Consider the following 113260-nt stretch of genomic DNA (forward strand, 5'->3'; position numbering starts at 1 on the left):
AGTAGACCTGGGCGGGCTGACCTCCGGTGGAGGAGGGGGTGATGGAGCTGACGTAAAAGCCCACGAAGGAGTAGCCCAGGCAGCGGCGGTAGTTGGTCTTGTGGCCCAGCCGGCCCAGGATCAGGCGGGAGCACATGGCCTCGCACCCCACAAAGGCCACCATCAGGCCCAGACCCAGCACCAGCCAGCCCGGTCTGACCTGGGCCAGGATGCCCGCCAGCTTGCCGGGGGACAGATCCTTCAGCAGCAGGCAGCCGGTGAGGACCATCAGCGCCAGGATCATCCCGATGCCCAGCAGACTTTTTCGCTTGTTCATCCCACTTTCGCCTCCCGCTCCACCGCCAGGCCGGAGAGGATCCGGTTCAGGCTCTCCTCCTCCAGGCGGGACTTCATGGCCCGCATCCGGGCCGACATGGCTGCCAGAGCCTCATCGTCATAGATCAGGTCCCGGATGGCCTCCAGACAGGCTTCCGGCTCCTTGGACGCCACCCGGCCCATGCCCTTTCGCACCAGGAACCGGGCGTTGTTCTTCTCCTGCTCCAGGAAGGGCTCCCAGGCCAGGATGGGCAGCTCGGAAAAAATGCTCTCAAACATGGTGATGCCGCCGGGCTTGGTGAGCACCAGATCGGAGGCGGCCATATACTCGTACACCCGGTCGGTAAAGCCCAGCACCTCGATGTTGGCGTACTTCCCCGCCAGGCGCTCGTACAGCTTCTGATTGCCGCCGGTGATGATGGTGGTGTGGACGTTGGGCAGATCGTTGAGTTCCTCATAGAAGGAATCCTTCCGGGGCATCAGGCCCAGGCCGCCGCCCATGACCAGCAGCCGCCGCTCCTGGCCGCCCCGCCGCCGGACGGGGTGCTTGAACTCCAGGCGCACCGGGATACCGGTGACACAGATGATCTCCCGGTCCACCCCCTTGGCCGCCAGCTTCTCCTTGATATCCTCCGAGCCCACCAGGTAGCAGTCGGTGCCCTTGTGGATCCACTCGGAGTGGCTGGACAGGTCGGTGACGCAGGTGATGAGGGGCAGGGTGCTGCCCGTCTCCCCCTTCCAGCGGGACATCATCCGGGCGCAGATGGGGTGGGTGGCGATGACGGCGTCGGGCCGCCGGTCGTCCAGCAGCTCCTCCAGCCGGTCCATCTCCTGCTCCTCAAAGAGCTGCCAGTCGCTGGACGGCAGGTCCTGGGTGATCTTGTAGTAGAGATTGAACAGCCCGCTGCCCCGGGTGACCAGCAGGTTGAACCAGCGGTACATGGCCTCGGAGGTGTTGGGCCGGGTATAGGCGATCAGGTCCAGCACCTCCGCCTGGGCGTTGGGAAACGCCCGCAGCAGCTGTTGGCGCAGAGACATGGACGCGGACCAGTGGCCCATGCCGAATTTTCCGGTCAAAATCAAGATCTTCACGGGGTCTCCCTCCCTTTCCCAGCTTACAGGTCTAGTATAAAGGAGGTTTCTTTAGAAAACCTTGGGCAGATTCTTAAAAAGAAATTAAGAAAAAGAAACATTTTGATCACAGGGGCGCTCCGGGGGCTCCTCCGGCGGGGCGCAGCAGACCGCCCCCCGCCACCCGGGACCGGCATAGGCACGGAAGATCAGCCCGTCCAGCGTTCCGGTCCGGCCGGGGCCGATCAGGGGGACGGCAATGGTGCTGGCAAGCTGCCGCAGGCCTTTGCCGGTACACTTGATCCTGGCCTCCTTCAAGGTCCAGATGGTGTACAGGCTCTCCCAGTCCCCGCCCAGCTGCTCATACCAGGCGTACTCCGCCGGGGAACAGATATACTTGGCCAGGCCCTCCCGCCGGGGGCGGACCACCTCGATATCCACCCCCAGGGGGGCGGAGCCCACACCGCACAAAGCCAGGCCGCCGCTGTGGCTCACGTTGAAGTGGAGGTCGGGTTTTTGGGGGAAAAAGGGCTTGCCCCCCTCCTCCCGGGCCAGCTCCGGCAGCTCAGGCAGGCCGTATTCCGCCGCCAGCAGGTCCGCCAGCAGCCGGTACGCCTCTCCCTTCCTCAGCCAGAGCTCCATATCCGTCCCCTCCTTTTTTCTCAGGATACCACAAATATCCCCGTTATTCCACCGTTTCAAACGTGCCCAGGAACAGAGGCACCCCCCGCTCCAGGTCCACCACGGCGTAGCAGAAGGGCCGGTCGAAGATGAGCTCCACCCGCTCCGCCGGAGGCTCCGCTCCCGCCGGCATGGCCACCACCGTGGCGGCGGCGGCCTCGGTGCCCTTCTCGTTGACCTCGATCCTGGCCCGGTGGTCCACCGAGCTGACAAACAGGGGGAGGCCCTCCGCCGTGGTGCCCAGGGCGGAGAAGTCCGCCAGTCCCGGGTCAAAGGCGGCCTCCAGCCCCATGCCTTTCAGGGCGTCGGACAGGTTGCCGCCCCACTCCGCCTCAAATTTGGGCAGGCACAGGGACACCGTGGCGTCCTCCGCCGCCTCCAGCAAGCTGGAAAAGGTCTCCCCGTCCACCCCCTCCAGCCAGCCGTCCAGGTCTCCGTCCGGCAGCACCGCCAAAAAGGCCAGCCGCCCGTCGTCGTAGGGCAGCACCACCCCGGCGGCATCCTCCGTCCGGAAGTATTGCTCCGTCCGAATGCCGTTGGAGAGGAAGCCGGTATCGGTCACCGCTCCGTCGGCGGCGGTGAAGGGGCGGGTATGGGTGCCGCTGGGGTCAAACTCCTCCGCCCAGGTGGTCTTTAACCAGAGGGCGTTGGCCAGCAGCAGGGCAGTTTCCTCCGGCAGAGGCTTCTGGAGCATCTGGGGGATCATCCCCCGGGTGACCTGGCTGATCCAGTCGTTCACGGCGTCTTTGGCCCGCTCCGTGTCCAGGTCGGCCTGGTACACCCCCGCCTGATAGAAGCCGGCGCACCGCTCCAGAAACAGGTCTTTGGCCGTCATCCCCTGGTCCACCCACAGGGAGTTGGCGACGGCGGACTGGGTGCTCCCCTCCAGGGACAGGTAGTCGGCCAGGAGAGAAGCGGCGTTTTCGTTGAGGGTGTTCACCTCCGCCCCCAGCAGAGCCTCAAACTCCGCCCGGGTGTCCCCGGCGGCTCCGTTGGCCGTCATGGACAGGGCCAGGGCCACCGACAGGGGGGAGAGCAGGGTGTTCTCCCCCGGCTGCCGGACAGCCCGGAGCAGGTCAGCCCCCAGATTCCCGATAGCGGCGTCGGCCTGGGGCTTGGCCTGGAAATCCCCTCTGTCTCCGGCCTCATGCTTGGGGGTCAGGTCAGTCGCCCCCGCCACCCGGGGAGCGGAGGTCGGAGCGGAGCACCCGGCCAGCAGGGCCGGGAGCAGGAGCAGAGCCACCAGCTTTCCTCTCATAGGGGATCCTCCTTTTTCTTTCAGTTGCTTTTTAGACGGAAGGTGGGGTAAAATGTTCCTGGTCTTAAGGCAGTCTTAAAACATTTCCCCTCGGGAACTTAATCTTTTTACGCTAAACTGAGGCCATAGCATGAGGTGAGGATATGAACACCATTCTGATCTGTGACGACGACAAGGACATCGTGTCCGCCCTGGACATCTACCTGTCCAGCGAGGGCTTTGCCACCCTGAAGGCCTACGACGGGCTGGAGTGCCTCCGCCTGGCGGAGAGCAACCCGGTGGACCTGATCCTGCTGGACGTGATGATGCCCGGTCTGGACGGCATCCGCACCACCGCCAAGCTGCGGGAGAGCTGCAACGTGCCCATCATCCTGCTCACCGCCAAGAGCGAGGACGCCGACAAGGTGCTGGGCCTGAACATCGGGGCGGACGACTACATCACCAAGCCCTTCAACCCCATCGAGGTCATCGCCCGGGTGAAGAGCCAGCTGCGGCGGTACACCAGCCTGGGGGGCAAGAGCTCCGGCGGCGGGGCGGGAGACCCGGCCCTGCTCACCAACGGCGGCATCGTCCTGGACGACGGGGCCAAGTCGGTGACGGTGGACGGGGAGCCGGTGAGCCTGACCCCGCTGGAGTACAACATCCTCCTGCTGCTGATGAAAAACCCGGGCCGGGTGTTCTCCACCAGCCAGATCTATGAGCTGGTGTGGAACGACCCCTCTCTGGGCTCGGAGAACACCGTGGCGGTCCACATCCGCCACCTGCGGGAAAAAATAGAGATCGACCCGGCCAACCCCCGGTATATCAAGGTGGTGTGGGGCCTGGGCTACAAGATGGAAAAGGTGTGAGGGCCCTCCCCTCCGCCGGTGGGAGAGACGCATGATGAAAACCTTGAGAACCAATCTGGCCGTGAAGCTGGTGGCCTTTTTCCTGGCCATGGCCACCGGCGCGGGGGGCTTCTGGGCCTCCCTGTTCATTCTCTCCCAGTGGGATACCCTGTGGACGGGGACAGGCTACTACACCAGCAACTCCTATTACCAGGACCTGAGCAACCGCTTTGACCAGGCCAGGGAGCTGACCTGGCTGATCCAGGACAAGGAGTGGAACGACGGTTCCCTGCCCTACCTGGACCAGCAGCGGCTGGAGGAGCTGCAGGAGCTGCTCTCCCCGGAGAAGACCAACTTTCGCTTCGCCATCCGGCGCAACGACACCGGCGTGCTGATTTACACCAATGCCGACCCCAACCAGGCCCTGGACAGCCAGGTCCACACGGTGGTGCGGGAGGCGGTGACCATCAGCATGGATCGGGACGCGCTCAGTTTCTCCGGGGATCAGGACCCAGAGCCCACGGAGTACGCAGATAACGGAGACGGGATGCTCAGCTCGGAGCTGGTGCTGGAGTTCGGGGTCACTGACCCTCTCACCGTGGAGGACGAGTTCTACATCGGACGTCAGGAGTACGGGGAATACGCCAGCTACCTGCCCGCCCTGGCCCTGCTGGCCCTGGCCCTGGACATCCTGTTCGTGGTGCTGCTGGTGTTCCTGCTCCGCTCCGCCGGGTGGCGGAAGGGGGCGGAACGGCCGGTGCGGGGCGGCTTTGACCGGATCCCCCTGGACCTGCTCACCTTCGGCCTGATCTGCGCCATAGCCCTGCTGCTGGCAGGGGGCGATTCCATGACCTTTGCCGCCAATCAGGGCGGCCTGACCACCGATCTGGTGGTGGGCCTGGCCCTTCTCTCCTGCGGGACGGCCCTGTGCGTCCTCTATTATCTGCTCACCCTGGCGGTGCGCTTCAAGACCCATACCGTCCTGTCCTGCACCGTGATCGCCGCTCTCTGCCGCCTCATTGCCCGGGCCGTCCGGGCTATGGCCCGGAGCTGGCCCCTCACCTGGCGGGTGGTGCTGGTGTTTCTGCTGTATGTGCTGGGCTCGGTGCTCACCTGGTTCACCGTCATCCTGTTCCCCATCTACCAGGGCGCGGTGCTGTTCGGCCTGTGCCGCTGGGCCATCCAGTGGAAAAAGGTGCAGGCGGGCACGGAGCACATTCTGGGGGGCGAGACCGATTACCAGATCGACACCGTCCATATGTACCACGATCTGGCCGCCCACGCCCGGCAGCTCAACGACCTGAACCAGGCCATCAGCGCCGCGGTGGAGGAGCGCATCCAGAGCGAGCGGTTCAAGGCCGAGCTCATCACCAACGTGTCCCACGACCTGAAAACGCCCCTCACCTCCATCATCAACTACGTGGACCTGCTGAAGAAGCAGGGCCTGGACAGCCCGGACGCCCCCGCCTACCTGGAGGTGCTGGACCGGAAGAGCCAGCGGCTGAAAAAGCTGACGGAGGACCTGGTGGAGGCCTCCAAGGCCTCTACCGGCAGCCTGCCCGTCCACCTGGAGCGGCTGGGCATGGTGCAGCTCTTCCAGCAGGCTCTGGGGGAGTTTGAGGAGAAATTTGAGCAGAGCAATCTGACGGTGGTGCCCCGGTTCCCGGCGGAGGAGCTGTGGATCATGGCCGACAGCCGCCATCTGTGGCGGGTAATCGACAACCTGCTCTCCAACTGCAACAAGTACGCCCAGGGCGGCACCCGGATCTACGTGGATATCTTCCGGCGGGAGGGCCGGGCGGTGCTCACCATCAAGAACGTCTCCCGCCAGCAGCTGAACATCCCCGCCGCACAGCTGATGGAGCGGTTCGTCCGGGGGGACGAGGCCCGCACCACTGAGGGCTCCGGCCTGGGGCTGTCCATCGCCCGCTCCCTCACCGAGCTCCAGGGCGGCCAGTTCGGCATCGACATCGACGGGGACCTGTTCAAAGCCGCCGTCTCCTTCCCGGAGGTACCGGCCCTGCCCCCTGAGCCGCAATAAGACAAGAAAAAAGAGCCGTCCCATACGGGACGGCTCTTCTTTTCTGCTGATTAGTCGGTGACGAAGGGCAGCAGCGCGATCTGACGGGCGCGCTTGATGGCCTCGGTCAGCTGACGCTGATGCATGGCGCAGGTGCCGGTGGTGCGGCGGGGCAGGATCTTGCTCCGCTCAGACAGGAACCGGCGCAGCTTGGCGGCATCCTTATAGTCGATGTGCTCCACCTTATCCACGCAGAAGGTGCAGACCTTGCGGCGCTTCCGGCCGCGGGGACGCTCTCTATCCATAGCCATAACAGGAAAACCTCCTTTTGACGGGCCTGCAGCCCGTTTGTTTTATGAGGACGGTCTCTCGCCGTCCAAAAGTTCAATCAGAAGGGCAGCTCTCCATCGTCGTCATCGGAGAGCTCGGCGAACTGATCGCCCGACGCGGGGGGCGCATAGGCGTTGTTGGCCGGGGCCGCCGGAGGGGCATAGCCGCCGGGTCCGCCGTAGCCGCCGGAAGGCGGGGCGTAACCGCCGCCCTCGGCGTCCCGCTTGGAGTCGCCGAAATACACGTTGTCGGCCACCACCTCGGCGGTAGTGCGCTTATTGCCGTCCCGGTCGGTCCAGTCACGCATCTGGAGCCGGCCCTCCACCACGGCCAGCCGGCCCTTGGTGAAGAAGCGGGAGACAAATTCCGCCGTCTGGCGCCAGGCCACCACGTCGATCCAGTCGGTGGCCTTCTCGCCGGTGGTCTTGTCCTTGAAGTCCCGGTCCACCGCCAGCCGGAAGGAGGCCACGGGGGTCCCCGTCTGGGTGTGGCGGAGCTCGGGATCACGGGCCAGGCGGCCCATGAGAATGATTCGGTTCAGCATAGGCGCTTCCCCCTTCTTACTCGTCCGTGCAGACGATGAGGGAACGCATCACGCCGTCGGTGATCCGCAGGATACGATCCAGCTCCCGGGGGAACTCGGGCTTGGAGCTGAAGGTCATCAGCACGTAGTAGCCCTCGGTCATGTCGTTGATGGGATAGGCCAGGTGGCGCTTGCCCCACTCGTTGACCTCAGCCAGAGTGCCGTTCTGCTCCACCAGAGTCTGGAACTTGGACACCATGGCAGCGGTGGCTTCCTCGTTCAGGTTGGGATCGAGGATGTAGACCACCTCATAATTTCCGCTGAGTTTTGCCATTTTGTTTGCACCTCCTTATGGACGTATGGCCCCCGCCCTTTGTCGGGGGCAAGGATAGGACCTGTTTTTTCAAACAAGCCCTATTATTATATAAAAATTCTCCAAAAAGTCAAGTGTTTTTTCCCATTTTAAAAAAAGAAATGATTTTTGAAATTTTTTCAGCAGGCCGTGCAATAAAACGGCCCCCTCCCACATTTCATAGTCAGAACGGAGGACGAAGCCCCACACACGGGGCCCACCGGATCAACATACAATCTATATCAAATCAAATCGTAAAGGAGTTTTCAGACATGAAAAGAGGTTTCGGTAAAGGTTTCGCCAGCGGCATCCTGGTGGCCGCGCTCACGGTGGGTCTGGGCGTGTCCGCCCTGGCCGCCACCCGCACCATCACGGTGGATGACAACATCCGGGTCACCCTCAACGGCGCCGTGTTCTCCCCCAAGAATGAGCAGGGCAAGGAAGTGCCCCTGTTCTCCTACAACGGCACCACCTATGCCCCCGTCCGGGCCATCTGTGAGGCCGCCGGCATGAAGGTGGAGTTTGATTCCGCCACCTACACCGCCGTGCTCACCACCCAGGACCAGTATATCGCCTCCACCCCCGCCGCCTCCGACTATATCACCGTGGAGAAGGCCAAGCAGGCCGCGCTGAGCCACGCCGGTGTGTCCGCCTCCGACGCCGTCTTCGTTAAGGCCGGCCTGGACTGGGATGACGGTAAGGTCAAATATGAGGTGGAGTTCTACGTGGGCAACACCGAGTACGACTACGACATCGACGCCGCCACCGGCGCGGTGCTCTCCTACGACCGGGAGTGGGATGACTTCTCCCTGAACCGGCCCGGCACCAGCACCGGTACCACCACCTCCGGCCTGATCTCCGCCGACAAGGCCAAGGAGATCGCCCTCAACCACGCCGGGGTATCCGCCTCCAGCGCCACCTTCGTCAAGGCCCAGCTGGACCGGGACGACGGCCGGACCCGGTATGACGTGGAGTTCTACGTGGGCAACACCGAGTACGACTATGAGATCGACGCCACCAGCGGCGCCATCGTCTCCTACGACCAGGATTTCGAGAATCACAGCACCGGCAGCACCGGCACCTCCACCTCCAACCTGATCACCGAGGCCCGTGCCAAGGAGATCGCCCTGGCCAAGGCTCCCTCCGGCGTCACTGTGGTCAAGTGCCAGCTGGACTTTGACGACGGCCGCTATGTCTACGAGATCGAGATGCGCTCCGGCCGCACCGAGTACGACTGCGAGATCAACGCCTCCACCGGCGCTATCATCAACTGGGACGTGGACTACGACGACTGAGCCGACACAATAAAAAGAGGAGCGGCGCAGCAATTGCTGCGCCGCTCCTCTTTTGTCTCCCGGGGTTATTTCCCCAGCAGCAGGGGCTGGAGCTGTTCCCCCCGGAGAGCGGCGTCAATGGCGTCGTTCACCTGGGAGAAGTCGGCCACCAGGGAGGTGGGTTTTTCCGCCGGATCGTCCTGGCCGAAGGGGACAAAGTAGACGTTCTTCTTGTCCAGCAGGGTGCCGATGTTTCTGGCCGAGGATGCCAGGCCGTCGTTGGTGGCCAGGCAGATCACCACCGGCCCGCCGTTGCGCAGGTGGGCCTTGGCCGCCATGGTCACCGTGGTGTCGGTGATGCCGCCCGCCAGCTTGGCCAGGGTGTTGCCGGTACAGGGACAGATCACCAGCACATCCAGCAGATGCTTGGGGCCGATGGGCTCGGCCTTGGGAATGGTGTCGATGACCCGCTTATCACAGATACGCTCCATCTCCCGCATGTACTCGTGGGCCGGGCCGAACCGGCTGTCGGTGGCGGCGCTGGTCTCGGAGACAATGGGAGTCACGTCGCCGTAGCGGGCGCGGACCTGTTCCAGGGCCGTCATGGCCCGATGATAGGTACAAAAGGACCCGCAGAAGGCGAATCCCACCCGGATGGGTTCCATAGCTACACTCCTAACTCATTCAATATGTGGCAGATGGTATTGCGCAGGTAGGCCGCCGCCGTGGCCGGAGCCACCCGTCCGGGGAGGGACAGGGCCTGAATGGCCTTTACCCCCAGGGCCTTGGCGGCCTCAAAGTCCACGCCTCCGGGGAGGGAGGCCAGGTCGATGACCACGCACTCCGGCTTCAGCTCCCCCAGCTCCTCCTCCCCCAGCACTTGGGCGGGCACGGTGTTGACGATCAGGTCATAGCCGCACAGCCAGCCTTTCAGCTCGCCGGTGTGCTCGGTGCCGAAGCCGAACCCCTCCGCCCAGGCCAGGTGGGCATACTTCCGGGCGGCCACGCTGACCCTGGCGCCCAGCCCCGCCAGCCGGGGAGCCAGGGCCCGGCCCAGCCGTCCGTATCCGATGACCAGGGCCCGGCTGCCGTGGAGGGTGACGGGCATCTCCTCCAGGGCGATCTGGATGGCCCCCTCTGCGGTGGGGAGCGCAGGGGCAAAAGGACACAGGGCGGACAAAACGCGCCCCTCCGGACCCAGGTCCGGAGGGGCGCGTTCTGATTCTAGCTGCTTTTTCAGCGCCTGCCGCCCTTGGCGGTCAGCAGGACGGAGGCGAAGAGGGAGACCAGGGGGACCGTCAGGATGATGCCCACGGAGCCGGCCACGCTCTGGATCAGCTCGATGGCCATGGAGTCGCTGTTGATGATCTGGATCAGCGGATAGCCGTACACCTGGAACAGCAGCAGCATATTGAAGGCGGCGCCGGCAAAGGCCAGGATCAGGGTGTTGGCCATGGTGCCCATGGCGTCCCGGCCGATGTTCATGCCGGAGCGGAACAGCTCCCCCGCCGTCAGGCCGGGATTGACCGCCCGCAGCTCACTGCACGCGGAGGAGATGGACATGGCTACGTCCATCACCGCGCCCAGGGCGGCGATCAGGATGCCGCTGACCAGCAGCCCCCGGATCTCCAGAGGGCTGTCATAGGCCCGGAGCACCAGGTCCTCCGCCTCCGACATGTTGAATCCGCTGATGGGGGTGATCTGTCCCACGATCCAGGCGAACAGCCCCGCCGCCGCCACGCCGCACACGCAGCCCAGGCCTGCGCACAGGGTCTTGCGGGTGAAGCCGGTGAGCATCAGCAGGGAGGCCGCCGCCGTCAGGGCGGCGATGGCCACCGCCGACAGGATGGGGGGCCCCCCCCGCAGCACCATGGGGATCAGCAGCAGCCAGATCCCCGCCAGGGTATAGGCCAGGCCCAGCAGGGCCATGATCCCCTTCTTCCCGCCGATGACCACCAGCAGCAGGGCAAACACGGCGATCATCCCCGCCAGCACCGGCCCCCGGTCGTAGTTGGGGATGGAGATGACGTAGGGTGCGCCGCTGTCGTCCAGGTCCAGCCGGACGATGACCCGGGTACCCAGGGAGCAGTCCACATTGGCGTAGGCGGTCAGGTAGTTGGCGGCCTCCAGAACGGCCCCCTTGTAGGGGCCGGTGAGGATCTCCAGCTGCAGCTGCTGGGTGCCCACCCGCAGGCCCTCCGTCCAGTCCTCCGGCTGGGCGTTGTCAGACAGGATGTCATCCACCCGGGCCACGGCAAACAGCCGCTTCTGGGCCGCCGTCTGCCCGGTGTCTCCAGCGCCCAGGAGCAGGCAGCCCGCCGCCAGGACCAGGAACAGCAGCAGCCCGGTCACAACGGCGGCCAGGCGGCGGCCCGTCCATACAGGCGGCCTCTCAACAGCTTGTTTTCGGCCCATATCGGTGGGTCCCCCTCTCTCCTGAAAAGATGGAGCCGCCCGCCATGGGGCGGGCGGCTCCCTTGTATCTGCCTTGGATCAGCCGTTCATCTGCGCCACGAAACGGGCGAAGAGGGCGGCCACTTCGGCCCGGGAGGCGGTGCCCTGAGGCGCCAGCCTGCCGTCGCCGATCCCTTCCACCAGACCCAGGCCGGTGGCCCAGATCATGGCGTCCTCGGCCCAGTCGCTGACAGAGTCGGCGTCGCTGAAGGCGCTGAGGCTGCCCTCGGCCGCCGGGCTGCCGGCGTAGCGGTACAGCATGGTGACCAGCTGCTCACGGGTCAGGTAGTAGTACAGGTTGGTGCCGTCGGAGATCCCCTGCTCCACGACCCAATCGAGGCCCGCCTCATACCAGGTACTGCCCGCGGAGGTATCCACCCCGGCGAACCGGGCCAGCAGGGTCCAGCCCATGGCCCGGGTCATGGGGCTGTCGGGGGTGAAGGTAGCGGCGCCGGTGCCCTGGAACAGCTCCCGGCTGGTGACGTAGTCGATGACGTCCTTGGCCCAGTGGGTGTCGGGTACGTCGGTAAAGTTCTTGGCGTTGTTGATGATCTTAATGGTGTCGCCGTCGGACAGGGTGACGGTGATGCCGCTGTCGGACAGGGCGGTGTCCATCAGGATCGTCTCCTTGCCGTCGTCATCCACCAGGACGGCCACGGTACCGGAGGAGGCGTCCTTCACCGGGATCTCCACCTTTACGTCCTTCTTGTCCGCCAGATCCACCTTGATGACGGGCGCGCCGTCGGGGTCCTGCTGGGGGATGGGCAGCTGGAGGATCTCATCCTCCGCCGCGCTGTTCATGGTGGACCGGGACACCGTGACCGTGGTCTCCGACGCGCCGGTCTTGTCGGTCTTGGTGACGGCGGAGGACCCATCGGGGTACTTGGTGGTGGAAGTGGAGGAGCCGTCCGTCTTGGTCACCGTGGTAGTGGTGGAGCCGTCGGGGTTGGTGACGGTCTCGGTCTTGCTGCCGGAGGAGCTGCTGCCGCCGCCGGAGGAGGAGCCGCCGCCCTGGGCGGGCGGGATATCCACTTCCTCCGTGCCGCAGACGATGTCGGCCCGGTCACTGACCCGGATACGGGGGGCGGGACCGGCAAAGCTGCTGTCGTAGGAGGACAGGCCCACCACGGTGATCTCGTGGCCCACCGCCAGGTTGTCGATGGGCGTATCCTTGGTGATGTAGCCGTCAATGAACACGCGGGCGTCGTAGCCGCTGTCGTCCCGGACCATGATGGTCTGGACCAGGCCCTCGGCCTCGGCGAAGCTGACCACCACGCCATGGATCTGCACCAGGCTGCCCAGCTCGGCGGCCTGGGAGGCCTGCTGGGTGGTGATGGACTTGGGCGCGGGGACCTCGCCCTCGCCGATCTTCTCGATGCTGCTCACATTGAGCTGCCGCTCTCCCTGGTAGGAGGAGGTGGTGCCGGTAATGCGGACGATGTCGCCCTTCTTGTAATTGCCCGCCACGGGGAAGGCGTTGATGCCGGCGGTGTCGTCCTGGACGTAGATGCAGTCGAAGAAGGCGGTGTCCTTGTCATAGCCGGAGGCGTTGGAGGTGACCACGCCCTCGACAGTGTACTTGATGCCCTCCTCGGTCTGGGCCTGGACATCGGCAATGGGGGTAATGGTCAGGGGGTTGAGGTAGCTTACCAGGTTTTCGCAGATGTTGTAGTTGGAGTAGTTCTTCTCGGCGCCGCTGTCCACATCGGCCTGGACCTCAAAGTTGGACATGAAGGCCGCGCCGGACACCACGATGAGGCCCTTGCCGCCGCCCAGGTCCTCGGTAGCCAGCACCATCAGGCGGTTGTCGCCCTCGGCGGCGGGATACTTGGGGATCCCGCTGCCGCCCAGGCCGTCCCCGTCCACATCCTTGGAATAGGTGGAGGCGTGGCCGTAGACCACAGGCGTCACCGTCTCAGGCAGGACGGAGGCAGGCGCGCCGCTGTCATCCACGGCATAGACCGTGGCGCCGCCGTAGTGGCTGTACAGCTGGGTATACATATTGTTGTAGTTGTTGGCCTCGTCATACGCGATGCCCTGGGTGAGGAAGCTGTCCCAGTTGTAGGTGTTGAAGTACAGCCGCCAGGGATCCACGCCGTCGATCTTGCTGAAGGTATCGTCATAGGTGGCGTCGTCGCCGATCCGCAGGGAGGAGCCCAGAGCCTCCAGCACCGCGTTCTGGGTGGCTGCCATGTGGACAATATCCTTGTTGTTCTGGATGACGTCGTAGTTCTCATAATTGTCCGACCAGCCCGCCAGAACCACCATGCCGCCGGCGGCATTGAAGTCGGCAAGGGCCTCCAGCTCGGCCTGGGAATAGGTCCTGGGGTCCTTCTGGGCGTCGGCCAGGCGGCGGGAGGGGGCGGTGAGGATGATGGCCTTGTACTTGCCGTTTGCGTTCTCACAGGCGGCAATCAGATCGGCGCTGGTTTTCAGCTCCACGGTGCGCACCGAATACCCGGCGGCCAGCGCGCCGAAGTTGCCCATGGAGTCCTTGTAGTTGCCTGCCACGTACTCGTTGTAGTGGGAGGCGTCGATGCCGATGTACACCAGCTTGGAGGCGTCCATCACATCCAGGGTGACACTCTTGGAGTAGGTGTACTGGATGCCGCCCTCCTCCATCACGGCGGTGACGGTGATGGTCATCACCTTGGCGGCGGTGGGGGTATACTTCCACTCCACCGGCAGGGTGCCGGAGGCGGGCACTTCATAACCGGTGGTGTCGGTGTACAGGGTCTCGCTGCCGCTGGTGTAGGTGATGCTCTGCACGGTGGCGGCGGCGGCCTCGCTGTTGAACAGGGTGGTGGTGAGGGTCAGTTCCTCATCGGTGACGGGGATGGAGGTGCCGCACTCCACGGAGGAAATGCCCATCTTCACCACTTCGCCCACCCATACGGGGGCGGTGACGGCCAGGTCGCCGTCGCTCTGGGTGACCCGGATGAAGTAGTAGCTGTAGTCGGCGGGGAGGGTGCAGCTCAGCTCGCCGGCGGCCAGCTGGTCGGGATCGTCCCAGGTGTAGGCCACGGCGCCGGAGTTGACCACCACTTCCACCTTGGCGATGGAGTCGGTGCTGTCGGGGTCGTTGACGCTGACGCTGATGGCGACGTTCTCGGGGACCTCCTCGATGATGGAGCCCAGCATCTGGTCATTGAGGGTGTAGTTGATCTCCAGGTTCTTGTCCTCGGTGGCGTACACCCGGTACTGCCGGATGGCCGCGAACAGGCCCTCTTCGGAGAAGTCATCGGTGAGGATCACGTCCCGGGCGTCGTTGGCGTTGCCCCACTTGCCCTTGTGGTTGTCCTGGTTGTTGGTGGGGGCCACGTGCCAGCCCTTGTCCAGGGCCATGATGTACTGCTCATAGCTGGGGTAGTAGCCGTCGGCGCCGATGGCGCCCTCGCCGTTGCCCACCTCCACCAGATACATCCGGGTGTCGATGATGGGATCGTAGTACCCGAAGTCGCTGAAGTTGCCGAAGGTGGTGCCGGGGTGGTTGAACTGGCTGATGGAATCCACCAGCGCGGCGTTGCTCAGCAGGGCGTAGTAGGCCTTCATTCCCGCGTCGCCGTCCTTGGCATTCAGGGTACTGTTGTTGCGGGAGACGATGCCGGGGGTGTTGAAGGTGTTGATGTGGCCGGGGCCGCCGGACCAGGTCATCTCGAAGCCCGCCAGAGCCACCAGCTCGCCGGCGTGCTGGGCGTTGAAGGTGTCGATGGTGCCGGTGTAGGTGTCCCACTTTGCCTTGCTCTCAGCCGTCATCTGGCTGACGTCATAGAGGGCGGCCTCGGGGTTGGAATCGCTGCTGGAGTCAAAGTAGTTGGAGTGGTCGGTGAAGGCCACGAAGTCCACATTGGCGCTCTCCGGCAGGCCGGCCACGTAGTTCAGGCCCTCCTGGAGGGTGCCCGCGCCGTCGGAGTACTCGCCGGTGTGGGAGTGGAGCTGGCCGAAGTAGAGCTGATACTGGGCCCTGCCGATGGTAAAGCTCCAGGTGCGGCTGACGCTCTTCTCATCGGTGCGGGTCAGGGTGACGGACACCGTCACCTTGCCGTCGGCCAGGTCGGCGGCGGGGGTGTAGGCGGCCTTATTGCCGTCCACGGCGGCGGAGACAGGCTCCCCGTTCACCGTCATGACTACCTGGGGGTCCTCCCCGGCGTTGCCGAAGGTGACGCCTATCTCAGGCCGCTTGTCGTCGCCGGTCTGGGCACCGGAGGCGGGGAACACATCCATGATGTAGGGCTCGTCCTTTACCTCCAGGGTGACGGAGCCGGTAAAGTCCACGCCCTTGACGTCCGCGCCGGTCACGGTGACGGTCAGCTGACCGGCGGTCATGGCGGCGGCGGGGATGGTGAAGGTATAGGTGCCGTCCTCCTGGGTGAGGGCGGCCTCCGTCTCACCGTATCTGGCGGTGAGGGTGTCCACGCCGAAGACGGAGTCCACGGTGAAGGTGACGGTGTAGTCCTGATTCACATAGGCCTCGGTCAGGGCGCCGAAGTTCACCGCCGGCACGTTGACCACGCCCTCGGTGACGGTGATGCCGTCGGCCAGGGGGTAGAAGAAGAAGGTATAGATGTTCTTGTCGCTGTCGCCGTACAGGCTGTAGGTCTTGTAGGAGCCGCCGTAGTACTCCAGATACTGGTCGTACTTGTTATTGAATTTGGCGGTGCGGCTCATCAGGCTGTAGCCGCCGTTGAAGGCGGTGACCGTCCAGTCGGCGTCCTCCGTGGCCTCTTCGGAATAGAAGGCGTTGTTGCCGGTGCCGTTGGAGCACAGGTAGCCGTCGGCGGTCTTGAAGCGGTAGTACGCTCCGTTCTCTTCCACGGCAAAGACCCGGGCGCCGTTGGCGGGGGAGGCCTTGCCCTCCGCGATCTCAGCGGCGGCGCTGTTCACAGAGGGGCTGGTCGCGTTGTCATCCTGTCCCGCCAGCACGCCCTGAGCGCCCACGTTATAGAGCACGAAGGCTTCGGGGATCTCCACCTCGCCGCTGGGCGGCTCAGGCAGACCGGTGGCCTCATAGAAGGCCAGGGCGAACATGCCCTCGCTGCCGGAAGCAATGTTGTAGTAAGCGCTCCAGGTGCCGTACTTTTCCTGGTACTCCATGTAGGCGCCGCGGGCAGAGTTCTTGACGTACCAGAGGCCGTCACCCGCCTCCGTCAGCTCCCACTTGTCGTTCTTCCCGCCCAGCGGCATACTGGTGTAGTCGTCGTCCATGCCGATGTTCTGTCCGCTGCAGGAGAAGGACCAGGTGCCGTCGCCGTTGTCCGTCACCGTCCACACGTCGGCGGCGGACCAGCCGGTCAGGGTGCTGTCGGTGAGGGTGACGTCGGTGCTCTTGTTGTAGAAGCCGCTGTACTCAGTCGACAGGGCCTTGCCGTAAGCGGGGTTGTAGATGACCACCTGCTCCCCGTCATAGATGGGACCGGTGGAGGCGCCGGGCTTGGTGATCTCGTCGGCGCTGGTGTTGCGCAGCTGGAACTTACTGCCGTATACGCCCACTGCCGCGGAGACGGTGACCACGTCATCCACCGCCACCGCCCAGGTGTTGTCCTCATTCTTGCCCACCACGGCCTTGTAGAGCTGGATGGTATTGCCGTCGGCGTCCTTCAGGGTGATGTTGGGGCTGGAGTAGGCGCCGTTGTTGTCAAACACCTCGGTGACCGTCAGGTTTTTGATGGTCACGTAGGTGCAGATGTCGGCGGTGCTCAGTTCCCCGATGGTCTTGACCGCGGGAGTGAGGGTCAGCCCGGAGGACTTCTCATAGGTGGCGCTGGCCAGCTCGGGCAGACCGTTGTAGGTGGCCCGCTTGCCGGTGGCGATGACGGTGTCCCCCAGAGCCAGGTCGGAGGGCGCCGTGGACAGGAAGGCGCAGATGCCGCCGGTGCCGTCCTGGAGGTAGACGTTCTTGCCGTCGAGAAGGGTGACCACGCCCTTGACGGTCAGATTTTCCGTGCCGTCCTCAGCGGCCAGGGCCTCGGCGATGGAGATGGTGTCCGGCTCAGGCTCGGAGGGGGTGCTGTTCTGGATCTCATCGGCGCTGGTGTTGCGCAGCTGGAGGGTGGTATTGAATACGCCCACCGCGCCGGAGACGGTGATCACGTCGTCCACCGCCACCGCCCAGGTGTTGTCCCCGTTCTTGCCCACCACGGCCTTGTAGAGCTGGATGGTATTGCCGTCGGCGTCCTTCAGGGTGATATTGGGGCTGGAATACTGGCCGTTGTTGTCAAAGATGTCGGTGACCGTCACGTTCTCGATGGTCACGTAGGTGCAGATGTCGGCCTCGCTCAGCTCCCCGATGGTCTTGACCACGGGGGTGAGGGTCAGCCCGGAGGACTTCTCATACGTAGCGCTGGCCAGCTCGGGCAGGCCGTTGTAGGTGGCCCGCTTGCCGGTGGCGATGACGGTGTCCCCCAGAGCCAGGTCGGAGGGCGCCGTGGACAGGAAGGCGCAGATGCCGCCGGTGCTGTCCTGGAGATAGACGTTCTTCCCGTCGAGAAGGGTGACCACGCCCCTGACGGTCAGGTTTTCCGTGCCGACCTCAGCGGCCAGGGCCTCCGCGATGGTAACGACCGTCGGCTCTGGATCTTCGCCGGGCTGGGGATCGGGCGTACCGCCGGTACCCTCCACCAGCTTGTAGAGGGCAAAATCACAGGGGTAGCCGGCGTTGATCGTGGTGTTCTTGTAGGCCCGGAATTTATTTCCCGCACTCTTGTTGCTGGCCAGGGTCACGGTGTCATTACCGGTACCCAGGAAGCGGAAGGTGCCGTTTTCGAAGGTAACGGCCCAGGTGTACGTTCCCGCCTGGATACCGTTGGCGTTTCCGCCTGCGGGCGCCACCTGGACGCCGTTGGCGTCGGTGAGGGTGACGCCGTCAGCGGTGACCTCCACGTTCCACACCAGGCTGGCATCCGGGTCGGTCAGGGTCCCGCTCTCGTCGGTGACCTGTACCGCGGAGAGCCAGCTGCCGTCCAGGGCGCCCACGGCATAGCCCGTGTCCACCGCCATGACGTACTGGCCGCTGGTCAGATCTTCCTGTGCCGCAATTTTCTCAAAGGTCCCCGTTCCCCCGGCGGCAAAGATCGTGCCGGGCAGCAGGGAGAGAAGTATGGCAATCACCATCAGTAGGGACAGGAGCGTCTTGGGCCTTCGTTTCATGCCAAATCATCCATCCTTTCCTTATTTTGCCGTCCAACTTGAACTCCCGGAATCCGTATCATTTCCGTACGATGTATTTTATCAAATTTCCCCTGGAAGCACAATCCCTTTCTCGGTAATTTACCCATTACACTGTGTAGAAAATGTAAAATTATTGTGCAGTTTGTCTCTCCTCATGGAACGGCTCAGGGCGGCATTCCGTCACCCGGACCCGGTAGTTCTGCCCGGTCCCCCCGCCCACGGCCCGGACCCGGAACCGGACCGGCAGCTCCGCCGCCTCCACCAGGAGACAGTCCGGCAGCACGGTCACCTGCCGCACCAGCTCGTCCAGGAGAGCCTCTCCCCCCTCCAGCTCCCGCCGCACCAGGTCTTTCGCCGCCCGGAGGCGGTCCCCGTCCGATTTTCCCCTCTCCTCCGCTTCCAGTGCCGCCAGCTCCCTATGGAGCCGGGCCGTCTCTCCCTCCAAGCGGGAGAGGATGCGGCGCAGCTGGGCCCGGTCCAGGGTCCCGTCCAGGTAGGCCTCTGCCGCCCGGTCCCGCCGGCCCTCCTGCCGCAGCAGGGCCTGCCGCAGCCGCTCCGCCTCCCTCCCGTCCGGCGCCGGGGCCTCCAGCGCCCGGAGCACCTCCGCCGCCATGGCCGGGCGGTCCAAGGGCAGACACTTCCACACCGCCCGCACCGCCGCCAGAAGGACCTCCCCCCGGACGGCGGGCATCCGGCAGGCGCCGGTCCCCTCCAGCCGCCCCCGGCAGACGAAGCGGGTGTATTCCGTGCCGTCGGCCCGGCGGGTGCGCTTGAGAGTAAAGCTCCTGCCGCACCCCCCGCAGCGGATCTTTCCCGAATACCAGTACCGGGCGGAAAAGCGGCTCCCCGCCTCCTTCAGCCCCGCCCGCCGGGCCAGCTCGGCCTGGACGGCCTGGAAATCCGCCCGGCTGACGATGGCCTCATGGTGGTCCCGCAGGCAGAACCGCTCCTCCGTGCCGTCGTTGACCACCTTCCGGTGGGTCAGGTGGTCGGTGGTGCGGTATTTTTTCTGGAGCAGGTCACCGCAGTATTTTTCGTTGCGGAGGATGCCCAGCACCGTGTTGGCCGACCAGACGCCGTCGGAGCGCAGCGGCGGGGCCACGCCCGCCCGGGTCAGTGCCCGGGCGATGGCCCGGGCGCCCTTGCGCTCCGTGAGGAAGGCCCGGTAGATCCGCCTCACGACGTCCGCCTGCTCCGGCTCCACGGCCAGCCGTCCGCCCCGGAGGGTATACCCGTAGATGGAGTCGTTGCCGAAGACCACCCCCCGGCGCATGGCCTGGAGCTGGCCCCACCGTGTCCGCTCGGAGATCTTGCGGCTCTCCTCCTGGGCCACGCTGGCCATGATGGTCAGGCGGAACTCCCCGTCGTCCTCCCGGGTGTCGATGTTGTCATTCAGGAAGCACACCCCCACCCCCCGCTCCTTCAGCCGCCGGGTGATCTGGAGGGTGTCCACGGTGTTGCGGGCGAAGCGGGACACCTCCTTGGTCAGGATCAGGTCGATCTCCCCGTCCATGGCCCGGCGGATCATCCGGCTGAACTGGGGCCGCCGCCGGGCCGAGGTGCCGGACAGGCCCTCGTCGGCAAAGATCCCCACCAGGGTCCACCCCGGATGGTCCCGGATGTACTCCTGGAAGAAGTCCCGCTGGGCGGCCAGGGAATTGCGCTGGTCCTCCTTGTCGGTGGATACCCGGCAATAGGCGGCCGCCCGCAGGGGGGCGTCGGCGCCAGGGTCCATAACCCATTCCTCCTTTCGGCACGATCTCAGCCCCGCTCGGGGCATATAAAAGGTATATGCCTGTGTCCCATGCTCCATGCGGCGGGCACCGCGTTGGCCACCGCCAGCTCCTCCCGGGCAAAGTAGTCGTGGAGGACCAGCCCCCGGTCCCGGGCCATGGCCTGGGTGGCGGAATCCACCCGGCCGGCGCAGATCACCTGCCCCGGCCGCAGGGCGGCAAAGACCGCCTCCAGGGTCAGGGGCTCCGCCGCCAGGGGGGCGTTTAGCCTGCCGCCGGGAGCCGCCGTCGGCAGAGGGAGCACCACGCAGTCGGCCAGAGCCGCACCGGAGAGCTCCTTCTCCTCCTTTACCCCCTCCCCCGCCGGGCCCAGGCCCAGGGTATGTACCGTATGTCCGTCCTCCGCCAGCAGGCCGGCCAGCCGCACCTGCCGCCGGTCCCCGCCGATGATCCAAATGTCCAGTTCATGTCTCACAGCATACGCCTCCTTCCCCGCCGCATCCCATCTTATGTGCCTTTTGAAAAAGGGTGCGGCAAAGGGGAAACTGGCGGTTGACTTTTCCTCCAACCTCCCATATACTGAGAACGGAACCAAACCCATAAGTTCATATTGTCGGATGACGGGACCGGGAGAGCGCGGCAAAGGCCGCCGCCGAAGGGGCAGCGCAGTGATCTCTCAGGCAGAAGGACCGGTCCCTGACGAAACTCTGGAAAGCGGGCCCCGGCCCGCGCCGACGGGGGCAAAACTCTCAGGTACCAGGACAGAGGCGCATGGCGTATTTGCCATGCGCTTTTTTGCTGCGTAAAAAGGGAAGGAGGAATTGGAAATGGAACGAAAGACCCCGCTCTATGAGCGGCATGTGGCGGCCGGGGGCAAGATCGTCCCCTTCGCCGGCTGGCTGCTGCCGGTGCAGTACTCCGGCGTCATCGCCGAGCACAAGGCGGTGCGGTCGGCCTGCGGCCTGTTCGACGTGTCCCATATGGGGGAGCTGGTGCTGCGGGGGGCAGACGCCCTGGCCAACGTGAACAAGCTGATGACCAACGACTTTTCCGGCATGTACGAGGGGCAGGCCCGCTATTCCCCCATGTGCTACGAGGACGGCGGCGTGGTGGACGACCTGATCGTCTACAAGGTCAGCGACACGGTGTACTTCATCGTGGTCAACGCCGCCAACAAGGACAAAGACGCCGCCTGGATCGCGGACCACCTGACCGGGGACTGCGTCATGGAGGACTGGTCGGACAGGGTGGCCCAGCTGGCCCTCCAGGGCCCCAGGGCGGAGGAGATCCTCCGCACCCTGACGTCCGATATCCCCGAGAAGAATTACTCCGCCGTGCTGCGGGGCACGGTGAAGGGTATCCCCTGCATGGTGTCCCGGACGGGATACACCGGGGAGGACGGGTTCGAGCTGTACTGCGCCCCGGCGGACGCCCCCACCCTGTGGGACGCTCTGCTGGAGGCGGGCAAGCCCTTTGGGCTGATTCCCTGCGGCCTGGGTGCGAGGGACACCCTGCGGCTGGAGGCCGCCATGCCCCTGTACGGCCACGAGCTCTCCCCCGCCATCAACCCCTACGAGGCGGTGCTGGGTATTTTTGTCAAGCTGGAGAAACCGGACTTCATCGGCAAGGCCGCCCTGGAAAAGGCCCGGCCGGTCTCCCGCCGCCGGGTGGGACTGAAGATCACCGGCCGGGGCATCGCCCGGGAGGAGTGCCCGGTGTACGACGGGGAGAAGCAGATCGGCGTGGTCACCTCTGGCACCCACTGCCCCTGGCTGGGCCAGGCGGTGGCCATGGCCATGGTGGACGTGGCCTACAAGGAGCCGGGCACCGTGGTGCAGGTGGACGTCCGGGGCCGGAGGATCGAGGCGGAGGTCGTCAAGACCCCGTTTTATAAAAGAGGGTAACTTATTTACATTGAAATACAGGAGGTAATCGTTATGAACATTCCCACCGAACTGCAATATACCAAATCCCACGAGTGGCTCAAGATGGAGGACGGGGTGGCCGTGGTGGGCCTCACCGACTTTGCTCAGGATTCCCTGGGCGACATCGTGTTCGTCAACCTGCCCCAGCCCGGCGATCCGGTCAACGCGGGGGAGGCCTTTGGCGATGTGGAGTCCGTCAAGGCGGTGTCCGACGTGATCTCCCCGGTGTCCGGCGTGGTGCTGGAGGTCAACGAGGAGCTGCTGGACAATCCCGCCCTGGTGAACGAGGACCCCTACAACGCCTGGTTTGTCAAGGTGGAGCAGGTCACCGGCGAGGAGGAGCTGCTGGACGCCGGGGCCTATGAGGCCCACTGTGCTGCCGAGGAGGGATGACCATGGGCGGATACCTGCCCGCCGCCCCGGAGGAACGGGCGCGGCAATATGAGGCGCTGGGGCTGAAGGGGCCCCGGGACCTGTACCGGGACGTGCCGGATGAGGTGTACATCGACGGTCCCCTGGACCTGCCCGAGCCCATGAGCGAGCTGGAGGTCCGCCGGGCCATGGAGAAGCTGGCCGCTCAGAACACCCGCTTTACCACCATTCTCCGGGGCGCCGGGGCCTATGACCACTACATCCCCTCCGCGGTGAGCCGCATCGCTTCCAAGGAGGAGTTCGTCACCGCCTACACCCCCTATCAGGCGGAGATCAGCCAGGGCGTGCTCCAGTCGATTTTCGAGTTCCAGACCATGATCTGCGAGCTCACCGGGATGGACGCCGCCAACGCCTCGGTGTATGACGGGGCCTCCGCCGCGGCGGAGGCGGTGGCCATGTGCCGGGACCGGAAGCGGACGAAGGCCGTGGTATCCGGCGCCGCCCACCCGGACGTGATCGCCACCATCAGGACCTACTGCTTCGGGGCGGACACCGAGGTGGTGGTGGCCCCGGTGAAGGACGGCCGCACCGATCTCACCGGCCTGGTGGACGACCAGACCGCCTGCGTGTACATCCAGCAGCCCAACTTCTACGGTCTGCTGGAGGACGGGACCGCCCTGGCTCAGGCCGCCCATGACGGGGGTGCCAAGCTCATCGCCGGAGTGAATCCCATCACCCTGGGGGTGCTGGAACCCCCCGCCGCCTGGGGCGCCGACATCGCCGTAGGCGAGGGCCAGCCTCTCGGTCTGCCCCTGTCCTGGGGCGGTCCCTATCTGGGCTTCATGGCCACCACCCATGCCATGATGCGCAAGCTGCCCGGCCGCATCGTGGGAGAGACTGCAGACAAGGAAGGCCGCCGGGCCTTCGTGCTCACCATGCAGGCCAGAGAGCAGCACATCCGCCGTGAAAAGGCCTCCTCCAACATCTGCTCCAACGAGGCCCTGTGCGCCCTCACCGCCTCGGTGTACCTGTCCATGATGGGTCCCAATGGGCTACGCCAGGTGGGCGAGCAGTGCTATGCCAAGGCCCACTATCTGGCGGACCAGCTGTGCGCCCTGCCCGGGGTCACCCTGCGGTATCCCGGCCCCTTCTTCCATGAGTTCGTCACCGACCTGCGTGGCCCCGCCGACGTGCTGGCGGGTCTGGAGGCCAAGGGCATTCTGGGCGGCCTGCCCCTGAAGGACGGGCTGCTGTGGTGCGTCACCGAAAAGCAGACCAAGGAAGAGCTGGACCAGACGGTGTCCATCGTGAAGGAGGTGCTGGGCATATGGAACTGATTTTTGAGCGGAGCCGTCCCGGCCGGGGCACCGACCTGCTGCCCCCGCTGGACGTGCCGGAGTGCCCGGTGCCGGAGGAATTCGCCCGCAAAAAAGCCCCCCGGCTGCCGGAGATCGGGGAGAGCGACCTGTCCCGCCACTACCAGGCCCTGGCCCGCCGGGCCTTCGGCGTGTGCGACGGGTTCTACCCTCTGGGCTCCTGCACCATGAAGTACAATCCCAAGCTGGGAGAGGACATGGCCGCCCTCCCCGGCTTCACCGGCATCCACCCCCTCCAGCCCGGCCACACCATCAAGGGCTGCCAGCTGGCCATGGCCCAGACGGAGTACGCCCTGGCCCGGATCACCGGCATGGACCGGGTGACCCTCCAGCCCGCCGCCGGCGCCCACGGGGAGTTTACCGGCCTGCTGCTCATCAAGGCCTACCACCGCCACCGGGGGGACAATGCCCGGACGGTGATCCTGGTGCCCGACTCGGCCCACGGCACCAACCCGGCCTCGGCGGCCATGGCGGGCTTCACCGTCCGCAACATTCCCTCCACGGCGGAGGGCCTGGTGGACCTGGAGGCCCTGAAGGCCGCCTGCGGCCCGGATACGGCGGGGCTCATGCTCACCAACCCCAACACGGTGGGCCTCTTTGAGCGGGACATTCTGGAGATCACCAGAATCGTCCACGAGGCCGGCGGCCTGGTGTACTACGACGGGGCCAACCTGAACGCCATCATGGGGGTGGCCCGGCCGGGAGACATGGGCTTCGACGTGTGCCACCTGAACCTGCACAAGACCTTCGCCACCCCCCACGGCGGCGGCGGCCCCGGCAGCGGCCCGGTGGGCTGCAAGGAGTTCCTGGCCCCCTTCATGCCCGGCTCCGCCCTGTGCGGCAACGGCGGCGCCCACTCCATCGGCCAGGTCCGGGCCTTCCACGCCAACTTCCTGGTGGTGGTGAAGGCCCTGGCCTACCTGATGCGGCTGGGCAACTCCCGGGTGGCGGAGGCCGCCCAGGGGGCGGTGCTCAACGCCAATTACCTGAAGCACAAGCTGGAGGAGGCGGGCTATACCGCCGCTTTCCCCGGGCTGTGCATGCACGAGTTCGTCCTCACCCTGGAGGGGCTGAAGAAGGAGACGGGGGTGTCCGCCCTGGATGTGGCCAAGGCCATGCTGGACGCCGGCATCCACCCGCCCACGATGTACTTCCCCCTCATCGTCCACGAGGCGCTGATGTTCGAGCCCACCGAGACCGAGGCTCCCGAGACCCTGGATCAGGCGGCAGAAGTGCTGGCGGACATCCTCCGCCGGGCCAAGGAGGACCCGGAGGCCCTCCACGCCGCCCCCCACTCCACCGTGGTGGGCCGCCCGGACGAGACTGCCGCCGCCCGCCATCCGGTGGTGCGGTACGCCTTCCCGGAGGGCTGAGATGTACGATCTGCTGATTATCGGCGGAGGGCCCGGCGGCTGCGCCGCCGCCCTCCGGGCCGCCAGGGGCGGCCTGTCGGTGGCCCTGTTTGAGCCCCGACAGGTGGGGGGCACCTGCCTGAACCGGGGGTGCATTCCCACCAAGGCCCTGCTCCACGGGGCCAGGCCGGGGTGCGACTGGGCCGCCCTGGCCGCGGAAAAGGAAAACGTGGTAACCACCCTCCGCTCCGGCATGGAGAAGCAGCTGAAAGCCGCCAAGGTGGAGGTGGTTCCCGCCCAGGCTGTCATCACCGGCCCCAACACCGTCAGGACCCCGGACGGCACGGTGTGGGAGGGCAGGTCCATCCTGGTTGCCGTGGGCTCCTTCCCTGCCCCCCTCCCCATTCCCGGGATGGACCTGCCCGGTGTCGTAAACAGCGACGGCCTGATGGACGACATCCGGCCCCGGGACCACCTGCTCATCATCGGCGGGGGCGTCATCGGGGTGGAGCTGGCCTGGGTGTGGGCCAGCTCCGGGTGTAAGGTCACCATTGTGGAGGCCCTGGACCGGCTCATCGCCAATCTGGACCGGGAGCTGTCCCAGAGCCTGACCATGGAGCTGAAAAAGGCGGGGGTGACGGTGTACACCGGCGCCTCGGTGTCCGAAATCACCCCCGGCCCCGTTGTCCGCTTTACCCACAAGGGGGCGGAGCAGGTCCTGGAAGCCGACACGGTGCTGGTGGCCGCCGGACGCAAGCCCGCCACCGCTGGCCTGTTCGAGGGGATCTCCCCCGCCATGGAGCGGGGCTTCCTGACGGCAGACGACCACTTCCGCACCTCCATCCCCTCCATCTACGCCATCGGGGACGCCATCGGCGGAGCCATGCTGGCCCACAAGGCGGAGGCGGAGGGAGACGTGGTAGCCGATCTGCTGCTGGGCCGCACCCCCCACCGGGGCACCTCCCCCATTCCCTCCTGCGTGTACACCGACCCGGAGCTGGCCCAGGTGGGCCTGACCCTGGACGAGGCCAGGGCCCGGAATATTCCCGCCGTCAGCGGCAAGTGCGTCATGGGCGCCAACGGCCGCACCCTCATCGAGGGGGGCAAGCGGGGCTTCATCAAGCTGGTGTTCCACAAGGACAGCCATGCCCTGCTGGGTGCCCAGCTGTGCTGCTATCGGGCCTCCGACCTGATCGACGAGCTGACCCTGGCGGTCACCCTGGGCCTGACGGCGGAGCAGCTCCTCCGGCCGGTCCGCCCCCACCCCACCTTTGCCGAGGCCATCACCGCCGCGGTAGAGGCAGGCGCGGAAGCCCTGAACAAGTAAATCCGCTTTTCAAAAAGTCCGGTCCCACTTGGGGCCGGACTTTTTTATCTTTCCTCTTGACAGGGATCATTGTCACACAGGAGGCGATATCATGCCGCTTTACAACCGGCTGAAGGAACACCGGGCCCGGCTGGGGGTCAACCAGCAGGAGCTGGGCCGCATGGCGGGGGTGTCCAGGCAGACCATCAGCCAGATCGAGCGGGGGGACTACTCCCCCTCCGTCACTCTTGCCCTGAAGCTGGCCAGGCTGTGTGGGGTAACCGTGGAGGATATTTTCAGCTATGAGGAGGATGGAAACCATGCATGACAAGGTAACACAGGAAAATCGCAGGGCCCTGCCCAGATTTTTGGGGTCAGTGCTGCTCTTTGCCCTGCTGGGAGGCGCGGGCGGCTTTTCGTCAGTATCGCCGGACCCACCGGCCTGGCCGGCTGGGCGGAGGCGGGCCTGGAGGGGCTTCTGGCGGCGGCGGTGTCCTGGGGCATCCCGGTGAGCTCGGTGATCCTGCTGGGCATCGGACTGGGGCTGTACCGCTCTGCCAAGGGCCGGTACAGCCGCTGGGACGGGGAGGACGAGGATCTGGCGGAGGGCATTGAGATCTCCCTCAGCTATGTGCTGCTCTTCACCGCCCTGGCCGTCATTCTGGACTTTTTCTTCCTGTCGGAAAGTGGCTGGGCAGCTGCGACGAGGCGGAAAAAGCCCAGATGGGCCAGGCCGCCTATCAGGCCTTCCGGGTGGCCGCCGGTACCTGTCTGTGCCTCTGGGTGGTGTTCACCGTGCTGAATTTCTCCTTTGACATCGGCCTGCTGCCCGCCCTGACGGTGCTGGTGGTCCTGGGGGTGCTCCAGGTCACCTACTGCCTGACCTGCATCAGGCTGAGCCGCTCCAAATAAGCAAAAAGTCCGGTCCCAAACGGGACCGGACTTTTTTCCGGGTCACACCCGGTAGCGCTTCTGCTTGATATAGGTGCAGTGGAGCAGCTCGTGGGCCTTGTGGCCGCCGGGCTCTCCCAGATAGGAGTGGTACACCGTCTGGACCACCGGGTTCTTGTGGCTGCGGCGGTACTCCATGTTCTCGTCCTGCCTGTACAGGGCGGCGGCCCGGAGGGCCTTGATGTCGGTGAAGTTGCGCACGTCGGCGTGCTGGATGGGCTGGCCGCCGCCGTTGATGCAGCCGCCGGGGCAGGCCATGAACTCGATGAAGTCGTACTCCATGGAGCCGTCCCGGATGCCGTCCAGCACCACCTTCACGTTGTGGAGGCCGGAGGCCACGCACACCCGCACCGTGCGGCCGGGCAGCTCATAGCTGGCCTCCTTGATCCCCGCCATGCCCCGGACCTCGCGGTACTCCAGGGGAGCCATCTCGCCGTCGGTGAGCTCCTCCACCACGGTGCGCAGGGCGGCCTCCATCACGCCGCCGGAGGCGCCGAAGATGGTGGCGGCGCCGGTGGAGATGCCCAGCATCTCATCAAACTCCCCGTCGGGCAGGTGGTCGAACAGCAGGCCCGCCTGGGTGATCATGCGGCCCAGCTCCCGGGTGGTGAGGGACACGTCCACCGGCATGCAGCCGTTGGGCAGCCGCTGCTCCTCCCGGCGCACCTCGTATTTCTTGGCGGTGCAGGGCATGATGGACACCACATAGATGTCGTCCGGGTCAATACCCATACTCTCGGCGTAGTAGGTCTTGACCAGGGAGCCGAACATCTGCTGGGGGGACTTGCAGGTGGACACGTTGGCCATCACATCGGGGGCATGCTGTTCCATGTACCGGATCCAGCCGGGGGAGCAGGAGGTGATGAGGGGCAGCTTGCCGCCGCCCCGCAGGCGGTTGAGGAACTCGGTGCCCTCCTCCATGATGGTGAAGTCGGCGGCGGTGTCCACGTCGAACACCTTGTCAAAGCCCAGGCGGCGGAGGGCGGTGACCATCTTCCCTTCCACGTTGGTGCCGATGGGCATGCCGAAGCACTCGCCCAGGGTGACCCGGACGGAGGGGGCGGGACCCACCACCACGTGCTTCCTGGGATCGGCCAGGGCGGCCAGCACCTTGCCGGTATCGTCCTTCTCGCTGAGGGCGCCGGTGGGGCAGGCCACGATGCACTGGCCGCAGGACACGCAGTCCACCTCGTTCAGGTCCCGGTCAAAGGCGCAGCCGATGTGGGTGGCAAACCCCCGGTCGTTGGGGCCGATGACCCCCACCTCCTGGGTGGTCCGGCACACGGCGGTGCAGCGGCGGCAGAGGACGCACTTGGAGTTGTCCCGCACCAGGTGGGGGGCGGAATCCTCGATCTGGGGATACATATTGTCGCTGGCGTAGCGCACCGCGTCAATGCCCAGGTCGCTGGCCAGCTGCCGCAGCTCGCACTGGCTGTTGCGGGCGCAGGTCAGGCAGTCCATCCGGTGGTTGGACAGGATCAGCTCCAGGGTGAGCTGGCGGGACTTGCGTACCCGCTCGGTGTTGGTGTACACCTCCATGCCGTCGGCCACGGGGTAGACGCAGGAGGCCACCAGGCTCTTGGCTCCCTTCACCTCCACCACGCAGATGCGGCAGGCGCCGATCTCGTTGATGCCCTTGAGGAAGCACAGCGACGGGATATTGAAGCCCGCGGAACGGGCCGCCTCCAGCACCGTGGTCCCGGCGGGAACGGTGACGGGGATGTCGTTGATGCGCAGAGATACCATCTTTTCGTCCATGTCCGTTCCCTCCCTTACTGCTTGCTGATGGCGTCAAAGCGGCAGTGGTCCATACAGGCGCCGCACTTGATGCACTTGGACTGGTTGATGATATGGGGGGCCCGCACCGCGCCGGAGATGGCTCCGGTGGGGCAGCCCTGGGCGCAGCGGGTACAGCCCTTGCACTTGGTGGGATCCACCACGTACTGGATCAGGGCCTTGCACACGCCGGCGGGGCAGCGCTTCTCATACACGTGGGCCTCGTACTCGTCCCGGAAGTGCTTCAGGGTGGACAGCACCGGGTTGGGGGCGGTCTGGCCCAGGCCGCACAGGGCGGACTGCTTGATGTGGTTGCACAGCTCCTCGATGGTGTCCAGATCCTCCGGCTCGCCGTTGCCCTCGGTGATCTTGGTCAGCAGGCCCAGCAGCCGCTTGGTGCCGATGCGGCAGGGAGCGCATTTGCCGCAGGATTCGTCCACGATGAACTCCAGGAAGAACTTGGCGATATCCACCATGCAGTTGTCCTCATCCATGACGATGAGGCCGCCGGAGCCCATCATGGAGCCGATGGCCCCCAGGGATTCATAGTCGATGGGGGTATCGATGAGGGAGGCGGGGATGCAGCCGCCGGAGGGGCCGCCGGTCTGGGCGGCCTTGAACTTCTTGCCGCCGGGGACGCCGCCGCCGATGTCCTCCACCACGGTGCGCAGGGTGGTGCCCATGGGGATCTCCACCAGGCCGGTGTTGGTGATCTTGCCGCCCAGGGCAAACACCTTGGTGCCCTTGCTCTTCTCGGTGCCGATGGCGGCGAACTTGTCGGCGCCGTTGTTGAAGATCCAGGTGATGTTGGCGTAGGTCTCCACGTTGTTCAGCAGGGTGGGCCGGTCAAACAGGCCCTTCACCGCCGGGAAGGGAGGCCGGGTCTTGGGCTCGCCCCGGTGGCCCTCGATGGAGCGCATGAGGGCGGTCTCCTCGCCGCAGACGAAGGCGCCGGCCCCCAGCCGCAGCTCCAGGTCGAAGTCGAAGCCGGACTCGAAGATGTTCTTGCCCAGCAGGCCGTAGCCCTTGGCCTGTTCGATGGCGGTCTCCAGCCGCTTGACGGCGATGGGGTACTCCGCCCGGACGTAGATGTAGCCCTGGTGGGCGCCCACGGCGTAGCCGGCGATGGTCATGGCCTCGATGACGCTGAGGGGGTCGCCCTCCAGCACCGACCGGTCCATAAACGCGCCGGGGTCGCCCTCGTCGGCGTTGCAGCAGACGTACTTGACCCCGTCGGGGCTCACCGCGTCGGCGGTAAACTGCCACTTGGTACCGGTGGGGAAACCGGCGCCGCCGCGGCCCCGGAGGCCGGAGGCCTTCACGGTGTCGATGACCTGCTGAGGCGGGATCTTCTCGGTCAGGATCTTGCCCAGGGCCTCATAGCCGCCCACGCCGATGTACTCGTCGATGCTCTCGGGGTTGATGATGCCGCAGTTGCGCAGGGCGATGCGGAACTGGTGCTTGTAGAAGTTGGTCTCCGCCAGGGAGGTGGCCGGACCCTCGCCGCCGCCGTTCTTGTTCAGCAGGCGCTGGACGATGCGGCCCTTGACGATGTGCTCGGAGACGATCTCCTCCACGTCGTCCACGGTCACATGGGTGTAGCAGGCTCCCTCGGGGTAAATGGTGACAATGGGTCCCAGGGCACACAGGCCGAAGCACCCGGTGCGCACCACCTTGGCCTCCTTGTCCATGCCCTGAGCCACCAGCTGCTTCTCAAATTCCTCAATGATCTTGGGGCTGTCCGAGGAGGAGCAGCCGGTGCCGGTGCACACCAGAATATGGGAACGAATCAAGCTCATCTCTCTGCCCTCCCCTTATTCCGCCGCGCCGATGGTGTACTCTTCCACCACCCGGCCGTTCACCAGATGCTCGCTGACGATGGAGGCCACCTTGTCGGGGGTCATCTTCACGTAGGTGACCTTCTCCTGACCGGGCACATAGACTTCCACAATGGGCTCCAGCCGGCACACGCCGATGCAGCCGGTCTGGGACACCGTCACGTTCTTCAGATCCCGCTTGTTCACTTCCTCCAGAAAGGCGTTGAGGACCGGCCGGGCGCCGGCGGCGATGCCGCAGGTGGCCATACCCACTACCACGCGGATCCGGTTGTCGTTTGATTCCCGCAAATCAATCTGCTTCTCCATCCGCTCCCGGATGGCACGCAGTTCTGCCAGACTTTTCATGCTTTCATCCCCTTATTTTCTCGTAACAGCGCTTCCTGTTCCTGCAAATAGTCCCGGACCCAGAGGATCACCTCCGGCTCCGCCAGTGAGATATCGTCCCCCAGCTCCTGCCGCAGCTGGCTGGTGGCCAGCCCGATCTGAGCCTCCCCCGCCCGGTGGGTGTAGGTCAGCTCCAGCTCCGGCGCGCCCTGGAGCAGCAGGGTAATGCTGCCGGCCATATCGCCCACCGGGGGGCAGTCGATGTGGTCCGCCTGAAAAACGGCCTTCACCGTGGTACCCACCCCCAGCTGGCTCTCAATAAGCAGGCTCCCGCCGGTCTGCTCCGCCGCCATGCGCAGCAGGGGCAGCCCCAGCCCCATTTTCCGGGTGGTGCGGGTGGTGGTGAAGGGATCGCTGACTGTGGCCAGCAGCGACCGGCTCATGCCCTTCCCGTCGTCGGCAATGGTGAGGGTGATGGTGTTCCCCTCCTCCGACAGGGTAATGTCCAGGTGTCTGGCCTGGGCAGTAATGGAGTTCTGGGCGATATCCAGGGTATAGAGAGCGATCTCCTTCATAGGTTCACCTTACTTATACATGTCGAGGATCGGACCCACCTGGTCAGGAGTAAGACGGCCATAGACGTCGTTGTTGATCATCATGACCGGAGCCAGACCGCAGGCGCCCACGCAGCGGCAGGAATCCAGCGAGAACTTCCCGTCCGGCGTGATGGAGCCGGGGGCGATGCCCAGCTTCTGCTCCACAGCGTTGAGGATGGCCGCCGCTCCCTTGACGTAGCAGGCGGTGCCCAGACAGACGGAGATCTGATATCTCCCCTTGGGGTTCAGGGTGAACTGGGCGTAGAACGATGCCACCCCGTATACCTCTGACAGGGGAATGTCCAGCCCCTCGGCCACCATGATCTGTACTTCCTCCGGCAGGTATCCGAAGATCTCCTGAGCGGCCTGAAGTACCGGCATGGTGGCGCCGGGCTGTCCCTTGTGCTCGGCGATGACCTGCCGCAGGCGCTCTTCCTGCTCAGGGGTCCCCCGGTAGGGAACGACGGTCTTGCAGTTTGGCATGGATGCGTCCTTCCTTTCTGAACCATTTGGTTTTATTTTTGTACTTTTAATTCTTACAACATCTGCTGCATCAGCCGACAGGCCAATGCAGCAGAACTTGTCTCATATCTATCCAATCTTTTGTATGTTTTAATAGTTTAAAGTATAGCATGCTCCCATTTTCTTGTAAAGAAAAAATTAGATAGGGCTCACTTTCTCTGTTCCGGCCAGCCAGGCCAGAACGGCCTCCGGCGTGCGCTCCGGCAGGTCCATGCTGTGTTCCGCGCCCCACACCTGGTCCAGGTAGTGGGCGTCGGAGTTGGTAATGAAGCGCAGGCCTGCCAGGTCGGGCCGGTCCGTAAAATTCGGGGGACAGCGGTGGGACAGCTCAGCCACCGGGAAGTTCAGAGCGGGATCCCACAGGCCCAGCACCCCCAGCAGGGAAAAGGAGGGCCGGTCAATGTGGGCGGGAAAGGCAAAGCCGCCGTACTCCGCCGCCAGGGCAGGCACCTCCTCCACGGAAATGTCGGTACTGGCCGCCAGCATCCGCCGCTCCTCGCCCAGGACGGTATCCTGGTCATCCATGTAAATCTGCCGGCCAAAGATATCCGGATCGTTGGTGAAGGGGGGCAGATGCCCGGCCACATATTCCTCAAACCGGCCGGCCCGCTCCGGGTCGGGGAACAGGCAGACCACGTGGATGTCCTCCTGGGTACACAGCTCCATCCCCGCCAGAGCCAGCAGGCCCCGCTCCCGGGCCGCCCGGCAGAAGGCGGCGCAGTTGCCGCAGGTGTTGTGGTCGGTGAGGGCCACGATGTCCAGCCCCGCCAGGGCGCACATGGCCGCCAGGTCGGCGGGGGTCATGTCCTCGCTGCCGCAGGGCGACAGGCAGGAATGGAGGTGGAGATCATAGTAGAATTTCACACGCGCCGCCTCCCTTCTCAGTCAGTCCGGTCATTCCAGGCAGGTGTGCAGGCGGCAGGCCGCGGTATAGGTGTCCTCCCCGGTGCCCAGCAAGGTCACTTCCTTCTCCTTGGCCCGGCGGAGCAGGTCGGCGTCGGGCTCCACCCCCTCGGTGAGCACCACGCAGGCCACATCGGCCATCAGGGCCACCGCCGCCACGTTCTGGTTGGACATGATGGTCAGCCAGGCACAGTCCTGACCCGCCCGGCCCATGACCCAGCTCAGCAGGTCCCCGGCGTAGCCGCCCCGCACCTGCCGGTCCGGATCCGCAATGTGGAAGGCCTTCCAGCCCAAGCTCTCCTTGATCTCATGCACTGTCATTTTCATTCCTCCCAACTGTAGCAGAAAACAGGCCGCCTGACGTTTTCCGGTCCGGCGGCCTGTCTGTTTATCTTCTGGATGTATCGATCTGACACCGCCGGAAGGGGGGCGGCAGATAGTCGTCCGCCTCATCCTTGCCCGCCATGGTGCGCATCCGCTCCCGCACTTTAAAGATGCAGTCGTCCACCGAAGCCCGGCCCAGCACCACATCCTCGGCAAAGGCGTGGCAGGAGGGCGCCCCGCAGGAGCCGCAGTGGAGGCCCGGCAGGTGGGCTTCCAGCTCCTGGATCCGCCGCTGCTTGCTGATGGCCATTTCACGGTCGTGGTCCAACACAAAGGTGGGCAGATACTGCAGCTGCTTATCCCGCCGGACGATGTCCCGGTCCGCCCCCTCCAGGGTAAAGCGGTTGCGGGATACCGGCTGGCCCTTCATCAGGCCCTTCATCCGCATCTTGGCCCCGTAGGGGTTCTCCACCGTGAAGCAGCCGCCCACGCACCCCTGGGTGCAGGCGGACAGCTCCAGAAAATCGGCCTCCGGCAGGCGGCCGTCCTCGATCTCCTCCAGCATCTGGATCACATTCTCGATGCCGTCCACCGCCACGCAGCGCTCCCCCAGCCGGGCGGTGCTCTCACCGCCGCAGGAGGCCCAGCCCAGGCCCATGATGCCGGCGGAGGCCATGGGCTCCACCTCCTCCAGCTCCCGCATGGGGTTCAGCAGCCGCAGGTAGATATCCCGGATGGCAAAGGCCCCGTCCAGTACCGGCTGGCTCAGGCCTTCAGATACCCGGGCGGCGGTCACCTTGGAGGAGCAGGGCACAATGGCGAATACTCCGATCCGCTCCGGCGGCAGACCGGTCTCCGCCGCCGCTTCCCGCCTGGCCAGGATGGCTGCCAGCTCCATAGGCAATATGGTGTTGGACACATGCTCCATCAGCTTGGGGAACCGCATCCGGATCAGCCGCAGCACCGTGGGACAGGAGGAGGAGATCTGGGGTGTGACAGCCGGCGGTCCCTGCTTGATGGCCTGCCGCTCATAGTCGGACAGCATCTCGGCGGCCTTGGCCACCTCATACACCTTGTGAAATCCGATCTTCAGCAGGGCATTGAGCACCACATCCACATTGTCCAGGTGGTGGAACTGGCCGTACAGCGCCGGCTCCGGCAGGGCCACGCAGTAGTCGTATTCCTTCAGAATCTCCATGCTGTCCCCCACCGACTTGATGGCCTTGTGGGGACACACCCGGATGCAGTTGCCGCAGTCGATGCAGCGGTCTGGCAGAATGGTGGCCTTGCGGCCCCGGACCCGGATGGCCTCGGTGGGACAGCACTTGATGCAGGAGGTACAGCCGCGGCACCGCTTATGATCCATGACCACAGAATGTCTCATGGGCATATGCCATACCTCCTTTCCTCACCTGATATGCGCTCACTGGGGGATCTTGATGCGTACCGTCACGGTGGTTCCCTTCCCCAGCTCGGTCTCAATCTTCATCTCATCAGAGTACCGCTTGATGTTGGGCAGGCCCATGCCGGCCCCAAAGCCCAGCTCCCGGGCGGTCTGCCCGGCGGTGGAAAAGCCCTCCTGCATAGCCTGGGCCACATCGGGGATACCCGGACCGGTGTCCTGCATCCGAATGATGATCTGGTCAGCATCCACTTCCACCTCGGCCTGTCCGCCGTCGGCGTGGATGACCATGTTGATCTCGCCCTCATACATGCAGATGGACGCCCGGCGGATCACATCCTGAGGAAGCCCCAGCTTCTTCAGGGTCAGCTTCATCTTGCTGGAGGCCTCCCCCGCTTCGATGAGGTCGCCGCCCTCCACAGGGTATACCAGTTTAATCGTCTCCATCGCAGTTCCCTCGCAATCCATTGGAATATAGCAGTCCGCACGCCTCGTACATGCGCTTGGGGCAGGTCATCACCACGATGTCCCGCTCTTTGGCCAGCTCCACGATATTCTGCCCGGGTACCTTGCCCCGCACGAAAATGATACATGTCATCTCCAGCATATCTGCGGTGCGCACCACCTGGGGATTGACCAGCCCCGTCAGCAGCAGCGCCTGGTTCTTCACAAAGGCCAGCACGTCGCTCATGAAATCGCTGCCGCAGGCGGACATGACCTCCCGGTCCAGGTGGTCCTCCCCCCATAGTACCTCGGCGTTCAGAATTCGTTTGATGTCGGACAGCCGCATCAGCCTCTCTCCTCTCCCCCCATGGGGAAACTAAACTCTCAATTCAAACGCATTGTACCATAAAAGCCCTCTCAGTGCAAAGGGTTCGTTGAAACATTCACAAAGTTTTTCCCCCAGAGCCTCCGCTTTTGGTCATTCCACGCTATTGACAGTTGTATACTTTGTTGGCTATAATATGCTTTATTAAGGTAAAGTGTGTTCGTCCCACGTGGAATCACAAATTAAAACGAGGAGGCCATCATCATGGGAACCCAGCGCGTGTACAATTTTTCCGCAGGTCCGTCTATGCTCCCCCTGGAGGTGCTGGAGCGTGCCGGTGCCGAGATCACCAACTATCAGGGGTCCGGCATGTCCGTTATGGAGATGAGCCACCGATCTAAAGTGTTCCAGAAGATCTTTGACGACACCCAGGCCAAATTCCGCAAGCTGATGAACGTGCCTGACGGATATAAGGTCCTGTTCCTCCAGGGCGGCGCTTCCACTCAGTTTTCCATGGCGCCCCTGAACCTGATCGGCAAGACCGGCAAGGCGGACTACGCCGTCACCGGCAACTTCTCCAACATCGCCTACAAGGAGGCCAAGAAGTACGGCCAGATCAACCTGGCCGCCTCTTCCGCCGACAAGAACCACACCTACATCCCCACCCAGGACCAGATCACCCTGGACCCCGAGGCCAGCTATTTCTACTACTGCGCCAACAACACCATCTACGGCACCGAGTGGCAGTATGTCCCCGAGACCAATGGCGTGCCCATCGTGTGCGACATGTCCTCCGACATCCTGTCCCGCCCGGTGGACGTGAGCAAGTACGGCATCATTTTCGCCGGCGCCCAGAAGAACATGGCGCCCGCCGGCCTGACCGTTGTCATCATCAAGGAGGAGCTGGCCGGCCATGAGCTGCCCTACACTCCGCTGATGATGAACTACAAGACCATGATCGACAAGGATTCCATGTACAACACGCCCCCCTGCTGGTGCATCTACATCCTGGGGCTGGTGCTGGACTGGCTGGAATCCAAGGGCGGCATTCCCGGCATGGAGGCCATCAAGCACGGCAAGGCCCAGATGCTGTATGATGTGATCGACAGCTCCAGGCTGTTCACCTGCGCCGTGGAGCCCGGCTCCCGGTCCGACATGAACGTGGTGTTCCGCACCGGCAACGACGAGCTGGACGCCAAGTTCGTCAAGGAGAGCATTGAGGCCGGCTTCACCAACCTGAAGGGCCACCGCTCCGTGGGCGGCATGCGGGCTTCCATCTACAACGCCATGCCCACCGAGGGCGTGGAGAAGCTGTGCGACTTCATCAAAGCTTTCGATAAGAACAACTAACAATACGCAACTGCCGGCTGACCCCCGGGGCCCCGCAAAGCGGGGCGCGGCTTATGCCGCGTACAAGCATTTTGGCCCTTGGCCAAAATCTTGCCGCAGGGCGGATTCACTCCGCCCGAGGAAGTCAAATCCGGGGCCCCCGCAAAAGGCCTGCCTTTTGTGGGGCAAAGCTGTGCGACTTCATCAAGGCCTTTGACAAGAACAACTAAGTATCGGGTCCCCGGCAAAGCCCAGTGAAACGGGTTTGCCGGGGAGAGGACGAGTACCGGAATGATTGCGTTTTCGCCGCAAGGCGGAAACGAAGGATATGGAGGTTACGAGGACGATGTTTCGTATTAAGACGTTGAATAAGATCTCCCCCGCGGGGCTGTTCGTGCTGGATCAGACCCGCTACTCCATCAGCGGGGACGTGGAGAATGAGGACGGCATCCTGGTCCGCTCCGCCGATATGCACGACTACCAGTTCCCCGACGCCCTGCGGGCCATCGCCCGGGCGGGCGCCGGCACCAACAACATCCCCATCGACCGCTGCTCCGAGGCCGGCATCGTGGTGTTCAACACCCCCGGCGCCAACGCCAACGCGGTAAAGGAGCTGGCAGTGTGCGGCATGCTGCTGGCCTCCCGGAAGATCACCGAGGGCAACGCCTGGGTCAAGGCCCAGCTGGCCGAAGGTGCCGACGTGGAAAAAGTGGTAGAAAAGGGTAAGAGCCAGTTCGTGGGTCCCGAGCTGTCCGGCAAGATGCTGGGCGTCATCGGCCTGGGCGCCATCGGCGTGCAGGTGGCCAACATCGCCACCAAACTGGGCATGACCGTGTTCGGCTACGACCCCTTCCTCAGCGTGGACGCCGCGCTGTCCCTGTCCCGGCTGGTCCACCGGGCCATGGATCTGGACACCATCTATAAAAACTGCGACTACATCACCATCCATGTGCCTCAGACCCCCGAGACCCGCGGCATGATCAACGAGGGCGCCATCCACATGATGAAGGGCGGCGTGCGCATCCTGAACCTGGCCCGGGGCGGCCTGGTGAACGACGACGACATGCTGGCCGCTCTGGAGACCGGCAAGGTGGCCGCCTATGTTACCGACTTCCCCAACAACAAGATCCTCCAGGGCAAGAACGTCATTGCCATCCCTCACCTGGGCGCCTCCACCCCCGAGAGCGAGGAGAACTGTGCCGTCATGGCCGCCCAGGAACTGCGGGACTATCTGGAGAACGGCAACATCAAGAACTCCGTCAACCTGCCCACCCTGGTGCAGGAGTGGAGCGGGGTGTCCCGGCTGTGCATCATCCACCGGAACGTCCCCGGCGCCATTGCCAACATCACCGGCATCCTGTCCAAGGACGGGGTCAATGTGGAGAACATGACCAACAAGTCCAAGAAGGACTACGCCTACACCATCGTGGATGTGGGCAGCCGTGTGGGCGACAACGTGGCCAACGAGATCCGCGCCCTGGACGGCGTGCTGCGCGTCCGGCTGCTGAATCATTGACCAAAAAAGTGGGATGCCGCTTTGCAGCGTCCCACTTTTTTCACACCACAAAAAATTCCCTGGTGCATACAGCACCAGGGAATTTTTTATCTTTTAGAAATACTTCTTGATGCCTTCGGTGGCCAGGGAAGCATCGGCACTGATGGTGACAGTGAACTTGATGTTGTTCTTCTCGGAGAAGCTGTTCAGCCAATCCAGGAAGTCCTCGACAGCGTGATCGGTGGCCTCGGAGGAGACGATCTTGGTCAGGCTGTCGATGAAGATATGGGTGATGTCGTAGTTGCCGGCATACAGGCCGCTGATGAAGCCCTTCAGGAAATCATAGCTGCTCATATCGTAGTGGCTGGCCTCTACCAGACGGATCTTATAGTGAATATCATAAGTCAGCTTGGGCCCACGCTCAATGCAGACTACATTACCATTTTCGCTGTGCACAGCGGAATTAATGAGCTCGATCATTTGCTTGGTCTTGCCGGTGCCCTTGACGCCCATGATCACTCTCACCATAGTTATCACTCCTTACTTAGTACGCCGGGACTGGCCCCCGGCCTGGTGCATTTATGTTACCATTTTTACCGGGGGATTGCAACTGATTTGCTGAAGTTCACAAAAAATTCCCAAAGCCCCGATACGCCTTTGTTCAGCCCAGGCGGGCCTCCAAAGCTGCTTTTTTATCCTCATAGCCCGGCTTGCCCAGCAGCGCATACATGTTGTTCTTGTAGGCCTCCACACCGGGCTGGTTGAAGGGGTTGATCTCCAGCAGGTAGCCGGACAGGCCGCAGGCGTACTCGAAGAAGTAGATCAGCGCGCCTACGCTCTCGGCGTCCCGGCCGGGGAGGGTGATCATCAGGTTGGGCACGCCGCCGTCCACGTGAGCCAGCAGGGTGCCCCGCATGGCCTGCTCGGCCACGAAGGACAGGTCCTTGCCCGCCAGGAAGTTGAGCCCGTCCACGTTGTCCGGGTCGTGGGGGATGGTAATGGCGCCCCGGCTCTTCTCAAAGCGCACCACCGTCTCCAGCATGAGCCGCTCGCCCTGCTGGATGTACTGGCCCATGGAGTGCAGGTCGGCGGTAAACTCCACGCTGGCGGGGAACAGGGCCTTGCCGTCCTTGCCCTCGGTCTCGCCGTACAGCTGCTTCCACCACTCGGCGAAGAAGCGGAAGGAGGGCTCATACCCCACCAGGATCTCCACCTTCTTGCCGGCGGTGTACAGGGCGTGGCGGGCGGCGGCGTACTGCCAGGCCGGGTTGTCCGCGCCGGGGACAGCCAGGGCGGTCATGGCCTCCTCCGCGCCCTTCATCAGGGCGGCGATGTCCACGCCGGCGCAGGCGATGGGCAGCAGGCCTACGGCGGTAAGTACAGAATAGCGGCCGCCCACGGCGTCAGGCACCACGAACTCCTCGTAGCCCTCGGCGTCGGCCAGGCCCTTCAGGGCTCCCTTGTGGGCGTCGGTGGTGGCGTAGATCCGCTTGCGGGCCTCCTCCTTGCCGTACTTCTCCTCCAGCAGGTTCTTGAAAATGCGGAAGGCCACGGCGGGCTCGGTGGTGGTGCCCGACTTGGAGATCACGTTGATGGACCAGTCCTTGTCCTTGATGAGGTCGATGACCTCCAGCATGGCGTCGGTGGACAGGCCGTTGCCGGCGAAGTAGATGTCCGGACCGTCCTTGTGGGCCAGGTTGAAGTTGGGGGAGTTGAGCAGCTCCACCACAGCCCGGGCGCCCAGGTAGGACCCGCCGATGCCGATGACCACCAGGGCCTGGGAATCCTTGCGGATGCGCTCCGCCGCCGCCTGGATGCGGGCGAATTCTTCTTTATCATAGTCGCGGGGCAGGTGGACCCAGCCGGTATACTCGCCGCCCAGGCCGCTGCCGTCTTCCAGCTTGGCCCGGCCGCTCTCCAGAGCGTCCATCCGGCTGGTCAGCCAGTCCTGAGGCAGGAAGGGCACCGCGTTGGAGGTGTCAAATTTAATCATCATAGTGACGTCACTCCTTCTCTTTTTGCTGCGGGGATTTGTATATGCCTATCATACACCGCATGAAAAGATTTGACCAGAGAAAAAAGGCATGTCCAACGGAAAATATTTCAAGTCCCGGCCCGGCGCACCCACACCCTGTTGTCGTTCATGGTGGTGGCCTCCCCCAGGTCGGACAGCCGGGGGTGGGTCAGGCAGTTGACGGTGTTTTTCCCGGGGTACACGCCCTCGGCCACCACCGTGCCGGAGGCCACGGCCCGGTCCAGGACCACGGCGCAGGTCATCTCCCCCAGCTCGTTGGACAGCACCGCCCGGTCCCCGTGGGACAGGCCCAGGGCGGCGGCGTCGGCGGCGTTCATCCGCACCGCCATCTCCCCCCGGAGGGCGGTCAGCGCCCCGATCTCATTGAAGGAGGAGTTGAGGGTGTGGACCGCCGGGGCGCACACCAGCCGGAAGGGCTCCGGGCCGCCGTGGGGCGGGTACCAGGTGATGGGGGCGGGGTGGGCCAGGCGGATCTTCCCGTCCTCCGTCCCGACAGGCAGGGGGAAGGGGGCGTCCAGCACCACCGGCTCCCCCGCCAGCACCCGCTCTTTCTGCTCCGCCGTCAGGTAGGGGCTCTTCTCCACCATCTCCCGGCAAAGGTCCCCTACGCTCCGGCTGAAATGGGGATCGTCCAGGCCCATGGCCCGGGCCAGCAGGGAGAACACCTGCCAGTTGCCCTTCACCGCTCCCGGCGGGTCGATCACCGGTTTCACGTACTGGATCTGCCGGTAGCCGTAGGGGGTGTACAGGTCCTCGGTCTCCACCATGTAGGGGGCGGGCAGGATAATGTCGGCGTATTTCGCCGTGTCGGTCAGGTACCGCTCATGGACCACGGTAAACAGGTCCTCCCGCTCCAGTCCCCGGAGGACGGCGTTCTGGTGGGAGGTCACCGCCGCCGGGTTGGAGTGGTAGACGTACAGGCTGTGGATGGGGGTCTTTACCCCCTCCCCCGCCAGGGCGGGGCCCAGCTGGTTGATGTTCACCCGCTGGGTTCCCGGCCTGGACAGCCGGGGCAGCTTCACCAGGGACTTGTCCACCAGGCTGGGGGAGGAGCACACCCCGTAGGTGCCGCCGCCCCGCTTTGCCCATGCCCCCACGGCGGCGGGGAGGGCGGCGATGGCCCGGGTGGCCTCGCCCCCGTTGCCGCTGCGGGAGAAGCCGCTGCCCAGCACGATGCAGGGGGCTTTGGCCCTGCCGTAAGCCAGGGCCAGGGCCCGGACAGTCTCCGGCGTCAGGCCGGTGATGGATTCGGTCTCCTCCGGCGTCCAGCGGCCCAGGGTGGCCCGCAGCGCCCCCCAGCCGGTGGTGTGGGCGGACAGATATCCCTCATCGGTGAGCCCCGCCTCATCCAGCACCTGAAGCATGGACAGGGCCAGGGCCCCGTCGCTGCCCGGCCTCACCAGGATGCTCTCATCCGCCAGGGCGGCGGAGGGATTTTCATACACGTCGATGAGGAGCACCCTGGCCCCTTTGGCCTTTGCCTGCCGGAGGATGGGGGCCAGGTGGGCCCGTGTGGCGGGCACGTTGGTGGACCACAGCAGAATAAAGTCGCTCTCCGCCGCGTCCCAGGGGGCCAGGTCGCAGGAGGCCCCCATCACGCGCTCCCAGCCCGCCGACTTGCCCGAGCTGCACAGGGTGCGCACCAGCTCACTGGCGCCTAGGGCCCGGAAAAAGCCTTCGCCGCAGTTGCGGTGGACCGCCCCCATGGTGCCGGCGTAGGAGTAGGGCAGGATGGTCTCCGGGCCGTATCGGGCCATGAGCTCCTTCCAGCGGCTTGCGATCTCTTCCACGGCCGCTTCCCAGGTAATGGGGGCAAATTTTCCCTCCCCCTTCTTTCCCGTCCGGCGGAGGGGGGTGAGGATGCGCTCCGGGCTGTTCACCGCCTGGGGCAGGTTGCGCAGCTTGGCGCACACCCAGCCGTTGGTGTAGGGGTTGGCCGGGTCGCCGGTGACGGCGGTGATCCGCTTCCCGTCGGTCTCCACCAGCAGGGAGCAGCCCTCGGGGCAGTCGTAGGGGCAGGCGGAACGGTAGGTGGGCATAGCGAAAACCTCCTATGAAAAAAGGCCGCCGGTGGGCGGCCTTTCTTCTCAATTCTTCAAGCTCTGCAGGGGGGCGGGGATCCGTCCGCCCCGGGCGATGAACGCCTCGGCGCTCTGGGGATGGACGGGCATGACGGGGGCGGAGCCCAGCAGGCCGCCGAACTCCACGGTGTCCCCCACCACCTTGCCGGGGGCGGGGATGATGCGCACGGCGGTGGTCTTGGAGTTGACCATGCCGATGGCGGCCTCGTCGGCGATGATGGCGGAGATGGTGGCGGCGGAGGTATCGCCGGGGACGGCGATCATGTCCAGGCCCACGGAGCACACGCAGGTCATGGCCTCCAGCTTGTCCAGGTGGAGCACGCCGGAGCGGGCGGCGGCGATCATGCCCTCGTCCTCACTGACGGGGATGAAGGCGCCGGACAGGCCGCCCACGTGGGAGGAGGCCATGACGCCGCCCTTCTTCACCGCGTCGTTGAGGAGGGCCAGGGCGGCGGTGGTGCCGTGGGTGCCGCAGGTCTCCAGGCCCATCTCCTCCAGGATGCGGGCCACGGAATCCCCGATGGCGGGGGTGGGCGCCAGGGACAGGTCCACGATGCCGAAGGGGACGCCCAGCCGGCGGCTGGCCTCCTGGGCCACCAGCTGGCCCATGCGGGTCACCCGGAAGGCGGTCTTTTTGATGGTCTCGGCCACCACGTCGAAGGGCATGCCCTTTACCGCCTTCAGGGCGTGGTGGACCACGCCGGGGCCGGAGACCCCCACGTTGATGACGCAGTCCCCCTCGCCGGGGCCGTGGAAGGCGCCGGCCATGAAGGGGTTATCCTCCACCGCGTTGCAGAACACCACCAGCTTGGCGCAGCCGAAGCCCCCCTGCTCGGCGGTCAGCTCCGCGCAATCCTTGATGACGCGGCCCATGACCCCCACGGCGTTCATGTTGATGCCCGCCCGGGTGGAGCCCACGTTGACGGAGGAGCACACCAGCTCAGTGCGGGCCAGGGCCTCGGGGATGGAGGCGATCAGCTTCCGGTCGGCCTGGGTGGCCCCCTTCTGCACCAGGGCGGAGAAGCCGCCGATGAAGTTGACGCCCACCGCCTTGGCGGCGCTGTCCATGGCCACGGCAAAGGGCACGTAGTTGTCGGTCTCGGAGGCCCCGGCCACCAGGGCCATGGGGGTCACCGAGATCCGCTTGTTGACGATGGGGATGCCGAACTCCGCCTCGATGGCCTCGCCGGTGGCCACCAGCCGCTCCGCCCGGCGGGTGATCTTGTCGTAGATCTTCCGGCAGGCGGCGTTGGGGTCGGGATCGGCGCAGTCCAGCAGGGAGATGCCCATGGTGATGGTGCGCACGTCCAGATGCTGCTGGTCGATCATATGTATGGTGTCAAAAATCTCCGTTGTATTGATCATGGCAGTTCCTCTCAAATGCGGTGCATGGCGTTGAAGATGTCCTCCCGCTGGGCGCGGATGGACAGGTCACGATCCTTGCCCTCCTGCTCCAGCAGGGCGGCCAGCTGGGCGAAGGGCAGGTCGCACTGGGACACATCCACCAGCATGACCATGGTGAAGTAGTCCTGCAGGATGGTCTGGCTGATGTCCAGGATATTGACGTTATGCTGGGCCAGCAGGGCGCACACCATGGACATGATGCCCACCCGGTCCTTGCCTAAAACGGTGACGATAGCTCTCATATACAAACTTCCTTTCTCTCTTTGCTTCATCCCAACTCGTCCAAAGTAAGCCCGAAGGCCGGAAGGAACCGATCCATGAAGTAGTCCACCTCCGGCAGGCCGTAGCCCTTCAGAGCCTCCAGGGTCTGCTCGGCGGCCTGGCGGAACTCGCTGTTGCCCGCCTTCAGCTCCTCCACGCACTTGATATAGGCGGAGAGCTTGTCCGCCGCCTTCACCAGGGCCCGGGTGTCCGGGTCGTAGTCCTCCCGCACCAGGGGCTCATAGGCTCCGCGCAGCTCGGCCGGCAGCATGTCCAGCAGCTTGTCGGCGGACACCTGCTCCACCTGCCTGTAGGCGTCCCGGATGTCGGGGCTGTAGTACTTGATGGGAGTGGGCAGATCTCCGGTAAGGATCTCCGGCGCGTCGTGGTACAGGGCCGCCGCCGCCGCCAGGCCCGGGTCCGCCGGCCTGCCCAGCACGTCCCGCCGGATCACCGCCAGGGTGTGGGCCAGCACCGCCACCATGTGGGAGTGCTCCTGCACATTCTCCTGAAAGGTATTGCGCATCAGCCCCCATCGGTTGATGTACCGCATCCGGGAGAGATAGGCAAAAAATGAAAACTGCCGCTCCATACCGCGCCTCCCTCAAAAAAACATGTTATTTTACCATAGAAAGTCAGCTCTTGTAAACCCGCATCACAAAAAAGCGCCCCGGACGGGGCGCTTTTCAGAACGTCTGATTCTCTTACTTGGGCGCCTTGACCTCAAAGGCGGCCACGCTCTTTTCGAACTCCGCCCGCTCGCTGTCGGAGCCGTGGACCTCCACCCGCACCGGCTTGGACAGGTCCAGGGAGAACAGGCCCATAATGGACTTGGCGTCGATCACATACCGGCCGGAGAGCACGTCCACCTCACAGGGGCAGCAGGTGGCGGCGTTGACAAATTGCCGCACATCCTCGATGGAGGACAGCGACACATAAAATTCGGACATTGTGGAGCACCTCCTGAAATCCTCTGTACAAGGGTCCCGCCCTTGTTTTATAATAGAGATTACCTTCATTATAGACTGATAGAGGGAAAAATTTCAATGGAAATGTCCCCCTCGGCGTGAAATTCTGTCATTTTCACAAAGGGCCGGGCGGGGGCGAAAGGAAGTACCATGCGAGTTGCCATTTATACCCTGGGCTGCAAGGTCAATCAGTACGAGACCCAGGCTATGGAGGCCGAGCTCACCCGCCGGGGCCACACCCTGGTGCCCTTCGACGGGGAGGCGGAGGCCTATATCGTCAACACCTGCACCGTGACGGCGGTGAGCGACAAAAAGTCCCGCCAGATGATCCGGCAGGCCAGGAAGCGCTCCCCCCACGCCCTGGTGGCGGTATGCGGCTGCTATGCCCAGACAGATCCGGAGGCGGTGGAAAAACTGGATGTGGACCTGGTGATGGGCTCGGCCCACCGGATGGAGTTTCTGGACCGGCTGGAGGCCCTGAGCCCCGACGGAGGCCAGGTGGTGGAGGTGGACGACGCTCTCCGCCGCCGGACCTACGAGCATCTGCCCGCCGGCGGGCTGGAGGGCCGCACCCGGGCCATGCTGAAGGTGGAGGACGGCTGCGTCAATTTCTGCTCCTACTGTATTATCCCCTACGCCCGGGGTCCCATCCGCTCCCTGCCCGCGGACCAGGCCGCCGCTGAGGCCGCCCGGCTGGCGGCGGAGGGCTATCAGGAGCTGGTGCTCACCGGCATCGAGATCTCCTCCTGGGGCCGGGACCTGGAGGGCAGGCCCCACCCCATTGAGCTCATCGAGGCCGTGTGTCAGGCCGCCCCCGGCTGCCGGGTGCGGCTGGGCTCTCTGGAACCCCGCACCATCACCCAGGACTTCTGCCGCCGGGGAGCCGCCCTGCCCAACCTGTGTCCCCACTTCCACCTGTCCATGCAGTCGGGGTGCGACAGCGTTCTGCAGCGGATGAACCGGAAATATGATACCGGGCGGTATTATGAGAGCGTCAGATTACTGAGAGACTACTTTGACCGGCCCGGAATCACCACCGATCTCATCGTGGGGTTTCCCGGGGAGACCGAGGAGGAGTTTCAGACCACCCTGGATTTTATTCAGAAGTGCGCCTTCTCCGCCATGCACATCTTCCCCTACTCCCGCCGCACCGGCACCCCCGCCGCCGCCATGCCGGATCAGGTACCCAACGCGGTGAAGGAGGAGCGGGCCCACCGGGCGGGAGAGGTGGCCCGCCAGCTGCACCGGACCTGGCTGGAGAGCTGGGTGGGCGAGACCCTGCCGGTGCTCTTCGAGGAGGAGAAGGACGGCCTGTGGCGGGGCCACACCCCCAACTATACCGAGGTGTTTGCCCCCGGCGAGGGATTACACAATGTGATCCGGGACGTAAAAATAACAGGCCTTCATAACGAAGGCCTGTTGGGGACGGTCAATCTGTGATCTTTTTCCCGGTGAACCTGGCTTTGAGCGCCGCCTGCCAGGCGTCCAGCCGCTCCCGGGGGAGCAGCCAGTTGATCAGCAGGGACATGACCACGCCCACCCCGGTGTCCAGCATCCGGTTGAGGGAGTAGGAGACGTAGTCGTCCGGCCCCACGCTGAACAGCAGCAGGCAGAGCACCACGCCGCCGGGCTGCACGGCCCCCACCCAGAAGATCTGGGCCAGGATGATGAGGATGACCACGCCCACGAACAGGAGGGGCACCAGCAGCAAATGGTTGTCCCCCTTCGGGTAGAAGATCAGGTAAATCCGATAGAGGGCGATTCCTAAGAATCCGCCGATGATGGTGCCGAACAGGCGGTTGCCCCCGTGGAGCTTGGAGTGGTCCATATTGGCCCCCATGCCGAAGATGGCGCCGATACAGGCAAAGGCAGGGTTCCGGCCCAGAAAGTAGTAGATCAAGGCGCAGAGGGAGGCGGAAAGGGCGGTCTTGAGGTTGCGCAGTCCAATGTGGATGGCGGGCTTCTGGTCGGCTTCTTTCACTTCGATCACGCTCCTGAGCGTTCATACTGTTCTGTAGTAAGATAACACAAAATTCCTGCCATTTCCAGTTCGAAAAACAGAAAGGCAGATCAGAAAAACAGGAGGATTCCATGAGCCGCGCTGACGAACTGTTTATCCAAAACTGCAAAGACATTTTGGCCCACGGAGTGTGGGACACCGACCAGCAGGTACGCCCCCGGTGGGCCGACGGCACCCCCGCCCATACGGTGAAGAAATTCGGTATCATCAACCGCTACGACCTGCGGGAGGAATTCCCCGTCCAGACCATCCGCAGAATGGCCTTCAAGAGCGCCGTGGACGAGCTTTTATGGATCTGGCAGAAGAAGTCCAACAACATCCACGACCTGAACAGCCACATCTGGGACGCCTGGGCCGACGAGAGCGGCTCCATCGGCAAGGCCTACGGCTACCAGCTTGGGGTAAAGCACATCTACCCTGAGGGGGAGTTCGACCAGGTGGACCGGGTGCTGTACGATCTGAAGCACAACCCGGCCTCCCGGCGGATCATGACCAACCTGTACAACCACCACGACCTCCACGAGATGGCCCTCTACCCCTGCGCCTGGTCCATGACCTTCAACGTCAGCGGGCATACCCTCAACGCCATTCTCAACCAGCGGTCCCAGGACATGCTCACCGCCAACGGCTGGAACGTGATGCAGTACGCCGCCCTGGTCCACATGATGGCCCAGGTGTCCGGGCTGGAGGCGGGAGAGCTGGTCCACGTCATCGCCGACGCCCACATCTACGACCGCCACGTGCCGGTGGTGGAGGAGATCATCTCCCGCGCCCCCTATGAGGCCCCCAAGCTGTGGATGGACCGGTCCGTCACCGATTTCTATTCCTTCACCCGGGACAGCCTGAAACTGGAGGGCTATCAGTTCCACACCCTGGACCAGCCCATTCCGGTGGCGGTATAAAAGGAGGGCGTGTTATGAATGTCATTGTGGCGGTGGACCGGAACTGGGCCATCGGCAAGGATGGGGACCAGCTGTGCTACATCCCCGCCGACCTGAAGCGGTTCCAGACCCTCACCTCCGGCCACGCCGTCATCCTGGGCCGGAAAACCCTGGCCACCTTCCCCGGCGGCCGGCCTCTGAAGAACCGGCGGAACCTGATCCTGTCCCGGGACCCCTCCTTCGCCCCGGAGGGGGCGGAGGTGTTCCGTGATCTGGACAGCCTGCTGGCCGCCGCCCCGGCGGACGCCTTCGTCATCGGCGGCGGCAGCGTGTACAATGCCCTGCTGCCTTTCTGTGACAAGGCCTACATCACCAGGATCGACCGCGCCTGGCCCGCCGACGTATTCTTCCCCGACCTGGACGCCGACCCGGCCTGGCGGATCACGGAGGAAGGGGAACCGCTGGAGCATGAGGGGCTGTCCTTCCGCTATGTGACCTACGAGAGGGTGGGAACATGTATGTAGACGACATCGCCGCCTATGTGCCCCGGACGGAGCAGGAGGCGGCAGACCAGGAGCTGATCCTGGACTACTGCAGGCGGTTTCCGGACAACATCCTCACCCGGGAGAATAAGATCGCCCACTTTACCGCCTCCGGCTTTGTGGTGAACAAGGACTGCTCCAGGGTGCTGATGGCCCACCACAACATCTACAGGGTATGGGCCTGGACCGGCGGCCACGCCGACGGCGAGGCCGATCTGCTGGGGGTGGCCCTGCGGGAGGCCCGGGAGGAGACGGGCGTGACCCACATCAGGCCCCTGAGCCCCGCCATTGCCTCCCTGGACATCCTGCCGGTGTGGGGCCATGTGAAGCGGGGGCAGTGGGTGTCCTCCCACCAGCATCTGAACGTGACCTATCTGCTGACGGCGGAGGAGAGCGACGCCCTCCACTTCCGGGAGGGGGAAAACACCAGGGTGGGCTGGCTGCCGGCGGACCGTCTGCTGGAGCTGACGAACGAGTGGCAGATGGACGAGGTGTATACCAAGCTGCTGGACCGGGCCCGGGCTCTGCTGTGACAAAAAAGGAACTGCCGCACTCTCGTGCGGCAGTTCCTTTTTTCAGTTGAACTTGTAAATCTTCCGGGCCAGCCGGTACAGACGCACCGACAGCTTCCGGCCCTGATAGCCGGGGATGTTGCTCACAAAGGACAGGGAGCGGTATTTCAGCTTGTGGTACAGTTCCGGGCTTCTGGAGCGCAGATACTCCCACAGCTCCGTCTTTTTCCCCAGGGCGGCGGGCGAGCCGTCAATGATAAGGAAAATAGAGGAAATGGTCATCATCATGGACAGGTAGTTCACCATGTACCGGGCCAGCTTGGGCTGGGACCCGTACAGCTGCTTCAGGTTGTGGCTCTCGATCATCAGCTTGGTGACCCGCACCTGCTGATCCACCCGGGTGACCATCACCTTTTCGTTCACACTCTGGTCCGCCCGTCCGATGAAGTAGCGGTACAGGTCAATGTCCATGTAATACATGCTCTTCACCGCAGGCAGGGGCTGGTAGACGAAAATGTTGTCCACATAGAAGGTGTGCTTGGGCAGCTCCAGACCGCAGTCCCGCAGCAGCTGGGTACGGTAGATCACCGAGTGCATCAGCAGGTACTGGGAGGGCCGGAACCGGCCGATCTCATTCCAGGAGAAGATCCTGCCCTCCGGGAATACGTTGGTGTACCGCATCACCTTCCGGGTGTTGTCCTCCACGTGCTCGTAGACGTAGTTGGCGATGAGCATGTCCACCGGCTGCTCCATGGCGGCAAACTCCCGCAGCTTGTCCAGGGCTTCGGCCAGAGCCTTTTCGTCCAGCCAGTCATCGGAATCCACCACCTTGTAGTACAGGCCGCTGGCCCGGCGCAGGCCCTGGTTGACCCCCTCGCCGTGGCCGCCGTTCTCCTGGTGGATGGCTTTGACGATGGTAGGATACTCCGCCGCGTATTTGTCGCAGATGGCCGGGGTATCGTCTTTGGTGGAGCCGTCGTCCACCAGAATGATCTCCACATCCTCCCCGCCGGCAAGCAGCGTGCGGACGCAGTGATCCATGTAAGCCGCAGAATTGTAGCAGGGTACGGCAAATGTGATGAGCTTTGACATGTATCTGTTCCTCACTTCAGCAGTTCGTCACACAGCTCCAGCGCCCTGGCGGCGATGGCATCCATGTTGTAGTATTTATACTCTGCCAGCCGGCCCAGCAGATGGAGGTTGGCGTAACGTCCGGCCGCCGCCTGATAGCGGGCATAGAGCGCGTTGTTCTCCTCGTTGATGATGGCGTAGTAGGGGATCTCCCCCTCCGCGCCGGTATAGGCCCGGGAGTACTCCTTCATGGTGGTGGTGATGCCGGGCAGCTCCTGGCCGGTGAGATATTTGAACTCGGTGATGCGGGTGTAGTCCTGATCCATGGTGTAATTCACCGTGCCGTGGCTCTGCCAGTGATCCGCCTGGTGGGTCTCAAAGACAAAGTCCAGGGTGCGGTAGGGCAGCCGGCCGTACTGCCAGCCGAACAGCTCGTCCGCCGCGCCGGTGTAGATCACGATTCCCTCAAAGGGCTCCCCATCCAGCAGGATCTTGTCCCCCGCCAGCTTCATCCGCTCCAGGGCGTCCACCCCGGTCTCCACCGTCACGTCCGGGTGATCCAGCAGCCGCTTGAACATGGGAGTATAGCCCTCCAGAGGCATACCCTGATACTCGTCCTGGAAATAGCGGCAGTCCTCCGACAGGAACACTGGCACCCGGGCAGTAGTGGCCGGGTCGATCTCCTCCGGCTTCTGGCCCCACTGCTTCATCGTGTAGCGGACAAAGACGTGCTCATATACGTAGTCGGCCAGGGCGCGGATCTCCGGGTCGGCGTTCTGCCGCAGCTCCAGAATGGTCACCTTCCGCTCCGGGCCGTAGGCGTCCAGCAGCTTCTTCTCCAGCGCTTCGGCCTGCTCCTGCGGGAATACCGTCCGGAGGGACACCAGGTTGAACGGTACCGGCAGCTCCAGCCGTCCCTCCCCCTCCGGGATGTTGGCCACCACCTGGTGCTGATAATTCAGCCAGGCGGTGAAGCGGGACAGATAGTCAAACACCCGCTTGCTGTTGGTGTGGAAAATATGGGGGCCGTATTTGTGGATAAGCACGCCGGCCTTGTCGAAGCAGTCATAGGCATTGCCGCCCACATGGGGCCGGCGCTCCAGCACCAGCACCCGCTTGCCGCCCCGCTCGGCCAGCTCCCGGGCGGCTACGGCCCCGGCCATGCCGGCGCCGATCACCAGGCAGTCATATCGTGGATCCATTGGGATCTTTCCTCTCTTAAGCGGTTTTTTATGTGACCTATTGTATCATATATAAAAGGAGCCTGTGATAAAAAGCCATTAAACTTTCCTTAATATTTGCTCAGGTTTACCGGCTGGAGCCGGACTGCCCATCCTTCTTCTCCGGACCGCCCAGGAAGCACTCGGCATAGTGATCCATAGCATGGCGGATAACCCGGATAGCGGCCTGCCGGTCGTTTACGTCGCCAGCCATTGCCTCTTTTCCTTCCAACGCCTTGTACACGGTGAAGAAGTGGGCCATTTCGTCAAAAATGTGAGGCGGCAGGTCCATCAGATCCTGATAGGTATTATAGGTGGGATCGGAGAAGGGAATGGCAATGATCTTCTCATCGTTCTTCCCGCCGTCCAGCATGGAGATGTAACCCACCGGGTAGCAGCGCACCAGGGTCAGGGGGTCCATGGCCTCGGAGCACAGCACCAGCACGTCCAGCGGATCGCCGTCGTCGCCATAGGTGCGGGGGATAAAACCGTAGTTTGCGGGATAGTGGGTAGAGGTGTACAGGACCCGGTCCAGAATGATCAGGCCGGTCTCCTTGTCCAGTTCATACTTTTTCTTGCTGCCCTTGGGGATCTCGATCACAGCGATAAAGTCTTCCGGCTGGATGCGGGCAGGATTGATATCATGCCAAATATTAGACATAAAAACGTCTCCTTTGCAAATTGGTACCGCAGAGCGCGCTCTGCCGGCCCGCGATATTTGCGCATGCTATATTATATCTGTCCGGGCGGCAAAATACAAGTATTGGCCGCAAAACGGCGCGGGGCGGAGGAAATCCTCCGCCCCGCGCCCAGGCTCAATCCGGGAGCCGCTTACTGCATGCCGTTCTCGTAGGCCTGGATCATCTTCTTGACCATCTGGCCGCCCACGGAGCCGGCCTCACGGCTGGTCAGGTCACCGTTGTAACCCTGCTTCAGGTTGACGCCCACTTCCTGAGCGGCCTCCATCTTAAACTTGTTCAGAGCCTCACGAGCGCTGGAAACCACGGGCTGGTTGCTGTTGGTGTTAGACATACGCTTTGCATCTCCTTACATGTTTTTGTTTGCGGATCAACGATCCGAACATAGCTTTGCCCCAGCCCGATTTTCTATGCGGGAGATCCCCTGCCAATCCATGGAGCACAAAAATCATCCATTTTTATTGATCTTCTCCGGTTCCGCCTTTTGCCCCTGTCGGGTGTAGAGCAGCACGGCCAGGGCCACGGTGACCGGCACCGCCAGCACGATCCCGAAGCTGCCGGACAGCCCCTGCATGACGGCGATGCCGATGTTGTTGGAGTTGATGATCTGCTGGTAGGGCAGATCATAGGCGTAGTCCAGCACCAGCATGGAGACGCTGCCGCCGGCAAAGGCCAGGATCAGGGTATTGGAGTCGGTGCCCATCATGTCCCGGCCCACATGCATCCCCGCCTTGAACAGCGCCCGGCGGGAGATGGCGGGATTCTGGGCGTGGAGCTCGGCAATGGCGCTGCCGATAGACATGGCCACATCCATCACGGCGCCCAGGCTGGAGATCAGCAGGCCGGAGAAGAGCAGCCCTCCCACCTGGACTCCGCTGGTGCTGGACAAGGTAAGCAGGCTTTCAATGTCCGATACGTTCCAGCCCGTGATACCGCTGGCCAGGCTGAACAGCGTGGCGGCCACGCCGGCGATGATGACGCCGGCCACCGTGCCGCCGGTGGCCACCAGGGTCTTTTTGGTGGGTCCGCCGATGAGATACATGGTGACCAGGGTGGTGACGATGCAGAGGAACACCGCCACCCAGAAGGGAGACCAGCCCCGGTACACCAGGGGCAGATACACGAACAGGATACAGAAGAAGGTAAAGACCAGGCCCAGCGCTCCCTTGAGGCCCTGCTTGCCTCCCACCAGACAGAGGATCAGCAGATAGGCGGCCGCAAAGGCGTAGATCACCCACTCGCGGTCCTGGGCGTAGACGCTGGTGACGGTGGAATCTCCCGCCACGCTCTGCATGACGATGACCCGCATCCCCACCGTGCAGCCCGCGCCGAAGAGGAAGCCGGAGGAACTGGTGGTCTCCAGCTTCTGCCCCGCCCGGACGCCGGTGGTCATACGCACCAGCACCCGCTGCTCCCCCACTCTGGAGCCGTCGGGCTGGAGGTTGTCCTGGAGGATCTCCGTCACCACACCCTTTTCAAAGGTCTGTCCCTCCCGGTTCACCAGGGCGATCCGCTCCCCCCGGTTGATCCAAAGGATAAACAGCACAAATACCGCCAACAGGAGCAGCGGGATGCCCCACCGCAGAAAACGTGATTTGGTCATAAGCTTTGCTCCGCCTTTCTATTTGAAAAAGATTCCCGGCGGCTGTGCCGCCGGGAATCTGTGTCTCACTCAGTTGTACCGTCCGCTCAGGCGCCCAGGGACACGCCCAGGGTGGCCAGGAAGTCGGCGGTCACATAGTAGTTGCCGTTGGCCAGCATGGCCCCGGTGGTAACGCTCTTGCCGTCCACAGAGAGGGTCAGGGAGACGGCGGAGCCGGTGGTGGGGTCGGAGGAAGGCACAGCGTCGGTGTAGGCGGCGCCGGTGGTGAGCACCACGCCGTTGTTCCACACCACGTTGAACTGGCTGGCGGTGCCGTTCACGGCGGCGGCAGCGTCCCGCAGGCGGTAATAGGTCTGGCCGCCGGCGGTGAGGGTGGCCACGTCGGCCCCGTCGGTCTTCTGGATGGTGAAGGCGTCGTCAATGGCCTCGGTCTTGCCGGTCTCGGTCACCTGGTAGGTGATGATGGAGAAGGAATCGTCATCCATCTCGATAACGGAGTAGGAGGGCAGCCAGTTCTGGCTCCGGGCGGCGATATAGTCCTGCTGGGCGGCGATGAGTTCATAGAACTTGGAGCCGGAGGCGGAGTTGGCGGTCATATACAGGGTGCCCTTGGGGTTGACCACGGTGTTGCCGGTGGTATCCTCAATGGTATAGCAGCCGTTGTCGGCCTGGAAGGCGTCGTGGGCGGCGGTACCGGCGGTGTCGCTCTCCTCGGGGTACAGGGGGATCTTCTCGTCGGTCTGGGTATTGTAGGCGTTGTTCCAGTCGTAGTCGGTGCCCTCGTCGTTCAGGCGGAACTCGTAGGTACCGTGGGTCTGGCCGTCGCCGTAGAGCAGCTTGGAGCGGCTGTAGGTGTGGTCGTGGCCCTGGAGCACCACGTCGATGTCGTACTTGTCAAAGATGGGGGTCAGCTGGGTACGGAGGATCATGCCGTCGGTGTCGGAGTGGTCCAGGCCGGTGCCGTAGATGTCCTGGTGGATGGTCACGATGCGCCAGGTTGCATCGGGATCGGAGGCCACGGCCTGCTGGATGGTCTTCTCATGCTCGGCCACATTGTAGTTGTTGGTGTTGAGCACGATGAACAGGCCCTCGCCGTAGGAGTAGTAGTAGTCGCCGCCCGCCTCGGTCTCGCCGTAGCCGGTGTTGTTGGGGTTGTTGAAGTGGTAGCTGTAATCGGGATTCAGGGAGTCGTGGTTGCCGATGGTGGTGGCCACGGGCAGGCCGGCCAGCACGGAGGCGGACAGATAGCCGGCGTACTCCTCCTCCTTGGCCTTACCGGTCTTGTTGACCTGGTCGCCGGCGGAGATGATGAAGTTCAGGTCGGGATTCTGGGCGGAGGCGATCTCCAGGGTGCGGTTCCAGGCAAAGGAATCGTTGCGGGCGGCAGTGTTGCCGGCGCCGGAGTCTCCCTTCAGGGTGTCGCTGCCCTGAGTCTGGCCCTTGGAGGCGCCGATCTGAGGATCGCCCACGTAGAGGATCTTCACGCTGTCAAAGCTGCCGGTCTTGTACTCCTGAACCTCAGTCTGGACGCCGTTCTTCTCCACGGTGTAGTAGTAGGTGGTGTTGGCCTTCAGACCGGTCACCACCACGTGGTTGTAGTTGTAGGCCACGCCGTCGGTGAGGCTGGTGTCCACCTGGCCGGAGGTGCCGGTGAAGGCGGTCAGGCTGTTCTTATCGGTACCGAAGTGGACCACAGGGGTGGCGGTCTTGCCGCTCTCGCTCTTGCTGTACCAGGCAAAGTTGAGCTGGGTCTCATCCGCGCCGGGAGTGAGAGAGACCTTGGTATAGTCGGTGGCCGTGGTATCCCACTGGCTGACCCACGCCTGCCACTGGGCGGAACCGCCGGTCACGCTGCTGTCGTTGTAGCTGGCCGCCAGAGCGAAGGGGCACGCGCTCAGGACCAGGGTTCCGGCCAGCACGCCGGCCAGGATCTTTTTCCGTTTCTGCATCTGTTCCAACTTCTTTCATCAGTTTAGGATTTTACTTCTCGAACCACCGCGCAGTATATCACCAGAAAAATTGCTGTACAATACATTTCCGGCAACATTTACGCACTTTTTACTTTATTTACATTGTTTATAACCGGCATTTTCCGCGCTGTGGCGCACGTCTTTCGCCCGAGCTGATCCTATTGCGGAAATGATTCGGAAATATCTGTCTGTTCTGATACCCTCTTCCGCATTTCTTACATTTGTGTAAAAGAAATAAAAACTTTCTCTTAATCTTCTGTTAATTGGTATGTAACACTCTTGTAATATCTACAGAACGTGCTATGATAGGCTGCACCGGAACTGAGGCAGAGCCTCTGCTCCGGTGCGCTTTGTTTTCACGGTATTTGGAGGAACTGCATACTATGTCAATCTTGGAATTCGTGAAGGCGCTGAACTGGAGCATTGCCATTCTGTTCACGCTGCTGTACCTGTATCAGGGTCTTTACCTGATCATTGGCCTGGTGTGCCGCAGGCACAAGGACCGTCATGAGCCCAGCCGTCTGCACCGCTTCGCGGTGATTGTCTCCGCCCGCAACGAGGAGCAGGTGATCGGAGAGCTGCTGGATAGTTTACATCAGCAAAACTACCCCAAGGAGCTGCTGGATCTGTATGTGGTGGCGGACAACTGCACCGATGACACCGCCGGTGTGGCCCGGAAGGCCGGTGCCTTTGTCTATGAGCGCAGCGATCAGCTCCACAAGGGCAAGGGCTATGCCATGGACTATCTCTTCCGCCGGCTGAAGGAGGAGGGGAAGAACAACTATGACGGCTATTTTGTCTTTGACGCCGACAACCTGGTGGACCCCAACTTTGTGCGGGAGATGAACCGCACCTTCGACAAGGGCTACGACGCCGTCACCTGTTACCGCAACTCCAAGAACTTCGGGGACAACTGGATCTCCGCCGGGTACTCCATCTGGTTTTTGCGAGAGGCCCGCTTCCTGAATTTTCCCCGTACCCTGTTGGGTACCAACTGCCACGTGTCGGGCACCGGGTTCCTGGTGTCGGCCAAGGTTATCGAGGAGAACGGCGGCTGGCCGTTCCACCTGCTCACTGAGGACATCCAGTTCTCCGTGGACTGCGCCATTCAGGGCCGCCGCATCGGCTACTGTGACAAGGCTGTGATCTATGACGAGCAGCCGGTCACCTTCCGGCAGTCCTGGGATCAGCGGCTGCGCTGGTCCAAGGGCTTCTACCAGGTGGACCGGGAGTACACCGTGCCGCTGATCAAGGGCTTCTTCCGCCCTGGCCGGCTTGGTACCTCCTGCTACGACATGTTCGTCACCGTGGCCCCCGGCATGCTGCTCACCCTGGCCATGATCCTGTTCAACGCCGTGATCCTGGCCGCCTGCCTCACCCAGCCCGCCTACCTGGCCGCCCGGGTGATCCACGAGACGGTGGGCTTCATCACCTCCGCCATCGGCAACTTCTACCTGGGCCTGCTGCTCTACGGCCTGTGTACCGTTCTGTCCGAGTGGCGCCACATCCACGCCCCGGCCGGCAAGAAGCTGGTCTATGTGCTCACCTTCCCCATTTTTATGCTCACCTACATCCCCATCTCCATCGCCGCCCTGGTGCGCAAGGTGGAGTGGAAGCCCATCTATCACACCGCCACCAAAAAGGTGGGCGGCCTGAGCTGATGCCCCTGATAAGGAGACCGCCCGCTGCTCAAGGCAGCGGGCGGTTTTTCATGATTCCATATGTCGGCCCAGAAAGCCGGCGATGGTCTGGGCCAGCTTGTAGTCCGTTTCATTGCTGGTCTGTTCCGGATCGGCGCTGACGAAAAGCACGCAGCCCAGCACGTCGCCCTCTGACAGGATGGGGGCCGCGCAGGTGGCCACATACTTGTCGCTGTCCTCACACACCGGCACCGGCGTGCCGCCGGGCTGGATCTGATAGATCTGGCGGCCCTCCATGATCTGCTCCAGCTCGGAAGAGATCCGCTTGTCCGCCAGGTCCCGCCGGGGTGTGCCCGCCACGGCAATGCAGGCGTCCCGGTCGGTGATCACCGCGATCTTGCCGGTGGTTTTATTCAGGGTCTCACACATCTGGCCGGCGAAGTCGCCCAGGCCGCCCATCAGGGAATACTTTTTAAAAATGACGCCGCCATCCTTATCGGTATAGATCTCCAGGGGGTCGCCCTCCCGGATGCGCATGGTCCGGCGGATCTCCTTGGGGATGACCACCCGGCCCAGGTCGTCGATGCGGCGCACAATGCCAGTCGCTTTCATATCCAAACTCCTCCTGCGGTTGTGGTTACAGCACTTAGTATCCGCAGGTTTCTTTTACCTATGCAGCAGGAAGGGGTGGTTTCATCTGGAAAAGTGCGCAAAAATGTCCTCCAGGTCGTTATGACCCGGAGGACATTTTTCTGTCGAATTAAATTCCTTTCTCTACGACCTGAGCCTTGATCAGGTTGGTGGTCCCGGACCGGCCCAGAGGAACGCCGGCGGTGATGACCACTGTCTCGCCCGGCTTCACGGCGCCCTCCTTCCGGGCCACGTCCACCGCCAGGGAGAACATCCGGTCGGTGGAGTCCACCTCGCCGGACAGATAGGCGTGGACGCCCCAGGAGATGGCCAGCTGACGGCGGCTGGACTCGTTCTGGCACAGGGCGATAATGGGGCAGGCGGGGCGGAAGCGGGAGATCACCTTGGCGGTGTAGCCCGACCTGGTAGCGGCCAGGATAGCGGAGGCGTTCAGGTCCATGGCGGTCAGGCAGCAGGAGTGGGTGATGGCGTCGCTGATGCCGGACACCACAGGCAGCAGGCTGCGCTCCCGGAAGCGGCCCCAGTAGTCGATGGCCTCCTCGGCGGCCACCACGGTGCGCACCATGGTGCTCAGGGCCTCCACGGGGTACTTGCCGGAGGCGGTCTCACCGGACAGCATCACGCAGGAGGTGCCGTCAAACACGGCGTTGGCCACGTCGGACACCTCGGCCCGGGTGGGACGGGGATTGCGGATCATGGAATCCAGCATCTGGGTGGCGGTGATGACCGGCAGGCCCGCCCGGATGGTGGCCTTGATGATCTTCTTCTGCAGGATGGGCACCTCGTGGGCGGGGATCTCCACACCCAGGTCGCCGCGGGCCACCATGATGCCGTCGGCGGCGGCGATGATGCCGTCGATGTTCTCCACACCCTCCCGGTTCTCGATCTTGGCGATGATGCGGATCTTGTCTCCGCCGTGCTTGTGCAGCTCGGCCCGGATATCCTCCACGTCGCTGGCCTTGCGGACGAAGGAGGCGGCGATGAAGTCGAAGTCGTTGTCCGCCGCGAACTTCAGGTCCTCCCGGTCCTTGTCGGTGAGGGAGGGCAGCAGGATATGGACGTCGGGGATGTTGATGGACTTGTTGCTGGACAGGGGGCCGCCGTTCTCCACCTCGCAGCGGATGGCGTGGCCCTCCACGCTCTTGACCCGCAGCTCGATCAGGCCGTCATCCACCAGGATGCGGCAGCCGGGACCCACCTCCTTATGGAGGTTCTCATAGGTCACAGACACCTGGTTCTCATCCCCCGGCACGTCGTCGGTGGTCAGAGTGAAGCTCTGGCCCTGGTCCAGGGTGACAGGACCGTCGGCAAAGGTCTTGATGCGGATCTCCGGGCCCTTGGTATCCAGAATGGTGGCCACCGGGGCGCCCAGGGTATCACGTACCTTCTTGAACATATTCAGTCGGGCCAGCTGCTCGGCATGGGTGCCATGGGAAAAATTGAAGCGGGCGGCGTTCATGCCGGTACGGATCAGCTTTTCAATGGTCTCCGCATTGTCCACAGCGGGGCCCAAGGTGCAGATAATTTTCGTCTTTCTCATATCGTACCTCCATTGGGTATCCGGTCTCATACTTTTGAATATAAAAACTCGGAAATATCATACACCATTTGCCCCACTTTGGAAAGAGGAAATCAAAGTGTTTTTTCTTAATGCCAATAAACAAAGTAAGGTACCTGCACAGCCGCAGGCGATACAGCCGGCCAGCATCAGGTTTGCGCCCCCCAGGTCCAGGGTCCAGCCCGCCAGCAGGCCGCCCAGCATACCGCCCAGGCCGTTGGAGGCCACCATCATCACGGTCTGGCCCCGGACCCGGTCGGCCTCAGGCACCGATTCATTGACAAAGTACACCGAGGCGGGGGTAAACAGGCCGTAGCCCAGCACCTGGATGGGCTGCACCAGCAGCACGCCCAGAAAGTTTGTGGTGAGCAGCAGCAGCACCCCCTTCAGGGTGCCGAACAGCATACTGAGCATCACCAGTCTGCCGCTGCCCAGCCGCCGCAGCAGCCTGCCGAAGAACCAGGCGGTGGGCAGCTCCGCCCCGCCCATGAGGAACAGGGCCAGGCCCAGGTCGGCCTCGGTACCGCCCCGGCTGGTGACGATATTCACCAAAAAATTGGACAGAGGCATGATCCCTGTCAGACCCAGCAGCACCCCCGCCAGCATCAGGGTGAACCGGGGATTGCTCTTCAGCAGGGACAGGGCCGACTGGGGCTTGGGTCCCACCTGCTCCCCACACCGCCTGGCGCCCCGCCAGGCCGGGTAGGAGGCCACCAGGGCCGCCTCCACACCCACCAGGATCAGGTGGGTGAGCAGGGTGCTCTCCAGGCCGGTCTTTCCCACCTGAAGGCCCAGCAGCACACACACCACGGCATAGGCCATGGAGCCGATCCCCCGGCCCAGGCTGTACCGGATGGGTACGCCATCATTGATGAACTGGACCGCCATGGCGTCCATCAGGGGGTAGGAGGACACCTCCAGCCCGCCGATCACCGCCCACACCAGGGTGGTCTCCCACAGCCCCATGCCGGGGTCCAGCCAATACCAGGCCCCCGCCCCCAGGGAGAGCACCAGGGAGAGGGTGACGATCCACTTCAGGGGGATCTCGGGATGCCGGTCGGCAAAGCCCCCCAGCAGGGGCTGGCAGATGATACCGGCCAGGCAGCGCACCGCCGTCATCAGGCCCGCCTCTCCGTTGGAAAAGTTCCGCTCCAGCAGCAGGGCGGTCTGGTAGGCCACAATGGCGGCGAACATGGCCCAGAAGCCCGCCTGCATCACGATATAGTGGTAGTCCAGCCTACGGAAGGAGGGCCGGTTCTGTTGTTCTTCCACGCTGCTCACTCCGTCTTATCGAATTCAAACATGTTGTCCAGTCCGGCGGTGCTGGCGGTATAGAGGGTGAGCACCAGGTCGGGGTCCACCTCCTGGATGGTGTCCATCAGGTCCCCGGTGAAGTAGCGCAGGTCGATGGTGGTCAGCTCCGAGCAGGACAGGGCCAGGAAGGGGGCCAGCGCGCAGGAGAAGGACTCCCGGATCAGCACCACCTTGGGGCCGTTGGGATTCTTATGGTTGGTCATGGTGGCCATGGCGTAGTCCCCGCCGGAATAATAGGTGTAGGGGTTGCCGTTGAACCAGTCCCGCTCCGCCACCCGCTCGGGGAAGCACACCGACTGGTCAAAGGGCCCGGAGCGGGTAAAGCTGCCGTCGCTGTTGGCATAGGTCAGGTCGGTGTCAAACTTGGGGGTGTAGATGGTAAAGTCGTCCGCCCCGGCGTACAAGGTACCCACCCGCTTGCCCTGACTGCCCAGGAAGAAGTCCTCCAGCACCCTGGTATTCCAGTTGTTGGGGTCGGTGAGGGCGGACGGGGTCTCAAAGCCGTAGCGCAGGTCCAGCTCTCCGGTCAGATTCTGCCAGGCAAAGAAGGCCGCCTCCGGCTTCCAGTGGTGGTCGGTGTTGAAGAACCAGTTGGAGTAGATGCCGTTGCTCTCAAACAGGGGCCGCAGGTCGATGTAGTCCACCCCCTGCTTGTCCAGCGCCTCCAGATAGGCGTCGCAGGTGGCGTTGCCGTTCTCCTCCAGGCCGTCGGGCAGCATATCGCCCCCCCGCTTGATCTTCTGGGGGGCGGCAATGTACAGGTAGGGCACGCCATGGGCCTCCAGCTCTCCGGCAAACTCCGCCGTGGCCTCCGCCCGGGCGTCCACCGCCGCCTGGTCCGGCTGGGCGGCCGCCCCCAGATTCACAAAGTTCAGGGCCCCGGTGGACAGCTTGGCCACCGTGTTGCCCGCCACCATGTCCTGGATCACCCGCCGTCCGGAGAGGCGCTGCACCCCGCCGTAGAGCTGGATGAACAGATGATCCCGGTCCAGATCGGAATTCACCGCGCTCTCCGCACCCTCCAGCAGAGCCGACGGGTCCCGGTCCCGCACCGTGGTCTTGAGCAGGGTCTCCAGCTTGCCCTCGCCCCCCAAAAAGGAGGTGGCCACCAGCACCAGCCCCGCCGCCGTCAGCAGCAGAAACAGGATGGCGGTTATGGTATTGCGTCGTTTCATAGGCTTCTCCCGTCAGAAATTGAAGTAGATGAAGGGATTATAGGTCCCCTTGATGATGAAGCTGGCCGACACCAGAAAGATGGCAGCCGCCAGGACGGCGTAGCCCAGGTCGGGCAGAATGCTCCGGCTGCCCGCCAGCTTGTCCCGCAGCTTTGGGGCCACCGGCGCGGAAAAGACGGCGCCCGCCAGCAATACCGTCCAGTTCTCCCGGAAAAACAGGCCGGCTTCATCACTCCACAGCCCGGCGCCCCGGCCGAACATGGCTGCCAGGAAGCCCGCCGCCTCCCCCAGGCTGTCCGCCCGGAAGAGCACCCAGGCGAAGTTGACCATCAGGAAGGTGAACAGCCACCGGCACACCGCCGGCCAGCCCCGGCCCAGGTGCCCGTATTTCTCCAGCACCAGCAGCACGAAGTAAAACAGGCCCCAGGCGATAAAGGTCCAGTTGGCCCCGTGCCAGATGCCGGTGAGCAGCCATACCACGAACAGATTGCGAATATGCTTTGCCTTGGAGGATACCCGGCTGCCCCCCAGGGGGAAGTAGACATAATCCCGGAACCAGGTGGACAGGGAGATGTGCCACCGCCGCCAGAACTCGGTGACCGACTTGGAGATATAGGGGTAGTTGAAGTTCTCCAGGAAGTGGAAGCCGAACATCTTCCCCAGACCGATGGCCATATCGGAGTAGCCGGAGAAGTCGTAGTAGATCTGCAGGGTGTAGCACAGGGACCCCAGCCAGGCATAGGCGGTGGTCAGCTTGTCCACGCCCCCCAGGTCAAAGGCCCGGTCGGCCACCAGGGCCAGCTGGTTGGCCAGCAGCACCTTTTTCGCCAAACCCACGATGAACCGGGCACAGCCGGCGGAGAAGTCGTCCCAGGTCTCCCTCCGGTTGTCGATCTGGTCGGCCACCGTCTCATACTTGACGATGGGGCCGGCGATGAGCTGGGGGAAGAAGGAGATGTACAGCCCCACCTTCAGGGGGGAACGCTGGACATGGCCCCTCCCCCGCTGCACGTCCAGCACATAGCTCAGGGCCTGGAAGGTGAAGAAGGAGATGCCGATGGGCAGCTCGATGCCCGGGATCACAAAGGACGCACCCAGATGATTCAGAATACCTAAAGTAAATGTCAGGTATTTAAATACGAACAGGATACCCAGATTGAACAGAACCGCCATCAGCACGGGCACTTTCGTGCCCGTGCCCACGGACTGTCCGTGGGCCACCCACAGGCCGAAGCCGTAGTTGACCACGATGGAGAGCATCATCACCAGCACGAACCAGGGCTCTCCCCAGGCGTAAAACACCAGGGAGGCCAGCAGCAGGAAGATATTCTGGGCCTGCCGCCACCGTCTCAGGAACAGATAGTAGACGATGAGCACCCCGGGCAGGAACAGAAACAGAAACACAGAACTGGAAAAAAGCACGCAGCCGCCTCCCCTCAGTTCCCGGCGGGAACCAGCTCGATCCAGTAGCCGTCCGGGTCCTCGATGAAGTAGACCCCCATGTCCGGATTCTCAAAGCAGACGCACCCCATGGCCCGGTGCTGCTCCAGCAGCTGGTCGAAGCGGTCGGTGCGGAAGGCCAGGTGGAATTCCTGCTCCCCCAGGTCGTATGGCTCGCTCCGGTCCCGCAGCCAGGTCAGCTCCAGCCGGAAATCGCTCTCCCCGTCCCCCAGGTACACCAGCTTGAAGGAGCCGTCCTCGGCCTTCTTCTCCTCCACCGGCGTCAGCCCCAGGGCCTCCTTATAAAAGGCCAGGGACCGCTCCAGGTCCAGTACGTTGAAATTGAAATGGTCAAATCGCAGCATGGTCGTTTCTCCTTGTTGATTGATATTACATGCCTTCGGCAATCCTTCGGCCCGTAGGGGTGGCGGCCAGACAACCCCACGAAATATTCCATTTCGCGGGGACCCCTTTTTTCACTTGCGCGGCAGAACTGAATTCCGCCTTGCGCCAAGGTTTTTGCTTCGCAAAAACGCTTGTACGCGCCACTCGGCGCGATAGGGCGGCCTGGCCGCTACATACCCTCGGCAATCCTTCGGCCGGTGGGCGTGGCGGCCAGGCCGCCGCCGCCGGTCTCCCGCAGGGAGGCGGGCAGGGCCTCCCCCACTGAGCGCATGGCGTCGATGACCTCGTCGCAGGGGATGGCGCTCCCCACGCCGGACAGGGCCAGCTCGGCACAGGACAGGGCGTTCATGGCCCCCATCACGTTGCGGGTGACGCAGGGCACCTCCACCAGCCCGGCCACCGGATCGCACACCAGGCCCAGGGTGTTGGCCAGGGCCAGGGCGCAGGCGGCGGCCATCTGCTCCCCGGTGCCCCCCATCAGGTGGACCAGGGCGGCGGCGGCCATGGCGGAGGCGGAGCCCACCTCGGCCTGACAGCCCCCCTCCGCACCTGAGATGGAGGCCCGGGTGGCGATGACCTGTCCGAAACCGGCGGCCACATAGAGGGCCTGTACCATCTGCTCGTCCTTCAGGCCGTCCCTGGCCTGGAGGGGCAGCAGCACCGCCGGGAGCACCCCGCTGGAGCCGGCGGTGGGGGCGGCCACGATGCGCTTCATACAGGCGTTGCACTCCCCCGTTTTCAATGCGGCGGCCATCACCTGCCGCAGGAAGGGGGGGCACAGGCCGGGCCCTTCCCCCTCCAGCAGGGCCCCCGCCCCGCCGGTGAGCCCGCTGTGGGACCGGGCGGCGGGGTCGTACTCCGTCACCGGGGGGGCCATGGCCGCCCACAGGGCGGACATCTGGTCCAGGGACTTCTGCCGGTCCACGCCCCGGTCCTTGCAGTCGTCCTCAAGCACCGCCTCCCACACCGGGCGGGTGCGGGCCGCCGTCAGCAGCCCTTCTATGGATGAAAAAGCCATGTTATTCCTCCTCCGGGGTCAGACAGGTGACCCGCTGGATGCCGGGGCAGGCCCGCAGCTCCTCCACCGTTCCGGGCCACACCGGCTGGTCGCTCTCGATGACCATGACGGCCAGGCCCCCCCGGCTGTTGCGGTAGAGCTGCATGGCCGCGATGTTCACCTGCCGTCGGGACAGGATGGCGGACACCTCCGCCACCATACCGGGCCGGTCCTCGTTGCGGATGATGAGGGTGGGCAGCTCCCCGGTAAAGCTGGCGTCCAGCCCGTCGATGGAGCACACCTTCACCCGGCCGCCCCCCAGGGAGGAGGCCACCACCTCCAGCTGCTTGCCCCGGGCGTCCTCCACCCGCAGCAGCACGGTGTTGGGGTGGACCCCCCGGAGCACCGTCTTGCCCACAGTCAGGGCCATCCCCGCCTGGGCTGCCAGCTCAAAGGACCGGGGCAGCCGGGGATCGTCGGGCCGCATGCCCAGCAGCCCCGCCGCCAGAGCCTTGTCGGTGCCGTGGCCCGCGCCGGTGGCGGCGAAGGAGCCGTGGAGCAGCAGCTCCGCCTTGACCGGCTGGCTCCCCAGCAGCTTGCGAGTGATGAGCCCGATCCGGGCCGCCCCGGCGGTATGAGAAGAGCTTGGCCCCACCATAATGGGGCCCATAATGTCAAAAATGTTCACTCGTTTCCCACCTCCCGCCGGTCAATGGTGTTCTTCATTGGCCTTTTTGTCGATAAATTCAGGCCGCAGCTTACTATAAACGATTTTCTGCTCGCTGTACAGCCCGTAATAGCCGGACAGCATGTAGGACACCGCCAGACACACGGCGAACAGGCACAGGCTCTGGCCGGTGAACAACCCCAGGCTGTCCCCGGCAAAGAGCTCCAGGGCCAGCAGCAGGGAGCTGATGGGGCAGTTGGTAACGCCGCAGAACACACACACCATGCCCAGCCCCGCCCCAAAGGAGGGGTGGAGCCCCAGCAGGGGGGCCACGGTGCAGCCGAAGGTGGCGCCGGTAAAGAACACCGGCACGATCTCGCCGCCCTTGAAGCCCGCCCCCAGGGTGATGGTGGTGAAGAGCATCTTGAAGAAGAAGGCCTCCGGCCGGGCCTCACCGCCCACGGCGGCGTGGATCACCGCCTCCCCGGCGCCGTTGTAGTCGTAGCTGCCCGGGTTCCAGATCCACACCAGGAAGGTGAGGCCGATGACCAGGGCGCCGCCCACCGCCGCCCGGACATTGGGGCCCGGCAGATACTTCTCATACAGATGGGGGGCGGCGTGCATCAGCCGGCAGAAGAAGATGGACAGCAGGGCGAACAGGATGCCCATGCCGATGACCTGGAGCAGGGTGAGGGCGCTCAGGTTGGGGATGCCCTCCAGGGTAAAGGAGGTGGCGGGCACGTCAAAGGCCTGGGCCATCCACAGGCCCACGATGGCGGACAGGATACAGGGCACCATGGCGGCGTAGTAGAGCACCCCCACGCTGGTGACCTCCATGGCGAACATGGCCGCCGTCAGCGGGGTGCCGAACAGGGCGGAAAAGGCGGCCGCCATGCCGCACATGGTGATGATCCGGCTGTCCTTGTCGTCCAGGCGCATCCACTGACCGATCTTGGAGGAGATGGAGCCGCCGATCTGGAGGATGGCCCCCTCCCGGCCGGAGGAGCCACCCAGCAGGTGGGTGATGATGGTGGAGAGGAACACCAGCGGCGCGGTGCGCAGCCGCAGGGGCTTGTTCTCCCGCACCGCCACCAGCACAAAGTTGGTGCCCCGGTCCCCCGCCATGCCGCACACCCGGTAGAGCTGCACGATGGCCACGCCCCCCAGGGGGAGCAGAAGGAGCAGCAGCGGATGGGCGTGGCGCAGGTTGGTGACGGCGGAAAAGGCATAATAAAACGCCGTGGCCACTCCGCCGCACACCACACCGCAGATGGCCGCGAAAATCAGCCATTTGACAAAGGTAACAGCCTGGTCTGCCTGGTGGAACCGCCCCGGCGGGCTCTGCTGGATTGCTCTCATTTCTTCTCATCCTTCCCCTTTGCGCTGGGGCTATTATATCATGGATACCAACTTTTTTCCTCATTCTTATGGATTTTTTTCAGAGCTGTGCTATACTGATTTTTGTATAAACATTTCGATGCGATTCATTCAGAGGAGGAATTACTTTGCAACCCCCATTATGGCCTTCGCTCCTGCTGCAGGTCATACTTTTACTGCTGACCGCTTTTTTCGCAGCCGCTGAGCTGTCCATTCCCGCTCCCGATGAGGGGGAGCTCCGCCATCAGGCCGAGGAGGGCGACGGAAAAGCCGCCCGGCTGCTCAAGCTGATGGCCCGCCCGGTGCGCACCCGCACCACCATCCAGCTGTGCGTCACCCTGTGCGGCTTCTTTTCCGCCGCCTGGGCCGTTCTGGCCTTCGGCCTGCCCCTGGGCCGGTGGGCGGTAAACCAGTGGGAACTGACCGGCGGCAGCGCCCATGCCGTCCGGACCCTGGCCGCCGTTCTGGTCACCCTGATCGCGGCTCTTATCGTCATGGCCTTCGGGTACCTCATCCCCCGCCGGGTCTCCCTCCACCGGGGGGAGCAGGCCGCCCGGCTCACCTGCGGGGCGGTGGCCGCCCTGTCTGTCCTGCTGCTCCCTCTCACAGCCCTGCTGGAGGGGATCAGCGGTCTGGTGCTCCGCCTGCTCCACCTGGACCCCCACCCCGACCGGGCCCCGGTGTCCGAGGAGGGCATCCGCAAGATGGTGGACATCGGCGAGGAAAAGGGCGCCATCGAGAGCGACGAGAAGGAAATGATCGAGAACATCTTCGAGTTCAACAACATGACCGCCGAGGATGTGATGGTCCACCGCACCGACATGGTGATGATCTGGGTGGACGACACGGCGGAGGAGATCGAGCAGACCATCGAGAGCTCCGGCCTGTCCCGGTTCCCGGTGTATGAGGAGGACGCCGACGACGTCATCGGCATCCTGAACACCCGGGAATGGCTGCTCAACACCCGGAAGGACCAGCCCAAGCCTCTGCGGGAACTGCTCCGCCCGGCCTATTTCGTCCCCGATTCGGTTCGCACCGACGTGCTGTTCCGGGATATGCAGAGCAAGAAGGTCCACCTGTCCATCGTGGTGGACGAGTACGGCGGCACCGCCGGGCTGGTGACCATGGAGGACCTGCTGGAGGAGATCGTGGGCAACATCTACGACGAGTTCGACCCCCAGGAGGACCAGGAGATCATCCCCCTGGGGAATGACCGCTGGCGGATCGCCGGCTCCGCCGAGCTGGAGGACATCGGTACCGCTTTGGGGGTGGAGTTCCCCGAGGACGAGGAGACCGAGACCCTGGGCGGCCTGGTATTTGCCCAGCTCAGCGTGATCCCCGAGGACGGCAGCCACCCTGAGGTGGAGGCCTACGGCCTGCACATCCGGGTGGAGGAGCTCTCCGAGCGGCGGGTGGAGTGGGCCACCGTCACCAAGATCGCCCCCGCCCCGGCGGAGGAACCCGCTCCGGCCAACTGAGCCGGCCTGTCGTCCCGCATTGCGCACAAGAAATACCCGCGGCCGAGATTGGAACCCGGCCGCGGGTATTTTTTGCCGTCACACGGCGGTCATTCCGCCGTACTGCCGGCTGTGTTGCTGATTGGCACCATAGTCGTAAAATTATCCCACACAAAGGCCTTGAGCACAGCCCCTTCAAAGCCTGTCAGGGTACCTCCGAAGGTATAGGTCTTTCCCTGCTCAAAATCACCCTGCATGAAGATAAAGTCGGAAAGAGCCCCCTCTCTGCTGTACAGGGCCAGGATGATGATTCCCTGATCGGTATCGGTGTTTTTGGTCACGCTCACCGACGCCCGGAATTTTCCGCCGGCGGAGGGGCTGCCGGACACTGAGCTGACGGTATAATCATATCCGGCGGCGGAAACCGGCTCAAATTTCAGCTCTATGATGGCGCTCTTGTTGAAGTTCTCCACATACGCCTCCGCCGTACCTCCCGCCGTGCCGTGGACGGTAAGGGCATTGTAGGTGGAAATGGCGTAATATTCGATGTCGGTCACACTGTCGGGAATGTACACGTCCTTCAGCTGGTCGTTCAGATAGATGGCCGACTCCAGGATCCGCTCCACCCCGTCGGGAACGTAGTAGGCCGGGTCCGGCTTGCCGGCGGGATACTGGATCAGCACCGTCTGGTCCTTGCTGAACAGCACCCCGTCCCGGGCGGAGTAGGCCGGGTTGGCGGCGTCAATGGTGATGGCCTCCAGCGCCGTACAGCTCCCCATGGCTTCGGCGCCGATCTCCGTCACCGAGGCGGGGACAAACAGCTCCGTGATATTGGTGTAGGCAAAGGCGTAGTCCGCCAGGGCGGTGACCCCGCTGCCGATCTCGATTTCGGTGATCTCGTCCCCGTACTCGATCCAGGGGGCCTCATAGCCGTCATAGCTCATGGCCCCGGTGCCGGAGATGGTCAGCTTCCCGTCCATCAGCGTCCAGGTCAGGTCGGCTCCGCAGGCGCCGCCGGGATTCTGGGGCTCCACCGGCTCGGCTGTCACGGTGACCTGACAGGTGGCGGTAAAGCCGCCGTCCTCCGAGGTGGCGATAATTGCCACCGTACCTTCTGAGACGCCGGTCACCACACCATTTTCCACCGTGGCGGTGGATTCGTTGGAGCTCCGCCACGTCACTGTCTGGTTGGTGGTGCCCTGGGGCGTGAACACGGGCCGCAGGGTGATTGTCTCCCCCTCCTGCACGGTGGCCTCCGCCGGGTCAAGGGCCAGGCCCGCCGCATGGATGGTGACCGACTTTTCATTGCGCAGGTAGGGATACCCGTCGTTGACGTTTTCATCCATGGCCCAGACCTGCTCAAAGTCCCAGCCGGTGTAGTTGCTCTGCATCTTCATGGCCGTCGTGGTTCTGGGGAACATCTGATAAAATTCGTCAGATTCCCAGGAATAGATTCCCGGCAGGTCCTTGTCGTAATAGCAGCTCTCATACTGGGCGGTACTGGTCCCGATCCATCTGGTGAAGCCCCAGAACTCATGGTAGGAATATTCCCCTTCCGAGGCGGAGTAGCAGTTTTCAATGGTGCCGTAATTCCGCTGGGCAAAGCAGGCAGTATAATAGCCGTAGGAACGATTGCCGCTCTCAATGCTGAAGGTGAACAGCAGCCGGGCGTAGCTGTTTCTGATCACACCGCTGGAGGTGTTGAAGGAGACCATGCCGCCGCAATCCGAGTGGCCCTGTGTATGGGTGTTGTGCATGACCAGATGGATGGTCCCCTTCACGGAACAGTTTTCGATGGTACCGCTGTTTTCAAAGACCAGCATGGCCCCGCCCAGCTGGCAGGATTCAAAGGTGGCCTGGCCCTCCAGGTGCAGATTTTTGATGGTACCCGTATTCTCCTTGATAAAGGCCGCCTCATTGGGATCGTAATCCTCTTTGTCGTAGATCTCCAGCCCGCTGATGGTGTATCCGTTGCCGTCCAGATTGCCGGTAAATTTCACCACCGGCGTCCACTGGCTGGTAAGGACCACATTGTCCGTCAAAATCCAGTATGCGTTGGGAAAATCCCCCAGCATCCGCAGCTGTTCCTCGTTGGAGATCTGAAACGGCATTGTCTCGGTCCCCGCCCCTTGCAGGCCGCCGCCCGCCGCCTGAGCCGGAGCAAACTGGACCAGACACAGCAGGATGGAAACTGTCAGGGTAAACAGAAGGGAACGCCTTGCTCTTTTCATCTGATCATCATCCTTCCTGAATCATGCTGGATGCTCTTCCATATTTTATAAGTAAAAGTAAGTATAAGGTATTTTTCGTTTTGTGTCAACTTTGCGGAACAATCCTTTTTTCTTCTTTCTGTGACAAATCCGCCGCCCCGCTCGTATCTGAAGTGAAGGCATTTCGACAAGGGGGGACGCCCATGGACAAAACCAGTTTCACCGCCGCGGTGGAGCGCTATCAGGACACGGTCTACCGGGTGGCGCTCCACGTCCTGGCCAGCCCGCAGGACGCGGACGACGCGGTGCAGGAGGTCTTTCTCCGGCTGTACACCGCCCAAAAACCCTTCCAGGGGGAGGAGCACCTGCGGCGGTGGCTGCTGCGGGTGACGGTGAACTACTGCCGGGACGTGCTGCGCAGCCCCTGGCGGAAGCGGCGGGCCTCCCTGGATGAGGTTCCGACCCAGCCGGTGTTCCAGGAGCCGGAGCAGGAGGCCCTGTATCAGGCGGTAATGGCCCTGCCGGAGATCTACCGCATCGTGCTGGTGCTGTTTTACTACGAGGAACTGTCGGTGCGGGAGATCGGGAAGCTGCTGGACCTGGAACCCTCCACGGTGACCACCCGGCTGTCCCGGGCCCGGTCCAAGCTGAAGGAACAGTTGGGGGAGGTGTGGCAGGATGACTAACCGGGAATTCTATCAGGAGACCTTCTCTCAGGTCCACAGCTCCGTCCCCATCCGCTGGGAGGACTTTGAACAGCGGCGGAAGCCCCGGCGGAAGAAACCCGTCCGGCGGCTGTGGCTGCTGGCGGCGGCAGTTGCCCTGCTGGCCGCCCTGTCCGCCGTGGCGGTAGCCGCCCATCTGATGGGCCTGCGGGATCTGGTGCTGCCCCAGGGGCAGTCCGACCCCTCGCCCCAGCAGTCCGTACAAGAGGATGTTCTCAGCCTGTCCGGCTATCTCGACACCCCCGAGAGCCAGGCCCTGGCGGAGTGGAACGATTTCCTGTCCTCCTATGACCCGGACGGCGCCATCCTCAGGGTGGTGGGCAACTACACAGACCCCGCACTGGCCAAATACAGCTGTTACATGGTGTACACCCAGGAGATGGCGGACAAGCTGGAGGAGATCGCCGCCAAATATCACCTGACCCTCCACACCTGGGAGCATGTGGTGGAAACGCAGGACGACTGGATCGCCCTGTTGGGGGATTTTCTGGGGGACAACACCGCCTATTCCGGCCCCATGGCGGAGGACGGCACCTTCCACTATGACGGATACCTGGACACCGGCAGCGGTACCCGGCTGGACTACCAGTTCCGCCGCAGCGTCAAGGGCACCCTCAACGACGTATATTTTACGGTGGACGATCTGTCCGCCTATGAGGAGTGGTACTACAAGACCGACGAGGGCCGGGAGATCACCCTGGATCTGGGACCGGGCCGGGGCTTCCTGCTCACCGACCTGGGGGACAGCTTCATCTCCGTCACCGTGCTGGAGGGCACCGACCAGGGGGTGACCAAGCAGGACATGAAGGACCTGGCGGACAGCTTCGACTACTCCCTCCTCACCCCCGCCCGGCCCCTGGATGAATCCCTCCGGGAGACCCCGGCCCAGGAGAGCGGCCAATCCGGCTCTGACCTGCCCGGGTCCATTGCCGGGGTACTGGCGGCGGAGGGCGTCTTTTATGATGCCCCCCACAACGGCACCACCACCCTGCTCCAGTATCTGGACAGCCGCGCCCCGGCCCACAACCGGCTGGCGGCGGACTCCTTCGCCGCCATTGACCTGGACGGGGACGGCAGGAGTGAGGCGGTGGTGCTGCTGACCCTGGACACGGGAGCCGACTACGGCTGCCTGGTGCTGCGGCAGGGGGAGGACGGCACCGTATACGGCTACACCCTGGCCAGCGGGGAGCTGACCGGCCTAAAGGTGGACGGCACCTACTCCTACTCCTATGACACCTCCAGCGGGTTCGGCCGGATGATCTTCTCCAACACCGACATCTCGGGCACGATCCAGCACGACTGGGCCACCGCGCCCAAGGGGTCGGCGGATACCACCACCGGCGGCGACGGCACCGTAAGCACCGACTGGTACCTGGACTACCAGTCCGTTACCCGGGCGGACTACGAAGCCGCCCTGGCCATCCAGCAGAGCAAGGAGGATGTCTCCTGGCATTTCCTGTACGAGATACAGGCTCCATAAGCAGCAAAAAGGGCGGCCCATCGGGCCGCCCTTTTCTCATACCTTATGCCTGGAGAAATCGTTCCACCGCGTCTGTGGCCTGGGTGAGGAAGTCCCCCTCCATGTCCAGCCACAGCACGTCCCTGTCCTTTTTGAACCACACCACCTGCCGCTTGGCAAAGCGCTTGATGGCCCGGCCCAGCTCGTCCTTCAGCCCCTCCAGGGTGGGGATTTTGCCGGTGAGATACCAGAGGATGTAGCGGTACTCCAGCCCCAGCCGGTCCAGGAACTGGTCGCTCACCCCGGCGGCGCGGAGGTTTGCCACCTCGTCGATCATGCCCGCGTCGATCCGTGCCTGGAGCCGCTGGTCGATGCGGTCACACACCACCTCCCGGGGGAAATTCACCCCCAGCAGCAGGCAGTGGTACCGGGGGCAGGCCTTGGGGGCCTCCCACCCGCCGGACAGGGCTTTCTCCACCGACCGCATGAGCCGGTGGCGGTTGTTCTCCTCCCCGCCGGTGAGGGTGACGCCGGTCCTCTCCCGCAGGATGGCATACAGCTCCTCGTTGCTTTTCTGCTCCAATTCCTCCCGCAGGGCGGGGTCCGGCTTGCTGTTGGAAAAGACGAAACCCTCGGTGACGGAGCGGACGTACAGCCCGGTGCCCCCCACCAGGATGGGGGTTTTGCCCCGGGCGATCACATCGTCGATGGCGGCGTAGGCCGCCGGCTGGAAGTCGGCCACGGAGTAGGTTTCGCCCGGCTCCACCACGTCCAGCATGTGGTGGGGGATCCCCTCCATCTCCTCCTCCGTCACCTTACCGGTGCCCAGGTCCAGGCCCTTGTACACCTGCCGGGAATCGGCGGAGATCACCTCGCCGTCAAATCGCTTGGCCAGCTCCACACCCAGGCCGCTCTTTCCGCAGGCGGTGGTGCCCAGCACCACCACCAGCTTGGGCAGGCCCCCGGTCATACCTGGTCTCCGTGGACGATGGCCCCGAAGTCCTGGAAGGGCAGCAGCACCCAGATGGCCCGGCCCAGCACGTACCGCTGGTCCACCGTGCCCAGGGTCACGTCCCGGCTGTCGGAGGAGTGGTTGCGGTTGTCCCCCATGACGAAGATGGACCCCTCGGGCACCACCACGTCGGTGAGGCTCTCCCCCATAGGCTGCATCATGGGCTCGTTGATATAGGGCTCGTCCAGCACCTCGCCGTCCACCGTCACGGTGCCGGCGGCGTAGTCGATGACCACGTGCTGGCCCCCGGTGGCGATGACCCGCTTGACGATGGGGCCGTCGGCGGCGTCAAACTCCTTGGTGAGCACCACCACGTCCCCCTGCTTGGGGGTGTATCCGATACTCTGGAGGAGCAGCATGTCCCCGTTGTGGAGGGTGGGCACCATGGAACTGCCCGACACGCCGATGATCCGTCCCACAAAGGTGAACACCAGGATCAGCAGCACCAGGGCGGCCACCAGCGCCTGAAGCCAGAAGTACAGATCCAGCTTCAGGGAGTCGCTGCTGGACAGCTCCTCCTTTTTCTCCAGCTCCTCATGTCTGTCAAGTCTCAATCTGATCAGCTCCATAACCCGTGAATAGACCAATTATAATGCACAAAAACCCCGATTGCAAGGGAAGACTGTCTCACTTTTCCGCCAGCCAGGCGCTCTCCCGGCTGTGGCAGGTGAACAGCAGGATCTGCCGCTCCTGCCCCAGCTCCGCCAGGGTGTCCAGGGCCAGGGCCATCCGCTCATCGTCAAAGTTGGCCAGGGCGTCGTCCAGCACCAGGGGGCAGGGATCCTCCCCCGGCAGCACCAGCTGGCACACCGCCAGCCGCACCGCCAGATAGAGCTGGTCGGCGGTGCCACGGGACAGCACCAGCGCCCGCCGGGGCAGCAGGCCGTCGTGCTCCTCCGCCAGGGCCTCAAACTCCCTGGTGAGGGACACCTTGTCGTATTTGCCGCCGGTGAGTTTGGACAGCAGCTCGCCCGCCCGCCGGTTCAGGGCGGGGGAGAACCGGGCCTGAAGCCCGGCGTGGCCCTTCTCCAGGGCCTCCAGGGCGGCGGTGAGGGCGTCGTACTCCTTCCGGCGGCGCTCCAGCTCCTCCACGACGGCCTCCCGCCGGGCGGTGAGCTCCTCCCGGTCCCCCAGGGTGTTCAGCTCCCCCTGGGCCAGGGCCAGGCCGCCCCGCAGCCGGGTCAGCTCGCTCTCCGCCGCCTCCAGCCGGGCGGCGGTCTCCGCCGGGTCGAACCGGGGCACCACCCCGTTGTCCTCCAGGCCGTCCTCCGGCTTGGGCAGGCTGTCGGCCAGGGTTCTGGCCCCCTCCAGCTTCACCTTTGCGGTAGCCAGCCGCTGGTCCAGGTTCAGGGCCCGGGAGATGGCGGCAGACACCCCGAAGGTGTCGGTGACAGTGGGGGCGAAGGTGTGGACCAGCGCCAGCAGCTTGGTTTTCGTGTCCTGATCCCGGGCGGTCAGCTCCGCCAGGGACTGTTCCACCGCCTCCCGGCGGCGGGCGGCCTCGGCGGCCACCACACACCGCTCCCGGTAGACGTTGGCCCGGGTCAGGATGTCGTCGGGGGTATTGGCCGAGTAGCGCTCCAGCACGTCGGCCCGGGCCCGCTCCGCCCCCTTCTTTTTCGCAGCAGCGGCCACCAACAGGCCTACCCCCGCCGCAGCCAGCACGCCGCAGGCGGCCGCCCCCATCCACAGGGCGGGCAGGACCTTGGCCAGAGCCAGGCCCAGCGCGGCGGCGGCCAGCACCAGGGCGGCAGCGCCCCCTCCCGTCAGGCCGCCGGTGCGGACGGCCCGCCCGACGGTCTCGGCGTCGGCGCTGGCCTGCTGCCAGGCCTCATCCGGGGTCAGATCGGGGAACAGGGGGTCTACGGCGGCGGCTTTGGTTTCCGCTTCCTCCGTTCTGGCCTCCTCCAGCTGGTTTTCCGCCAGCTTCTGGTTGGAGTGGAGGGTGTTCAGGTAGTTCAGCTCCTCCTGGGCCCGCCGCAGGGTCTCCCCGTCGGGGGGCGCGCCGTAGCGGTTAAGTTCTGCTTGCAGGGCCTCCACCTGGGCTCTGGTCTCCGCCAGGGCCTGCTGGCCCGCCTCCCACTTCTGCCGCCGGGCGGCCATGGCGCGGACCAGATGGGCCTGCCGCTCGGACAAAAGCAGCTTGTGCTCGGTCTGGAGCCGGTCCAGCTCCCGCTTGGCCTCCTGGGACAGGCGGAAGGCCTTGGACTGGCGGGCCAGGGTATTCTCGATCTCCGCCAGCTCCCCCTCCAGCTTGGGGATCAGGCCGGTCCTGTTGTGCTGGCGGCGGTTGCGCCAGTCCCGCAGCACCCGCTCCACCTGGGAGTAGGACACGTCCTCCTCCCCGCTGGAGGCCAGGGCGGCGATGCGGGCCTCCAGGGCGGGGGCGCCGTCGATGGCGGTTCCGCCCTGGCCCACGAAGGCGGAGCGCTCGAACACCTCCCGGGGCACCCCCAGCAGGGTCTCCCCCACGGTGTCGCCGGTGAGGCCGGGCACCTGCTCCCCGGTGCCGGTATATACCGCCTCAAAAGCGCCGAAGGGGGTGTTTCCCTTCTGGCCCCGGCGGAGGGTGATGGCCTGGCCCTTCCACTCCAGGTCCAGGACCCCCTCCATGGCCGCCCCGCTCCAGGGCTGGTAGCGGTTCTTTTCCGCGATGTAGTTCTGCTTGTCCCGCTCCTTGGTGTTGATGCCGTAGAACATGGCCCGCAGGAAGGCGGACCAGGTGGACTTGCCCCCCTCGTTGGGGGCGGTGATGATATTCAGGCCGTCCTTCAGGGTCAGCTCCCGGTGGTCCAGGCCCCCGAAGGTGGCGCGCATTTTCTTGATTTTCATGGGCAGGGGTCCTCCCCGTGTTCCAGGGCCGCCAGGGCAAAGCGGGCGGCCAGGTCTCGGTCTTCCAGCTCCTTTTCCCCCTTCAGGGCCCGGAGCACCAGCCCGGTGAGGCTGTCCTCCCCCGCCCGGTCCCACAGATCCCGGAGGGGCCGGGTGTTGTCCCGGACGGTGACGCTGAAATAGAGGGGGGCCGCCAGGGCGGTGAGGGCGGCGGGATCGGGGGCGTCAAAGCTCCGCTGGCCGGTGAGGACGATCCGGCAGCAGTCCCCGGTGGGAGAGGTGGGCAGCACGGCCCGGAGGGCCTCTTCGGCGCTCTCCTTCCCGGTAACGTCGGCCTCGGTGATCTCATACCGCCGCCCGGCCAGGGGCACGAAGCGGGCGGACACGGTACGGTCATCGGCCACCGTCACCGACAGCACGCCCTTCTCTCCCGTCTCGTCAAAGCCCCGGCCCTCGGGGCAGCCGGGGTAGGCCCAGAAGGTGTCCCCCGCCTGCTGCAAACCGGAGCAGGCGTGGATGTGGCCCAGGGCCAGGTAGGTCAGGCCGCTGGCAGCGATGTCCGCCGGGTCGATGGGGCCGTACCGGCCCTGGCCCGCCACGTCCCCATGGAGGGCCATCAGGTGGAGCTTCCCGTCCCGGGGGACGGAGAAGCCCATGAGGGGGGAGCGGTCGGCCTGGGGGGTGGTGAAGGCCGCCCCGTGGACCACGCAATTGAGCTGGGGCAGCTCCACCGCCTCAGGCTGCACTGTGGTAAAGATGTGTACGTTGTCCGGCCACACGGTGCCGGCATACACCGACCGGGGGCCGTAGGGGTCGTGGTTGCCGGGGGCGATGAACACCGGCACCTTCATCTGACCCAGGGTGCGGGAGAGGGCCTCCACCGTCTCCTGGTAGGTCTCCCCCCCGTCCAGCAGGTCGCCGGACAGCAGCACCAGGTCCGCCCCCTCGGTCTCCGCCAGGTCGGCCAGCCGGTCCAGCAGCTGCCGCTGCTCGGCCCGCCGCACCCTGGCCTGCTCCGGGGAGAGGGCGGCGAATGGGGCGTCCAGATGGAAGTCCGCCCCGTGAATGAGTTTCAGCATCGTTCGGTTTCCTTTCAGTCGCGCAGGTCCACCCGCTCCACTTCCACGCAGCGGCGGGTATCGGTATCAATGGAAAAGACCACGCTCTCCAGCTTGCAGGGGCCGTCGGCGGGCTCAAACCGCCGGGGCAGCCCGCCCAGGAAGCGGTTGATGGCCTGCTCGGGCCGGATGCCCAGCACGCTGCGGGAGGGGCCGGTCATGCCCAGGTCGGTGACAAAGCCGGTGCCTTTGGGCAGGATCTGCATGTCGGCGGTGGGCACGTGGGTGTGGGTGCCCCACAGGGCCTGCACCCTGCCGTCCAGGTAGTACCCCATGGCCCCCTTCTCGCTGGTGGCCTCGGCGTGGAAGTCCACCAGCACTACGTCGGCCCCCTCCATCCGCCTGAGCACCCGGTCGGCGGTGGTAAAGGGGTTTTCAAAGTTGCTGTCCATCTCGCACCGGCCGATCAGGTTGATGACGCCGATGTGCAGGCCGTTGGGGCCGTCGTACACCTCCCAGCCCCGGCCGGGCACCCGGTTGGTGTAGTTGGCGGGCCGCAGGGTGTAGCGGTCGTCCTCCAGGAAGTCGGCGATCTGGATGCGGTTCCAGGTGTGGTTGCCCAGGGTGACCACATCGGCCCCGGCGTCAAAGATCTCCCGGGCCTGCCGGGGCAGGATGCCCACCCCGGAGGCGTTCTCCCCGTTGACCACGGTGAAGTGGATGTTCTTCAGCTTTTTCAGCTGCCGCAGGTGGCGGTCCAGGCACTCCAGGCCGCCGTCGCCCACCACGTCGCCTACCGCCAATATATTCAGGATCATAGTCTGCCTCCCTTTAAATTCAACAGCTCTTATTATATGTTATTTTTTCTCAAAGGGCAATTGCCGATTCCCATTTCCAGAATTGATCCCAATTTGTAACTCCTTTCCTGTAACAGTATGGTAATCTATTTCTGAACAAGGAGGTTTTTTGATGAAACGTGTCGCACTCTGTCTGTTTCTGGCCCTCGCCCTGACTGTCTGCGGACCGGCCGCGGCCAGTCAGCTCAGCAGTCTGACTGCGGGCGGTTCCGCTGCCGACGAGGGCGTGCCTGCCGTTCCCCGGGACCCCCCACCGCCCCCCACGCCTACGCCCACGCCGGAGCCGCCGCTGATCTCCCAGGCCCAGCTCCAGCAGGCGGTGGAGCAGGCGAAGAAGGACTACGGCGCCATGGGCATCCAGGCGGCGGTGATCCAGGACGGGGAGGTCATCGCCCAGGCCGCCTCCGGCTGGGCGGTGAACGGGCAGATCTCCATGACGCCCCGGCACAAGATGCGCTGCGCCTCCCTCACCAAGGTGGCGGTGGGCATCAGCGTGGGGGTGCTGATGGACCAGGGCGTGATCGACCCCCAGGACAAGCTGTCGGACTACTGGGGGGTGACAGTGCGCAACCCATCCTATCCCAACACCCCCATTACGGTGGACATGTTCCTCACCCACACCTCCACCCTCAGCGACGCCAGCGGCAGCCTGACCGCCCTGAAGGGGAGCAGCGCCCGGCAGCGGCTGGCGGGGAACGGCTACTATAACGCCAAGCCCGGCGCCCTGTCCAGCTGGAGCTACAACAACTACGGCTTCGCCGTGCTGGGCATGACCCTGGAGCTGGCGGCGGACCGGGTGCTGGACGACGTGCTGGGGGACGCCATCCTCACCCCCATGGGCATCGACGCCGCCTTTGAGGCGGGCAGCGTGGACGACACCGGCCTGCTGTGCGCCCTGTATCAGGGCAAATCCATGACCCGCTCGGTGGCCACCCAGAAGGGCTACAAATGCGTCGACACCCCGGGCTACCGGGGCAACTTCTTCGCCGGCGGCTTCACCTGCAGCGCCGGGGACATGGCCAAGCTGGTGGCCCTGCTGGCGGAGGACGGCATGTACCAGGGGCAGCAGCTCCTCTCCCCCGGGACGGTGGCCTTCCTGGAGCAGCCCTTCGGCCAGACCTCCGGCGGCTTCTCCCAGTGCCGCCCCCTGCGGTACCGGGAAAACATGTACGGCCGGGACCGGATCTATTACCACACCGGCTCGGCCTACGGCTTCTACGGCCTCATCTCCTATGATCCGGACACCGGGGACGGGGTGGTGGTCTTTACCACCGGAGCCAGCGGCGCCAAGGACAGCTGCGGGGTCTACTCCGTGTGCAGCCAGGTGGCCAAGGCGGTTTACGGGTAAACCGGAAAGGAGTGCTTATTCTGCGTGATTTCAAGCGGCTTGCCGCCGCCCTGCTTCTGGCGGTCCTGGCGGGGTGTGCCGCCCCGGTACCAGCTTCCACACCTGCGCCCACACCCACGCCTGCGCCCACCGTCACCCCCACGCCGGAGCCCACACCCACGCCCCCCACGGTGGCTACCCTGGCGGTGTGCGGGGACGTGATGAGCCACATGCCGGTGACCCGTGACGCCTGGGACGAGGAGCAGGGCATCTACGATTACACCCCCATTTTTGAGCAGGCCCGGCCCTATGTGGAGGGGGCGGACTACGCCGTGGCCAATCTGGAGACCACCCTGTCCGCCGAGGGGCCCTACTCCGGCTACCCCGCCTTCCGCTCCCCTGCGGCCCTGGCGGACGATTTGAAGGAGCTGGGCTTTGATCTGATGCTCACCGCCAACAACCACTGTCTGGACAAGGGGTTCAGCGGCCTGGAGGCCACCCTGGACGCCCTGGACGGGGCCGGGCTGGCCCATGTGGGCACCTACGCCTCGGAGGAGGATGCCGCCGCCCCCGTCCATCTGGCCGACGTGGGAGGTATCACGGTGGCCTTCCTGGGCTACACCTACGGCACCAACGGCATCCCCCTGCCCAGCGGAAAGGATTGGGCCGTCAGCCTGTTCAACACCGATTACATGACGGGCCTGTCCACCCCGGACACGGAAAAATTGGAGGCCGACCTGGCCGCCGCCCGGGCCATGGAGCCCGACCTCATCGCCGTCATGATTCACTGGGGAACGGAATACCGCACCAGGCAGAACAGCTACCAGGAGGAGATTGCCGACCTGCTGATCTCCAATGGGGCCGACCTGGTGCTGGGGGGCCACTCCCACGTGCCCCAGCCCATGGAGGAGCGCACCGTCACCGGCTGGGACGGGACCGAGCACACCGGGTTCGTATGCTACTCTCTGGGCAACTTCATCTCCTCCCAGGTGGACCCCCTCACCGACACCACCGCCGCCCTCACCCTGGAGCTGACGAGGGACAATGAGACCGGGGAGACCGCCGTCACCGGCTGGTCCTACGCCCCCATGCTGATGGTGCGGCGGGACGGCACCCAGCGGGTCTTTACTCTAACCGACGCCTCGGTGATCCCCGCCGGGGCAGACAGCGCTCTCGTCCAGCGTTTGGAAGAAACGGAGAAAAATTGTCTGGAAATTTTCGGCTTTTAGTTTTTTTCGTAGCTTTTTGCCTCTGAATTGTAACCTCCTTTGTCACCCTTTGTACCGGTATCCATGGTACCATAGGGGTGACAAAGGAGGTTTTGTTATGAAGCGTATGCTTTCCCTTGCGCTGGTCCTGCTGCTTCTGGCGGGCTGCGGGGCACAGCAGACGCCCCCGGCAGAGGAGGCGCAGGACAGCCCCCAGGCCGCCTCCCTCACCGAGGCGGACATCCGTGCCCGCTATCAAGACGAGGGCTATCAGGTCCAGAAGCTCACCCCCTACGGCTCCGACTTCCTGGCGGAGGTCAGCTACGGGACCGACACCGATTTCACCCTGCTGGAGTGGGTATTCGGCGGCACCGGCAGGCGGGTGCAGCTCACCGCCATGAGCCAGTTCACCGGCTATGAGATCCTGGACGACGGCCAGGTCCGCTACGCCACCAACGGTATGGATTCCGGCACCCCCTGGCGGGGCATGCCGGAGGAGGTGACGGTACAGGTGCTGGGGGATGAAAACGGCGTCCTGGTGCCCGGCTGGGCAGAGATCCAGGAGCAGCGGGACACCGTCTGGCTGGACCCAACCCAGCCTCTGTATATCGGGTCCTTGGAGGAGGGGGGTCCCGTCTTTTCCGACCGGTATGAGCAGGTGTACGACGCCCGCATCGACGCCGACGGCCTGTCCTTCTCCTTCATCCCCAACGGGGACAGCGAAGAAAAATTCTATTCCTTCTTCCCGGCGGTTACCACCATTCCCGGCTTCTCCACCTCTTTTGACCCGGACACCGGGGTCTTTACCCTCCGGCTGTACAACACCTGCCTCAGCAGCGGCTCCCCCGGCACCCCGCTGAACGACGATCTGGCCCTGATGAACTACCCGGAAAACCTGTACCCCTACACCATCCCGGCGGGTTCCCTGGGCCGGGACAGCCACTTCCTCACCGGCGTGGTCATCCGGGAGGACGGAGCGGACACGGTGGTCACCGCCAAGCTGACCGACCGGGCTTACCGCTTCACCGTGGAGACCTCCAACCTGGGATATGACAATATCCCCAGCTTCCGGATCCTGTTCCGGGAATATCACAACGATTTGGATGGGAGAGAATAACATGAAACAAGCACTGCTGGGCCTGCTGCTGCCGGCCCTGATCCTTCCCCTGGCGGGCTGCGCGGAGCAGGCTCCGCCCCCCACATCCCCCACCCCGGCGGCGGAGACCCGTCCCCTCACCCAGGAGGAGATCGACCGGGTCAATGACGCCTTTCTTCCCCAAACGGTACTGGACAACGTGACATACGCCACACCGGTGAGCGGCTTTTTCACCAGCTATTATGATGACGTAAAGAATCTGGATTTTGCGGAATTTCTCCGCTACTTCCCCGGCGACGGTCTGGTGGAGGACGCCGACCAGACGGAGTTTGACGCTCTGGCCGCCCGGCCGGACTTCCTCTTTGCCGAGGAGACGGCCTCTCTTGGGTGGACGGCCCCCTCCGATCTGCCCGTGCCCATTCACCGCATCCTCCGCTCTTCCGTGGATGAGACTTTGGAGCGGTACGCCGGTATCACCACCACTGATCTGACCAACACAGACGGTACCCTTTATCTGCCGGAATACGACGCCTGGTACACCTTCACCAGCGACTTTGGCCCCGGTACGTTTGTATGTGCCGGAGGCCAGGTGGACGAGGCCGCCGGTTCCGCCCTGCTGTGGACCGACACCCGGGAGGATGGCTCCCGCACCGAGCTGTCTCTGGAGCGGGACGGAGAGGCCTGGCACATCCACTCCTTCCGCAACAACTATCCCGACCCGGAGGGTTCCCTGACGGCGCTGCTCACCGGCCTTCAGAAAGGCGAGGTGGGCGAGTATACCTGGGGCGGTCTGGAGGAGCAGTACATCTATCCCGACGACCTGGCGGAACTGCTCTGCACCGCGGCAGCCAGCCCTGCGGAGCGGGATTCCCTGGGCGAGGCCATCCTGTGGACCCTGGATGTGCCCATCATCCCGGCCGCCAACTATTCCGGCAGGGGTACGCTTCACCTGAGCGCCGGGCTGGAAGAAAACATGGTGGAGGTATCCGGCCGGGACGGCCTGCCGGCAGGTACCTTGTACCTGGAAAATCAGGAGCTCTATCAGCTGGTCCGTACCAGCCGGGACTATGAGGGCTTTATCAATGAGACCTACTACGAAAAATACCGGGATATCGTGGACAGCTATTTTGACAGCCGTCTGGAGGAAGTGAAAGACGCCGGGTATGTGTCCTGGGAGCTGAGCGAGTTCCTGGGCGTGCTGGGTACCACCAAGCAGGACGGAAAGGGCGTCGTGGCCTTCCGGATGAATGCCGCTTTTTCCACCGATCCGCCGGAGCTGGCCCCTGACCGGATCGCCGGAGGGGCCTACGTGGACAGCCAGCTCCGGGTCCACGGACTGGACTTTCAGAGCGTCTATCTGGTGACCCTGGACAATGAGCCCATGGGTATCGCCTTCGGGGATGATATCATCGACTTCATTGACGACCACTGGGGCCAGGATGTGGATCCCGCTGAGCTGCAAGCGGTGATAGATGCCTCCGCCCGGAAGGGCTGAATTGTAAACATTTCTTGAACCCCCTTGCAATTTTCCATACGAAGGACTATGATAGCGTTAGCACTCAGATTGTGTGAGTGCTAACGCTATGTTTATACAGATTGTTTTTATATAGGAGGCATCCACTATGGCAAAGAAACAGTTCAAGGCGGAGTCCAAGCGGCTGCTGGACCTGATGATCAACTCCATCTACACCCACAAGGAGATCTTCCTGCGGGAGATCATCTCCAACGCCAGCGACGCCATGGACAAGCTGGCCTACAAGGCCCTCACCGACGACAAGGTGGCGGTGGACCGGTCGGAGCTGAAGATCACCCTGACCCCCGACCAGATCGCCCGCACCCTGACCATCAGCGACAACGGCATCGGCATGACCAAGGAAGAGCTGGAGCAGAACCTGGGCACCATCGCCCGCAGCGGCTCTCTCCAGTTCAAGGAGGAGATGGCCAAGCAGGAGAAGGCCGAGGGGGACACCACCGACATCATCGGCCAGTTCGGCGTGGGCTTCTACTCCGCCTTTATGGTGGCCGACCACGTCACCGTCACCTCCAAGGCCTACGGCTCCGACGAGGCCTGGAAGTGGGAATCCGACGGCGCCGACGGCTACACCATCACCCCCTGCGAGAAGGAGCATGTGGGCACCGACATCGTGCTCCACATCAAGCCCAACACCGAGGAGGAACACTACGACGAGTATCTGGAGCAGTACCGCCTCAGTGACCTGGTGACCAAGTACTCCGACTATATCCACTACCCCATCGTCATGCTCATGCACAAGTCCCGCCAGAAGCCCCGTCCGGAGGACGCCGGGGACGACTACAAGCCGGAGTGGGAGGACTACGACGAGTGGGAGACCCTCAACTCCATGGTGCCCCTGTGGCAGCGGCCCAAGAGCGAGGTCAAGCCGGAGGAGTACAACCAGTTCTACAAGGAGAAGTACGGCGACTGGGAGGACCCGCTGAGCGTGATCCACGTGTCTGCCGAGGGCACGGTGGAGTACAAGGCCATGCTCTACATCCCCGCCCACGCCCCCTTCGACTTCCACACCCGGGAGTATCAGAAGGGCCTGCAGCTCTACTCCTCCGGGGTACTCATCATGGACAAGTGCGCCGATCTGCTGCCCGACCACTTCCGGTTCGTCAAGGGCGTGGTGGATTCCCAGGACTTCTCTCTGAACATCTCCCGTGAAATGCTCCAGCACACCCGTCAGCTGAAGATCATCGCCACCAACCTGGAGAAGAAGATCAAGGCCGAGCTGCTGCGGCTGCAGAAGGACGAGCGGGAAAAGTACGAGAAATTCTGGAATGCCTTCGGCATCCAGCTGAAGGTGGGCGTGGTGTCCGACTACGGTGTCCACAAGGATCTGCTGAAGGACCTGCTGCTGTTCTTCTCCTCCAAGGAGGGCAAGCTCACCACCCTGGCCGAGTACAAGGAGCGGATGCCCGAGGATCAGCCCTATATCTACTACGCCTGCGGCGAGGACACCAAGCAGCTGGACAAGCTGCCCCAGGCCGAGCGCATCCGGGACAAGGGGTACGAGATCCTCTACCTCACTGACGAGCCCGACCAGTTCGTGGTCAACGCCCTGGGCGAGGTGGACGGCAAGGCCTTCAAGTCGGTGGACGACGACGACGCCCTGCCTGAGAGTGACGAGGAGAAGGCCGCCCTGGAGCAGCAGGCGGAGGAGAGCAAGCCGGTGCTGGACTTCCTGAAGGAGACCCTGGGCGACCAGATCAAGGAGGCCCGGATCTCCAAGATCCTGAAGACCGGCGCGGTGTGCCTCACCGCCGACGGCCCCATCACCCTGGAGATGGAGAAGTATTTCCAGCGGGCCGACCCGGAGCACGCCGGGGAGATGAAGGCCCAGCGGGTGCTGGAGCTGAACCCCCAGTCCCCCGCCTTTGCCGCCCTGAAGCGGGCGGTGGCCGAGGACAAGGAGCTGGCGGGCAAGTACGCCCAGCTGCTCTACGCCCAGGCCCAGCTCATCGCCGGTCTGCCTCTGGCCGACCCGGCGGGGTACGCCGACCTGGTGTGCTCCCTGATGAAGTGACAAAACTGAGCAAAGCCCTCTGGCTGAACGGCCAGAGGGCTTTTTTCATGGCCGGCCGCCCCCGGGGCGGCCGGCTTCTCCCGCTCCCTTCAAAAAAATTTTTTATTTTTTTGCATTTGATAAAACCGGAGGCCGTTCAGCCGTGTCTTAATCCATGTAAGGCCGATTCGAAAAAAATAAAATTTTGAGGAAGGGAGAATTCATGATGAAATGCTTCAACCACATCGACCGCGAGGCGGCCGCCACCTGCCAGCACTGCGGCAAAGGGCTCTGCCAGGAGTGCGCCGCCCGGTACACCCCCTGTCTGTGCGAGGACTGCGCCCAGCTGCTCCGCAAAGAACAGGCCAGCAGGGCGAAGGCGGAGAAAATCGACCGGCGGCAGAGGTACCTGGACGCCCTGGTGGACACCCGCTCCGAGTTCATCCGCACCTGTATTTTCGGCGTCATCGTATCGGCGATTCTCTGTTCGCTTTGCCTGCAGGCCTCCAATCCGCCGGGATTCGGAACCATGCTGCTCTATGCCGCTCTGTTCTTTTTCATCCCCTTCGGCTGGAAGCTTCTGACCTATCTGCAGTCCTTCATTCCCCTGATGATCATCGGCACCATCTGGTTCTGGGTGTTCTGGATCGTACTCAAGGCGTTCATCAGCATAGTCGTCGGCATCCCGGCGTTCCTCTACCAGCTGTTCAAGACCTTTTTCGTCCAGGGAAAAATCCAGAAGGCCCAGCAGGAGCTCCAGACGGAAGAGGACGAGGAGATCCTGTGACGAGGGTATCCGGGCGGCGGATGATTGACACTGCCGCAGGGCCTGGCTACAATGTGAACAGAGAACTGCAGAATCGTCGGAAGGGGATATAGCAACCATGGGAACTGTGGGTATGGCGCCAATGATCCGCCGGTGTCTTGCCGGAGACGCCCAGGCTCAGGAGAAGCTGATTTTGGCAGCTCAAAACAGGGTGTACTATCACTGCAAGAAGATGCTGAAACAGGAGCAGGACGCTCTGGATGCCACCCAGGAGATCCTGATCCGTATGCTCACCAAGCTGGACTCCCTGCAGCAGCCGGAGGCCTTCTGGGGATGGCTGTCCGCCATGACGGCCAACTACTGCCGCAATGCGCTGACCAGGAGCCGTAAGGAAGAGCAGTTTCCGGAGGATGAGGAGGGCAACAGCCTGGCGGACTCCTTCGAGAATCTGGATGAGCAGACGGTGCCGGACAAGGCCCTGGACAACGAGGAGACCCGCCGGATGGTCGTGGAACTGGTGGACAACCTCCCGGACGCCCAGCGCCAGTGCGTGCTGATGTTCTATTACGAGGAGATGAGCGTAAAGGACATCGCCGCCGCCCTGGAGACCTCCGAGGGCACCATCAAAAGCCGCCTGAATTACGCCCGGAAAGCCATCAAGGAAGGGGTGGACCGGTATACGGCCCAGGGCGTCAAGCTGTACGGCTTCTCTCCCCTGCCTCTTCTGCTGTATTTTCTGCGGAAGGACGCGGCGGCCAGCGGATTGAGCGATGCCGCCGCGCGCTCCATGGCCCATGCGGTGCTGACCGCTGCCGGGAGCACCGCCGGCGCCGCCGCCGGAACCGCCGCATCCACAGGTGCCGCTGTCTCCCACGGGGCAGGCGGGCTTCTGGCCCACAAGGGCGCCCTGGCACTGGCGGGTGTGGTCCTGGCCGGAGCCGTGGCAGGCGGGACGGCGCTGTACCACCCGGAACCCCGGAGCACGCCCAGCCCGGAGCCGGCGGTGGAAGTTGTGGCGGAGCAGCCCAGTTCCGAACCGGAAGATACATCCACGCCGATACCCACGCCCACAGCCACACCGACCCCTACGCCGACACCCACACCCACACCCACACCTACGCCTACGCCTACGCCCACACCTACACCCACGACTACGCCTACGCCTACACCGCAACCCACGCCTACACCGCAACCCACACCTACACCGGAATCCACACCTACACCGGAATCCACACCCGCTCCGGCCCAGCCGGAGGCAGGGCTCTGGATCTGGCCCAGCGCGCTGACCACCTATCCGGGCGCCAGCTACCCCTTAAGTGCCAGGGACCCTTTGACCGGGCGGGAAATTACGGACGGAACGGTGACCTGGTCCAGCCAAACGCCGGAGCTCGCCACCGTGTCAAGCTCCGGCCGGGCCCAGCTCTCCGGTTCCGGAACCGCCTATATCACGGCTTCCTGGAATGGGTACACCGCCCAGGCAAAGGTGAACATCATACCCCAGGAGGACCAGATCTGGTGTTCCGCAATCGCTACCAGTCTGGACCTGGGCGTGCGGCGGAGCACGACCCTGTATAAAGACATTGCAGACCAGCACGGCACCGGATATACGGTGAAGTGGAGCGTGGACCATCCCTCCGTTCTCTCCCTGGAGCCCACAGTCAATGCGGAGGGTGAACACAGCGTTTTCTTTACGGGCCTGGACTATGGGCAGGCAGTCATCACCTGCACCGCCACCTGGCCGGACGGAACGGTGCGGCAGTGTTACTGCTGTGTCTATGTGTATCCTTCCACTTAAAGGGGCGGGCAAGCCGGCACCGGTCCCATATACGGACAATCCCAACAAAAGAAGAAAGGAGATATTTTTATGAAAAGGAACGTCGGGAAAAAGGCCCTTTCCGGGCTGCTGACAGCGGCCTGCGCGATCAGCCTGCTGGTGATCCCGGTATCGGCGGAAGAGGCCCTGAGCACCACCCGGATCCCCGGCGGCACTTACCTTGCAGAGAAGCAGGGGGAGAATGTCTTTATCGAGCGCATCTGGACCTATGACTGTCCGGCCAATCCCGGCCAGAAACACCAGATCGCATTCCACAATGCCGCGCCGACCTGCACGGAATCGGATTATATCTATAACTACTGCACCATTTGCGGAGAAAAGGAACTCTATGCGGAGAAGGCGGCTCTGGGCCATGACTATCAGCTGACCGGCAGCGCGGGCGGCGTGGATACCTACACCTGCTCCCGCTGTGGCGCCAGCTATACCCAGTCCTCCCCCAGCCTGCCTTCGCCTTCGGATGAGCCCGCCTCCCAGACCGGCCTCCGGAACAGCGGCGATTTGAACATGAAAAAACTCTCGGCGGCGGAGATCACCCGTCTGCTGGAAGATGCCCCCCTGACCCTCACCGGCGAGGTATTTGACGCAAAGCCTTCGGTGAATGCCCCCTATGCCACCGGCACGGTCAAAGCCAGCGCCCTCCAGGCGGCGGTGAACCGCCTCAACGCCGTGCGGCGGATCGCGGGACTGCCCGGCGTCACGCTGGATACGGCGTTAAGCCAGAATGCCCAATACGGGGCCGTCCTGACCGCTCACAACAACTACCTGGACCACTATCCCGCCCAGCCCGCCGACATGGACCAGAGCTTTTACACCCAGGCCAAATCCGCGGTCTCCAGCAGCAACCTCTCCGCCGGCCGGAACCTGCCCGGGGCCGTGGACGCCTTCATGGACGACAGCGATGCCAGCAACATCGACCGTGTGGGACACCGCCGCTGGCAGCTGAATCCGGTGCTGGGCAAGGTGGGCTTCGGCTACGCCGTCTCCGGATCCGGTTACGGCAGCTATGTGGTGGAAAAGGTCTTTGACAAGAGCGGCAGCGGCTGCGACTATGACTTTATTTCCTGGCCCGCCTCCGGCAATTTCCCGGCGGAGCTCTTCGACGGCCAGACCGCCTGGAGCATTACCCTCAATCCCAAGCTGTACGCCACCCCCAGCAAGAGCGGCGTCACCGTCACCCTGACCCGGGACAGCGACGGCAAGTCGTGGACCTTCTCCTCCGGCAGCGGGGACGGATTCTTCAACGTGGACACCGGCGGATACGGCGTGAGCAACTGCATCATCTTCCGCCCCAACGGCGTCAGCGCCTATGACGGCAGCTATACGGTCCGGGTCCAGGGTCTGAAGACCCAGAGCGGGCAGGCGGTGGCGGACTTCACCTACCAGGTGGATTTCTTCAGCAACAAGACCTCCGGCCAGCAGCCCACAGACCCCGCAGACCCCACTACCCAACCGGGGCAGGGCACACAGACCGCCTCTTTCCGGGATGTGCCCGCCAGCCACTGGGCCAGCAAGGCCGTGGAGGCGGCTGTGAGCAAGGGGATCGTCAACGGTTATCCCGACGGCGCCTTCCACCCCAATGACACGGTTACCAATGCCCAGTTCAGCGCCATGATCTCCCGGGCCTTCTATCCGGAGGAGCTGAAGAGCGCCCAGGCCGGGACCTACTGGTGGTCGGCCAATGTGGCCATCAGCCAGACCCATGGGCTTCTGGACGGCACCGGTGTGGAATCCCAGAGCAGCTGGGGCAGTCAGATGGAGCAGGCCATCAGCCGCTACGACATGGCCCAGATGATGTATAATCTGCTCAGGGACCGGAAGGCCCAGCTGCCCACACAGACAGCGCTGCAGGCGGCCCAGGGAAAAATGGCGGACTGGCAGCAGATTCCTGCGCAATACCGGGACGCCGTGTCCGCCTGCTATGCACTTGGGCTGCTCAACGGACTGGGCAACGGCACCTTCGGCGGCCAGAGCAGCATGGACCGTGCCCAGGGCTGTATGGCCACCTACCGGCTGCTGGAGTATCTGGCGGGATGACTTACGCTGAATTCCTCCGCCGGTGCCTGGCGGCAGACGCCCGGAAAATAGGCGCGCCCGCCGGGAAGCTGGTCCGGCAGGTGCTCAACCGCCTGCGCAGAGTTTCCGGCCCCGATCCGGCCCCGTGACCGCTGAACCCCGGCGGTCATCCCAACAGGGGGCGCCAAAAACCCCTGGCTGGACAGCCAGGGGTTTTTGTTATGTCCTGCGCTCCGTCCACAGAGCCCGGGCCGCGCACAGCGCCGCCGCTCCGATCAGGCACAGCCAGAGGAGAAAGAGCACGTTTTCATTGTAGAACCAGTCGTCCCGCCACCGGGCAAAGTCGGGCCGGAACCAGAAGGGGTGGAGCCGCTCCACCACGCCGCCCCCCAGCACCACCAGCCGGTCCAGCACCGGGTTGACCAGGGGGAGCAGTATGGCGCTCCACCCCAGGCAGGCCGCCCCCTTCCACCAGGGACTGACGGGGGCGTACCGGAGGATCAGGGCCCACCCCCAGGGGAAGGCCAGGCCGAACAGGGTAGCCGGCAGGGCGGGAATGGGGAACCAGTCCGCCCCATCATAGCTGGCGGCCGCCCATAGCAGGGCGCACAGCAGCAGGGTCTCCGTCCCCAGGTAGAGGGCCGCCTTGTGGTCCCCCAGGGGGCGGGGCAGCTCCCGCAGGACAACCGGCAGGAAGGCCGCCCCCAGGCCGAAGAGCACCCCCACCGTGGCCAGCAGGAACCAGTCCCCGCCGCCGTACAGGCAGGCGGCCAGCAGCAGCAGCTCCAGAGACAGGGTGAAGCCGCCCACCGTGGCGACCGCCCGGTGCTGCTTCACCACCACCGGCAGCAGGGTCAGGCTGGCCCCCACCATCTCCCCGGTGAGCACCAGCCAGAACCAGTCCAGGGTGTGCCCCACCGCCAGATTGCAGATCAGGCAGATCAGGGCGGTGCCGCCGTACAGGATGTACTGGGTCCACTTCACCCGCCGCAGCAGGGCCAGGTACTTTTTGGCCAGGGTCTCGGCGTTGCGGGCCTCCACGTCCTCGCTGGCGGTGAGCAGCTCGTGCTCACTTACCCCCAGCACCGCACAGATGTCCCGGATCAGGGTGATGTCCGGATAGGAGAGCCCTCTCTCCCACTTGCTCACCGCCGACTCGGTGACAAAGAGCTTGTCGGCAAATTCCTTCTGGGTCAGGCCCAGTCCCTTCCGGCAGCGGCAGATATACGCGCCGAAGGTCTTCTTGTTTTCCATATGCAGTCCATCCTTTGCTGTGGCAGATGCCGTTGTTCCCCGGGGCGCTTTTTACCATACGGCAGCCCGGTCCAAAAGGCAAGCGTTTTCCCCCAATTTGCCTCTCGACCGTCAGGCAAGTCCCGTTTCCGCCGCTTGTTTTGTTAAAAATAACACAATCTCCCCTGTATATTCCCCTTTGGATTGTCAAAAAAATATCATAGTATTTTCTAGGATTTTCTCGTTGACTTTTCCGGAAAGGGTGCTATACTAAAGCTGAACTCACCAGTACACTTACTGATGTGTCCCACTGCATCTGAAATTTTGAAAGGGAGTGTCATCATGGAAAAGCTCACTCAGGAACAGTATGGTCTGTATATCAATGGCAAATGGGTGCCCGCCAGCGACGGCGCCACCTTCCAGACCCACTGTCCGGCCAACGGGGAGCTGCTGGCCACCTGCGCCCAGGCTACCAGAGAGGATGTGGACACCGCTGTCACCGCCGCCTGGGAGGCCTTCAAGACATGGAAGAACATCACCACCAATGAGCGGGCCGCCATTCTGAACAAGGTGGCCGACATCATTGAGCAGAATGCCGAGCATCTGGCTATGGTGGAGTCCATGGACAACGGCAAGCCCATCCGTGAGACCATGGCCATCGACATTCCCTATTCCGTCCGCCACTTCCGCTATTTTGCCGGCTGCATCATGGCGGAGGAGGGCTCGGCCAATATTCTGGACGGCACCACCCTCTCCCTGATCCTGCGGGAGCCCATCGGCGTGGTGGGTCAGATCGTCCCCTGGAACTTCCCCTTCCTGATGGCCGCCTGGAAGCTGGCCCCCGTGCTGGCCGCCGGCTGCTGCACCGTGTTCAAGCCCTCCAGCGACACCCCGCTGAGCGTGCTGGAGCTGGCCCGCCTGACCCAGGATGTGATCCCCGCCGGCGTGTTCAACGTGATCACCGGCTCCGGCTCCAAGGCCGGCCAGTACATCCTGGACCACCCCGGCTTCCGCAAGCTGGCCTTCACCGGCTCCACCGAGGTGGGCCGCAACGTGGCTCTGGCCGCCGCCGAGCGGCTGATCCCCTCCACTCTGGAGCTGGGCGGCAAGAGCGCCAACATCTATTTCGACGACTGCAAGTGGGATATGGCCATGGACGGCGTCCAGCTGGGTATCCTGTTCAATCAGGGCCAGGTGTGCTGCGCCGGCTCCCGTGTGTTCGTCCAGGACACCATTTATGACAAGTTCATCGAGGAGGCCGCCAAGCGGTTCAACGCCGTCAAGGTGGGTATGCCCTGGGAGGCCGACACCCAGATGGGTTCCCAGATCAACGAGAACCAGGTGAAGAAGATCCTGCAGTACATCGAGATCGGCAAGCAGGAGGGCGCCAAAGTGGCCTGCGGCGGCGAGCGCGCCACCGAGGGCGACCTGGCCAAGGGTTGCTTCATGAAGCCCACCCTGCTGGTGGACGTGGACAACAAGATGCGGGTGGCCCAGGAGGAGATCTTCGGGCCCGTGGCCTGCGTCATCAAGTTCCACGACGAGGACGAGGTCATCGCCATGGCCAACGACAACGCCTACGGCCTGGGCGGCGCCGTCTGGACCCGGGACATCAACCGGGCCATCCGGGTATCCCGGGGCATCGAGACCGGCCGTATGTGGGTCAACACCTACAACTCCATCCCCGAGGGCGCCCCCTTCGGCGGCTACAAGGCCTCCGGCATCGGCCGGGAGACCCACAAGGTCATCCTGGAGCACTACACCCAGATGAAGAACATCATGATCAACCTGTCCGAAGCCCCCTCCGGCTTCTATCCCGACAAGTAAGCAAGTCTGTGAAAGATCCGGCGCGAAACACCGCGCCGGATCTTTTTTACCCTCTTGTGAAACATTTTCCCCTCGGTTAGGATATTCAGGGTGAAAAGCTTTTCAAGGAGACACGCTATGATGACAGATCAACAGTTCACTCATCTGGCGGAGCGGTACATGGACACCATCTTCCGGCTGGCGTTCCACTACACCAGGAGCCAGGCGGAGGCGGACGACATCACCCAGGAAGTCCTTTTGAAGCTATACCGGACGGACAAGGCCTTTGAGAGCAAGGACCATGTAAAGCATTGGCTGCTGCGGGTGACCATCAATTCCTGCAAAAAGGCGCTGCTGTCCCCCTGGCGGCGGATGCCCCGGTATTCGCCATGACCAACGCCGCCAGCAGAGACTATCTGGACACCGCCTCCACCACCGATACGGAACTCTGGCTGTGCACCTACTTCGTCACCGACTTCATCACTAACGCTTCCAACCTTCAGGTGTCCATCGGCGACGGCCAGAACCGCCTGGACATGGCTTCGGTGGCGGTGGCCCTGCCGGAGAGCAGCGGCCCGGCCAGCGTGGAGCTGGCGGAGGGAGCCATTGCCCTCTCCCCCATCGGCATCCGCATCCACACCACTGCCCTGGGCCTGCCGGTGGACCCAGGCCCCCGGCAGATCGTGCTCCACTACGCCGACGGCACGGACTATGTGCTGAAGGATGAGGATGCCTTTGTCTCCAACAGCACCTACGGCTTCGCGGACATGGAGCAGGGGGCGTTTATCTACACCTTCAACCGCATCGTGGACACCACGGCGCTGGCGTCGGTGACCATCGAAGGCGTGGAATATTCCCTGCCCACGCAGTAACAGGAAAAATGGGCCCTGCCGCTTTGGCAGGGCCCATTTTTGTTTATGTGGGAGCCGCTGTGCCTGCTTCCACAGTATAGCGCAGCGCCTGCTGGGCCGGGATCAGCGTTCCGTCATTGCGCAGCACAAAGGTGCGCAGCTCCAGCCCTTCCCCTTCCGGCAGCGGACAGGAGAAGGACACCGTCTCCCGGCCTCCGCCGGTCCGCTCCCAGGTGAATAACTCCAGCAGCCGCCCGCCGCCCGGTTCCGTCAGGGCGGCAGACAGCAGCAGCTCGCCCGGCAGGCCGGACAGTTCAAAGCTCAGCGTCCCCGTCAGCAGGTCCCCCTCCACGGCAAATTCAGCCTGGGGGCAGGCGGAGGGCGCCAGCACCCGGGCCGCTTCGTCCCCCAGCAGCTGGGTGCAGACAGATTCCATCCGCTCCCCGGTGACAGCGTAGTAAGAAGCCATTACGCTGTTATTTTCCAGGAATACCCGCCGGTAGACCCAGATGCCGTTGTTGTTCTGGCAGTAGGTATTGCCGGAAAAATCGGGGCTGTTTTCCGCGTCGGTGCCCATCATCACCAGGGCGTGTTTCGCCCGGTAAAGGACGTTGTTCTCCACGGTGATGCCGCTGTTGTAGGTGGGGCCGTCCCAGAGCGTGATGGCGTTGCCGCAGTCGGTGACGCCCATCCAGGTGCGGTGATAGTTGTCGTCTCCGCTCCAGCCGTAGCCGCTGTCAAAGATCAGGTTGTCTGTGATGGTCACATCCCCGAAGGTCTCCCGGGTGTTGTCCCAGTCCCGGTTGTGGTCGCCGATCAGCCCCCCGGCCATGCAGTTCTCAATCAGATTGCCCGTCATGGTCATACCCAGGAGCAGGTAATCAGGCCAGAGGAACTCCTCGTCAAATTCTATGGTGACGCCGCCGTCAAAGGAATCGTGGACATAGCAATTCACGGTTGCTGTATCATTGCCCTCCATGCGGACGCACTCCCCAGAGGTGGGCACCCATTTCTCCCCGTATTCACTCTCGTAGTTCAGCGCATGAGAGCCGCCGCCGATCCAGCCGATCTCGCAGTTCTGCACCCGGTTCCCGGTCCCCCGGCTCAAGTCAACGCCCATGGTGCTGCGGTACATCAGGCACAGGTTGTCGATCACATTGTTGTCCGTACAGTCCACAATGGCCCGGTAGCCCTCGGCCACCCCCACAGCGCTCTGGAATTCGATACTGTCGTACAGCTCCCCGGGATTCCCGGCGTCACAGCGCAGGTACAGCGGTCCCCGGCTGTCCACATTGTGGACCCAGTAGGTCGCCGACGGGTCCTCCGGCTGGTAAGCGGCCATGTCAAAGGTGGAGTAGAACTGCAAATCGTAGGCCAGGCCCTCCACGATGTCGAATTCTTCCTCCATCCGATCGGTAAATACCGCGTTCTCCCCGTCCCAGTAGGAGAACACCCGCAGGGCGCACATCTGGCCGTCGTTCATCACGATGTTGCCGCAGTCGGCAATATCTTTGTAGAACTTCCAGATCTTCACCCCGTCCCGGTCGTACCACAGCTCCCATTTCTCCCCGCCGGCGCCGTTCTCCGGGGAGCCGTAGATTTTGGGCTTCTCCCCCTGGCCGTAGGCGGAATAGGTGACCCCCGGCACACACTCGAGGGTGCCCCGCCACAGGTCCCCCCGGCGGAAGAAGATCCCGTCGCCGGGCTGCGCGCCGCTGTTGTTCGCCTGGTGCAGAGTGGCCCACGCCGTCTCCGGCGACAGGCCGTCGTTGGAGTCGTCTCCATCGTTTGAGACATAGAAGCGCCGCCCGGTGACCGTCACCTGGGTAGAAGTATTCAGGATCTCCTCCCGCCGCTGGTCCCGCAGGGCCTGCATCTCCCGGTCCTCCGGCGTCTCCCAGCGGTCCGATTCCGGGAAGGTGCTCCCGGCACTCTCGTACAGCCGCAGCACGGAGACCTGGGCTTCCCGGTAGAGAAGAGGATCTTCGGGGCGCACCGAGTTGCGCCCGGCGTCATAGTCGAAACACATCTGGCCGCTGACCCGGCTGTACCGGCCGATGGCATAAAAGTAGGCACAGGCGTCATACTGCCATATAACGCCTGGGATCAGCTCAAACTGCTCCTTCCAGAGCTCGCCGTATACAGGGTCCAGAACGCACCCGTCCCACGGCTCCCCGATCTTCTGGTTCATGACGGCCCACCGCTCGTCCAGCCCGATGTAATCACCGCCCAGGGTGATCCCGGCCAGAAACAGGGATACCATGCCGTTGTAGCGGTCCAGCTTCTCCTGGCTGGTCCTGGCCTCCGGCTCCGTGCTCCGCCACTGGCTCAGCTTGTCCGGGGCAGCCAGCGCCACCAGGGCGTCCAGCATCTGAAAATAGGTCTCGTAGGTCACAACGGTATTCTCATGCTCCAGTTCCCCGATCCCCAGAGCGGCCGCACGGCGGATCTCATCCGTGATCCCGTCCTCCGCACCGGCTGCCGGTACCGCGCCCAGCAGCAGGGCGCACAGAACACCCAGGCAGAGAAAACGGCGCAGCATCCTGTTTGCCATACGCACTCCCCCACTTTTTGATATTGTTAAATATAACATGTCTGGAACGACTTGTAAATTTTTTCAGGGTATTTTACGTATTTTTTGACAGATTGGCCCCTTCTGTGTTGTTATAGAGGTGAAAGGAGGGAGGCCCATGGAGGAACAGCGGGCGCAGGATCTGGTGGAGCGGTACGCCGACGCCATTCTGCGCATCGGCTTTACCTGGCTGGGGGACATGGACGACGCCAAGGACATCTGCCAGGACGTGCTGCTCAAGCTGGTGACGGACGAGCGCACCTTCCCCGACGCCGGGCAGGAGCGGGCCTGGGTGGTGCGCCTCACCATCAACCGGTGCAAGAACTGGAAAAAGAGCGCCTGGTTCCGCCGCCGGGCGCCCCTGGAGGAGGGGCTCCACCTGAGTGTGGAGGCCCCGGAGCCGGAGGACGGCTCCCTGCTGGAGCAGGTGAACCGCCTGCCTCCCAAATACCGGCAGGTGCTCTACCTGCGGTACTATGAGGACTATGAAGTACAGGAGATTGCCGCGCTGCTGGGCCAGAGCCCCGCTCTGGTGAGCACCCATCTGGCCCGGGCCAAGGCCAAGCTGCGGCAGCAGCTGGGAGGGAATTGCTATGATGGATAACCGCTATCGGGACGAACTGGATCAGATCAGGCTGACCGGTGAGAGCAAACGGGACCTGGTCCGGGCGCTGGCCGCCCGGCAGGGGAGCAAAACCGTTCGGCGGTGGAGCCGCACCGCCATTGCGGCCGCCGTGATCGCGGCGGTGCTGGCGGGCACAGTGGGGGCGGCGGTGGTTCTGCCGCCGGTGGTACGGAACTATTTCGGCGACAGCGCCGGGTACCGGCAGAGCGCCGTGGAGCTGGGGCAGTCCATCACCCAAAACGGCTGGACCCTGACCCTCACCGACTGCCTGGCCGACGACTACACGATTTATCTGGGGCTCACCCTCACCGCCCCGGAGGGTACGGTGCTGGACTGTGCGTACGGGTATCACTTTATGGATGCGTTTATGCCGACCTTTCCCGACCTGCCGGGGCTGACCGGCAGCGGGACCTATCATCAGGTGGAGGACGACGACCCCACAGACAACCAGATCAGCTTCCTGTTTTTCTGGAGCTATTACTCCCAGGAGAAGTCCCTCAACGGCCAGACCCTGGACTTCACGCTGGGGGAGCTCTATCACGAGGTGGGCTGGGACGGCGGGAAGGAATACTCCATTGAAAAAATCTACGACTGCAACGAGACCTGGGCCTTCCGCACCACGCTGAACTACCCGGATCACATCATTCGTCTGGAGCCGGACGTCACGGTCCATACCCTGGGCGTGGACGCAAAGGTGGCCGAGGTGACGGTATCACCCATCAGTGTGTATGTGCTGCTGGCGGACAGCTCTCTGTTAGGGCACCACCACAATCCGCCCCGGGACTCTGAGGGCTACCCCGCCTGCACCGCCTACCAGGAGATCACCCTGTATACCAAGGACGGCACCGCCATCCCCCTGAAAAATGACAGCCCGGAGAGCGGCTGCGACGAAAGCACCTGGCCGCTGCCTCCCGACTGGGATGCCGACCCCTCCGGCGGGGAGCGGGGCTGGCTCCGGTTCATCCGCCGCCCGGACACTCCCCTGGACGTGGAAAACCTGGCCTCCATCTCCATCTGCGGGGTGGAAATCCCGCTGGAGTAGCGGGCCTTACCCCTCCTGCCAGGTAATGCACAGTTTGGTATCCAGGGGAAATTCCAGCAGCTTGTCCCCAGCCCGCCGCTCCTCAGTGAGGGCCACGGCAGTGATGGCGCAGTTGTCATAGGTCTTGTAATAGTAGGTGCCGGTGTCCGTGTTGATGCAGCAGGAATACCGGGTGATATCGCAGTTCCCTTCGGGAGTGCGCACGGAACCCCGGGGCATGGCCACCGCGTCCAGCAGGTGGAAGAACTGGCTGACGCTGCTCGCCTCGCTGTCCTCACAGACGCAGTTCCGCTTGCAGAAGGCGGCCCGGACATAGCGGGAGGCGGGGGACCAGTCCCCCGGCAAACCCATCGCCCCCATGCCCTGGCCGAAGGGGGACAGGTCCAGAGCGGGGTCCAGCGTGTTGTCCGGCTGGGCGGCGGACAGCCCCCGGTACTGGGTCAGATTGGTCAGGTGGAAGGGAAAAGGCGGGTTGTTGGTCAGCACCCCCACCGGATCGGGATACACCTTCACCCCGTCCGCCATGGGCTCGGCCACGAAGGCCCCGTGCCTGTCGGCGATGTGCCAGTGGAGGGGCGCCAGGGGCATGTTGGGCCGGAAGGGGACCCCCAGCAGCGGGATGCGCTTCATCTGTTCCGCCGCCTCTTCCGCCGTCTCGCAGGTGCCCAGCAGGTAAGGGATCAGCTCATAGGGGGCCAGGGCCTCCCCCGCTCCCCCATCCGGCGGATACCAGGCGTTGCCAGGGAAGTTGAGCCCGGCCATATAGACCCCCGACTCGTTCACCCCCTCGGCGTACAGGGGATAGCCCTCCGCCACGCTGGCCATGCCGATGATGGCCTGGTGGGTCTCCGGGGCGGTCATTCTGTGAAATTTCAGGGGAAAATGACGGGGCGTAATCACAACTTTTTCCCCGAAGGCATATTCCAGGTCCAGATTACGGCCGGTATAGGTATTTTTTGTGGTGAGCACAAGGCTGGTACACATGGCGGGACCTCCTTTTTCCTTCAGTTTATCCAGATTTGAAAAAATCCCCCGGGATATCCCGGGGGATTTTTCTTACATTTTCTCGGGCGCGGTGACACCGATGAGGCCCAGGCAGTTGGCAATGACGGCCCGGACGGTGTCCGCCAGCTTCAGGCGGGCGGACAGCACGTTGGCCTCCTCCCCCTTGATGCGGCAGGAGTTGTAGAACCGGTGGAACTCGCCGGCCAGGGTGATGAGGTAGCGGTTCACGTGGGAGGGGTCGTAGTCCCGGGCGGAGAGCCGGATGGTCTCAGGCAGCTGGGACAGGGTCTTGATGAGGGCCTTCTCCTCGGCGGTGGTGTACAGGGAGGCGTCCACGGCGGAGGCGTCGGGCACCGGATCTCCCTCTTCCGCCAGGCGGCTCACCAGGGAGCAGATCCGGGCGTGGGCGTACTGGACGTAGTACACCGGGTTGTCGGAGTCCTCCCGCACCGCCAGGTCCAGGTCGAAGTCCAGGGCGGAGGTGGAGGACCGGGAGTTGAAGAAGAACCGGGCGGCGTCCACGCTCACCTCGTCCAGCAGGTCCCGCAGGGCGATGGCCTTGCCGGAGCGCTTGGACATGCGGACGGGCTGGCCGTCCTGGAGCAGGTTCACCAGCTGCATCAGCACCACGATGAGCCGGTGGGAGCCGTCCAGACCCAGGCCGTCCAGGGCGGCCTGGAGCCGGGCCACGTGGCCGTGGTGGTCGGCGCCCCAGACGTTGATGGCCTTGGAGAAGCCCCGCTTCTCCAGCTTGTTGCGGTGGTAGGCGATGTCGGCGGCGAAATAGGTGTAGAACCCGTTGGCCCGGCGGAGCACGTCGTCCTTCAGATCCAGCTTGTCCACCTGCTCCTGGGTCTTGCCCTCGGCCAGGTACTTCTGCTTCAGCAGGGCGGTGGTGTTGAGCCACAGGGCCCCGTCCTTCTCATAGGTCCAGCCCTTGTCGGCCAGCAGGCCCACCGTCTCGGCCACGTAGCCGGAGCTGTGGAGCCCGGACTCCAGGAACCATTCGTCGTACTGGATCTTGTACCGGAGCAGGTCCTCCTTCATCTTGGGGATGTTCACAGACAGGCCGTACTCCGCCATGGCCGCCTGCCGCTCCTCCTCCGGCTTGTCCTTCCAGTCGGGGCCGTGCTGGTCATAGAAAGCCTGGGCCAGCTCCTTGATGTCGTCCCCGTGGTAGCCGTCCTCGGGGAAGGGATAGTTCTCCTCCCCCAGCACGATCTGCAGATAGCGGGCGTCGATGGACATGGCGAACTTGTGGATCTGGTTGCCCGCGTCGTTGACGTAGAACTCCCGCCACACGTCGTAGCCCGCCCGGGTGAGGACGCTGGCCAGGGCGTCGCCCAGCACGCCGCCCCGGGCGTTGCCGATGTGCATGGGGCCGGTGGGGTTGGCGGAGACGAACTCCACCATCACGCGCTCGCCGTGGCCCTCGTCCACCGCGCCGTAGGTGTCACCTTCGGCCTGGATGTCGGTGATCACCTCGCCGTACCACTTGCTGCCCAGGGTAAAGTTCAGAAAGCCGGGGCCGGCAATCTCCACCTTGTCAAAGAAGGTGCCCGCCAGGTCCAGGTTGTCCACAATGGCCTGGGCGATCTGCCGGGGGGCCTTGTGGAGGGCCTTGGCCCCCGCCATGGCAAAGGAGGAGGCGTAGTCACCGTGGGTGGGGTCCTTGGGAATCTCGATGGTGGCCTTCACCTCCGCGCCGGCGGGCAGCAGGCCAGCCGCCGCGGCCTTCTCATAGGCCGCCTGGGTCAGTTGGGCGACCTGGTCCCGGGCCGCCTGGATCATATTGGACATCTCTATCACCTTTTCTTCAAATTCTTCCGTTGTCCGGGGCCCTCACTGCTTGATGGACAGGCCCTTCTGCCGCACCTGGATGTGGAACAGGTTCTCACCGGCTACCGCATGGTCGATCTCGATGGCGTAGTCGATCTCGATGCTGCCGCCGGCGGCGTCCAGCTCCGCCTTCATCTTCTTGGTGCTGATCCCCACGGCCAGAGCACCGTAGGGGGTGTTGTACATAGACAGGTGCCGCCGGCCCTCCTCAAACACCATCTGGGAGTTGACCTCCCCGATGCGCAGCAGGGTCACCCGGTCCCGCTCGATCTGGAAGGTGGTGAGGGTACCTTCCAGGCCGGTGAGCTCGCTCTCCTGATAGGTCAGGGTGTAGCCGTCCTCCCCGTCGGGCTGGAGGCAGCCCTCGGTCACCAGTTCTATGGTCTCCTCCTCGGCCTGCTCATAGCTCTGCCTGCCCCGGATGGAGATGATTACATTGTTTTCCATTGTACCTTGTACCTCAACCATGGGTTTACAAATTGCAAAATATTATACCTGATTTGGGCCAAAATGTAAAGGGCACGTCCTAATATTGGCTGATATCCACCTGGCCTACCGCCTCGGTCACATCCCAGCCCAGGAAAATGGAGGCCAGGCGGGAGAAGTCCTCCTGCCGGTCGCTGACAAAGTAGCGGTACCGGCCGCCGGAGGTATTGGGGGACAGGGCATCGGCCCGCTCCAGCGCGTCCGCCGCCGCCCGGGCGCCCTCTGCCCCGGCGTTGACCAGCTTCACGTCCGGCCCCATATAGGCGGCAATGACCCCCTCCAGCAGGGGGTAGTGGGTGCAGCCCAGCACCAGGGTATCCACCCCGGCCTGCTTCAGGGGAGCCAGATACTCCGCCGCCACCGTCTCAATGACGATATCCCCCCGCCGGAACCGGCCGTTCTCCACCAGGGGCACGAACAGGGGGCAGGGCTGGGCGAGCACCTGAGCCTCCGAGTTCTCCCCATGGATAAACCGCTCATAGGCCCCGCTGCGAATGGAGGCCTGGGTACCGATGAGGCCGATCTTCCCGTTCCGGGTGGCGCGTGCGGCAGCCGCCGCCGCGGGGGCCACCACGCCCAGCACCGGGATGGAGTTCTCCGCCGCCAGGATATCTAGCGCGGTGGTGGACACGGTGCCGCAGGCAATGACGATGGCTTTCAGGTCAAAGGTACGCAGAAACGCCACGTCCTGCCGGGCATATTTGACAATGGTATCCGCCGAGCGGCTGCCGTAGGGCACCCGGCCGGTGTCGCCGAAATACACGATATCCTCTCCGGGCAGCAGGCGGCGCAGCTCCCGCACCGTGGTCAGTCCGCCCAGTCCGGAATCGAACACGCCGATGGGTCTTTTGTCCAAGACCATCCCTCCTACAAGGTTTTGTTCCGCATCTATTCATGATATGCGAAATCCCGCCATAAAGCAAGGACATTTCCAATAAAAATAGGGGAAAAAACCGCCGCCGCCCCGTCCTTTTTTCTCCGCCTTGTTTGACATTTCGCCTGGGCTGATTATAATAAGATACATAGAGTTCCCTTAGGCTCTTATGTCACGACAGCGAGGAGGGTCTGCACGATGAAGCTGGAACTGACGACCAAGCAATTCCGCCGCCTGCTGGATATGGCGTATATCGGAAACTGGATTCTGAATTCCACCCGGGGCGACGACCGCTTCCGGGATTATGATGAGGTGGAGAGCCTGCTGTTCGCCAAAGCGCGGGAAGAAGGCATGACCACTCTGGCCGAGGATTGGCAGGGCGAGGTGGTGCCCTCCCGGGCGTTTGCCGAGGGCGGCATCCACGAGGCCATTATGGAATATGAGAACAACGTGTTCTTCGACATCCTGGCGGAGGATCTGGCCCGCCGGGATATGGACGACGCCCCCATCGATGAGAGCAATTACGATGAGCTCACCAGCCGGATCGACGCCTATATCGCAGAATTTGAGCAGCACGGCACCGACAACATCCTGGTGGACAGCGATCAGCTGTAACCGACGGACAGAGCGGGGCCCCCGGTCTATGACCGGGGGCCCCGCTTTTATGTTCTGATTCCTCAGCCCTCCATGGGCTGCCCGTCTGACCACAGGATCTCCGCTCCTTCGGGGGGCGCGGTGGGTACGGTGCGGGTGGTGACGGAGGCGGTGCTGTCCGCCTCCAGGGTGATCTTGCCCACATACTCGCCCTTGAACTCCATGGTGCAGGTGCTCTTCAGGGGGGTGGCGGACAGGTCGAAGGTCACGTCCACGGGAACGGCCCCGGGCACGCTGATCCTGCCGGTGCAGTCCATGGTCTGGAGCTTGCCGCCCACGGTCCTGGCGGTCAGATCCATCTTCACGTCAGGCATCTGCACCTGGCCGGTGAGCAGGTCGGCCAGACCGATCTGCCCATAGTCGATGCCCAGCTCGTCCATCCGGGCTTTCAGGGTGAGCAGATCCAGGTGGGCGGAGTAGGTCACGATGCTTCCAGATTCCTTCCGGGTGAAGTTCTCGTCCCCCAGGAAGAGGCGCAGGGGCAGCACAGTGTCCATCACAGTCTCCCAGGGGCTCTGATAGTACCAGGTGCTGTTTTTCTGCTGCTCCACCAGCAGGCTGCCCAGGGTGAACTCCCAGCCGCCGCTGAGCATCTGGCTCAGCATGACCCGCTGTGCGTCATCCATCCGGATACCCATCCACTGATCCTCGCCCAGCTCGCTGGTCAGCTGGAACACGCCGCCGCCCTGGAAGTATACGGTCCCCTCGTTGGTGTTGAGGATCAGGCTCATCTGGTCTCCGTCGGCGTCATGGATCAGCTCCAGGGCCTCGGGGGGCAGGGCGGAGAAGATGGTATCCTCCAGATCCCCCAGATCCACCCCCAGGGTCAGGTCGGCGCTCACGCCGTCCTTGCTCTGGAGGGTGGTCATATCCAAAGCGATGGAGGCGCTGTCATTCTCCTTCTCCCCGTACAGGGTGCCGGTGAGGGTCATATTTCCGGTGCCGGCGTAGGTCTTACTCCAGTCCACCGCCGCCATGGAGGCCGCGATCAGTTCGTTATAGCAGGTGAAATAGCTGTCCACCTCCGCCTGGAGGGCATCCCAGTCGGTGAGGTAGGCCGTCTCATAATAATCATCCCAGTACACGCCCAGGCCCAGGGCTTCCGCCGCCGCCCGGACGGGGATGTACACCCGGCCGCCCACTGCCGTGGGGGCGGCCCCCATGTCGGTCTCCTCCAGCTTGTCGCCCACGGTGTAGGACAGCTTGGAGTCCCCCAGGCGCATGGTCAGGGTATCCCCCGCCTGGGTTTTGGCGGTGATAAGGCCGTCGGTGTAGTCCACCTGGGCCCCCATCCCCTCCAGCAGGGCCCGGAAGGGCACCAGGGTACGGCCGTTCACCGCCATGGGCTCCAGGCCGCCGAAGTCCAGGTAGGTCCCGTTCAGGCTGACGTTGATCCCCTCGGGGAAGGGCATGCCCATGTCGGTCTTTTCCTCCGTCAGGTAGTCCTGCCAGTCGGATTCATCCATACCGTAGTACTCCATGGACCAGTTTTCGTTGTCCTCATAGTACTGGTCCATGGGCAGCCAGGCCCACGCCTCATAGTCCATCCAGTACTGGTCCCAATCCTCCTCGGTCCAGTTCTCCTCGGCGGCATCCTTCTGCTCCTGGGTCCAGGTGTTCCAAGGGCCGTATTGCTCGTACAGGCCGGCAGATTCCTCCCCCGCCGCCAGGGCAGGTGATATGCAGCCCAAAACCATCAGGATTGTCAAAAGAATACAAATCTTGCGTTTCATAGGGCCTCCCCCTGTCTATTTTTGATAATTTCATGGTATCATACTTTCTTCTTTCTGTCTACGGAGGAAGTAACGATCCCATAAAAAAACCTGCCGTCTTGCGACGGCAGGTTTCCGTATCAGGCCATCAGGGCCAGGAAAAAGCTCTTGAACTTGTCCCAGTAGCCCACGACGAAGATGATCAGTACGATGATGGGCAGGATGTAGGTGAAGTACACCCGGAACCGGGCGGGAAATCTGACGCCCTTGCCCTGGTCGGCCTCGGCCAGGAAGTTGTCAAAGCCCCAGGCATATTTTTTGGACACGCAGCAGAACAGCAGGTAGATCACAGAGCCCAGGGGCAGCAGGTTGTTGCTCACCAGGAAGTCCTCAAAGTCCATGACCCCCATGCCCAGCAGCTTGACCCCGGACCACAGGTTGTTGCCCAGCAGGCAGGGCAGGCTCAGCAGGAAGATGAGCGCCAGGTTGGCCGCCACCGCCTTCTTCCGGGACATGCCCCACTTGTCCATCCAGCAGGCCAGGATATTCTCAAACACGGCAGTGACGGTGGACAGGGCGGCAAAGAACAGGAACACAAAGAACAGGGCGCCCCACAGCCGTCCGCCGGGCATGGCGTTGAACACGTTGGGCAGGGTGACAAAGATCAGGTTGGAGCCCTGGTCGGGGCTGATGCCGAAGGCGAAGGCGGAGGGGAAGATGATCAGGCCGGCCACAAAGGCCACGCAGGTATCCAGAACACCTACGTTGATGGTCTCCCCGAACAGCCGCCGGTCCTTGCCGATGTAGCTGCCGAAAATAGCCATGGCGCCGATGCCCAGGCTCAGGGTAAAGAAGGCCTGTCCCATGGCGGCGTACACCGCCTCGCCCAGCCGGAAGCCGCCGTCGGCGTTGTACATCAGGTTGTGGAAGTTGGGCACCAGGTAGAACTTCAGGCCGGCCACCGCCCCGGGCAGGGTCACCGCCCGGACGGCCAGCACCACCAGCAGGGCCAGTAGGCAGAGCATCATGAACTTGTTGACCTTCTCCACGCCGTTCTGCAGGCCCCGGCTGCAGATCACCATACCCAGCACCACCACGATGGCCATAAAGAGCACCTGGATGCCCGGGGTAGCCACCATATTGCCAAAGGCATTGGCCACACCCGCCTGGTCCAGGCCCTCAAACTGGCCGGCGGCAATTTTGAAGAAGTACAGCAGCAGCCAGCCGGCGATGGTGGTGTAGTACATCATCAGCAGGTAGTTGCCCGCCATGCCGAACCAGCCGTACCAGTGCCACTTGGTGCCTTTGGGCTCCAGCTCCTGGAAGGAGACAATAATGCTCTTCCGGCTGGCCCGGCCCACGGCAAACTCCATAGCCATGATGGGCAGGCCCATGATCACCAAAAATACCAGATAAATCAGCACAAAGGCCGCGCCGCCGTACTGCCCCACGATGTAGGGGAAGCGCCAGACGTTGCCCAGGCCGATGGCGCACCCGGCGGAGATGAGCACAAAGCCCAGCCGGGACGCAAAGGTCTCTCTCTCTTTCAACACGATCCCTCCAAAATAAACAGCCTGTTCAGTGTTTCCCACTGACAGACACAGCTATTATCATAGCTGATTTTCGGAGGGCTGTCAATGGAGGGAGCGTTACAGCCAGTCCTCCACCACGTCCCGCAGGGTCACCGGGGAGACGGTGTTGCGGATGAGCAGCTCCATCAATGCGTCGATCCGGGCGGGCCGGACGGTGATGTCGGGCACGGCGGCCTCTTCCCCGTCCTCCCCCACTACCTTCACCCCGTAGCTCTCGCAGGACAGTCCGCCGCTTACCGCCATCTCTCCCACTAGTATGTAGTAGCGGTAGCCGTGAGACCGTCCGTCCTCTCCGGTCTCCCGGCAGGTATCCACCAGCAGCTCTCGCATGTGTCCTTTCCCCTTTCCGGCTTTCTGTGACTTTATTATACATTATTGGTATAAATTGTAAAGTAATTTCGCTCGGGCACTTTCGTCACAAATCGCCGTCAGGAGACAACATATGGTATTATTCTGTCGTTTTTTCCGCTTTTGTATACAGCAGGACCGCCCCCAGCACCACCACAGCGCCGGCCAGCTGGAGGGGAGCGGGGATCTCCCCGAACAGGGGGACCGCCAGGGCGCCGGAGAACACCGGCTCGCACAGCTTGGCCGCCGACACATAGGCGGGGGACAGGTATTTCAGGCACCAGCTGAACAGGCTGTGGCCCATGAGGGTGCACAGCACCGCCAGCCCCAGACCGATGAGCCACTCCCGGCCGCCGTAGCCTGCCAGCGGCGTACCGGAGCCCGCCGCCATCATCAGCAGGGCCAAAAAGCAGAACACATAGGTCAGGAAGGTGTAGACGGTGGTGGAGAGGTGTCCTCTCTGTATTTTTCCAATGAGGGTATACAGAGAGACAAAGACCGCCGCCGCAAGGGCCAGCACATTGCCGTAGAGCTGGCCCCCCTGACCGCCGCCGGCCACTGCCAGCAGGGCGCTGCCGCCGAAGGCCAGCAGGATGGCCGCCACCCCCAGAGGCGGGATGCGGCCCTTGAGGAACAGGGCAAAGCCCAGGGCGGTGAAAATGACCTCGGTGGACACCAGCACGGTGGATACCGCCACTCCGGTCCACTTCAGGGACTCGAACCAGGTGAGGAAGTGGAGGGCCAGGCAGAGGCCGCTGAGAGCGCACAGCAGGACATCCCGCCCCTTGACCCGCAGCAGCTCACCCCGGAATTTGGTGGCCACCACAGGCAGCAGGAGCAGCACCGTCCAACCCAGCCGGTACACCGCGGTGATCACCGAGGGGGCCTGGGAATAGCGGACCAGGATGGCGGAAACGGAAACTCCCAGTACCCCCAGCAGCAGGACCGCCCTGGGATGTGCGTCAAACATGGTCTTTCAACTCCTCCGATAGGCAGAAAAGCACCGGCCAGAGATTCTGGCCGGTGCTTTGATTGGAAAAGGGATCTTACTTGGCAGCCTTGGCAGCCCGGATAGCCTCGATGAGCATGGGGGTGACCTTGTACAGGTCGCCGCAGATGCCGTAGGAGGCCACGTCGAAGATGGGGGCGGACTCGTTCTTGTTCACCGCAATGATGCACTCGGAATCCTGCATGCCGGCCAGGTGCTGGATGGCGCCGGAGATGCCCAGAGCAACATAGATGCGGGGGTGAACGGTCTTGCCGGTCTGACCGACCTGGTGGTCGGCGGACAGCCAACCGGCGTCAACCACGGCACGGGAGCAGCCCACAACGCCGCCCAGGACGCCAGCCAGCTCCTCAGCCAGCTTGATGCCGCCCTCAACGTCCTTGCTGATGCCGCGGCCCACGGACACCACTACGTCGGCGCCGATCAGGTCCACCAGCTTCTTGGCGGCCTTCTTGACCTCCAGAACCTCAACATGGATGTCGGACTTGTCCAGCTTCACGTCCACGTTCTCGATCACGGTCTTGGCAGCGCCGGCCTCGTCGTAGGGCTGGGTCTGCATCACGCCGGGACGCACGGTGGACATCTGGGGACGGAACCGGGGGCAGATGATGGTGGCCATCAGGTGACCGCCGAAAGCGGGACGGGTCATCTTCAGGTTGGTGTTGCTCTCAAACACCGTGTTGTCCACGTCGATGGTAGAAGTAGTTTTCAGGAAAGCCTTGTACTTCTCCACGTCCACATCCAGGTGGGTGCAGTCGGCGGTCAGACCGGTGTGCAGCCGGGCGGCGCAGCGGGGGCCCAGGTCACGGCCGATGTTGGTGGCGCCGATCAGGAAGATCTCAGGCTTCTTGTCCTCCACCAGGTCGCAGATGACCTTGGTGTAGGCGTCGGTGGTGTACACGTCCAGCAGCTCGTGGTTGCAGTAGTAGACCTTGTCGGCACCGTAGCCGCCCAGAGCCTTCAGGTACTCCTCCTTGATGTCCTTGCCCAGAACCACGCCGCACAGCTCAACGCCCAGGTTGTTGGTCAGCTTGCGGACCTCGCTCAGCAGCTGGTAGCTGGTGGACATGATCACGCCTGCTCGCTACTCGCAGAAATCCCATACGCCCTTGAAGGCGGCGGTTTCTTTACTATCTAAAGCCTTTCTTTGCTCGCCTTTCGCTTCTTAGATAATGTGCTTGTCGTTGAGGATGGAGACCAGCTGCTCAACCGTCGGAGTGTCGGCGCCCTCCAGCATCATACCGGCGCCCTTCACCGGGGGAGAGAAGGACTTGTACACATTCGTGGGAGAGCCTTTCAGGCCGATGGTATCCACGTCGATGAGGGGATCGTCCTTCAGAGTCTCATAGTTGTAGATCTCCAGAGGCTTCTGGTAGCACTCCATGATGCCGCCAACGCTCATGTAACGGGCGTCGTTCAGCTCCTTCACGCAGGTCAGCAGGCAGGGGGTCTGCACCTTGATGGTCATGTAGCCATCCTCCAGCAGACGCTTCACGGTGACGGCCTTGCCCTCCACCTTGATCTCGGCCACATAGGAGACCTGGGGCAGGTGCAGCTTCTCGGCGATCTGGGGACCCACCTGAGCGGTGTCGCCGTCGATGGCCTGACGGCCGCAGAACACGATGTCGTCGTCGTCCACGCCGATCTTCTTGATGGCAGCGGCCAGAATCTGGGAAGTGGCGTAAGTATCGGAACCGCCGAACTCACGGGCGGAGACCAGAACGGCCTCATCGCAGCCCATGGCCAGCAGCTCGCGCAGCATGCCCTCAGCGGGGGCGGGACCCATGGAGACCACCACTACCTTGCAGCCGGTGGCGTCCTTGATCCGAAGAGCGGCCTCAACAGCGGCCAGGTCGTCGTGGTTGGTAATGGTGGCCATGGCGGCACGGTCCATGGTGCCGTCTTCCTTCACCGCAACCACGCCGGAGGTATCAGGTACCTGCTTGACACAAACGATGCATTTCATATCGTAATTTTCCCTCCAGGTCCGTTNGTCGTGGTTGGTAATGGTGGCCATGGCGGCACGGTCCATGGTGCCGTCTTCCTTCACCGCAACCACGCCGGAGGTATCAGGTACCTGCTTGACACAAACGATGCATTTCATATCGTAATTTTCCCTCCAGTTCCGTTTAGTTCACGCCCAGGTTGGCGGCGATGACCATGCGCTGCACCTCGCTGGTACCCTCGTAGATCTCGGTGATCTTGGCGTCGCGCATCATGCGCTCCATGGGATACTCACGGGTGTAGCCGTAACCGCCGAACAGCTGCACGCAGCGGCGGGTCACGTCGCTGGCGGTCTCAGCGGCCACCAGCTTGGCCATGGCGGCGTCCGCGGTGTAGGGCTCGTGGTTCTGCTTCTTCATAGCAGCGGAATACACCAGCCACTTGGCAGCCTCGGTCTTGGCGTGCATATCAGCCAGCTGGAACTGGGTGTTCTGGAACTGGGAGATGCGCTTACCGAACTGAACGCGCTCCTTGGTGTACTTGATGGTCTCGTCAATGGCGCCCTCGGCCAGACCCAGAGCCTGGGAGGCGATGCCGATACGGCCGCCGTCCAGGGTCTTCATGGCGATGCCGAAGCCCTTGCCCTGCTTGCCCAGCAGACGGTCCTTGGGAATGATGCAGTCCTCCATGATCAGCTCGCAGGTGGAGGAGCCGCGGATGCCCATCTTCTTCTCGTGCTTGCCCACGGAGAAGCCGGGATCGGTGCGCTCCACGATGAAGGCGGAGATCTCCTTCTTCTTGCGGCCGCGCTTGTCGGTGGACACGCCGGTGATGGCGAAGATCACGAACACGTTGGCGTAGCCGGCGTTGGTGATGAAGATCTTGGAGCCGTTGAGGATCCAGTTCTCACCCTTCTCGTCCAGCACGGCGGTGGTCTGCTGGCCCTGGGCGTCGGTGCCGGCGCCGGGCTCGGTCAGACCGAAGGCGCCCAGCCACTCGCCGGAGCACAGCTTGGGCAGATACTTCTGCTTCTGCTCCTCGGTGCCGTTCTCATAGATGGGAGCGCAGCACAGGGAGGTGTGGGCGGAGATAATAACGCCGGTGGTGCCGCAGACCTTGCTCATCTCTTCCACAGCCATGACGTAGCTCAGCACGTCGGCGCCGGCGCCGCCGTACTCCTTGGGGAAATAGATGCCCATCATGCCCAGCTTGGCCATCTTCTTGACGGTCTCCTCGGGGAACGCCTCGTTCTCGTCCACCCACTCGGCCAGGGGCTTGACTTCGTTCTCGGCGAAGTCACGGTACATCTTGCGGAGCATTTCCTGCTCTTTGGAAAGGTGCAGATCCATTTGTTGCCTTCCTCCTAAGATATGTATTTCAGAACGGGCGGGCGGGAGTGTTTTGGGCTCCCGCCCGTCGTTGCGCGCTTAGGGAATGTTTACTTGCGATAATCGTAGAAGCCGATGCCGGTCTTGCGGCCCAGCTTGCCGGCGCGGACCATCTTCCGCAGCAGCAGGGAGGCACGATACTTGGGATCGTGGGTCTCGCTGAACAGAGTGTCCATGATGGCCAGGCACACATCCAGGCCGATCAGATCGCCCAGAGCCAAGGGGCCCATGGGGTGGTTGGCGCCCAGCTTCATGGCGGTGTCGATGCCCTCAGCAGAAGCAACGCCGGTATACAGCAGATCCACAGCCTCATTGATCATGGGCACCAGGATCTTGTTCACCACGAAGCCGGGGGCCTCGTTGACCTCAACAGGCTCCTTGCCGATGGCCTTGGCCAGCTCGGTAACGGTGGCGCAGGTCTCGTCGGAGGTGTGAGCGCCGCGGATGACCTCAACCAGCTTCATAACGGTAGCGGGGTTGAAGAAGTGCATGCCGATGAACTTGTCGGGGCGCTTGGTGGCCGCGGCAATGGCGGTGATGGAGATGGAAGAGGTGTTGGAGGCCAGGATGGTCTCGGGCTTGCAGATCTTGTCCAGATCGGCGAAGATGCTCTTCTTGATGTCCAGGTTCTCGATGGCGGCCTCAACAACCAGGTCGGCGTCGGCAGCCGCGTTCAGGTCGGTAGTGAACGTCATGTGGGCCAGGATGTCGGCCTTCTTGGCCTCGTCCATCTTGCCCTTGGCAACCTGCTTGTCCAGGCCCTTGTTCAGACGGCCCTCGGAAGCCTTGATGATGTCGTCGTTGATATCGCGCACCACTACATCGTAGCTGTTGCGGGCAAACACCTGAGCGATATCCAGGCCCATGGTGCCGCCGCCGATCACAACAATCTTTTTCATAGCTATGTAACCTCCTAATTCTTTCAAAGAATTGCTTACTTGTTCTGGAAGTGCTTCTCCACGGCGCGGGCGTTTCCTGCGGGAAACGCGGGTATTACGGCCGCGCCGTCCAGGGGGAACCAGTTCCCCCTAGATACGCGCCGCAAGCGGCGCGATACCCCCTCCGCTCTCCGAGGGGATTGGAGGACGTAGGGGCCGATGCCCTCATCGGCCCGCCAGCTGCTTCTTTACTTGTTCTGGAAGTGCTTCTCGGCGCGCTTCTCCAGGAAGGCGCCCATGCCCTCGTCCTTGTCGGCGGTGCCGCAGCACACGCCAAAGGCCTCAGCCTCAAAGGCAGAACCGGTGGCGATGTCGGTCTGCATACCCATGCGGATGCAGCGCTTGGACTCCTGCACGGCGATCTGAGCGTTGGCGCAGATGGCGTTGGCCAGCTCCATAGCCTTGTCCATCAGCTCCTCAGGAGGATACACCTCGCTGACCAGACCGATGGCCTTGGCCTCGTCCGCCTTGATGGTCTTGGCGGTGAGGATCAGCTCCATCGCCTTGGAGACGCCCACGATCCGGGGCAGCCGCTGGGTGCCGGCGAAGCCGGGGGTGATGCCCAGACCCACCTCGGGCTGGCCGAACCGGGCCTTCTCGCTGGCCAGACGGATGTCGCAGGCCATGCTCAGCTCACAGCCGCCGCCCAGAGCAAAACCGTTCACCGCGGCGATGACGGGCTTGGCCATGTTCTCCAGCTTCAGGAACACGCTGTTGCCGTGGACACCGAACTTCTTGCCCTCGATGGAGGAGAAGCCCTTCATCTCACCGATATCAGCACCCGCCACAAAGGAGCGGCCGGCACCAGTCAGGATCATTACATAGATCTCGTCGTCAGCAGCCACCTGATCGATGACCGCATCCAGGTCGCTGAGCACCTGGCTGTTCAGCGCGTTCAGCGCCTCCTGCCGG

Annotated in this window: 103 protein-coding genes and 1 riboswitch (2 of these 104 cut by a window edge); of the genes, 36 read left to right on the forward strand and 67 right to left on the reverse strand. The window is 63.6% G+C overall.

Annotated features, from left to right (window positions below; all coding sequences use genetic code 11):
* From E0E41_RS08520 to E0E41_RS08535, 4 genes are all read right to left on the reverse strand, one after another.
* Positions 1–316, reverse strand: partial view of a lysylphosphatidylglycerol synthase transmembrane domain-containing protein gene (locus E0E41_RS08520; protein ID WP_130869544.1) — the start only. It extends 758 nt beyond the left edge of the window; 316 of the gene's 1074 nt are visible here — the first part of the coding sequence; its start codon is at positions 314–316; its stop codon lies beyond the left edge, outside the window.
* Positions 313–1407, reverse strand: a complete 1095-nt coding sequence (locus E0E41_RS08525) for an MGDG synthase family glycosyltransferase (protein ID WP_242623737.1) — start codon at positions 1405–1407, stop codon at positions 313–315. Before E0E41_RS08525 ends, E0E41_RS08520 begins: the two co-directional genes overlap by 4 nt.
* Before the next feature lie 84 nt (positions 1408–1491).
* On the reverse strand, positions 1492–2028 hold the full coding sequence (locus E0E41_RS08530) for a 4'-phosphopantetheinyl transferase family protein (RefSeq protein WP_130869545.1): 537 nt from the start codon (positions 2026–2028) through the stop codon (positions 1492–1494).
* Between the two features lie 43 nt (positions 2029–2071).
* On the reverse strand, positions 2072–3325 hold the full coding sequence (locus E0E41_RS08535) for a serpin family protein (RefSeq protein WP_130869546.1): 1254 nt from the start codon (positions 3323–3325) through the stop codon (positions 2072–2074).
* Positions 3326–3468: 143 nt separating this feature from the next.
* Between E0E41_RS08535 and E0E41_RS08540 the strand changes: the two genes are divergently transcribed.
* Together E0E41_RS08540 and E0E41_RS08545 are read left to right on the forward strand one after the other, a co-directional pair.
* The gene (locus E0E41_RS08540; RefSeq protein WP_130869547.1) at positions 3469–4173 is read left to right on the forward strand and encodes a response regulator transcription factor; all 705 of its coding nucleotides are present in this window, start codon (positions 3469–3471) and stop codon (positions 4171–4173) included.
* A 34-nt stretch (positions 4174–4207) separates the two neighbouring features.
* Positions 4208–6193 (forward strand): sensor histidine kinase, encoded by a 1986-nt coding sequence (locus tag E0E41_RS08545; protein ID WP_130869548.1) that lies wholly within the window; start codon positions 4208–4210, stop codon positions 6191–6193.
* Between the two features lie 50 nt (positions 6194–6243).
* Here E0E41_RS08545 and rpsR read toward each other — a convergent pair whose 3' ends face one another.
* The 3 genes from rpsR to rpsF all read right to left on the reverse strand — a co-directional run bounded on the left by rpsR (position 6244) and on the right by rpsF (position 7359).
* Entirely contained in the window at positions 6244–6483 is a 240-nt protein-coding gene (rpsR, locus tag E0E41_RS08550) for a 30S ribosomal protein S18 (protein ID WP_087238992.1), read from the reverse strand.
* A gap of 77 nt (positions 6484–6560) precedes the next feature.
* The gene (locus E0E41_RS08555; RefSeq protein ID WP_130869549.1) at positions 6561–7046 is read right to left on the reverse strand and encodes a single-stranded DNA-binding protein; all 486 of its coding nucleotides are present in this window, start codon (positions 7044–7046) and stop codon (positions 6561–6563) included.
* A 16-nt stretch (positions 7047–7062) separates the two neighbouring features.
* Entirely contained in the window at positions 7063–7359 is a 297-nt protein-coding gene (gene rpsF / locus E0E41_RS08560) for a 30S ribosomal protein S6 (protein ID WP_130869550.1), read from the reverse strand.
* 290 nt (positions 7360–7649) lie between these two features.
* Here rpsF and E0E41_RS08565 point away from each other — a divergent pair, with 290 nt between their 5' ends.
* Complete coding sequence (locus tag E0E41_RS08565; RefSeq protein ID WP_130869551.1) at positions 7650–8672, forward strand: PepSY domain-containing protein; 1023 nt, start codon at positions 7650–7652, stop codon at positions 8670–8672.
* A 65-nt stretch (positions 8673–8737) separates the two neighbouring features.
* Here E0E41_RS08565 and E0E41_RS08570 read toward each other — a convergent pair whose 3' ends face one another.
* The 6 genes from E0E41_RS08570 to E0E41_RS08595 form a co-directional block, all read right to left on the reverse strand.
* Positions 8738–9316, reverse strand: a complete 579-nt coding sequence (locus tag E0E41_RS08570) for a dipicolinate synthase subunit B (protein WP_130869552.1) — start codon at positions 9314–9316, stop codon at positions 8738–8740.
* A gap of 2 nt (positions 9317–9318) precedes the next feature.
* Positions 9319–9831: an NAD(P)-dependent oxidoreductase gene (locus tag E0E41_RS08575; RefSeq protein WP_242623738.1), complete on the reverse strand. Its 513-nt coding sequence runs from the start codon at positions 9829–9831 to the stop codon at positions 9319–9321.
* A gap of 56 nt (positions 9832–9887) precedes the next feature.
* Positions 9888–11066, reverse strand: coding sequence for a YibE/F family protein (locus E0E41_RS08580; RefSeq protein ID WP_130869553.1), 1179 nt, complete (start codon positions 11064–11066; stop codon positions 9888–9890).
* 78 nt (positions 11067–11144) lie between these two features.
* Entirely contained in the window at positions 11145–18251 is a 7107-nt protein-coding gene (locus E0E41_RS08585) for an S-layer homology domain-containing protein (protein WP_130869554.1), read from the reverse strand.
* A 151-nt stretch (positions 18252–18402) separates the two neighbouring features.
* A complete protein-coding gene (locus E0E41_RS19120) occupies positions 18403–20007 on the reverse strand; it encodes a recombinase family protein (RefSeq protein WP_130869555.1) in 1605 nt (534 codons plus the stop codon).
* A 26-nt stretch (positions 20008–20033) separates the two neighbouring features.
* The gene (locus tag E0E41_RS08595; protein WP_130869556.1) at positions 20034–20480 is read right to left on the reverse strand and encodes a dipicolinate synthase subunit A N-terminal domain-containing protein; all 447 of its coding nucleotides are present in this window, start codon (positions 20478–20480) and stop codon (positions 20034–20036) included.
* A gap of 142 nt (positions 20481–20622) precedes the next feature.
* Positions 20623–20707: riboswitch (glycine riboswitch) on the forward strand.
* Between the two features lie 125 nt (positions 20708–20832).
* Between E0E41_RS08595 and gcvT the strand changes: the two genes are divergently transcribed.
* The 8 genes from gcvT (at position 20833) to E0E41_RS08635 (ending at position 27248) form a co-directional block, all read left to right on the forward strand.
* Complete coding sequence (gene gcvT / locus E0E41_RS08600) at positions 20833–21909, forward strand: glycine cleavage system aminomethyltransferase GcvT (protein ID WP_130869557.1); 1077 nt, start codon at positions 20833–20835, stop codon at positions 21907–21909.
* Between the two features lie 33 nt (positions 21910–21942).
* On the forward strand, positions 21943–22323 hold the full coding sequence (gene gcvH / locus E0E41_RS08605; protein WP_130869558.1) for a glycine cleavage system protein GcvH: 381 nt from the start codon (positions 21943–21945) through the stop codon (positions 22321–22323).
* Between the two features lie 2 nt (positions 22324–22325).
* Positions 22326–23639, forward strand: a complete 1314-nt coding sequence (gene gcvPA, locus E0E41_RS08610) for an aminomethyl-transferring glycine dehydrogenase subunit GcvPA (RefSeq protein ID WP_130869559.1) — start codon at positions 22326–22328, stop codon at positions 23637–23639.
* Positions 23630–25051, forward strand: a complete 1422-nt coding sequence (gcvPB, locus tag E0E41_RS08615) for an aminomethyl-transferring glycine dehydrogenase subunit GcvPB (protein WP_130869560.1) — start codon at positions 23630–23632, stop codon at positions 25049–25051. Before gcvPA ends, gcvPB begins: the two co-directional genes overlap by 10 nt.
* Before the next feature lies 1 nt (position 25052).
* Positions 25053–26357, forward strand: a complete 1305-nt coding sequence (locus E0E41_RS08620) for a dihydrolipoyl dehydrogenase family protein (RefSeq protein ID WP_130869561.1) — start codon at positions 25053–25055, stop codon at positions 26355–26357.
* Positions 26358–26448: 91 nt separating this feature from the next.
* Positions 26449–26664 (forward strand): helix-turn-helix transcriptional regulator, encoded by a 216-nt coding sequence (locus tag E0E41_RS08625; RefSeq protein WP_130869562.1) that lies wholly within the window; start codon positions 26449–26451, stop codon positions 26662–26664.
* A gap of 162 nt (positions 26665–26826) precedes the next feature.
* Positions 26827–27138 (forward strand): DUF3169 family protein, encoded by a 312-nt coding sequence (locus tag E0E41_RS08630; protein ID WP_165450529.1) that lies wholly within the window; start codon positions 26827–26829, stop codon positions 27136–27138.
* Complete coding sequence (locus E0E41_RS08635) at positions 27060–27248, forward strand: DUF3169 family protein (protein ID WP_130869563.1); 189 nt, start codon at positions 27060–27062, stop codon at positions 27246–27248. The genes E0E41_RS08630 and E0E41_RS08635 overlap by 79 nt, the downstream gene beginning before the upstream one ends.
* Positions 27249–27290: 42 nt before the next feature.
* Here E0E41_RS08635 and E0E41_RS08640 read toward each other — a convergent pair whose 3' ends face one another.
* The 10 genes from E0E41_RS08640 to E0E41_RS08685 form a co-directional block, all read right to left on the reverse strand.
* Complete coding sequence (locus E0E41_RS08640) at positions 27291–29045, reverse strand: NADH-dependent [FeFe] hydrogenase, group A6 (protein WP_130869564.1); 1755 nt, start codon at positions 29043–29045, stop codon at positions 27291–27293.
* 14 nt (positions 29046–29059) lie between these two features.
* Positions 29060–30862: an NADH-quinone oxidoreductase subunit NuoF gene (locus E0E41_RS08645; protein WP_130869565.1), complete on the reverse strand. Its 1803-nt coding sequence runs from the start codon at positions 30860–30862 to the stop codon at positions 29060–29062.
* Positions 30863–30877: 15 nt separating this feature from the next.
* Positions 30878–31246, reverse strand: coding sequence for a (2Fe-2S) ferredoxin domain-containing protein (locus E0E41_RS08650; RefSeq protein ID WP_130869566.1), 369 nt, complete (start codon positions 31244–31246; stop codon positions 30878–30880).
* Positions 31243–31800, reverse strand: a complete 558-nt coding sequence (locus tag E0E41_RS08655; RefSeq protein WP_130869567.1) for an ATP-binding protein — start codon at positions 31798–31800, stop codon at positions 31243–31245. The genes E0E41_RS08650 and E0E41_RS08655 overlap by 4 nt, the downstream gene beginning before the upstream one ends.
* Before the next feature lie 9 nt (positions 31801–31809).
* Positions 31810–32304, reverse strand: coding sequence for an NADH-quinone oxidoreductase subunit NuoE (gene nuoE / locus E0E41_RS08660; protein WP_130869568.1), 495 nt, complete (start codon positions 32302–32304; stop codon positions 31810–31812).
* A 177-nt stretch (positions 32305–32481) separates the two neighbouring features.
* A complete protein-coding gene (locus E0E41_RS08665) occupies positions 32482–33207 on the reverse strand; it encodes a PHP domain-containing protein (protein WP_130869569.1) in 726 nt (241 codons plus the stop codon).
* A 30-nt stretch (positions 33208–33237) separates the two neighbouring features.
* A complete protein-coding gene (locus E0E41_RS08670) occupies positions 33238–33567 on the reverse strand; it encodes a DRTGG domain-containing protein (RefSeq protein ID WP_130869570.1) in 330 nt (109 codons plus the stop codon).
* Positions 33568–33634: 67 nt separating this feature from the next.
* Positions 33635–34960: a [Fe-Fe] hydrogenase large subunit C-terminal domain-containing protein gene (locus tag E0E41_RS08675; protein ID WP_130869571.1), complete on the reverse strand. Its 1326-nt coding sequence runs from the start codon at positions 34958–34960 to the stop codon at positions 33635–33637.
* 33 nt (positions 34961–34993) lie between these two features.
* Positions 34994–35419, reverse strand: a complete 426-nt coding sequence (locus E0E41_RS08680) for an ATP-binding protein (RefSeq protein WP_130869572.1) — start codon at positions 35417–35419, stop codon at positions 34994–34996.
* A complete protein-coding gene (locus E0E41_RS08685; protein WP_130869573.1) occupies positions 35406–35762 on the reverse strand; it encodes a DRTGG domain-containing protein in 357 nt (118 codons plus the stop codon). Before E0E41_RS08685 ends, E0E41_RS08680 begins: the two co-directional genes overlap by 14 nt.
* 243 nt (positions 35763–36005) lie before the next feature.
* Between E0E41_RS08685 and serC the strand changes: the two genes are divergently transcribed.
* Positions 36006–37091 (forward strand): 3-phosphoserine/phosphohydroxythreonine transaminase, encoded by a 1086-nt coding sequence (gene serC, locus E0E41_RS08690; RefSeq protein ID WP_130869574.1) that lies wholly within the window; start codon positions 36006–36008, stop codon positions 37089–37091.
* A 325-nt stretch (positions 37092–37416) separates the two neighbouring features.
* On the forward strand, positions 37417–38586 hold the full coding sequence (locus tag E0E41_RS08695; protein ID WP_130869575.1) for a phosphoglycerate dehydrogenase: 1170 nt from the start codon (positions 37417–37419) through the stop codon (positions 38584–38586).
* A 93-nt stretch (positions 38587–38679) separates the two neighbouring features.
* Here E0E41_RS08695 and E0E41_RS08700 read toward each other — a convergent pair whose 3' ends face one another.
* From E0E41_RS08700 to E0E41_RS08730, 7 genes are all read right to left on the reverse strand, one after another.
* Positions 38680–39093, reverse strand: coding sequence for a hypothetical protein (locus E0E41_RS08700; protein ID WP_130869576.1), 414 nt, complete (start codon positions 39091–39093; stop codon positions 38680–38682).
* Between the two features lie 133 nt (positions 39094–39226).
* Positions 39227–40558 (reverse strand): glucose-6-phosphate isomerase, encoded by a 1332-nt coding sequence (locus tag E0E41_RS08705; protein ID WP_130870807.1) that lies wholly within the window; start codon positions 40556–40558, stop codon positions 39227–39229.
* Positions 40559–40668: 110 nt separating this feature from the next.
* Entirely contained in the window at positions 40669–42639 is a 1971-nt protein-coding gene (locus tag E0E41_RS08710; protein ID WP_130869577.1) for a molybdopterin-containing oxidoreductase family protein, read from the reverse strand.
* 48 nt (positions 42640–42687) lie between these two features.
* On the reverse strand, positions 42688–44046 hold the full coding sequence (locus tag E0E41_RS08715; RefSeq protein WP_130869578.1) for a PFL family protein: 1359 nt from the start codon (positions 44044–44046) through the stop codon (positions 42688–42690).
* 11 nt (positions 44047–44057) lie between these two features.
* Positions 44058–44327 (reverse strand): ACT domain-containing protein, encoded by a 270-nt coding sequence (locus E0E41_RS08720; RefSeq protein WP_130869579.1) that lies wholly within the window; start codon positions 44325–44327, stop codon positions 44058–44060.
* Between the two features lie 26 nt (positions 44328–44353).
* A complete protein-coding gene (yfbR, locus tag E0E41_RS08725; RefSeq protein WP_130869580.1) occupies positions 44354–44938 on the reverse strand; it encodes a 5'-deoxynucleotidase in 585 nt (194 codons plus the stop codon).
* Positions 44939–45050: 112 nt separating this feature from the next.
* Positions 45051–45296: an HPr family phosphocarrier protein gene (locus E0E41_RS08730; protein ID WP_130869581.1), complete on the reverse strand. Its 246-nt coding sequence runs from the start codon at positions 45294–45296 to the stop codon at positions 45051–45053.
* A 168-nt stretch (positions 45297–45464) separates the two neighbouring features.
* On the opposite strand from E0E41_RS08730, the gene mtaB reads away from it, so the two are divergent.
* Complete coding sequence (mtaB, locus tag E0E41_RS08735; RefSeq protein ID WP_130869582.1) at positions 45465–46754, forward strand: tRNA (N(6)-L-threonylcarbamoyladenosine(37)-C(2))-methylthiotransferase MtaB; 1290 nt, start codon at positions 45465–45467, stop codon at positions 46752–46754.
* On the opposite strand, the gene E0E41_RS08740 is transcribed toward mtaB, so the two are convergent.
* Positions 46744–47295 carry an FUSC family protein gene (locus E0E41_RS08740; protein WP_130870808.1) on the reverse strand — a complete coding sequence of 184 codons (552 nt, stop codon included), beginning with the start codon at positions 47293–47295 and terminating at the stop codon, positions 46744–46746. The two genes, mtaB and E0E41_RS08740, sit on opposite strands and share 11 nt — an antisense overlap.
* 110 nt (positions 47296–47405) lie before the next feature.
* Between E0E41_RS08740 and thyA the strand changes: the two genes are divergently transcribed.
* From thyA to E0E41_RS08755, 3 genes are read left to right on the forward strand one after another with little or no spacing between them, the layout of a single operon-like run.
* Positions 47406–48236 carry a thymidylate synthase gene (thyA, locus tag E0E41_RS08745; RefSeq protein WP_130869583.1) on the forward strand — a complete coding sequence of 277 codons (831 nt, stop codon included), beginning with the start codon at positions 47406–47408 and terminating at the stop codon, positions 48234–48236.
* A 14-nt stretch (positions 48237–48250) separates the two neighbouring features.
* On the forward strand, positions 48251–48739 hold the full coding sequence (locus E0E41_RS08750; protein ID WP_130869584.1) for a dihydrofolate reductase: 489 nt from the start codon (positions 48251–48253) through the stop codon (positions 48737–48739).
* Positions 48730–49290: an NUDIX hydrolase gene (locus tag E0E41_RS08755; RefSeq protein WP_130869585.1), complete on the forward strand. Its 561-nt coding sequence runs from the start codon at positions 48730–48732 to the stop codon at positions 49288–49290. The genes E0E41_RS08750 and E0E41_RS08755 overlap by 10 nt, the downstream gene beginning before the upstream one ends.
* 42 nt (positions 49291–49332) lie before the next feature.
* Here E0E41_RS08755 and E0E41_RS08760 read toward each other — a convergent pair whose 3' ends face one another.
* From E0E41_RS08760 to E0E41_RS08785, 6 genes are all read right to left on the reverse strand, one after another.
* Positions 49333–50361 (reverse strand): glycosyltransferase family 2 protein, encoded by a 1029-nt coding sequence (locus tag E0E41_RS08760; protein ID WP_130869586.1) that lies wholly within the window; start codon positions 50359–50361, stop codon positions 49333–49335.
* 11 nt (positions 50362–50372) lie between these two features.
* On the reverse strand, positions 50373–51542 hold the full coding sequence (glf, locus tag E0E41_RS08765) for a UDP-galactopyranose mutase (RefSeq protein WP_130869587.1): 1170 nt from the start codon (positions 51540–51542) through the stop codon (positions 50373–50375).
* A gap of 106 nt (positions 51543–51648) precedes the next feature.
* The gene (locus E0E41_RS08770; RefSeq protein WP_130869588.1) at positions 51649–52221 is read right to left on the reverse strand and encodes an inorganic diphosphatase; all 573 of its coding nucleotides are present in this window, start codon (positions 52219–52221) and stop codon (positions 51649–51651) included.
* A gap of 170 nt (positions 52222–52391) precedes the next feature.
* Entirely contained in the window at positions 52392–52592 is a 201-nt protein-coding gene (locus E0E41_RS08775; protein ID WP_087346855.1) for an alpha/beta-type small acid-soluble spore protein, read from the reverse strand.
* Positions 52593–52706: 114 nt separating this feature from the next.
* Positions 52707–53861 carry a YibE/F family protein gene (locus E0E41_RS08780; RefSeq protein ID WP_130869589.1) on the reverse strand — a complete coding sequence of 385 codons (1155 nt, stop codon included), beginning with the start codon at positions 53859–53861 and terminating at the stop codon, positions 52707–52709.
* Between the two features lie 86 nt (positions 53862–53947).
* Complete coding sequence (locus tag E0E41_RS08785; protein ID WP_130869590.1) at positions 53948–55810, reverse strand: purple acid phosphatase family protein; 1863 nt, start codon at positions 55808–55810, stop codon at positions 53948–53950.
* A 404-nt stretch (positions 55811–56214) separates the two neighbouring features.
* Between E0E41_RS08785 and E0E41_RS08790 the strand changes: the two genes are divergently transcribed.
* The gene (locus E0E41_RS08790; RefSeq protein ID WP_130869591.1) at positions 56215–57492 is read left to right on the forward strand and encodes a glycosyltransferase family 2 protein; all 1278 of its coding nucleotides are present in this window, start codon (positions 56215–56217) and stop codon (positions 57490–57492) included.
* Positions 57493–57540: 48 nt separating this feature from the next.
* On the opposite strand, the gene E0E41_RS08795 is transcribed toward E0E41_RS08790, so the two are convergent.
* The 9 genes from E0E41_RS08795 to E0E41_RS08835 all read right to left on the reverse strand — a co-directional run bounded on the left by E0E41_RS08795 (position 57541) and on the right by E0E41_RS08835 (position 67037).
* Positions 57541–58083 (reverse strand): stage V sporulation T C-terminal domain-containing protein, encoded by a 543-nt coding sequence (locus E0E41_RS08795; protein ID WP_130869592.1) that lies wholly within the window; start codon positions 58081–58083, stop codon positions 57541–57543.
* A 148-nt stretch (positions 58084–58231) separates the two neighbouring features.
* On the reverse strand, positions 58232–59662 hold the full coding sequence (gene pyk, locus E0E41_RS08800; protein WP_242623739.1) for a pyruvate kinase: 1431 nt from the start codon (positions 59660–59662) through the stop codon (positions 58232–58234).
* 57 nt (positions 59663–59719) lie between these two features.
* The gene (locus E0E41_RS08805) at positions 59720–60952 is read right to left on the reverse strand and encodes an MFS transporter (protein WP_242623740.1); all 1233 of its coding nucleotides are present in this window, start codon (positions 60950–60952) and stop codon (positions 59720–59722) included.
* A gap of 5 nt (positions 60953–60957) precedes the next feature.
* Positions 60958–62169, reverse strand: a complete 1212-nt coding sequence (locus E0E41_RS08810) for a DHHW family protein (RefSeq protein ID WP_130869594.1) — start codon at positions 62167–62169, stop codon at positions 60958–60960.
* 12 nt (positions 62170–62181) lie between these two features.
* Positions 62182–63591 carry an MBOAT family O-acyltransferase gene (locus E0E41_RS08815; RefSeq protein ID WP_130869595.1) on the reverse strand — a complete coding sequence of 470 codons (1410 nt, stop codon included), beginning with the start codon at positions 63589–63591 and terminating at the stop codon, positions 62182–62184.
* Positions 63592–63605: 14 nt separating this feature from the next.
* A complete protein-coding gene (locus E0E41_RS08820; protein WP_130869596.1) occupies positions 63606–63974 on the reverse strand; it encodes a VOC family protein in 369 nt (122 codons plus the stop codon).
* 209 nt (positions 63975–64183) lie between these two features.
* On the reverse strand, positions 64184–65032 hold the full coding sequence (sdaAA, locus tag E0E41_RS08825; protein ID WP_130869597.1) for an L-serine ammonia-lyase, iron-sulfur-dependent, subunit alpha: 849 nt from the start codon (positions 65030–65032) through the stop codon (positions 64184–64186).
* A gap of 1 nt (position 65033) precedes the next feature.
* On the reverse strand, positions 65034–65699 hold the full coding sequence (sdaAB, locus tag E0E41_RS08830) for an L-serine ammonia-lyase, iron-sulfur-dependent subunit beta (RefSeq protein ID WP_130869598.1): 666 nt from the start codon (positions 65697–65699) through the stop codon (positions 65034–65036).
* Positions 65700–65720: 21 nt separating this feature from the next.
* A complete protein-coding gene (locus E0E41_RS08835) occupies positions 65721–67037 on the reverse strand; it encodes a chloride channel protein (RefSeq protein ID WP_130869599.1) in 1317 nt (438 codons plus the stop codon).
* A 146-nt stretch (positions 67038–67183) separates the two neighbouring features.
* Here E0E41_RS08835 and E0E41_RS08840 point away from each other — a divergent pair, with 146 nt between their 5' ends.
* Positions 67184–68533: a hemolysin family protein gene (locus E0E41_RS08840; protein ID WP_242623741.1), complete on the forward strand. Its 1350-nt coding sequence runs from the start codon at positions 67184–67186 to the stop codon at positions 68531–68533.
* An 89-nt stretch (positions 68534–68622) separates the two neighbouring features.
* Here E0E41_RS08840 and E0E41_RS08845 read toward each other — a convergent pair whose 3' ends face one another.
* Positions 68623–70743 carry an Ig-like domain-containing protein gene (locus E0E41_RS08845; RefSeq protein ID WP_130869601.1) on the reverse strand — a complete coding sequence of 707 codons (2121 nt, stop codon included), beginning with the start codon at positions 70741–70743 and terminating at the stop codon, positions 68623–68625.
* A 182-nt stretch (positions 70744–70925) separates the two neighbouring features.
* Here E0E41_RS08845 and E0E41_RS08850 point away from each other — a divergent pair, with 182 nt between their 5' ends.
* On the forward strand, positions 70926–71408 hold the full coding sequence (locus E0E41_RS08850; protein WP_130869602.1) for an RNA polymerase sigma factor: 483 nt from the start codon (positions 70926–70928) through the stop codon (positions 71406–71408).
* Positions 71401–72927 carry a hypothetical protein gene (locus tag E0E41_RS08855; protein ID WP_130869603.1) on the forward strand — a complete coding sequence of 509 codons (1527 nt, stop codon included), beginning with the start codon at positions 71401–71403 and terminating at the stop codon, positions 72925–72927. Before E0E41_RS08850 ends, E0E41_RS08855 begins: the two co-directional genes overlap by 8 nt.
* Positions 72928–72970: 43 nt before the next feature.
* Here E0E41_RS08855 and miaA read toward each other — a convergent pair whose 3' ends face one another.
* The 5 genes from miaA to E0E41_RS08880 are packed head-to-tail and all read right to left on the reverse strand — an operon-like array spanning position 72971 to position 78626.
* Positions 72971–73876 carry a tRNA (adenosine(37)-N6)-dimethylallyltransferase MiaA gene (miaA, locus tag E0E41_RS08860; protein WP_130869604.1) on the reverse strand — a complete coding sequence of 302 codons (906 nt, stop codon included), beginning with the start codon at positions 73874–73876 and terminating at the stop codon, positions 72971–72973.
* Positions 73873–74487 (reverse strand): signal peptidase I, encoded by a 615-nt coding sequence (lepB, locus tag E0E41_RS08865; RefSeq protein ID WP_130869605.1) that lies wholly within the window; start codon positions 74485–74487, stop codon positions 73873–73875. Before lepB ends, miaA begins: the two co-directional genes overlap by 4 nt.
* Positions 74488–74545: 58 nt before the next feature.
* Positions 74546–76750, reverse strand: a complete 2205-nt coding sequence (locus E0E41_RS08870) for an ATP-binding protein (protein ID WP_130869606.1) — start codon at positions 76748–76750, stop codon at positions 74546–74548.
* Positions 76747–77829 (reverse strand): metallophosphoesterase family protein, encoded by a 1083-nt coding sequence (locus E0E41_RS08875; protein ID WP_130869607.1) that lies wholly within the window; start codon positions 77827–77829, stop codon positions 76747–76749. Before E0E41_RS08875 ends, E0E41_RS08870 begins: the two co-directional genes overlap by 4 nt.
* Before the next feature lie 14 nt (positions 77830–77843).
* Positions 77844–78626 carry a TIGR00282 family metallophosphoesterase gene (locus tag E0E41_RS08880; RefSeq protein WP_130869608.1) on the reverse strand — a complete coding sequence of 261 codons (783 nt, stop codon included), beginning with the start codon at positions 78624–78626 and terminating at the stop codon, positions 77844–77846.
* A gap of 151 nt (positions 78627–78777) precedes the next feature.
* Here E0E41_RS08880 and E0E41_RS08885 point away from each other — a divergent pair, with 151 nt between their 5' ends.
* From E0E41_RS08885 to E0E41_RS19125, 9 genes are all read left to right on the forward strand, one after another.
* Positions 78778–80013: a serine hydrolase domain-containing protein gene (locus E0E41_RS08885; RefSeq protein ID WP_130869609.1), complete on the forward strand. Its 1236-nt coding sequence runs from the start codon at positions 78778–78780 to the stop codon at positions 80011–80013.
* A gap of 11 nt (positions 80014–80024) precedes the next feature.
* Positions 80025–81221: a CapA family protein gene (locus E0E41_RS08895; protein WP_165450531.1), complete on the forward strand. Its 1197-nt coding sequence runs from the start codon at positions 80025–80027 to the stop codon at positions 81219–81221.
* A 97-nt stretch (positions 81222–81318) separates the two neighbouring features.
* Positions 81319–82317, forward strand: a complete 999-nt coding sequence (locus E0E41_RS08900) for a hypothetical protein (protein WP_242623742.1) — start codon at positions 81319–81321, stop codon at positions 82315–82317.
* A gap of 1 nt (position 82318) precedes the next feature.
* The gene (locus E0E41_RS08905) at positions 82319–83791 is read left to right on the forward strand and encodes a hypothetical protein (RefSeq protein ID WP_130869612.1); all 1473 of its coding nucleotides are present in this window, start codon (positions 82319–82321) and stop codon (positions 83789–83791) included.
* 127 nt (positions 83792–83918) lie between these two features.
* On the forward strand, positions 83919–85841 hold the full coding sequence (htpG, locus tag E0E41_RS08910; RefSeq protein ID WP_130869613.1) for a molecular chaperone HtpG: 1923 nt from the start codon (positions 83919–83921) through the stop codon (positions 85839–85841).
* A 202-nt stretch (positions 85842–86043) separates the two neighbouring features.
* Positions 86044–86607: a hypothetical protein gene (locus tag E0E41_RS08915; RefSeq protein ID WP_130869614.1), complete on the forward strand. Its 564-nt coding sequence runs from the start codon at positions 86044–86046 to the stop codon at positions 86605–86607.
* A 112-nt stretch (positions 86608–86719) separates the two neighbouring features.
* Complete coding sequence (locus E0E41_RS08920; protein WP_165450532.1) at positions 86720–88381, forward strand: sigma-70 family RNA polymerase sigma factor; 1662 nt, start codon at positions 86720–86722, stop codon at positions 88379–88381.
* Positions 88382–88450: 69 nt separating this feature from the next.
* The gene (locus tag E0E41_RS08925) at positions 88451–90454 is read left to right on the forward strand and encodes an S-layer homology domain-containing protein (RefSeq protein WP_130869616.1); all 2004 of its coding nucleotides are present in this window, start codon (positions 88451–88453) and stop codon (positions 90452–90454) included.
* Positions 90451–90582, forward strand: a complete 132-nt coding sequence (locus E0E41_RS19125) for a hypothetical protein (protein WP_278045182.1) — start codon at positions 90451–90453, stop codon at positions 90580–90582. Before E0E41_RS08925 ends, E0E41_RS19125 begins: the two co-directional genes overlap by 4 nt.
* 70 nt (positions 90583–90652) lie before the next feature.
* Here E0E41_RS19125 and E0E41_RS08930 read toward each other — a convergent pair whose 3' ends face one another.
* On the reverse strand, positions 90653–91687 hold the full coding sequence (locus tag E0E41_RS08930) for a helix-turn-helix domain-containing protein (protein ID WP_130869617.1): 1035 nt from the start codon (positions 91685–91687) through the stop codon (positions 90653–90655).
* 321 nt (positions 91688–92008) lie between these two features.
* Here E0E41_RS08930 and E0E41_RS08935 point away from each other — a divergent pair, with 321 nt between their 5' ends.
* The 3 genes from E0E41_RS08935 (at position 92009) to E0E41_RS08945 (ending at position 94344) form a co-directional block, all read left to right on the forward strand.
* Complete coding sequence (locus tag E0E41_RS08935) at positions 92009–93493, forward strand: aldehyde dehydrogenase family protein (protein WP_130869618.1); 1485 nt, start codon at positions 92009–92011, stop codon at positions 93491–93493.
* Between the two features lie 117 nt (positions 93494–93610).
* Positions 93611–93865, forward strand: a complete 255-nt coding sequence (locus E0E41_RS08940; protein ID WP_130869619.1) for an RNA polymerase sigma factor — start codon at positions 93611–93613, stop codon at positions 93863–93865.
* On the forward strand, positions 93862–94344 hold the full coding sequence (locus E0E41_RS08945) for a hypothetical protein (RefSeq protein WP_130869620.1): 483 nt from the start codon (positions 93862–93864) through the stop codon (positions 94342–94344). Before E0E41_RS08940 ends, E0E41_RS08945 begins: the two co-directional genes overlap by 4 nt.
* A 43-nt stretch (positions 94345–94387) precedes the next feature.
* Here E0E41_RS08945 and E0E41_RS08950 read toward each other — a convergent pair whose 3' ends face one another.
* Positions 94388–96877: a right-handed parallel beta-helix repeat-containing protein gene (locus E0E41_RS08950; protein WP_130869621.1), complete on the reverse strand. Its 2490-nt coding sequence runs from the start codon at positions 96875–96877 to the stop codon at positions 94388–94390.
* 136 nt (positions 96878–97013) lie between these two features.
* Here E0E41_RS08950 and E0E41_RS08955 point away from each other — a divergent pair, with 136 nt between their 5' ends.
* Together E0E41_RS08955 and E0E41_RS08960 are read left to right on the forward strand one after the other, a co-directional pair.
* Positions 97014–97499, forward strand: a complete 486-nt coding sequence (locus tag E0E41_RS08955) for an RNA polymerase sigma factor (RefSeq protein ID WP_130869622.1) — start codon at positions 97014–97016, stop codon at positions 97497–97499.
* Complete coding sequence (locus tag E0E41_RS08960; RefSeq protein ID WP_130869623.1) at positions 97489–98562, forward strand: DUF4179 domain-containing protein; 1074 nt, start codon at positions 97489–97491, stop codon at positions 98560–98562. The genes E0E41_RS08955 and E0E41_RS08960 overlap by 11 nt, the downstream gene beginning before the upstream one ends.
* A gap of 6 nt (positions 98563–98568) precedes the next feature.
* Here E0E41_RS08960 and bsh read toward each other — a convergent pair whose 3' ends face one another.
* From bsh to murI, 4 genes are all read right to left on the reverse strand, one after another.
* A complete protein-coding gene (gene bsh / locus E0E41_RS08965; RefSeq protein ID WP_130869624.1) occupies positions 98569–99546 on the reverse strand; it encodes a choloylglycine hydrolase in 978 nt (325 codons plus the stop codon).
* Between the two features lie 72 nt (positions 99547–99618).
* Positions 99619–101367: an arginine--tRNA ligase gene (gene argS, locus E0E41_RS08970; protein WP_130869625.1), complete on the reverse strand. Its 1749-nt coding sequence runs from the start codon at positions 101365–101367 to the stop codon at positions 99619–99621.
* 42 nt (positions 101368–101409) lie between these two features.
* Positions 101410–101853: a DUF1934 domain-containing protein gene (locus E0E41_RS08975; protein WP_130869626.1), complete on the reverse strand. Its 444-nt coding sequence runs from the start codon at positions 101851–101853 to the stop codon at positions 101410–101412.
* Between the two features lie 79 nt (positions 101854–101932).
* The gene (gene murI, locus E0E41_RS08980) at positions 101933–102748 is read right to left on the reverse strand and encodes a glutamate racemase (RefSeq protein ID WP_130869627.1); all 816 of its coding nucleotides are present in this window, start codon (positions 102746–102748) and stop codon (positions 101933–101935) included.
* Between the two features lie 216 nt (positions 102749–102964).
* Between murI and E0E41_RS08985 the strand changes: the two genes are divergently transcribed.
* Positions 102965–103381, forward strand: coding sequence for a hypothetical protein (locus tag E0E41_RS08985; RefSeq protein WP_130869628.1), 417 nt, complete (start codon positions 102965–102967; stop codon positions 103379–103381).
* 62 nt (positions 103382–103443) lie between these two features.
* On the opposite strand, the gene E0E41_RS08990 is transcribed toward E0E41_RS08985, so the two are convergent.
* The 9 genes from E0E41_RS08990 to E0E41_RS09030 all read right to left on the reverse strand — a co-directional run.
* The gene (locus E0E41_RS08990; RefSeq protein ID WP_130869629.1) at positions 103444–105153 is read right to left on the reverse strand and encodes a copper amine oxidase N-terminal domain-containing protein; all 1710 of its coding nucleotides are present in this window, start codon (positions 105151–105153) and stop codon (positions 103444–103446) included.
* Between the two features lie 119 nt (positions 105154–105272).
* Positions 105273–106682 (reverse strand): sodium-dependent transporter, encoded by a 1410-nt coding sequence (locus tag E0E41_RS08995; RefSeq protein ID WP_130869630.1) that lies wholly within the window; start codon positions 106680–106682, stop codon positions 105273–105275.
* 99 nt (positions 106683–106781) lie between these two features.
* Positions 106782–107054: a DUF6514 family protein gene (locus E0E41_RS09000; RefSeq protein WP_130869631.1), complete on the reverse strand. Its 273-nt coding sequence runs from the start codon at positions 107052–107054 to the stop codon at positions 106782–106784.
* 118 nt (positions 107055–107172) lie between these two features.
* Positions 107173–108042 (reverse strand): DMT family transporter, encoded by an 870-nt coding sequence (locus E0E41_RS09005; RefSeq protein ID WP_207303207.1) that lies wholly within the window; start codon positions 108040–108042, stop codon positions 107173–107175.
* A 76-nt stretch (positions 108043–108118) separates the two neighbouring features.
* Entirely contained in the window at positions 108119–109153 is a 1035-nt protein-coding gene (acrA, locus tag E0E41_RS09010; protein WP_130869632.1) for an acryloyl-CoA reductase electron transfer subunit beta, read from the reverse strand.
* A gap of 90 nt (positions 109154–109243) precedes the next feature.
* Positions 109244–110044, reverse strand: coding sequence for an acryloyl-CoA reductase electron transfer subunit gamma (gene acrB / locus E0E41_RS09015; protein ID WP_130870812.1), 801 nt, complete (start codon positions 110042–110044; stop codon positions 109244–109246).
* Positions 110045–110207: 163 nt separating this feature from the next.
* On the reverse strand, positions 110208–111371 hold the full coding sequence (locus tag E0E41_RS09020; RefSeq protein WP_130869633.1) for an acyl-CoA dehydrogenase: 1164 nt from the start codon (positions 111369–111371) through the stop codon (positions 110208–110210).
* 89 nt (positions 111372–111460) lie between these two features.
* Positions 111461–112309, reverse strand: a complete 849-nt coding sequence (locus E0E41_RS09025; RefSeq protein WP_130869634.1) for a 3-hydroxybutyryl-CoA dehydrogenase — start codon at positions 112307–112309, stop codon at positions 111461–111463.
* 227 nt (positions 112310–112536) lie between these two features.
* Positions 112537–113260: the 3' portion of an enoyl-CoA hydratase-related protein gene (locus E0E41_RS09030; RefSeq protein WP_130869635.1), read on the reverse strand. It continues 53 nt past the right edge of the window; the window shows 724 of its 777 coding nt (coding positions 54–777); its start codon lies beyond the right edge, outside the window; the stop codon is at positions 112537–112539.

This window comes from Intestinimonas massiliensis (ex Afouda et al. 2020) (assembly GCF_900626285.1).
Classification (GTDB): Bacteria; Bacillota; Clostridia; order Oscillospirales; family Oscillospiraceae; genus Flavonifractor; species Flavonifractor massiliensis_A.

What these genes read in the sequence shown, in the direction of transcription:
- E0E41_RS08670 (WP_130869570.1), bottom strand. Translation starts at nt 33,567, where the DNA reads ATGACAGTGCATGAGATCAAGGAGAGCTTGGGCTGGAAGGCCTTCCAC.
- E0E41_RS08730 (WP_130869581.1), bottom strand. Translation starts at nt 45,296, where the DNA reads ATGTCCGAATTTTATGTGTCGCTGTCCTCCATCGAGGATGTGCGGCAA.
- E0E41_RS08565 (WP_130869551.1), top strand. Translation starts at nt 7,650, where the DNA reads ATGAAAAGAGGTTTCGGTAAAGGTTTCGCCAGCGGCATCCTGGTGGCC.
- E0E41_RS08845 (WP_130869601.1), bottom strand. Translation starts at nt 70,743, where the DNA reads ATGAAAAGAGCAAGGCGTTCCCTTCTGTTTACCCTGACAGTTTCCATC.
- thyA (WP_130869583.1), top strand. Translation starts at nt 47,406, where the DNA reads ATGAGCCGCGCTGACGAACTGTTTATCCAAAACTGCAAAGACATTTTG.
- E0E41_RS08780 (WP_130869589.1), bottom strand. Translation starts at nt 53,861, where the DNA reads ATGACCAAATCACGTTTTCTGCGGTGGGGCATCCCGCTGCTCCTGTTG.
- E0E41_RS08855 (WP_130869603.1), top strand. Translation starts at nt 71,401, where the DNA reads ATGACTAACCGGGAATTCTATCAGGAGACCTTCTCTCAGGTCCACAGC.
- E0E41_RS08960 (WP_130869623.1), top strand. Translation starts at nt 97,489, where the DNA reads ATGATGGATAACCGCTATCGGGACGAACTGGATCAGATCAGGCTGACC.
- E0E41_RS19125 (WP_278045182.1), top strand. Translation starts at nt 90,451, where the DNA reads ATGACTTACGCTGAATTCCTCCGCCGGTGCCTGGCGGCAGACGCCCGG.
- E0E41_RS08950 (WP_130869621.1), bottom strand. Translation starts at nt 96,877, where the DNA reads ATGGCAAACAGGATGCTGCGCCGTTTTCTCTGCCTGGGTGTTCTGTGC.
- E0E41_RS09000 (WP_130869631.1), bottom strand. Translation starts at nt 107,054, where the DNA reads ATGCGAGAGCTGCTGGTGGATACCTGCCGGGAGACCGGAGAGGACGGA.
- E0E41_RS08835 (WP_130869599.1), bottom strand. Translation starts at nt 67,037, where the DNA reads ATGAGAGCAATCCAGCAGAGCCCGCCGGGGCGGTTCCACCAGGCAGAC.
- E0E41_RS08880 (WP_130869608.1), bottom strand. Translation starts at nt 78,626, where the DNA reads ATGATCCTGAATATATTGGCGGTAGGCGACGTGGTGGGCGACGGCGGC.
- E0E41_RS08710 (WP_130869577.1), bottom strand. Translation starts at nt 42,639, where the DNA reads ATGCCCACCTACCGTTCCGCCTGCCCCTACGACTGCCCCGAGGGCTGC.
- E0E41_RS08620 (WP_130869561.1), top strand. Translation starts at nt 25,053, where the DNA reads ATGTACGATCTGCTGATTATCGGCGGAGGGCCCGGCGGCTGCGCCGCC.
- nuoE (WP_130869568.1), bottom strand. Translation starts at nt 32,304, where the DNA reads ATGCCAAACTGCAAGACCGTCGTTCCCTACCGGGGGACCCCTGAGCAG.
- E0E41_RS08915 (WP_130869614.1), top strand. Translation starts at nt 86,044, where the DNA reads ATGATGAAATGCTTCAACCACATCGACCGCGAGGCGGCCGCCACCTGC.
- E0E41_RS08770 (WP_130869588.1), bottom strand. Translation starts at nt 52,221, where the DNA reads ATGTCTAATATTTGGCATGATATCAATCCTGCCCGCATCCAGCCGGAA.
- gcvPB (WP_130869560.1), top strand. Translation starts at nt 23,630, where the DNA reads ATGGAACTGATTTTTGAGCGGAGCCGTCCCGGCCGGGGCACCGACCTG.
- gcvT (WP_130869557.1), top strand. Translation starts at nt 20,833, where the DNA reads ATGGAACGAAAGACCCCGCTCTATGAGCGGCATGTGGCGGCCGGGGGC.
- E0E41_RS08570 (WP_130869552.1), bottom strand. Translation starts at nt 9,316, where the DNA reads ATGGAACCCATCCGGGTGGGATTCGCCTTCTGCGGGTCCTTTTGTACC.
- pyk (WP_242623739.1), bottom strand. Translation starts at nt 59,662, where the DNA reads ATGAGAAAGACGAAAATTATCTGCACCTTGGGCCCCGCTGTGGACAAT.
- miaA (WP_130869604.1), bottom strand. Translation starts at nt 73,876, where the DNA reads ATGACCGGGGGCCTGCCCAAGCTGGTGGTGGTGCTGGGCACCACCGCC.
- lepB (WP_130869605.1), bottom strand. Translation starts at nt 74,487, where the DNA reads ATGGAGCTGATCAGATTGAGACTTGACAGACATGAGGAGCTGGAGAAA.
- E0E41_RS08885 (WP_130869609.1), top strand. Translation starts at nt 78,778, where the DNA reads ATGAAACGTGTCGCACTCTGTCTGTTTCTGGCCCTCGCCCTGACTGTC.
- E0E41_RS08985 (WP_130869628.1), top strand. Translation starts at nt 102,965, where the DNA reads ATGAAGCTGGAACTGACGACCAAGCAATTCCGCCGCCTGCTGGATATG.
- E0E41_RS08935 (WP_130869618.1), top strand. Translation starts at nt 92,009, where the DNA reads ATGGAAAAGCTCACTCAGGAACAGTATGGTCTGTATATCAATGGCAAA.
- E0E41_RS08900 (WP_242623742.1), top strand. Translation starts at nt 81,319, where the DNA reads ATGAAGCGTATGCTTTCCCTTGCGCTGGTCCTGCTGCTTCTGGCGGGC.
- gcvPA (WP_130869559.1), top strand. Translation starts at nt 22,326, where the DNA reads ATGGGCGGATACCTGCCCGCCGCCCCGGAGGAACGGGCGCGGCAATAT.
- E0E41_RS09025 (WP_130869634.1), bottom strand. Translation starts at nt 112,309, where the DNA reads ATGAAAAAGATTGTTGTGATCGGCGGCGGCACCATGGGCCTGGATATC.
- E0E41_RS08545 (WP_130869548.1), top strand. Translation starts at nt 4,208, where the DNA reads ATGAAAACCTTGAGAACCAATCTGGCCGTGAAGCTGGTGGCCTTTTTC.
- E0E41_RS08645 (WP_130869565.1), bottom strand. Translation starts at nt 30,862, where the DNA reads ATGAGCTTGATTCGTTCCCATATTCTGGTGTGCACCGGCACCGGCTGC.
- E0E41_RS08700 (WP_130869576.1), bottom strand. Translation starts at nt 39,093, where the DNA reads ATGGTGAGAGTGATCATGGGCGTCAAGGGCACCGGCAAGACCAAGCAA.
- E0E41_RS08650 (WP_130869566.1), bottom strand. Translation starts at nt 31,246, where the DNA reads ATGAAAAGTCTGGCAGAACTGCGTGCCATCCGGGAGCGGATGGAGAAG.
- rpsF (WP_130869550.1), bottom strand. Translation starts at nt 7,359, where the DNA reads ATGGCAAAACTCAGCGGAAATTATGAGGTGGTCTACATCCTCGATCCC.
- E0E41_RS08580 (WP_130869553.1), bottom strand. Translation starts at nt 11,066, where the DNA reads ATGGGCCGAAAACAAGCTGTTGAGAGGCCGCCTGTATGGACGGGCCGC.
- E0E41_RS08760 (WP_130869586.1), bottom strand. Translation starts at nt 50,361, where the DNA reads ATGTCAAAGCTCATCACATTTGCCGTACCCTGCTACAATTCTGCGGCT.
- E0E41_RS08775 (WP_087346855.1), bottom strand. Translation starts at nt 52,592, where the DNA reads ATGTCTAACACCAACAGCAACCAGCCCGTGGTTTCCAGCGCTCGTGAG.
- yfbR (WP_130869580.1), bottom strand. Translation starts at nt 44,938, where the DNA reads ATGGAGCGGCAGTTTTCATTTTTTGCCTATCTCTCCCGGATGCGGTAC.
- E0E41_RS08870 (WP_130869606.1), bottom strand. Translation starts at nt 76,750, where the DNA reads ATGAAAATCAAGAAAATGCGCGCCACCTTCGGGGGCCTGGACCACCGG.
- E0E41_RS08785 (WP_130869590.1), bottom strand. Translation starts at nt 55,810, where the DNA reads ATGCAGAAACGGAAAAAGATCCTGGCCGGCGTGCTGGCCGGAACCCTG.
- gcvH (WP_130869558.1), top strand. Translation starts at nt 21,943, where the DNA reads ATGAACATTCCCACCGAACTGCAATATACCAAATCCCACGAGTGGCTC.
- E0E41_RS08990 (WP_130869629.1), bottom strand. Translation starts at nt 105,153, where the DNA reads ATGAAACGCAAGATTTGTATTCTTTTGACAATCCTGATGGTTTTGGGC.
- glf (WP_130869587.1), bottom strand. Translation starts at nt 51,542, where the DNA reads ATGGATCCACGATATGACTGCCTGGTGATCGGCGCCGGCATGGCCGGG.
- E0E41_RS08585 (WP_130869554.1), bottom strand. Translation starts at nt 18,251, where the DNA reads ATGAAACGAAGGCCCAAGACGCTCCTGTCCCTACTGATGGTGATTGCC.
- E0E41_RS08810 (WP_130869594.1), bottom strand. Translation starts at nt 62,169, where the DNA reads ATGAAACGACGCAATACCATAACCGCCATCCTGTTTCTGCTGCTGACG.
- bsh (WP_130869624.1), bottom strand. Translation starts at nt 99,546, where the DNA reads ATGTGTACCAGCCTTGTGCTCACCACAAAAAATACCTATACCGGCCGT.
- E0E41_RS08555 (WP_130869549.1), bottom strand. Translation starts at nt 7,046, where the DNA reads ATGCTGAACCGAATCATTCTCATGGGCCGCCTGGCCCGTGATCCCGAG.
- E0E41_RS08795 (WP_130869592.1), bottom strand. Translation starts at nt 58,083, where the DNA reads ATGAAAGCGACTGGCATTGTGCGCCGCATCGACGACCTGGGCCGGGTG.
- E0E41_RS08540 (WP_130869547.1), top strand. Translation starts at nt 3,469, where the DNA reads ATGAACACCATTCTGATCTGTGACGACGACAAGGACATCGTGTCCGCC.
- E0E41_RS08625 (WP_130869562.1), top strand. Translation starts at nt 26,449, where the DNA reads ATGCCGCTTTACAACCGGCTGAAGGAACACCGGGCCCGGCTGGGGGTC.
- acrB (WP_130870812.1), bottom strand. Translation starts at nt 110,044, where the DNA reads ATGAAATGCATCGTTTGTGTCAAGCAGGTACCTGATACCTCCGGCGTG.
- E0E41_RS08930 (WP_130869617.1), bottom strand. Translation starts at nt 91,687, where the DNA reads ATGGAAAACAAGAAGACCTTCGGCGCGTATATCTGCCGCTGCCGGAAG.
- E0E41_RS08940 (WP_130869619.1), top strand. Translation starts at nt 93,611, where the DNA reads ATGATGACAGATCAACAGTTCACTCATCTGGCGGAGCGGTACATGGAC.
- E0E41_RS08685 (WP_130869573.1), bottom strand. Translation starts at nt 35,762, where the DNA reads ATGCGGCTGTCCGACATCAAACGAATTCTGAACGCCGAGGTACTATGG.
- E0E41_RS08680 (WP_130869572.1), bottom strand. Translation starts at nt 35,419, where the DNA reads ATGGAGACGATTAAACTGGTATACCCTGTGGAGGGCGGCGACCTCATC.
- E0E41_RS08640 (WP_130869564.1), bottom strand. Translation starts at nt 29,045, where the DNA reads ATGGACGAAAAGATGGTATCTCTGCGCATCAACGACATCCCCGTCACC.
- E0E41_RS08715 (WP_130869578.1), bottom strand. Translation starts at nt 44,046, where the DNA reads ATGATCAATACAACGGAGATTTTTGACACCATACATATGATCGACCAG.
- E0E41_RS08875 (WP_130869607.1), bottom strand. Translation starts at nt 77,829, where the DNA reads ATGCTGAAACTCATTCACGGGGCGGACTTCCATCTGGACGCCCCATTC.
- E0E41_RS08790 (WP_130869591.1), top strand. Translation starts at nt 56,215, where the DNA reads ATGTCAATCTTGGAATTCGTGAAGGCGCTGAACTGGAGCATTGCCATT.
- E0E41_RS19120 (WP_130869555.1), bottom strand. Translation starts at nt 20,007, where the DNA reads ATGGACCCTGGCGCCGACGCCCCCCTGCGGGCGGCCGCCTATTGCCGG.
- E0E41_RS08905 (WP_130869612.1), top strand. Translation starts at nt 82,319, where the DNA reads ATGAAACAAGCACTGCTGGGCCTGCTGCTGCCGGCCCTGATCCTTCCC.
- E0E41_RS08850 (WP_130869602.1), top strand. Translation starts at nt 70,926, where the DNA reads ATGGACAAAACCAGTTTCACCGCCGCGGTGGAGCGCTATCAGGACACG.
- E0E41_RS08675 (WP_130869571.1), bottom strand. Translation starts at nt 34,960, where the DNA reads ATGCCCATGAGACATTCTGTGGTCATGGATCATAAGCGGTGCCGCGGC.
- argS (WP_130869625.1), bottom strand. Translation starts at nt 101,367, where the DNA reads ATGTCCAATATGATCCAGGCGGCCCGGGACCAGGTCGCCCAACTGACC.
- htpG (WP_130869613.1), top strand. Translation starts at nt 83,919, where the DNA reads ATGGCAAAGAAACAGTTCAAGGCGGAGTCCAAGCGGCTGCTGGACCTG.
- E0E41_RS09005 (WP_207303207.1), bottom strand. Translation starts at nt 108,042, where the DNA reads ATGTTTGACGCACATCCCAGGGCGGTCCTGCTGCTGGGGGTACTGGGA.
- E0E41_RS08755 (WP_130869585.1), top strand. Translation starts at nt 48,730, where the DNA reads ATGTATGTAGACGACATCGCCGCCTATGTGCCCCGGACGGAGCAGGAG.
- E0E41_RS08705 (WP_130870807.1), bottom strand. Translation starts at nt 40,558, where the DNA reads ATGATTAAATTTGACACCTCCAACGCGGTGCCCTTCCTGCCTCAGGAC.
- E0E41_RS08635 (WP_130869563.1), top strand. Translation starts at nt 27,060, where the DNA reads ATGGGCCAGGCCGCCTATCAGGCCTTCCGGGTGGCCGCCGGTACCTGT.
- E0E41_RS08750 (WP_130869584.1), top strand. Translation starts at nt 48,251, where the DNA reads ATGAATGTCATTGTGGCGGTGGACCGGAACTGGGCCATCGGCAAGGAT.
- E0E41_RS08920 (WP_165450532.1), top strand. Translation starts at nt 86,720, where the DNA reads ATGGCGCCAATGATCCGCCGGTGTCTTGCCGGAGACGCCCAGGCTCAG.
- mtaB (WP_130869582.1), top strand. Translation starts at nt 45,465, where the DNA reads ATGCGAGTTGCCATTTATACCCTGGGCTGCAAGGTCAATCAGTACGAG.
- E0E41_RS08955 (WP_130869622.1), top strand. Translation starts at nt 97,014, where the DNA reads ATGGAGGAACAGCGGGCGCAGGATCTGGTGGAGCGGTACGCCGACGCC.
- E0E41_RS08820 (WP_130869596.1), bottom strand. Translation starts at nt 63,974, where the DNA reads ATGCTGCGATTTGACCATTTCAATTTCAACGTACTGGACCTGGAGCGG.
- E0E41_RS08695 (WP_130869575.1), top strand. Translation starts at nt 37,417, where the DNA reads ATGTTTCGTATTAAGACGTTGAATAAGATCTCCCCCGCGGGGCTGTTC.
- E0E41_RS08925 (WP_130869616.1), top strand. Translation starts at nt 88,451, where the DNA reads ATGAAAAGGAACGTCGGGAAAAAGGCCCTTTCCGGGCTGCTGACAGCG.
- E0E41_RS09020 (WP_130869633.1), bottom strand. Translation starts at nt 111,371, where the DNA reads ATGGATCTGCACCTTTCCAAAGAGCAGGAAATGCTCCGCAAGATGTAC.
- sdaAA (WP_130869597.1), bottom strand. Translation starts at nt 65,032, where the DNA reads ATGGCTTTTTCATCCATAGAAGGGCTGCTGACGGCGGCCCGCACCCGC.
- E0E41_RS08945 (WP_130869620.1), top strand. Translation starts at nt 93,862, where the DNA reads ATGACCAACGCCGCCAGCAGAGACTATCTGGACACCGCCTCCACCACC.
- serC (WP_130869574.1), top strand. Translation starts at nt 36,006, where the DNA reads ATGGGAACCCAGCGCGTGTACAATTTTTCCGCAGGTCCGTCTATGCTC.
- E0E41_RS08655 (WP_130869567.1), bottom strand. Translation starts at nt 31,800, where the DNA reads ATGAAGGAGATCGCTCTCTATACCCTGGATATCGCCCAGAACTCCATT.
- E0E41_RS08530 (WP_130869545.1), bottom strand. Translation starts at nt 2,028, where the DNA reads ATGGAGCTCTGGCTGAGGAAGGGAGAGGCGTACCGGCTGCTGGCGGAC.
- rpsR (WP_087238992.1), bottom strand. Translation starts at nt 6,483, where the DNA reads ATGGCTATGGATAGAGAGCGTCCCCGCGGCCGGAAGCGCCGCAAGGTC.
- E0E41_RS08975 (WP_130869626.1), bottom strand. Translation starts at nt 101,853, where the DNA reads ATGGAAAACAATGTAATCATCTCCATCCGGGGCAGGCAGAGCTATGAG.
- E0E41_RS08535 (WP_130869546.1), bottom strand. Translation starts at nt 3,325, where the DNA reads ATGAGAGGAAAGCTGGTGGCTCTGCTCCTGCTCCCGGCCCTGCTGGCC.
- E0E41_RS08720 (WP_130869579.1), bottom strand. Translation starts at nt 44,327, where the DNA reads ATGAGAGCTATCGTCACCGTTTTAGGCAAGGACCGGGTGGGCATCATG.